A 115,343-nucleotide genomic window follows, 5' to 3' on the forward strand; every position below is an offset into this window, starting at 1 on the left:
GCACCACGATCAGCACCACGAAGGCGATGACGTCCTCCCAGTTGGACGCGAAGAGCGTGGCGCCGTAGACCTCGACGATGCCGAGGAAGAGGCCACCCAGCAGCGCGCCGCGCAGGTTACCGATACCGCCCAGGACCGCGGCGGTGAACGCCTTGAGGCCGAGCACGAACCCGATGCTGTTCTGGGTGAAACCGAACCGCATGCTCCACAACAGCGCCGCGGCGCCGGCCATGATGCCACCGAGCACGAAGATCAGCATGATCACGCGCTCCTGGTTGACGCCCATCAGCGCCGCGGTCTCCGGGTTCTGGGCCACCGCCCGCACACCCCGGCCGTAGCGGGTGCGGTTGATGAACCAGTCCAGCAGCGCCATCATCGCCACCGCCGCGATGAGCACGATCAGCTGGATGTTCGTGATCGCCGTGTTGCCGATGGTGAACAGGGTCTTCTGCTCGATGATCGTCGGCATACCGACGATCTGCCGGGGCCGGCCGAACGCCGCCGGCAGGACGCCACCGAGCAGCTTGGGCAGCACCTGCCCGAAGAGCTCCACGAAGACCAGCGACAGACCGATCGCGGTGATCAGGAAGATCAGCGGCGGCGCGTTCTTACGGCGCAACGGCCGATAGGCGATCCGTTCGAGCGCCAGGGCCGTACCGCCCGACGCGACCGCCGCGACGAGCAGACCGAGCACCAGGAACAGAATCGCCTGGCCGATCGGCGGGTTATTTTCGACCCCGAGCTGGTTCCACAGGATCAGCACCGCGAAGGTACCGACCATGAACACCTCGGAGTGCGCGAAGTTGATCAGGCGAAGAACGCCGTAGACGAGGGTGTAGCCAAGGGCGATCAGGGCGTAGATCGCGCCCTTGGACAGGCCGTCGACCGTGTGCTGGCCGAGATGACCGATCAGTTCATCGAAATGCACCGGGGGTCTCCTTGAATCGAGTGCGGCCGGGGTTCACCACCCCGGCCGCACTCCAGCGCCTAGGCGTCAGCTGAGCTTGAGCTCCTGCAGCGGCTCGATCGCCGTGCCCTTGATCTGGTAGGCCCAGATGACGACCTTGGTCGGGTCGACGTCACCCTTCGCGTCGAACTTGATGTACTTCGACACGCCCTGCTTGTCGTACGACTTCACGTACGCCAGGATGTCCGCCCGGGTCTTCTTTCCGTCCTTGAAGGCGTCCAGGTAGATCTTCGCGGCGTCGAAGCCCTCCGCACCGTACGAGCCCGGCGGGATGTTGTACTCCTTCTGGTAGTCCGCCGCGAAGGTGCCGCCGGCCTTGTCAGCCGGGAGGCACGGGCAGGTGATGATCGCGCCCTCGGCGCCACCGGAAGCACCCTCCGGGAACGCCGGGTCGTAGAGACCGTCCGGGCCGACGAACTTGGCCTGCACACCCGCGGCGCGCATCTGCTTCACCAGCGGAGCGGCCTCACGGGTGTAACCGCCGTAGAAGACGTAGTCGGCCTGCGCCGCCTTGATCTTGGAGATGGTGGCGTCGAACTGCGCCTGCCGCTCCTGGATCTTGTCCTTGTTCACCACCAGCGGGCCGAGCTGCTTGCCCAGCTCCTCGGTGATACCCGCGCCGTACGCGCTGGCGTCGTCGATCATGAAGACCTTCTGGGCGTTCTGCGCCTTCAGGTACGTCGCCACCGCACCGGCCTGCGTGCCGTCGTTGCCGACCACCCGGAAGAAGGAGGTGTTCCCCTTCTGGGTCAGGTCGGTACGCGTCGCCGACGGGGCCACCATCGCCAGGCCGGCGGCCTGGTAGATCGGCATCGTCGCGTCCGACTCACCGGAGAAGTGACCACCGATGACGCCGAGGAACGAGTTGTCACCCGCGATCTGGTTCGCGAACGGGGTCGCCACCGCCGGGTCACCCTGGGTGTCGAACTCCTGCATGGTGACCTTGCAGTCCGGGTTCGCCTCGTTGAACTGCTTCACGGCGAGCTTCGCGCCGTTCAGGGACGGGATCACCAGACCCGCGTTGTCACCGGTGAACGCACCGAAGATCGCAATCTTGCCGCCACAGTCACCGGACGCGGTGCCCTCCTCGCCACCGGAATCCTGGCAACCAGCTGCGACAACCAGGGTCGCGGCGAGCGCGGCGGTACCCAGCGCCCGTACATAGCTTCGCCTCACGGCTTCCTGACCTCCTCCAGGGTGCGGGCGTGACTGACCCGACGTGACGGGGACAGCAGCAGACCCGCGAATCCACCCACCCCGCAGGGACGCCCCCTGCGTTACGGCTCGTGATGGCGGAGCGTACCGACACCGCACACAGTCTCGGAAGGCCTGAAACCGGGGTCTGCGAAACCGTTACGAAGACGTGCGCGATCGACCCGATGCCCGTAACAGGTCAATCCCTCCAACGGTCGTGACGCCCTGCCGGGACGGCGCCACATCGTTGCCCCGGGCGCCTTCCGGGCGGAAAACCGCGCCACCCCGACCCGCCGCGCCACGACCGTCGACACCCACCGCCCCGGCCAAACCGAGCGCGCGGGACCGCCGCGCCTCAGCGCCTCACCGGCTCGCCGCCGGTCGGCGCCTCACCGGCCCGCCGCCGGTCGGCGCTTCACCGGTCCGCGCCGGACCGGGGCTCAACACCTCATCGGCCCGCGCCCGGCCGGACGGCCCCGCGCCTCATCGGCCCGCGCCGGTCGGCGCCGGGGCCGACCAGAAGCCGGAGCGCGCGCCGTCGTCCACCGCGAGCCACCACCGGTCACCCACCGCGACCACCGCCACGTCCCGGTCCGCGCCCGCCGGCGCCGCGACCGGCACCGTCACCTCACTCCACGACCCGCCCCGGTCCGCCGACACCCAGACCGCGTGCCGCTCCCCGTCGGCCACCGCCGCCACCAACCGGCCCCCGTCGGCCACCAGCGCCGTCACCGCCGGCACCCCGGCAGCGGCACGCCGACCGAAGACGCCCGCCGCCACCCAGCCGCCCGGGTCCCGCCGCCACGCGCCGAACGCGCCGCCGCGCAGACCCACCGCCACCGGTACGCCGTCGACGACCGCGACCCGCTGCAACTCCTCGTAGTCACGGCTGCCCGGCAGCAGCGTCCGCCGCCACGAACGCCCGTCCGCGGACGTCCACACCACCGGATCCCGGTCGATCCGCCCCGACGGCAACCACCCGCCGACCGCCAACCACCCCTCCGGCACGGCCGCCCCGTCGAACGCCCAACTCACCCCGGACGGATCGCTCGCCAGCTCGGGAGCCCCCTCGACCAACGTGAACTCCGCCGCGTCCGACGACACCCACGACGCCGCCCCGCTGGACCGGTTTCCCACGATCAACCAACCCGCCGGCCCGCCGGCCAGCCGGGACACGTTGATCGCCTTCGGCCCCCCGTACGTCTCGAACGGGGCCTGCACCTCGACGAGCCCGCCGTCCGGCAGCTGTCGCCACGTGCTCACCCGCGGGTAGCCGTGCGCGCCACCGACCTTGGCGCCGATCACCGCCGCCACACCGTCGCGGCACCCCACCGAATACAGCACGTTCTGCTTGCCGTAGAACGAGTCGGCCCGGATCGGCACGCTCCGCCACGCGGACCCGTCGAGGCTGGTCCACGCCGCCGGCCGCGTGGCACCGGCCGGATCGGCCACCCCACCGACCACGTACCACCGGCCCGCGCACGCCACCGCGTCGCGCAGCAGCACGCGACCGGGCGGACCCGGCGGCGCCGGCAGTGTCACCGCCTGCCAGGCCGGTGCGACCGGTTGGGGCACGTCACCGTCGTGGGAGGCGGAACGCTCGCAGCCGGCCACCAGCACGGCGAGCAGGCCGAGCACCGCGACCACAGGACGGACCGACATGGATGGATGCTAACCACCGGGGACGACACCCGCGCCCCCCGAACGTCCGATCAGGACGCGGGACGGGGCAGGTCACCGCCGGCGGTCTCCACGAGGATCCGCTCGGCGACCTCCTTCATGGTCATCCGGTGGTCCATCGCCGTGCGCTGGATCCACTTGAACGCCTGCGGCTCGGTCATCCCGTACGTCGTCATGAGCGCGCCCTTGGCGCGCTCCACCGTCTTGCGGACCTCCAGGCGGTCGGTCAGGCCGGCGACCTCCGCCTCCAGAGCGGCGATCTCCGAGTAGCGGGAGAGCGCGATCTCCACGGCCGGGACCAGGTCGCTCTTCTGGAACGGCTTCACGAGGTACGCCATGGCGCCGGCCGCCCGGGCCCGCTCGACCAGGTCCCGCTGGCTGAACGCGGTCAGGATGATCACCGGCGCGATCCGGGCGCCGGCGATCCGCTCGGCGGCCGCCAGCCCGTCCATGATCGGCATCTTGATGTCGAGGATGACCAGGTCGGGCTTCAGCTCCTCGGCGAGCCGGACGGCGGTCTCACCGTCGCCGGCCTCCCCCACCACTTCGTAGCCCTCTTCGACCAGCATCTCGGCGAGGTCCAGCCGGATGAGCGCCTCGTCCTCGGCGATCAGTACCCGCCTGCGCTCGGCATCCGTCTGCGTCTCGGCCACCAGCCCTACCCCCACCAGTCAGAACCCGACACCCGCCCAGCCGGGTGTCGCCGTCCTTAGCGTAGTGGGTACCCTGTGAGACGCCGCCAGAGCGTTCCGCGAGGATGTCCCCGTATTCCAACCGGTAGAGAAACGGAGCTCAAACCTCCGACAGTGTGGGTTCGAATCCCACCGGGGACACAAGTTGTCGTACGCCTGTTTGAAGCTGGATCGGTGCACCCACCCGAAATCCGCGCTCGCGCACGATCGCTTTACCTGTCCGGAGCCACCATCGCCGACGTCGCCCGCAGCGTCCGACTTCCCTATCGCACGGTGTGGCACTGGTGCCGTGACCGACCGGAGCCTTTGGTCGGCGGAACGGCGGTCCGGTGCTTCCGCTGTCGGCATGACGAGAATCCGACAGATCCAGGGGCCTACGCCTACCTGCTCGGCCTCTACCTGGGCGACGGGCACCTCGTCACGTCCGCACGCGTGCCAGTGCTGCGAATCAGCTGCAGCAGGAGCTGGCCGGGGCTGGTCGACGCCTGTGACGCCGCCATGCGGGCGGTGCTCGCCGCACGCGTGCAGCGGGTACGGCATCCGGGGTGGATCAGCGTGCAGAGTTACGGCAAGCACTGGCCCTGTCTGCTGCCGCAGCACGGCCCCGGGAAAAAGCATGAGCGGCCCATCGTGCTCACGGACTGGCAACGAGAGATCCTGATCGCTCACGCCGGAAGCTTCCTACGGGGGCTGTTCCATTCCGACGGTGCCCGCTTCGCCAACCGGGTACGGGTGCGTGGAAAGGCGTACGTCTATCCGCGGTACATGTTCGTCAACGAGTCGACCGACATCATGGGGCTGTGCCAGTGGGCCCTCGACCTGCTCGGCATCCCCTGGCGGATGAACCGGCGCAACTCGCTCTCGGTGGCCCGCCGGGACGCGGTCGCCGCCCTCGACCGGCACGTCGGCCCCAAGTCCTGAGACCCGTCGCGCCGGTCGCCGGAGACAACCGGCAGCGGAGACAACCGGTGGCGGGGGGTCAGCGGCCGGCGGGGACCGCCGAGCGGGGGTAGGTGATGCCGGTGAGCCGTTCGGACTCCTGCCAGAGCCGCTCGGCCACGGAGGCGTCGCGGGCGCGCCGGGACTTGCGGGCCACAGCGGGCTGGCCGGTCAGGCCGAACGGGCCGCTGGGGCCGTAGTACTGCGCGCCGGCGGCGTCGGGGCTGGTGGCGGCATAGAGCGTGGGCAGGGCGCCCTGGTCGACGTCCTGCCAGAAGCCGGGGATCCGCATGGTGAGCCGGGTGACGAACGGGATCTGGGTGCGGTCGCGGCCGAGGCTGGGCCCGGCGGACTGCAGGTTGGTATGGGTGGCGCCGGGGTGCGCGGCGGCGCTGAGCAGGCCCCAGCCGTGGCGGTCGCTGCGTCGCTGGAGTTCGTCGGCGAACATCAGCGTGGCGAGTTTCGACTGGGCGTACGCGCGGTTGGCGCCGTAGCGGCGCTCGCTCTGCAGATCGTCGAAGTCGATGCGGCCGACGTGGTGGGTGCCGCTGCTGAGCGTGACGACGCGGGGGTGGTCGCCGGCCGCGAGCAGGGGCAGGAGCCGGCCGGTGAGCGCGAAGTGGCCGAGGTGGTTGGTGCCGAACTGGAGTTCGTACCCGTCGGCGGTGGTGTGCCGGGTGGGTACGGCCATGACGCCGGCGTTGTTGACGAGCAGGTCGACGGGGCGGCCCCGGGCGGTGAGGCGGCGGGCGAAGTCGGTCACCGAGGCGAGGCGGGACAGGTCGAGTTCCTCGACGTGGAGTCGGGCGTCGGGGGTGGTGGACCGGATGCCCGCAGCGGCGGTGTGACCCTTGCGGGTGTCGCGGACGGCGAGGACGACCTCGACGCCGGCCGTGGCGAGGCGGTGGGCGGTTTCGCGTCCGATGCCGCTGTTGGCACCGGTGACGACGGCGAGGCGGCCGGACTGATCGGGGACGGTGAAGCCGCTCATGCTTGCTCCTCGGGCTATGTAACTGAACGGTTGGTTACCTGGTCGAGTGAAGCACGACGCGCGGCGGTTATGCAACTAACTGGTTAGTCGGCTATCGTGGCCGGCATGGCCCGGGATGCAGAGGAGACACGGCGCCGGCTGCTGGCCGCCGCGGCCGACGAGTTCGCCCAGCGCGGCATCGCCGGGGCGCGGGTGGACCGGATCGCGGCCGCGGCGGGCGCGAACAAGGCGCTGATCTACGCCTACTTCGGCAACAAGGACCAGCTCTTCGACGCGGTCTTCGACGCGCTGGTAGTGAGCACGGTCGCGGATGTACCGATCGACCCGGCCGACCTGCCCGGGTACGCGGGCCGTCTGTTCGACCGCAACCAGACGCATCCGCAGGCGCTGCGCCTGCTGCTGTGGCACTCCCTCGAACGCGGCGGCATGGCCGCGCTGCCGCCGGCCGTGGTGGCCTCGAACGCCGACAAGGCGGCGGCCATCGCGGCCGCCCAGCGTGCCGGCCAACTGCCGGACCGCTACCCGCCGGAGGAGTTGCTGCTGCTCGTCATCGGGCTGTCCCTGCTCGGCTCGGCCGAACTGGCGCCCACCGACGGGCCGGAGGCGTTGGCGCGGCGCCGGGACGTGGTCACCGACGCGGTGGCCCGGCTCGTGGCGGCCGGCGGCGGGACGGCGGCAGGCCGGTGAGGATCGTCGTCTTCGGCGCCACCGGCATGGTGGGGCAGGGTGTGCTGCGGGAGTGCCTGCTGGCCGAGGACGTCCGCGAGGTGCTCGTGATCGGGCGGACGCCGACCGGGGCGCGGCACCCGAAGCTGCGCGAGATCGTCCTGGCCGACGTCGGCGAGCTGGACGGGGTACGCGAGGACCTGGTCGGCGTGGACGCCTGCTTCTACTGCCTCGGTGTGTCGTCGCTGGGCCTGGACGAGGCCACGTACACGCGGATCAGTTACGACTACCCGGTGGCGGCGGCGCGGGTGCTCGCGCAGGTGAGCCCGGCCGCGACGTTCGTCTACGTCTCCGGCGTGGGCACCGACTCGTCCGAGCGGGGGCGGGTGATGTGGGCGCGGGTCAAGGGTCGTACCGAGAACGCGGTGCTCGACCTGCTGCCTCGCGGGTACGCGGCGCGACCGGGATTTATCCAGCCGACGCACGGGGTGGTGTCGAAGACCCGCTGGTACCGGCTCGGGTACGCGGTGACCCGTCCGCTCTTCCCGCTGCTGCGCCGGCTGTTCCCGAACCAGGTGACGACCACGGACCGGCTCGGCCGGGCGATGCTGCGGGTGGCCCGGGAGGGCTCACCGCGGCGGGTGCTGGCGGGCCGGGACCTGGCCTGAGCCGCCCCCGCGCGCGGGTGGTGGTCAGCCGATCCGGGCGAGCGCCTGCGCGAGGTCGGCGCGCAGGTCCTCGGGGTCCTCGAGACCGACCGAGATCCGCAGCAGGCCGCCGGCCGGTTTCGCGTCGCCCTCGACGGGGCGGTGGGTGAGCGAGGCGGGGTGCTGGATGAGGGTGTCCACGCCGCCGAGCGACACCGCGTGGGTGATGAGCTGGCAGGCGCCGGCGACGGTGGCGGCGGCGGGCGCGCCGCCGCGTACCTCGATGGCGAGCAGGCTGCCGGTGCCGCTCAGCTGCCGGCCGACGAGCCCGGCGGGGTCCTGCACGGACGGGTGGTGCACGCGTTCGACGGCGGGGTGGTGGGCGAGCCAGGCGGCGAGCTTCTCCGCGGCGGACTGCTGGGCGCGGACGCGGACGGGCAGGGTCTGGAGTCCGCGGTGCAGCAGGTACGCCCCGAGCGGGTGGAGGATGGCGCCGGTGACGGCACGTACCTGGCGCAGGCGGGTGGCCCAGGCGTCGTCGCAGGCGACCGCGCCGGCGAGGACGTCGCCGTGCCCCCCGATGCTCTTGGTGGCGCTGTGCAGGACGAGGGTGGCGCCGTGGCGGGCGGGTTGCTGGAGCACCGGGGTGGCGACGGTGTTGTCGACGAGCAGCGGCACGGCGCCGGCGGCGTGGGCCACGGCGGCGATGTCGACGAGGTCGAGGGTGGGGTTGGCCGGGGTTTCGAGGACGACGAGCGCGGTGTCGGGGCGTACGGCGGCGGCGACCTCGTCGGGGCGGGCCCAGGTGACGGTGGTGCCGAGCAGGCCGGTGGCGAGGACGTGGTCGGTGCCGCCGTAGAGGGGGCGGACGGCGACGACGTGCCGGTGGCCGTCGCGGGTGGCGGCGAGCAGGGTGGCGGTGAGGGCCGCCATGCCGCTGGCGAAGGCGACGGCCGCGGTGGTGCCTTCGAGGTCGGCGAGGGCGGTTTCGAACCGGGCCACGGTGGGGTTCCAGAGCCGTTGGTAGACGGCGCTGTCGCCGGGCGTCAGCGTCCCGCCGGTGGCGAGGTTCTCGTAGGCGTCGCCGCCGGCGGTGACCGAGGGCAGCGGGTTGGTGGTGGACAGGTCGATGGGTGGGACGTGGACGCCGAGGGCGGTGAGGTCGTCGCGTCCGGCGTGTACGGCGCGGGTGTCCACGGTCGTCATGGCGGAAGCGTCGAACATCAGGCTGATGTCACGCAAGAGATCCGAACATGATTCTGTGAATGGCATTTGAGGAAGGGTTGCGTTCGGTGGAGGATGCTCGCATGACCCCTGCACCGAACGATCTGCGGTCGTTTCCGGCCCTCGACGACGTCGACCGCGCGATCCTCACCGAGTTGGCGGCCGACGGGCGGCTGCCGAACAACGCGCTCGCCGAGCGGGTCGGGGTGGCGCCGTCGACGTGTCTGGCGCGTACCCGGGCGCTGCGGGAGAGCGGGGCGATCCGGGGTTTCCACGCCGAGATCGACCCGGCGGCGCTGGGCCTGCCGTTGCAGGCGCTGGTGTCGGTCCGGCTCAGCGCGCACGAGCGGCCGGTGGTGGACGCGTTCCGGGCCCGGTCGGTGCGGTTCCCGGGGGTGGTGTCGGTGTTCCACGTGGCCGGTGCGGAGGACTACGTGCTGCACGTACGGGCGGCGTCGGCCGACGCGCTGCGGGACTTCGTGCTGGACCACCTGGCGGTGGATCCGGCGGTGCAGCACACGCAGACGAGTCTGATCTTCGAGCAGGCGCGCGGCGTGGGCTGAGTCGCTTGCGGGAACAAATCCGGCACGCGACGGGTTGGCGAAGCGTGTGATCGACGTACCGCTCTCCGTTCTTGACCTTGCGCCGGTCGCCACCGGCGCCTCCGCCGGCGAGGCCCTGCGGCACACGACCGAGTTGGCCCGGCGCACCGAGGAGTTGGGCTACCACCGGTTCTGGGTGGCCGAGCACCACAACATGCCGGCCATCGCGAGTTCCGCGCCGGCCGTGCTCATCGCGCACCTCGCGGCGGCGACCTCGACGATCCGGCTCGGTTCGGGTGGCGTGATGCTGCCCAACCACGCGCCGCTGGTGGTGGCCGAGCAGTTCGGCACCCTCGAGGCGTTGCATCCGGGCCGTATCGACCTGGGCATCGGCCGCGCCCCCGGCACCGACCAGGTGACCGCGCTGGCGCTGCGCCGGACCATGGAGGGGCTGTCGGCCGAGGGCTTCCCCCGCGAGCTGGCCGACCTCATGAACTACTTCAGCGGCGAGGAGCCGGGCCCGATCACGGCGACCCCGGGTCGGGGTCTGCAGCCCGCGATCTGGCTGCTCGGGTCGAGTGGTTTCAGCGCGCAGCTGGCCGGCCTGCTCGGGCTGCCGTTCTCGTTCGCGCACCACTTCAGCGCGCAGAACACCCTGCCCGCCCTGGCGCTGTACCGGCAGAGTTTCCGGCCGTCGCAGTGGCTGGACAAGCCGTACGCCATGGTGGCGGTGAACGCGATCTGCGCGGACACCGACGAGCGGGCGGAGTGGCTGTCCGGGCCGGGGGCGCTGTCGTTCCTGAAGCTGCGGTCGGGTCGTCCGGCGCCGCTCGCGACGCCGGAGGAGGCGGCGGCCTACCCGTACACCGAGGTGGAGCGGGAGTTCGTCGTGCAGCGCCGGGAGGGGCAGGCCATGGGTTCGCCGGAGACGGTACGGCGGCAGCTGTCCGAGCTGCTGGAGCGCACCGGCGCGGACGAGCTGATGATCACCACGATGGTGTACGACGTCGAGGACCGGGTGCGCTCGTACGAGCTGATCGCCGAGCAGGTGGCCGGCGGCCTGCGCCGGAACGCCTGAAACACGATCTTCACGCCGGCGTCACCCCCGCGACCCGGACGCCGCCTAGGTTTGGTGCCGGTGGTGGTACGGCATCCCCGGTCGGGACGGGTCGGGGATGCCGCGGTGTGGCGCACCGGGCCGGGGCTGTGCGGATTCCGCGGCCGCGGCCCGGTGCCTGCCGCCGGGGGCGGGTCGCCCTCTTGCCAGCCGGCCACATTGTTGATCGACTCCACGGGTGGCTGCGCACATGGATCCCGAGGAGTTCCGGCGTGCCGGGTACGCCGTGGTGGACTGGATCGCCGACTACTGGTCGACGCTGGGGCGACGCCCGGTGGTCTCGCCCGACCCGCCGGGCGCGGTGGCGGCGGCCCTGCCGCCCGGCCCGACGGCGCACGGCGAGCCGGTCGACGCGGTCCTGGCCGACCTGGACGCGCTGATCGCGCCGCGGTTGACGCACTGGCAGCATCCGGGCTTCTTCGGGTACTTCCCGGCCAACACCTCCGGCCCCAGCGTGCTGGGCGATCTCGTCAGCTCCGGCCTCGGCGTGCAGGGCATGCTCTGGGCCACCGGCCCGGCCTGCACGGAGTTGGAGACGGTGATGATGGACTGGCTCGCCGGGCTGCTCGACCTGCCCGAGCGGTTCCGGTCGCACACCCGTGGCGGCGGCGTCATCCAGGACTCGGCGTCCTCGGCCACCCTCGTCGCCACGCTCGCGGCGCTGCACCGGGCCAGCGGCGGGCGGTGGCGTGAGGTGGGCGTCGACCGGCGGTACCGGGCGTACACGTCGACGCACGGGCACTCCTCCATCGAGAAGGCGGCCCGGATCGCCGGGCTGGGCGCCGACGGCGTCCGGGCGGTCGAGGTGGACCCGGGCAGCCAGGCGATGCGCCCGGAGGCGCTGCGGGCCGCGATCGAGGCGGACCGGGCGGCCGGTGACGTGCCCGCGATCGTGGTGGCCACCATCGGGACGACCTCCACCACGGCCGTGGACCCGCTGCCGGAGATCGGGGCGATCTGCGCGGAGTACGGGATCTGGCTGCACGTGGACGCCGCGTACGCGGGCGCCGCGGCGGTCTGCCCGGAGCTGCGCTGGTCGCACGCCGGCCTGGAGCACGCCGACTCGTACTGCTTCGACCCGCACAAGTGGCTGCTCACCGGCTTCGACTGCGACGCGTTCTGGGTGGCGGACCGGGGTGAGCTCATCGAGGCGCTGACCGTGATGCCGGAGTTCCTGCGCAACGCGGCCACGGAGTCCGGCGCGGTGATCGACTACCGGGACTGGCAGGTGCCGCTGGGCCGCCGATTTCGGGCGTTGAAGCTCTGGTTCGTGCTGCGCTGGTACGGCGTGGAGGGGCTGCGGGCGCACGTCCGCCGCGGGGTGGAGCTGGCCGCCCGCTTCGCCGACCGGGTCCGCGCCGACGACCGGTTCGAGCTGGCCGCGCCGCATCCGTTCTCGCTGGTCTGCTTCCGGCTGCGTAGCGGCGACGACGTCAACGCCGCGCTGCTGGCCCGGGTCAACGGCACCGGCCGGGTGCACCTCACGCACACGCGGGTGGACGGTGCGCACACGTTGCGGCTGGCGGTGGGCTCGCCGTACACCACGGAGGCGCACGTCGACGAGGCGTGGGAGCTGCTGCGGACCGGGGCCGACGAGCTGCTGGCCCGCTGACCTCGCGGCACCGCCATCCCGGTCACCGCTCGTCACGGGGCGTCACCGCGCCGGAGGGCGTCGACATCCCCCGTCGGCGCCTTTGCTCTGCACCCCTGGATGCACCAGGCACGGTGCGTGACCGTCACCGCTGCGCCGATTCGCGGCCACTCCGCTCCAGCGGCAGCTCAGCGCGGTGGTGCATCGGCGGGTGCAGAGCAAAGCGTCGGAAGGGGCGGTGGGGCGGGTCCGGCGGGAGGTGACGTTCCGTGACGTCACGCGGTGTGACGGCACGCCGGGGCGCGCTGATCACCCGACGGGCCGGGGCGTCAGACGTCGGCGCCGACGGCCACCGGGCGCGACGCGGCGCTACCGGGGGCGGCGCCGGCCAAGGCCCGGGCCCGGCGGGTGCCCCCCAGCGCCCGCACGGCCAGGGCCAGGGCGGCGACCCAACCGGCGGCGAGCAGCCCGTACGTCAGGGCCGTGAGGCCGCCGCCCACGTTGCCAACGCGCAGCAGCGTCCGGGCGTTGGTCAGCACGATCACGCCGCCGACCGCGGCGCCCAGCAGTTGGGCCGGGACGATCCGCACCAGCCAGGCGGCCACCGGCGCGGCGATGAGGCCACCGACCAGCAGTGCGGCGACGGTGGGCAGCAGGAAGCCCTCGGAGCCGAGGCCGATGAGGAAGCCGGCGCTCGCGGCGGCGGCCACCACGAACTCGGCCGTGTCCACCGAGCCGATCACCCGGCGCGGTTCCAGCCGCCCGGAGACCAGCAGCGCCGGGGTGGCGACGGGACCCCAGCCACCGCCGCCGGTCGCGTCGACGAAGCCGGCGACCAGACCGAGCGGGCCGAGGAACCGGCCGCGCAGCCGGCCGGCGGCGCGGGCGGCGCGCAGCGGCCGGGAGAACCGGATCAGCAGGTACGCGCCGAGCGCCAGCAGGATCCCGGCCATCCACGGCGCGGCGGACTCGGTGGAGATGGAGCTGAGGAACGTGGCGCCCGCGAAGGCGCCGAGCGCGCCCGGCACGGCGATGCGGGCCACAACCCGCCAGTCGACGTTGCCGAACCGCCAGTGCGCGACGCCGGCGGCGAGCGTGGTGCCGATCTCGGCGAGGTGCACCGAGGCGGACGCGGCGGCCGGGGCGACCCCGGCGACGAGCAGCAGGGTCGAGGAGGTCAGCCCGTACGCCATCCCGAGGGAACCGTCGACCAGTTGCGCGGCGAGCCCGACCAGGGCGAGGACCAGTAGCTTGCGCACGAGCTCCCCTGACTTTTCGGCAAGTCCTATCGGCTTGGTCGACAATGCGGCACGGACGGGCTCCGGTCAAGTGCCTGATCGATGGATGGGACGGGCCGGCGCGCCGTCACCGGCTACCGGTGACTCAGGTCCAGGCGCGGGGGTCGGCCGCCAGCTCGGTGACCCGCGCGGGAAGAGCGCCGCCCGCCACGTCGGCGACGGTCACCAGCTCCAGGATCTCCCGCTCGCTGGCGCGCAGGGCGATCCAGACCTCCTGCAGGGCGCGCGCCGCGCCGTGGTAGCCGAGCTGCTCGGGCCGCTGCCCGCGGATGTGGGCGAGCGGCCCGTCGATCACGCGGATGACCTCGGCCAGCGAGATCTCGTTCGCGGGACGGGCCAGCCAGTAGCCGCCCTCCGGGCCGCGCTGAGCGTGCACGATGCCACCGCGGCGCAGCTGGAGCAGGATGCTCTCCAGGAACTTCGGCGGGATCTCCTGCGCCCGGGCGATCTGCTCGGCGGTGACCGGTCGGCTCCGGCCGGGCCCGGTGGCCGTGGCCGCCAGCTCGACGGCCGCGCGAAGGGCGTAGTCGACCCGGGCGGAGAGGCGCATGCGGCAAGGTTAGCCGCCCGTCCGGCCGCCCCGGCCGCCGCCCCTCGGCGGCCCGCCGGCGCTCAGTCGCCCACGCGGCGCAGCAGACCCTCCTGCACGGCGCTGGCGATCTGCCGGCCGTCGGTGGTGAACATCCGGCCGGTGGCCAGCCCCCGCGCGCCGGACGCCGACGGGCTCCAGCAGTCGTAGAGGAACCACTCGTCCGCGCGGAACGGCCGGTGGAACCACAGCGCGTGGTCGAGGCTCGCCCCGACGACGCCGCCCGGGCCCCACACCTCGCCGTGCACGGACAGCACCGAGTCGAGCAGCGTCAGGTCCGAGGCGTACGTGAGCGCGCAGGCGTGCAGCAGCGGGTCGTCCGGCAGCTTGCCGTCGATGCGCATCCAGACCCGCTGGTGCGGGTTCGCGGGCCGGTCGCCGGGGCGTACCCAGCCGGGCTCGCCGACGTAGCGGACGTCGATGGGACGGGGGATCTGGGCCCAGATGCCGAGCCGCTCGGGGTAGCGGGCGAGCCGGTCGGTCATGGTGGGCACCTCGTCCGGGCCGGGGACGTCCGGTGGGGCGGGCGCCTGGTGGTCCAGCCCCTCCTCGGCGCGCTGGAACGAGGCCGACATGAAGAAGATCGGCTTGTCGTGCTGGAGGGCCACCGACCGGCGTACCGAGAAGGAGCGGCCGTCGCGGACGTTCTCCACCTGGTACTCGATCGGCTCGGCCGGGTCACCGGGCCGGACGAAGTAGCCGTGCAGCGAGTGCACGAAACGCTCCGCGTCCACGGTGCGGCCGGCGGCCACCAGCGCCTGGCCGGCGACCTGCCCGCCGTACACCCGCTGCGGCCCCACCGGCGGGCTCATCCCCCGGAAGGTCATCTCGCCGGTGTGCTCGAGGTCGAGCACCTCGAGCAGCTGGTCGACGGCGGCCTGGCCGACCGCGACCGTCGGACCGCTCACTGCAGCGCCCGCGCCGACGCCGCGTCGACCAGCGAGCCGAGCTGGTGTACGCGCAGCGTGTTGGTCGAGCCCGGGGTGCCGGGCGGGCTGCCCGCCACGATCACCACGTAGTCGCCCGGGTTGGCGCGGTTGAGGCCGAGCAGCGCCTGGTCGACCTGGCGGAACATGTCGTCGGTGTGCTCGACGAACGGCATGAGGAACGTCTCGACGCCCCAGGAGAGGGCGAGCTGGTTGCGCACCTCTGGCACGGGCGTGAAGGCCAGCAGCGGCAGGTCGCAGTGCAGCCGGCTGAGCCGCCGGACGGTGTCGCCGGTCTGGGAGAAGGCGACCATCGCCTTGGCGCCGATGGCCCGCGCGATCGAGGAGGCGGCCACGGTGAGCGCCCCGCCGTGCGTACGCGGGTCGTGCTGGAGCCGGGGCACCGCGATGGAGCCGGACTCGGTGGTCGTCACGATCTTGGCCATGGTGCTGACGGTCAGCACCGGGTACTTCCCGACGCTGGTCTCGCCGGAGAGCATCACCGCGTCCGCGCCGTCGAGCACCGCGTTGGCCACGTCCGACGCCTCGGCGCGGGTCGGGCGGGAATTCTCGATCATGGAGTCGAGCATCTGGGTGGCCACGATGACCGGCTTCGCGTTCTCCCGGCAGAGCTGCACGGCCCGCTTCTGCACGAGCGGGACCTGGTCCAGCGGCAGCTCGACGCCGAGGTCGCCGCGGGCGACCATCACACCGTCGAAGGCCAGCACGATGGCCTCCAGGTGGTCCACGGCCTCCGGCTTCTCGACCTTCGCGAGCACCGGCCGCTGCACCCCGGCCTCGGCCATGATGGCGTGCACGAGCTTGATGTCGTCGGCCGAGCGGACGAACGACAGGGCGATCATGTCGACACCGAGCCCCAGGGCGAACCGCAGGTCCTCCGCGTCCTTCTCCGACAGGGCCGGCACGCTGACCGCCACGTTGGGCAGGGACACGCCCTTGTTGTTGGAGACCGGCCCGCCCTCGGTGACCAGGCAGCGGATGTCGTTGCCCTGCACGTCGGTGACCTCGACGGCGACCCGGCCGTCGTCGATCAGCAGCCGGTCGCCGGGCTTCACCTCCTGCGGCAGCTTCTTGTAGGTGCAGGAGACCCGCTCCTTGGTGCCGATGACGTCGTCACTGGTGATCACGACGGAGTCGCCGGTGCGCCACTCGTAGGGGCCGTCGGCGAACTTGCCGAGGCGGATCTTCGGGCCCTGGAGGTCGGCGAGGACGGCCACGGGCTGACCGGCGGCCTCGGCCGCCTCCCGGACGAGCCGGTAGACGGACTCGTGGTCGGCGTGGGTGCCGTGGCTGAAGTTGAGTCTCGCCACGTTCATCCCGGCCTCGACGAGCCCCCGGATGCGCTCCGGGGACGAGGTTGCGGGGCCGAGAGTGCAGACGATCTTCGCGCGGCGTGTCACGCCCATCAGGCTAGTCTCTCCTCCGGGTCGGGCTGCTGACCGACCCCTTGCGGGCTGCGGAACAATTCTCCACCGTCGCGCGGCGCGCGCCTTCATGGGCGGGCGGGACCGCAGCGGGGAACGTTGTGGCTGGCGGGCAACGGCGACCGCGCGCCGGGAATCGTACGCCCCCCGGCCGCGCCGGCCACCGGGGTCCTCCCGGGCAGGCCGTGGCCGCGACGGCGGCCGGCCGGCGCCCGGCTACCGGAACGGGCTCCCGGGGCGCGCGGCGGGCCCGCCGCCGGGGTCAGCTCTCGGTCTTGGCGAGGGGAAAGTCCAGCGAGCCGGCCGGGCAGAGGAAGGTCATCACGTCGACCCGGTAGAGACCGGCCTGCACCGCCGGGTCGGCCTCCATCACGCTGCGCACGTCGTCCACCGAACCGGTGCGGGCCAGCCCGAACCCGATGGGCGGCTCCGGGTTACGAGCCGGGCCGTCGACCGAACCGGCGACCAGGATGATCCCCCGCCGCTGCAACGCCTGCATGTGCTCGGCGTGCTCGGCCTGCAGCCGCTGGATCGTCTCGGCCGGCAGGGCCCGCCCGGCCGCGCCGGGATACAGCACGATGCACTCGTACGTGTCGAGCGCGAAGTCGACCTGCGGCACTCCCGCCATGGGCTGCCCCTTCCCGCCGTGGCACCGCCGGTGGCCGCCCGCCCGGGCGGGCGGCGTCGCCGGCACGGGCCCAGCGTCGCACGGGCCGCGCCGCCGCACCGGGCGCTCGACGAATCCGGCTCGCCGGTCCGCCCCGTTTCCTCCGGGCTGGGCGGTTGCGGCCCGACTGTCGCCCTCCCGACGCCGGCCCACCGGGGCCCGGTGGGGCCGCGCGGCGGGTGACCGGCGCGCCCGCGGCGACTACCGTGGACGGTCCGTACGGGCCGGGATCGGGAGGCAGGCGTTGCAGGATCGCGAGCCGGTGGCGGGTCTGGGCCCGCTGCCCTACGCCGAGGTCACCGACGACGGGTACGCGGCCCGCGCCGCCGAGACGTTCACGGCCCGGGAGTTCGGGCCGGCGGTGCTGCTCAGCGGGGACTGCCCGCGCTGCCGGCACCCGATCACCGTCCCCGTGGTGGACGAGGTCTACCGGCACGAGGCGGCCGGTGCGGGCGACGATCCCGGCTACCGCACCCTGCTGTGCACGTGCGAGGCCGACCACCCGGCACGGCCGGCGGGACTGTCCGGCTGCGGCGCGTACTGGACGCTGCTGCTGGAGGTCGACCGGTGATCCGGCTACGCCCGGGGCCGCCCGCCACCGTCGCCGATCTGCGCCGGGCGCAGGAGCTGGCCGGCCTGCTACGTGGCGAGCTGACGCGGGTCCGGGCCGCCGCGCTGTCGTGGCGCAACGGGCTGGGCGGGCTGCTGGCCGCGCTGGTCGGGTTCAGCCTGATCCGCGGCCGCTCCGACGTCACCGCCCTCGCACCGGGGTGGGGCGGCCTGGTCGGCGTGCTGCTCCTGGCCGCGGTCGCGGCCGGGGTGGCCGGGGCGCTGGCGCTGCTGCGCGCCGCGCACGGGCCGCTGACCGTCACACCGGTGGCCGCGCTGCCACCGGCCCCGCTCGGTGACCACCGCGAGGCGGTGGCCGCGGCCCGGGCGCTGCGCACCGGGGTGCGGCTGGTGCTGGTGTGCACGGCCCTGCTGGTCGCGGCCGTGGGCGTGACCTGGTACGCGCCGGGACGCGCGGCCGCGGGCGCCGCCGCCTCGTCCGCCCCGACCGTGGCCGGCCCCACGGGCGCGGGCCCCACGGCCGCCGCCGGCCCGTCCACCCCGGCGGGCTGACGCCCGGCCGGTCAGGGGCCGATGTGGACGTAGCCGGCCCAGAGGTCCGGCAGGCCGGGCAGGGCGGCGCGCATCTGGCACACCGCCCGGTGCAGGGCCCGCGCCGCGCGCTCCGGGTCGATGCCGCCGGGCACCGCGAGCCCCGCGTAGAACTCGGCGCACAGCTGCACGGTCAGCGCGTCCGAGATGGACCACAGGGCGCCGATCACGTGCCGGAACCCGGCCAGCTGGAAGGCGGTGCCGAGGGTCAGCGCCTCGTCCGGAAGGCGGGCGCCGCCGCGTACCGTGTCGCAAGCCGACAGGACGGCGAGCGCGGCCGACCCGCCGGCCGGACGCCACAGGTCCCGGACGTGCAGCGGCCCGCCGGCCAGCGCGAGCCGGCCCCGGGTGGGGGCGGCGAGGTCCTGGCTGCCGTGGCAGGAGAGGTGGGCGACCGGCCGCTCGGGCAGCGCCGCGAGCACCGCCGCCGGGGTGGCCGCCGGGCCCGTCAGCGCCGTCACGTGGGCCACGTGCCGGCGGACGATCTCCTCCTCCCGGGCCGCGCCGGGCAGGTCGGGCAGGCCCGGTGTCTGCGGCATGCCGACGACGAGCGCCGAGGTGACCGGCGCCGCGCCGGCCGGGACCGCGCGGCGCGCGTGCCGCAGCGCGCGCAGTGACGCGGTGTACGAGGGCACGACGCGGTCGAGCACCCCGTCCCCGCCACCGATCGGCGCGGCGGCGTGCAGGGGCAGCAGGGTGAGCAGGCTCGTCGGGCACCACCACACCCGCGGCTGGTCCGGGCCGGTGGCGGCCGGGCCGAGCGCGTCGAGCACCGGGGCCGCCACGACCCGCCACAACCAGTCCAGCGTGTCGGCGATGCCCCGCCGGGCGGCCGCGCGACGCCGCTGCGCCGCCGACCCGGTGACGCTCGCCGCTCCGGTCACCTCGGCGACGGCGGTGAGGAAGGCGGCGACCCGCCCCACCAGGTCGTCGAGGGTCAGGTCCGGCAGCGGCACCGGTTCGACGCGGCCGCCGGTGACCACCAGCGCGTCGCAGCGCCGGGCGGCCACGTTGACGAGAACGACCGGGCCGCCGTCGGCCGACCGCGCCAGCTCCGCGAACGGGGGTGGGCGCAGGAAGCCGTCGAATCCGGGCAGGCCACGGATCTCGGCGAGCAGCTCACGGCGGCGGGTGGCCAGCTCGTGCCGGCGTTCCGGCCCGCCCGCCGACCCACCCGCCGGCCCGGCCGGCGCCGCGACGGCGGGCACGCGGCCCGACCCGATCGCGCCGGCCGCGTCGAGGCCGTCGAGCGCGGCCTGCGCCTCGGCGAGCCGGGCAGCCAGCCGGGGCGCCCGCTCCCGGAGGGCCGCGAGGTCGGCCCCGGCGTCGTGGGCGCGGGTCAGCAGCACACCCCGGCCGTACTCGAGCAGCTCCACGGCGCGTTCCGGCCGGCCGACCGCGACCGCGACCGCCGCGGCGTCGCCCGCGAGGTGGGGGAACCGGGCGAGCAGCCGGGCCTGGTCGTCGGGGTCCATGCCGTGCCAGGCGACCAGGTCGATCAGCTCGATCGCGGTGGCGTACCCGTCGAGGGCCGCCGGCAGGTCCCCGGCCTGCGCGGCGCGGGCGGCATAACGTTCCGCGGCCTCGGCCCGGAGCAGCGACGGGGCCGACTCGACCGCGGCCGCCGCACGCAGCGCGGCGGTCGCCTCCGCCGGGTCGACGGCGGGGAGGTCCGCGCCGCCCGGGTCGGCGTCCCCGTCGCCCGAGGGGCCGCTGATCGCTTCGATCGCGGCAGCCAGGTTCCGCAGGCACATGGTCCGGTCCGGGTGTTCGTCGGGCACGGCGGCCACCGCGGCCCGGTACGCGGTCAGCATGTCGGTGGCGTCCCGGCCGGTGGGGGCCCGTCGGAATCTCGTGAGCAGCGCGTTGCCGAGGTTCGTGAACAGCCGGTGCCCGCCCGGGGCGGACGGCGGCAGCGCCTCGGTGAGGCCCCGGAGCAGGGCGATGGACTCGTCCAGGGCGGCGGCGTCACCGGCGGTCCGGTACCGCAGGAACTGGGCGAGCGCGAGGGTGCCGACGACCAGGGCACGCTCCGCGGGCTCGGCCTCCCGCCGGGCGAGGTCGGCCGCCTCCCGCAGCGCCGCGACCGCGGTCCGCGCGTCCTGCGCCGCCTCGGCCGCGGGCGACGCGCCGGGCGACGGCGCGTCGTCGACGGCCAGCTCGGCCCGTCGGTTCAGGGCGGACCCGTAGTTGGTGAGGGTCTCCAGGCGGTACGGGTGTCCCGACGGTGACGCCTCGACCGCGCGACGCAGCACCGTGATCGCCTCGGCGAGGGTCGCCGCGTCCTGCGTACGGCCGAAGAGCAGGTGCAACGCCAGCCCGAGGTTGGACAGGTAACGGGGCAGCTTCGGCGAGTCCCCCGCCCCGTCGACGGCGGCGCGCAGCGCGGCGACGGCCGGCTCCAGCAACTCGTGCTCCCCCGCCTGCTCGGCCAGCTCACGCAGCAGGTTGCCGAGGTTGTTCGACAGGTCGGGCCGGCCCGGATGGCGCGCCGGGAGCAGCCGCGCGGCCTCGGTCAGCACGTCCACGGCCTCCCGCTGGGACGCGACGCCGGCCAGGTCGGCGTGCCAGCGGCCGAGCGTGTAGCCGAGGTCGCCGAGACGCTGCGCCCGGTCGACCGGATCGTCGGCGCCGGCCACCGCCTCCCGCAGCAGCCGCAGCGCCTCGTGTAGGTCGTCGGCCCGCCGGTGCCGCTCGTAGCGGGCCTCCAGCATCCGGCCGGCGGCCTGTGCCAGCGCGGCCCGGTCCGGCCCGCCGTGGCGGGGTCCGCCGTCCACGGCCGCCCGGTACGCCTCGACCGCCGCGTCCACGTCGGCCGGGTCGTGCCGGCGCTCGTGCCGCTCGCCGACCAGCGCCGCGAGGCTCACCCGCACGATGCCGCCCCACTCGTCGGGCAGGTCCCCGCCGGCCAGGGCCGCCTGGTTGGCGCCGATCGCCGCGTCCAGGTCGCCGAGGGCGCCGGTGTACGCGAAGCGTTCGGCCGTGAGCGTGGCGTGCAGCGCGACGATCCGCGGGTCGGCCCCGCCCGCAACCACCGCCCCGAGCGTGTCGACGGCCCGGTGCAGGTCCGCCGGGTCACGGCGTCGCCGCCAGCGGTCCCGCAGCCGCTGGGCGAGGTTGACGCGGGCCATCGCCCGCAGCGGCGAGCCGTCCGGGGCGACGCGCGCGGCCTCGTCGAGCAGCTGGACCGACTCGTGCAGCACGGCCTCGTCGCCGGTCAACCCGTAGCGGTCGCCGAGCACGTTGCCGAGGTGGAACAGCCGCTCCGCCCGCTCGGGTGCGCCCGGGGGCGTCGACTCCAGGCTCTCCCGGTGCGTGTCGATCGCCGCCTGGAGGCCGCCGCGCCAGCCGAGGTGGAGGAACTGGTCGCGGTGCACCCGGCCGAGCGCGGTGAGGTACGCGGGCCGCTCCGGCCGGCCGGCCGGTGTGAGCGCGAGCGCCCGCTCCAACAGGGCCTGCGCCTGATCGGCCATCCGGTAGTCGCCGGACCGCTCGGCCACACCCATGACGGTGACGGCCAGCTGGAACAGCACCTCGGCGTCGTCAGCCGCGTCGGACGGCCCGGCGCCGGCCGGCCTGTCCCTCCGCCCGCGGAGCCGCCGCAGCGGATCCGGCCTCGACCGCCCCCACATTCCGGCCTCCCCGCCGTGCATCGACCTCGATCAGGGGTAGCAGAGTCGGGGGGTGGCCCGCTAGCGCGTAGCCGACGCCGCCTCGCGTCACCGGTCGTCGGGGCGCGCGGTGGCGGATCACGGTGAAGGCACGTGGACACCGCACTACGTTTGCGTGAGGAGCATTCCAGCGATGGAGGACCAGGCATGGCAATGACGGCCGGCACGCAGCCCGCGAAGGCCTCCGGCACCTACCGGATCGGCGGCGACCTCCAGGTCGACCGTCTCGGCTACGGGGCGATGCAGCTCACCGGGCCGGGTGTCTGGGGCGACCCCAAGGACCCGGCGGAGGCCGTCCGGGTGCTGCGCCGGGCCGTCGAGCTCGGCGTCACGTTCATCGACACCGCCGACTCGTACGGGCCGTTCGTCTCCGAGCTGCTGATCCGCGAGGCGCTGCACCCGTACACCGACGACCTGGTCATCGCGACCAAGGCCGGCTTCACCCGCGCCGGCCCGGGCGACTGGCGCCCGCTGGGGCGCCCGGAGTACCTGCGCCAGCAGTGCGAGCTGAGTCTGCGCCACCTCGGCCTCGACTGCATTCCGCTGTACCAGCTGCACCGCATCGACCCGACCGTCCCGCTGGAGGACCAGCTGGGCGAGCTGGCGCTACTCAAGCAGGAGGGCAAGATCCGGCACGTCGGCCTGTCCGAGGTGACCGTCGAGCAGGTCGAGGCGGCCCGGCGGATCACGCCGATCGTGTCGGTGCAGAACCTCTACAACCTGGCCGACCGCCACTTCGAGGACGTGCTCGAGCACTGCGAGCGCAACGATCTCGCGTTCATCCCGTGGTTCCCGATCGCCACCGGCAACCTGGCCCGCCCCGGCGGGCCGCTCGACGCCATCGCCGCGGAGCACAGCGCCACGCCCGCGCAGCTCGCGCTCGCGTGGCTGTTGCGCCGGTCGCCGGTGATGCTGCCCATCCCGGGTACATCCTCGGTGGCGCACCTGGAGGAGAACGTCGCCGCCGCCGAGGTGCAGCTCACCGACGACGAGTTCGAGGCGCTCGCGAAGGCGACCTGACCGGCCGGGCCGGCGGGCCGGTGACCGGCCCGCCGGTCGTGGTCAGAGCGCGAAACAGGAGGGGTTCACCGGGGCGCCGGCGAGGGCGTCGCGGACGACGGTGTACGTGGTTCCGTCGAGCACCAGCCCGAGGTGTCCCACGACGCGCAGCGGGCAGTACGCCTGGATCAGCACGTTGGTGGCCCCGTCCCGGAGGGTGGCGTTGTCGACGGGCCGGACCAGCTCGTCCTGGAGGGTGCGCACGGCCGTGTACCGGACCGGGCCCGGTGTGTCGTCGCCGGCGTTCAGGTCGGCGAGGAACGCCGACCCGATCGACATCTGCTGGCAGGCGACGACGCCCGCGCAACTGCCGAGACCGAGGAAAGCCAGGATGTTCGCCACGTACGTGCCGTACTGCGGGCTGCCGAGGCTGACGTAGCGGCCGACGGCGGCCGTGCCGCCCAGCCGCTTGAGGTAGTAGCGGGACACGAGCCCGCCCTCGGAGTGGCCGACCAGGTCGACCGTGGCCGCGCCGGTGACGGCCCGGACCTGGTCGACGTAGCCGGCGAACGCCCGGGCCGAGGCGGTGATGTCGCCGAGCCCGAGCCCGGGCAGCTGGTAGACGAAGACCCGGTGACCGTCGGCGCGCAGCCGGGCCGCGAGCGGCTCGTAGGCGGCGGCGATCCCGCTGAGTCCACCGACGACGATGACCGTCCGCGCGGCGGCGGTGGTCGCCACGGCCCGGTCCGGCGGCGCCGCGGCGGCCCGGTGGGGCGCCGGGGCCGCGGCGGCGCGGTCGGGTGCCGGGGCCGCGCCGGCGGCGGCCGGGGCGAGCAGGACGGCGGCGGTGGTCAGGGCGACGGTGAGGGCGGTCTTTCGGAGCAGCATGGCTGCACCTCCGGTGGGAGGCACCCGGCGGAACCGGGGGACGGGTGGGGTGTCCGATCGACCGTGGATCGATGATGCGGGCAACAATTCAGAAACGTCAATGACAAGTTACGCGGCGGTAACGTGAAGTTCCGGCCAGGGCACGATCTGGCATAGCGGACGCCTGAGCAGGGCGCCCGCGCCAAGCGTTGACCCACTGTTCACCCGAGGACCGGCACGAGGGCAGCGGCCGTTCCCTCCACGTCACTTGCCTGTGTCGCGGTACCCGATGAACGCGCGACAGGAAGGCAACGATCGTGACCTCCTCCCCCACGTCCCGGCGCACGCTGCTCCGCACCGGCGCGGCCGGTGGTCTCGGCGTCGTGGTGGGCGCCAGCCTGGAGGCGATCGCGGGACCGGCTGTGGCGCCGGCCGCGAGCAGTGCGGCGGTCGGCTACGGCGACCTGGTGCCGGACCCGGCCGGCCTGCTGGCCCTGCCGCCGGGTTTCTCGTACACGATCGTGGCCCGCGCCGGCGTGACCACACTCGAATCCGGCCAGCGCACACCCAGCGCCGCCGACGGCACCGGCTGCTTCCTCGGCCGCGACGGGTCCGTCCTCGTGAACAACCACGAGGTCGGCGGCGACGAGCCGTTCCCGGTGCCGGCGCTGGCCGGGCTCACGTACGACCCGGGCGCGGGCGGCGGCACGACCACCATCGAGGTGGACGCCGAGGGCCGGCGACTGCGCGAGTACGTGAGCCTGGCCGGCACGCACAACAACCGCGCCGGCGGCATCACCCCCTGGGGCACGTGGTTGACCTGCGAGGAGAGCGAGCAGCGCGCGGGCGGCCGCTACCTCAGGGACCACGGTTACGTCTTCGAGGTCGACCCGCACGACCGGTCCGCCAACCTGGACCCGATCCCGCTGACGTTCCTCGGCCGCTTCGCCCACGAGGCGGTGGCCGTCGACCCGTACACCCACTCGATCTACCTGACCGAGGACGCCGCGGGCCCGAACGGCCTCTACTACCGGTGGACCCCGCCGCACCGCTTCCGGGCCGGCAAGGGCGCCATGCGCGCCCTCGCCCAGCGCCCGGACGGCGGCACCGTGGGCGATCTCGCGGCCATGAGCTGCTGGCAGGGCAGCCGGCACGTCGCCGACCTGGCCGAGGCCACCAGGCCCGGCACCCGGTACCGGGTGACCTGGTTGGACGTGCCGGACCGGGACGCGCGGACCGTCCCGGTACGCCGGCAGCTCACCGACGACCAGGTGACGCGCAGCCACACGCTGGAGGGCGCCTGGTGGGGCGACGGCGGGGCGTACTTCGTGGCGAGCTTCGCCCGCACCGACGACGGCAGCACGGCCGACCACGACGGCCAGGTCTGGTTCTACGACCCGAAGACCGAGACGGTCACCCTGACGACCGTCTTCGGCGTGCACCGGAACCCCGACGAGGACGGCCACGCCGTCGACGGACCGGACAGCATCACCGCCTCCCCGTACGGCGGGGTGATCCTGGCCGAGGACGGCGAGGGCGTGTCCCACCTGGTCGGCGTCACCGCGCAGGGCAGGGCGTACCCGCTGGCCCGCAACGACCTCAACGGCAGTGGGTTCACCGGCCCGACCTTCAGCGCCGACGGGAGGATCCTCTTCGCCAACATCCAGACCCCGGGCTACGTGTTCGCCATCACCGGCCCGTGGGACCGGCCCCGCACCGCCCACCGCTGACATCCCGGGTCACCGGCGTGGGCTTCCGCGGCCGGCCCGCCGGGCGGACGCCCGCTGGCACCTTGGGGCGCCGTTGGTCAGCCCTGGGCCGCCGGGTAGCGCAGGCCGTCCAGGGCGATGGCGAGCACGCGGTCACGTTGCCCCGGCTCGGGGAACTGGAAGGCCACGATGCCGCTGATGAGCCGCAGCACGTCGTCGAAGGTGGCGTCCGCCCGGGCCACCCCGGCCTCCTGGGCGCGACGCAGCATCGGCTCCCCCGCGGCGTAGATCTCGATGCGGCAGCGGCGGAAGACCTCGGAGTTGTGCGCCAACTCCTCGGCGAGCGCCCGCTTGGTCGCCGCGTACGCCACGAAGCGGTTCAGCCAGGCGGCGAGGGCGTCCCACGGGGGCAGGTGCGCCACGTCGGCGGCGGACCGGCTGAGGGCCTGGACCTCGTCGACGTAGACCGCCTCGAACAGCTCCCGGCGGCTGGGGAAGTTCCGGTAGAGGGTGCCGATGCCCACGCCGGCCCGGCGGGCGATCTCCTCCAGGGAGGTGTCGACGCCGCCGGCCGCGAAGGCCTCCCGGGCCGCGGCGACCAGCGCATCGTAGTTCCGGCGGGCGTCGGCCCGCTTCGGACGCCGCGTGAGGTATTCCCCCAGCTGGTCGGCGCTGGCCATGACGGACGTCACCTCTCCTCGGTTGCAACCGGAGGCACCCCTCCGATAGCTTAGTGGAGGCGCCCCTCCGGAACTGACCGGAGCCGCGCCTCCGGATAGCTTACTCCGGACTTCCGGGCCGGTCCCACCGAGCGAGACCGGCGACCCAGACCCTCAGACCGAGGAGCCGTCATGCCCGTGATCCGGCTCGACAGCGGCAGCTCGCGCCGCCACCGCCGAGAGATCGGCCCGGCCGCGCCGCCGAACCCCGCCACACGGTCCGCCCGAGCGGCCACCGCGCTCCCTCCGACCTGACACCGGCCGGCGGCACCCACCGCCACCGGCACACCCATTCCTCGTACCCGAAACGGGAGTTCCCTCCGTGACCGAGACCATCCGACGCGGCTCGCGCCGGTTGACCTTCCTCGTCCTCGCGGCCGGCGCCGGCTTCTTCGCGATGCTCCAGTCGCTGATCACCCCGGTGCTGCCCACCATCCAGCACGACCTGCACACGTCCCAGAACACCGTGACCTGGGTGCTGACCGCCTACCTGCTGTCCGCGTCGATCTTCACGCCGATCCTCGGCCGGATCGGCGACATGGTCGGCAAGGGGCGGATGCTCGTCGTCTCCCTCGCCGCGCTCGCGCTGGGCTGCCTCCTGGCAGCCATCGCGCCCAGCATCGGCGTGCTCATCATCGCCCGCGTCGTGCAGGGCATCGGCGGCGCGGTCTTCCCGCTCTCCTTCGGGATCATCCGCGACGAGTTCCCCGCCGCGCGGGTCAGCTCGGCCGTCGCGGCGATCTCCGCGATCATCGCCGCCGGCGGCGGTCTCGGCGTCGTCCTGGCCGGCCCGATCGTCGCCGCCCTCGGCTACCGCTGGCTGTTCTGGATCCCCATGGTCGTCGTCGGGCTGACGGCGCTCGCGGCGCGGCTGTTCGTACCCGAGTCGCCGATCCGCACGCCCGGCCGGATCAGCTGGCTGGCCACCCTGCTGCTCTCAGGCTGGCTCGTAGCGCTGCTGCTGCCCGTCAGCAAGGGCGCGACCTGGGGCTGGACCTCGGGTCGAGTGGCCGGCCTCCTGGCGCTCGCCGCCGTCCTGCTCGTCGCCTGGCTGGTCGCCGAGGTGCGCTCCGCGAACCCGCTGATCGACATGCGGATGATGCGCCTGCCGGGCGTCTGGACCACCAACCTGGTCGCCCTGCTCTACGGCGGTTCGATGTTCGCCGTGTACGCGTTCGTGCCGCAGTTCGTACAGACCCCGCCGAGCGCCGGCTACGGCTTCGGCGCCAGCATCACGCAGGCCGGGCTGCTCATGCTGCCGATGCTGGTCGGCATGTTCGTGGCCGGCCTCGCGGCCGGCCGGCTGTCGGCCTGGTTCAGCGCCAAGGCGCAGCTGGCGACCGGCGCGGTGTTCAACGTGCTCGCCTCGGCCACCCTGACCGTCGCCCACGACACCCGTTTTGAGATCGGCCTGGCCGGCGCCCTCGTCGGCGTGGGCATCGGGTTGGCGTTCGCCTCCATGGCCAACCTCATCGTGGCCAACGTGTCGCCCGGCCAGACCGGCGTGGCCACCGGCATGAACGCCAACATCCGTACCATCGGCGGCGCGATCGGCGCCGCGGTGGTGAGCAGCGTGGTCACCGCCCACCCGCAGGCCGGCGGCCTGCCCCGGGAGGCCGGCTTCACCACCGGTTTCCTGCTGCTCACCGGCATCGCGCTGGCCGCCGCCGTGGCCGCCCTGTTCGTCCCCTCCGGCCGCCGGGCCGCGGGGCGTACCGTGGCGCCCGCTCCCACGGAGGACCTCGTCCCGGTCCCCGCGCGCTGACCGACGCACACGCGGCGGCCGGCGGTCCGGTACCGGACCGCCGGCCGCCGTCGTACGTCAGCCGGTGACCGCGTTCAGCGCCGCCAGGTAGCCGTACCGGTAGCCGTCGGCATCCGGGTGGTACGCCTCGATGACGCCGCTGATGTCGTTGATCCACGGGTCACCGGCGCACACGCCGTGGCCGGCGAAGTACGGCCGGGTGTCGACGAACGTGGCCCCGGCCGCGGCGGCCCGGCCGGCGATGACCGTGGCGAGCAGGTCCGCCGCGTCGTTGAGGATGGTCCGCTTGTAGACGCTCATGGCGAGCCACCCGCAGGAGTTGAGCTCGAACAACCGCGGGTAGCCGAGCACGATCAGCCGGGCGTTCGGCGCCCGCGTCCGGATGGCCGCGTACGTCGCGTCGAGCCGCCCGGGCAGGGTGCCGGTGGCGAACGCCCGCGACTCGTTGACGGCGTTGGTGCACGTCGAGGTGCTGCCGAACCGGCAGCTCGTGATGACGTCGGCGAACCCGGCGTCGTTGCCGCCGATCGTGATGGTGACCAGGGTGGTGCTGGCGCTGAGCGCAGCGACCTGGCCGTTGATGACGTCGGCCGTGACCGCGCCGCCGCACGCCGGGAACGCGAAGTTGGACACACCGTGGGCGGCGGCCCAGAGCGGGGCGTACGACTTCTGGCTGCGCAGGCAGGTGGACCAGTCGTACGGGCCGGCGCCGACGCCGGAGGAGTACGAGTCGCCGAGCGCGACGTAGTTGACGGCGGCGGTGGCCTGGTTCGCGGCGGCGGTCTGGTTCGCGTTCGCGGTGGCGGTCTGGTTCGTGGTGGCGGCGCCGGCGGCGACGGGGGCGGCGAACACCGCGCCGAGCGTTGCGGCGAGCAGGGCGACCAGCGCGGCGAGGGCGCGGGCCAGCGGGCGGTGGGGCATGACGGACCTCCACAGGGCAGGGGTGGTGGGATCCGTGACCGCGCGCGTGGCCAGGGGTGGAACGGTTGTTACCAGGCGGTAATGCTATCGAAACATTTAGATCAAGTGAACAGCCGCAACAGCGCGCCGGGACGGACAGGTTCATCGCCGTCGATTAGGTTGGGCGGGCGAACACCCCGATGGAGGGAGTCCACACCGTGCGACGAGTTCTCCGGGCGGCCGTCGCGGCCGTCACCCTCACCGGCGCCGGCACCATGGTGGCCGGCACCCCCGCCCACGCAGCCCTACCGGGCTGGGGCCGGCCCACCGTCACCGCCGCCGTACCGCAACCCGGCGATCCGGGACTGGGCGACACCTACTTCCCCGACTACGGCAACGGCGGCTACGACGTCGAGCACTACGACGTCCGCCTGCGCTACGACCCCGGCACCGACCGTCTCAGCGGCACGACCACGATCCTGGCCCGGGCCACGCAGGACCTGTCCCGGTTCAACCTGGACTTCCTGCTCGACGTGGAGTCGGTCCGCGTCAACGGATGGGCGGCCACCACCCGCACCGAGGGCGCCCACGAGCTGGTGGTCACCCCCAGCCGCACCATCACGAAGGGCCAGGACCTCACGATCGTGGTCCGGTACGCCGGCGTGCCGTCCGAGACCGAGGTCGGCGGCTACACCGGCTGGACGCGCACCGACGACGGGGCGCTCGCCGTGAACGAGCCCGAGTCGGCCTGGTGGTGGTTCCCGAGCAACGACCACCCGCTCGACAAGGCCACCTACGACGTCTCCGTGTCCGTACCGACCGGCGTCGAGGTGGTCAGCAACGGGGTGCAGCCCCGGCCGCCGCTGGCCGAGGCGGGCAACCGCAGCCGCTGGAGCTGGCGCACGACCTCCCCCACCGCCACGTACCTCGCCTTCCTCGCCATCGGCCAGTACGACATCGTCACCGACACCGCGCCCAACGGCCAGCCCGTGGTGAACGCCTACAGCACCAGCCTCGGTGAGCTGGCGCCGGCCGCCCGGGCCAGCATCGAGCGGACCGCCGAGATCGTCGCGTGGGCCAGCGGCATCTTCGGCCCGTACCCGTTCGAGGCGCAGGGCGGCGTCGCCGGGCCGGTCGACGGCATCACGTTCGCGCTCGAGACGCAGACCCGGCCGGTGTACGGCCCGGGCTTCTGGCGTCGCGGCTCCAACACCTCGGTCGTGGTGCACGAGAACGCGCACCAGTGGTTCGGCGACTCGGTGTCGGTCGCCCGCTGGCAGGACATCTGGCTCAACGAGGGCTTCGCCTCGTACGCCGAGTGGCTGTGGTCGGAGGAGCAGGGCGAGGGCACCGCCCAGGAACTGTTCGACTTCACGTACGCCAGCTACCCGGAGGACTCCGAGTTCTGGCAGGTGCCGCCCGGTGACCCGGGCGCGGGCCGGATCTTCGACGACGCCGTCTACGACCGGGGCGCGATGGCGCTGCACCAGCTCCGGCTCGCGGTGGGCGACGACGCGTTCTTCGAGATCCTGCCCGCCTGGACGGCCGCGCACCGCCACGGCAACGCGACCATCGCGCAGTTCCAGGCCCTCGCCGAGCGCATCTCCGGGCTCGACCTGACCGACTTCTTCACCACCTGGCTGTTCACCGCTGGCCGGCCGGACGTGCCGGGCTCGGCGGCCCGCAAGGCGGCGCCGCCGGTGGAGCCCAAGTCGTGGGCCAAGATCCGGGAGGCGCACCGGCTCCTCGCGCACTGATCCCAGTGGACACAGTGGTGCCCGCCGCGCGGGGCGGCGGGCACCACTGTGTCGACGGGTACGTGCGCCGGGGCGTCCGTGTCGCCGAGAAGAGCCGCCCAGACCACGTCCATGACGGGCGGACGGGCAGCCAGGCGTCGAGCCGCCCCGAGGCCGCGCGACCCGGTCGACGGGCCACCCGGTCGACAGGCCACCCGATCGCCGGGCGGGGTGCCTGAGTCGGCGCATGATCCACACCATTTCCTGGAAGTAGCGGTATCCGGGCCACCCTGACACCGCGACTTCGGCGAAATGGTGTCGATCATCAAGCAGGGCGCACCACCGCCAGCTCGGCCTCCGCCCCGGCCGCCCCCGCCGGGGCCACCCTGGACGGGCAGCCGGACCACCGACCCCGCCTGGCACCGTGCCACCAGGCCGACGGACGCCTCCGTGTCGACGCGAGCCCGGCCGGCGGTCAGTCATCGGCCCGCGGGTTCGTCGGGCCGATCCCGAGTCGCCGGTCGTTCTGATCACGGGAGCACCTGGCCACCCGTGATCCACACCATTTCCAGGAAGTAGCGGTATCCAGGCCACTCGGACACCGCTACTTCGGGGAAATCGTGTGGATCATCGGGCAGTCACCACCCCACCCCGACCCCGGACCGCTCGGCCTCTGCCGCCAAGCCTCTTCGGCGAGGGCCGCCCGACCGGCGGGCCGTCCGACTATCGAGCCGCACGCGTCATCAGGCCGGCCCCGGACCACGCGCCATCCCGATCGGCGGCCGCCTGATCAGGCGCGTGATCCACACCAGATCGCCGATTTGGCGGTATCGAACCCCCCGGGACACCGCCATATCGGCGAAATGGAGTCGATCATCGAGGGGAGCCCGGCGCCGCTACCCGGCCGCCCCGCAGGGCTCCGGCGCGCACCGTTCCCGGCCGCACGGCGCGGGCGCGGGCGCTCCCGAAGCCTGGACGCCGACCTCGTCACGCCCACCCGGATCGTCGTGTCCGGGGAGGGCCGCGACGTGGGGCGGCGCATTGGTCGACGACGCTGCCGACCGGTGCGGCACGTGGATGTGCGGCCCTGGGGCGGGCCGGCCGACTGGCGGCCGGGGTGGCAGCGGCCGTCCGATCGACGCGGAGGCCCCGGCCGCCACGGCGCGGCCGGCGGGTGCGGCGATCTGCGATAGCGGGACGACGGCCCGGGCGGGCCGCAGGGCACGCGCCGCTGTCGACGCCGGCCGGATGACCCGGACAGTCAACGCCACACCACGCCGCACCACGGGAGCGGCCAGCACACCCGCCACCCGACGGCGTACCTCGCGGCCCCGCAACCCGTCGAGGGCCACGCCAGCGGCGGCCGTGGCGACGGCCGCGGTGGCGCCGGCCAGTACGAGCGTCTGCCGGGGCCCGAGATGCTCGGAGAGCCAGCCGAGCAGCGGCGCGCCGACGGCGGCGGAAACGGAGCCGGTGACCGCCAGGGCGGCCAGCACCCTGCCGCGCATCAGGTAGTCGGTGTCGAGTTGCGCCCGCGCGCCCACGGTCGTGTCGATGATCACCGCGGCGGCGGCGATCGGCAGGATGACCGCCGCGAAGCTCAGGGTGCCCGGGGCGAGGCCGGCGACGATCTGGAGCGCGCTGCCCACCAGTCCGGCGCCGATCAGGACGCGGTAGCCGAGGTCGCGGCGGCGGGCGGCCACGAGCGCACCGAGCACGGTGCCCACCGCGAACACGGTGGAGAGGAAGCCGTAGCCGCCGGCGCCCCCGCCCAGCGGTCCGTCGCTCATCGCCGCCATGGTGACCTGGTAGTTGCGGCCCAGGCTGCCGAGCACGAACGACAGGGCCAGCGCGACGAGCACCACCGGCTGGCGCAGCAGGTACCGGAAGCCGGCCCGGATGCCACCGCCGTCCGGGTGTACGGGTTCGGTCGCCGGCTCGCCTGCGTACCGGTCGCGTTCCCGTACCGCGAACAGGGCCGCCACCACCGCCGCGAAGCTGACGGCGTTGCTCGCGAAGAGCAGCGCGGGGCCGACGGCCGCGACCACGACGGCGCCGAGGCTCATGCCGAGGATGCGGCCGGCGGAGTTGGTGAGCGAGCCGAGCGCCAGGGCGTTGCCGAGGCTGTCCCGGTTCACCAGCGTCGAGACCCAGCGGCCCATCACCGGCCCCTCGATCGCCGATACGGCACCGGCGGCCAGGGAGATCGCGTACACCGCAGGCAGGCCGCCGGTGCCCGTGAGGGCGACCGCCGCGAGCCCGGCGGCCAGGGCGGCGTGTGCCGCCTGGGCCGCGATCAGCAGCGGGCGGGCGGGAAGCCGGTCGGCGAGGGCGCCGCCCCACACGCTGAGCAGCAGCGTGGGCAGGGCCTGCAGGAGCACCGCGAATCCCATGGAGGTGGCGGAGCCGGTCCGCGCCAGCACGTACCAGTTGACGCCGAGGACCTGCATCCAGGTGCCGATCACGGACACGAAACCGGCGATGGCCCAGATCCGGTAGTTCCGGTGGCGCAACGCGGCGAACGTGGCACCGAACGCCACGATGACCTCCCCGACCCGACGGTCACGACAGGGCCGGATCCCAGGCGGTCGGCCGCCGACAAGTGTGGCGACGGTTAGCCCGATTTGCCCACCTTGGGTGAGCCGGCTCACCCCGGCCCCGCCACATCCCGGGCCCGCCGAGGCCCGGCCCCGCAAGGCCCGGCCCCGCCAAGGCCCGGGCCCGGCCCCGCCAAGGCTCGGGCGCGCCACCCCAACGCCGCCACGCGCCCGGCCAGCCACACCCGGAACCAGCCACGCCCGGAACCAGCCACGCCCCGGACCAGCCACACCCGGAACCAGCCACACCCGGGACCAGCCACGCCCCGGCCCGCGACGGGCCGGGGCGTGGGTGCCGGTGGGTCAGCGCGCCGCGAGCGGCTGGGCGGCCGGGTCGACCGGGGCGGGCAGCGACCCGCTGCCACCGAGGTACGCGTGGATGGCCGCGGCCGCCGCCCGCCCCTCGGCGATCGCCCAGACGATCAGCGAGGCGCCGCGGTGCATGTCGCCGGCGACGAACACGCCGTCGGCGCCGGTCCGCCAGTCCGACCGGGCGTCGACCGCGCCGCGGCCGTTGCGTGGCACTCCGAGCTGGGCCAGCAGCGGCTGCTCCTCGGTGCCGTCGAAGCCGATGGCCAGCAGCACCAGGTCGGCCGGCAGCTCCCGCTCGGTGCCCGGCAGCGCCGTGACGACCCGCCGGCCGTCCCGCTTCTCGACGGTCACCTCGGCTATCCGGACCGCCCGCACCTGCCCGGTGCCGTCGTCGACGAACTCCTGCACGGCGACGGCGAAGACCCGCTCGCCGCCCTCCTCGTGCGCCGGGTAGCTGCGCAGGACCCACGGCCAGGTCGGCCACGGGTCGCGGGCCTCGTCGCGGGACTGCGGGGGCTGCGGGTAGAGGTCGAGCTGGTGGACGCCGGCCGCGCCCTGCCGGTGCGCCACGCCGAGGCAGTCCGCCGCGGTGTCACCACCACCGATGATCACGACGTGCCGGCCGGCCGCGTCGATCGGCGTACCGTCGGGCAGCGCGGCCAGCGCGGGCCGCCCCTCGCCGGCCGCCGCGACCACGCGGTTGGCGGCCACCAGGTGCTCCATCGCCTGGTGTACGCCCCGAAGCCGCCGGCCCGGTGTCTCCGGTACGTCCCGGCCGGCCAGCGCCCCGCACGCCAGCAGCACCGCGTCGTGCCGCTCGCGGAGCTGCTCGCCGGTCACGTCGACGCCCACGTTCACGCCGGTGCGGAACTCGACGCCCTCGGCGGCGAGCTGGGCCACCCGCCGGTCGATGTGGTGCTTCTCCAGCTTGAAGTCCGGGATGCCGTAGCGGAGCAGACCGCCCGGCGCGTCGTCGCGCTCGTACACCGTGACGGCGTGCCCGGCCCGGGCGAGTTGCTGTGCCGCGGCCAGGCCGGCCGGCCCGGAGCCGACCACCGCGACGGACCGCCCGGTGGGTGCCGGGGCCGGTCGGGGCCGCAGCCCGCCCCGGGCGACGGCCGCGTCGGCGATCTCCACCTCGACCTGCTTGATGGTGACCGGCTCCCCGCCGCCGATGCCGAGGACGCAGGCGGCCTCGCAGGGCGCCGGGCAGAGCCGGCCGGTGAACTCCGGGAAGTTGTTCGTGGCGTGCAGCGACGCCACGGCGGCGTCCCAGTTGCCGGTGCGGACCAGGTCGTTCCAGTCCGGGATGCGGTTGCCGAGCGGGCACCCGTCGTGGCAGAACGGGATGCCGCAGTCCATGCACCGGGTGGCCTGCTCGCGGATCAGCTCCTCGCCAGCCGGCGGGTACACCTCCCGCCAGTCCGAGATCCGCACCGGCACGGGCCGGCGCGCCGGCAGCCGCCGCGGGTAGCGCAGGAAGCCGTTCGGGTCAGGCACGGGCCACCTCCTGGGTGGACGCCCGCGGGGCGGGCGGCACGGGCGATTCCGAAGGCGCCGCGGCGGCTGGCGCCGCCAACGCGCTCATCACCGCGTCGTCGACGTCGCGGCCGGCGGCTTCGGCGGCCCGCATGATCTCCATGACCCGGCGGTAGTCCCGGGGCACCACGGCGGTGAACTCCTCCACCGCCTCCGGCCAGCGCTTGAGCAGTTCCGCGGCCACCGCCGAGTCGGTCTCGGCGAAGTGCCGCTGCACCAGCTCGTGCAGCACCGCCTGCTCCTCCTCGCGCAGCGGGGCGAGGTCGACCAGCTCGGCGTTGACGCGGGCGCGGTCGAGCCGGTGGACGAAGGCGGTGCCACCGGACATGCCGGCCGCGAAGTTGCGGCCGGTGGGCCCGAGCACGACCACCGTGCCCCCGGTCATGTACTCGCAGCCGTGGTCGCCGACGCCCTCGACGACGGCCACCGCGCCGGAGTTGCGCACCGCGAACCGCTCCCCTACCCGGCCGCGCAGGAACAGCTCCCCGCCGGTCGCGCCGTAGAGGATGGTGTTGCCGGCGATGATCTGGTCCTCGGCCCGCTGCCCGGCCGCGGCGTCCGGGTCCACGAAGGGGGCGGCGGGGTCCGGCCGGGCGATGATCCGGCCGCCGGAGAGGCCCTTGCCGACGTAGTCGTTCGCGTCGCCGTGCAGCCGCAGGGTCACGCCGCGCGGCAGGAACGCGCCGAAGGACTGGCCGGCCGTGCCGTGCAGGACGATCTCCACGGTGTCGTCGGGCAGCCCCGCGCCGCCGTGGCGCCGGGCCACCTCGCCGCCCAGCATGGCGCCGACGCTGCGGTGGTCGTTGCGGATGGTGCGCTCGACGCGTACCGGCGTGCCGTCGGCGAGCGCCGGCGCGGCGAACGCGATCAGCTCGTTGTCCAGGGCCCGGTCCAGGCCGTGGTCCTGGGCCCGTACGCCCCGTCGGGCGGCGTCCGCCGGCAGCTCGGGCAGGTGCAGCACGGGCGAGAGGTCCAGCCCCTGCGCCTTCCAGTGCGCCACCGCCGGGGCGACGTCGAGCAGCTCGGTGTGCCCGATCGCCTCCTCGATCGACCGGAAGCCCAGCTCGGCGAGGTAGCCGCGGACCTCCTCGGCGAGGAAGAGGAAGAAGTTCTCCACGAACTCCGGCGTGCCGGTGAACCGTTCCCGCAGCGCCGGGTTCTGGGTGGCGATGCCGACCGGGCAGGTGTCGAGGTGGCAGACGCGCATCATGACGCAGCCGGCGACGATCAGCGGGGCGGTGGCGAAGCCGAACTCCTCGGCGCCGAGCAGCGCGGCGACCAGGACGTCCCGGCCGGTCTTGAGCTGACCGTCGACCTGGACGGTGACCCGGTCGCGGAGCTTGTTGAGCAGCAGCGTCTGCTGCGCCTCCGCGAGACCCAGCTCCCACGGCGTGCCGGCGTGTTTGAGGGAGTTCAGCGGGGAGGCGCCGGTGCCGCCGTCGTGGCCGGAGATCAGGATGACGTCGGCCTTGAGCTTGGCCACGCCCGCCGCGACGGTGCCGACGCCGACCTCGCTGACCAGCTTCACGTGGACGCGCGCGGCCGGGTTGACGCACTTCAGGTCGTGGACGAGCTGGGCCAGGTCCTCGATCGAGTAGATGTCGTGGTGCGGCGGCGGGGAGATGAGACCGACGCCGGGGGTGGCGTGCCGGGTGCGGGCGATCCACGGCCAGACCTTGTTGCCCGGCAGCTGACCGCCCTCGCCGGGCTTCGCGCCCTGGGCCATCTTGATCTGGAGGTCGTCGGCGTTGACCAGGTACTCGGTGGTCACGCCGAACCGGCCGCTGGCGATCTGCTTCACGGCCGAGCGGCGAGCCGGGTCGTGCAGCCGGTCGACGTCCTCGCCGCCCTCGCCGGTGTTGGACTTGCCGCCGAGCCGGTTCATGGCGACGGCCAGGGTCTCGTGTGCCTCCGCCGAGATCGAGCCGTACGACATGGCGCCGGTGGCGAAGCGCCGGACGATCTCGGTGGCGGGTTCGACCTCGTCCAGCGGCACGGGTGGGCGTACCCCGGTGCGCAGGGTGAACAGGCCGCGCAGCGACCCGGCCTGGGCGGCGAGCGCGTCCACCGTGGACGTGTACCGCTGGAAAACCTCGTACTGGCGGCTGCGGGTGGCGTGCTGGAGCAGGAATACCGTCTCCGGGTTGAACAGGTGCAGCTCCCCCTCGCGGCGCCACTGGTACTCGCCGCCGACGTCCAGCCGGTCCGAGCCGGGGGTGCCGGCGGGCGGCCAGGCGAGGGCGTGCCGGGCGGCGACCTCGGCGTGGATCCCGGCGAGCCCGATACCGCCGATCTTGCTGGGCGTGCCCCGGAAGTAACGCTCGACGAGGCGGGCGTCCAGGCCCACGGCCTCGAAGACCTGCGCACCGCAGTACGACGACACCGTCGAGATGCCCATCTTGGACATGATCTTCAGGACGCCCTTGCCGAGCGCCTTCACGTAGTTGCGCACGGCGGCGGCCGGTTCGAGGCCCGGCAACGCGCCAGTGGTGATCATGTCCTCGACGGACTCGAAGGCCAGGTACGGGTTGACCGCCGCCGCGCCGTAGCCGATGAGCACGGCCGCGTGGTGCACCTCGCGGCAGTCGCCGGACTCCACGATGAGCGCCACCTGCGTCCGCGTCTGCTCCCGGACGAGGTGCTGGTGCACGGCCGCGGTGAGCAGCAGCGACGGGATCGGGGCGAGGTCGGCGTTGGAGTCCCGGTCGGAGAGGACGAGGATGCGTACGCCGTCCTCGATGGCCTCGGAGACGTGCCGGCAGATTTCGGTGAGCCGGGCCTTGATGCCGGCGGCGCCCTCGCGCACGCGGTAGAGCCCGGACACCCGGACCGCCTTGAAGCCGGGCAGGTCGCCGTCCTCGTCGATCGAGAGGATCTTGGCGAGCTCGTCGTTGTCGATCACCGGGTACGGCAGCACGATCTGCCGGCAGCTCGCCGGGCCCGGGTCGAGCAGGTTCCCCTCGGGGCCGATGGTGGAGCTGAGGCTGGTGACCAGCTCCTCGCGGATGGCGTCCAGCGGCGGGTTGGTGACCTGCGCGAAGAGCTGGTGGAAGTAGTCGTACAGCAGCCGCGGCCGGGTGGAGAGCGGCGCGATCGGCGTGTCCGTGCCCATCGAACCGATCGGCTCGGCACCGGTACGCGCCATCGGCGCGAGCAGGATCTTGCGCTCCTCCTCGGTGTAGCCGAACGTCTGCTGGCGCCGGCGTACCGAGTCGTGGGTGTAGACGATGTGCTCGCGGGCCGGCAGGTCGGTCAGCTCGATGAGTCCGGCGTGCAGCCACTCCCCGTACGGCCGGGCGGCGGCCAGCCCGGCCTTGACCTCGTCGTCGTGCACGATCCGGCCGGCCACGGTGTCGACCAGGAACATCTTCCCGGGCTGGAGCCGCCCCTTGGCGACCACCCGGGCCGGGTCGAGGTCGAGCACGCCCGCCTCGCTGCCGAGCACCACGAGCCCGTCGTCCGTACGCCACCAGCGCCCGGGACGCAGGCCGTTGCGGTCCAGCACCGCGCCGACGATCTCCCCGTCGGTGAAGGCGACCGAGGCGGGGCCGTCCCACGGCTCCATGAGGCTCGCGTGGAAGCGGTAGAAGTCGCGCTTGTCCGGGCGCATGCCCGGGTCGTTCTCCCACGCCTCGGGGATCATCATGAGCACCGCGTGCGGCAGGCTCCGCCCGGCCAGGTGCAGCAGTTCGAGGACCTCGTCGAAGTTGGCCGAGTCGGAGGCGCCCGGGGTGCAGACCGGGAAGATCCGCCGGATGTTGCCGGGCAGCTCCGGGCTGCGCAGCAGGGCCTCCCGGGCCTGCATCCAGTTCCGGTTGCCGCGGATGGTGTTGATCTCGCCGTTGTGGGCGATGAACCGGTACGGGTGCGCCAGCGGCCAGGACGGGAACGTGTTGGTGGAGAAGCGCGAGTGCACGAGCGCGATGGCGCTCGCCACCCGCTCGTCGGTCAGCTCCGGGTAGTACGCCGGCAACTGGTCGGGGGTGAGCATGCCCTTCCAGACCATGGTGCGCGCGGACAGCGACGGGAAGTACGCCGGGGCGCCCCGCTCGGCGCTCTCCCGCTCGGCCTGCTTGCGCAGGCAGAACGCCACCCGGTCCAGTTCGATGCCGGACAGCGGCGAGCCGGCCGGGCCGGCCGGGGAGCCGCTGAGCCGGCGGGCGGCCAGGAAGAGTTGCCGGATCCGGGGCATCGCCGCGAGCGCGGTCTCGCCCAGGCCGCTCGGGTCCACCGGCACGTCCCGCCAGCCCAGCACCTCCGCGCCCTCGACCAGGGCGTACTTGTCGACCACCCGCCGCGCGAGGGCCTCGCCGGCGTCGTCGTCGGGGAGGAAGACCAGGCCGGTGGCGTACTCGCCGGCCGGTGGCAGCGCGAAGTCCACCACGGCACGCAGGTACGCGTCCGGCACCTGGATCATGATGCCGGCGCCGTCACCCGTGTTCGGTTCCGCGCCACGGGCACCCCGATGGTCCAGCCGGCAGAGCGCGTCGAGACCGTTCGCCACGACCGCGTGGGAGCGCCGGCCGTGCAGGTCGGCCACGAAGGCCACGCCGCACGCGTCGTGCTCGAAGGCGGGGTCGTAGAGCCCGGCCGCGGGCGTTCCCGGGCTGGGCGTGGGGGCCGGCTGCGGCTGATGCGGGTACGGAAAGGCCACCGGGCCTCCTGTCGTCACTCAGGTTGGATCATGGTCGGGACGACGTCGGCCCTCGTGGGTTTATTGAGTCTACGTTAGGGCGGGGCACGCAAGGCCAGTGCGGATTGATCACACCTTCCAGAGTCTGGGACGTGTAGTCTCGCGCGGTGGATCACGTGCACAGGGATCTCTTCGACCGGCTCGAGCGTTTCTACGACGCGGTGCCGCGTGACGCGGCCCGGGTGGAGGAGCACGGCGGCCTGGTGCTCTTCGTCCGCGACGGGTCCGGCTTCCCGTACTACGCCCGCCCCCGGCTCGACGCGGCCGCGCCGCCCTCGCTGGCCGACGTCGCCGCGGTCCGCGAACGGCAGCGGGAGCTGGGTGTGCCCGAGGCGTTCGAATGGGTGCACGAGACCACTCCGGAGCTGCTGCCGGTCGCCCGCTCGGCGGGGCTGTCGGTGCTGGAGGCGCCGCTCATGGTGCTCGACCGGGACGAGGTGCCCGACCCGGCGCAGCTCAGTGACGTACCGGTGCGGGTGCTCGACCCGGACGCCCCCGACTTCGCCGCCGCCGTGGCCGCCCGCCGCGCCGTCGCCGCCGTGGCGTTCGCCGCGGCCGGCACCGCCCGGGGCGACGCCGGCGCCGCCGAACGGGACGCCGCCGTCACCGAGCTGGAGGTCGCGGCGCTCGACGAGGAGCGCGCCCGGATCGCCGACGGCCGGCGGCTCTCCGTGCTGGCCGGCACCCCGGCGGACGGCGCGCTGGCCAGCGGGATGGCGATGCGCGTCGACGACGTCGCCGAGATCGCCGGGGTGGGCACCCTGCCCGCCGCCCGCCGGCGCGGCCTCGGCGCGGCCGTGACCGCGGCGCTCGCCCGCGAGCTGCGCGCCGCCGGCACGGATCTCGTCTTCCTCTCCGCCGGCAGCGAGGACATCGCCCGCGTCTACCTGCGGGTCGGCTTCCGCCGGATCGGCACCGCCTGCATCGCCGAGCCCGCCCCGGTGATCGCGTAAGTCCCCGCGTCGCCGCCCCGTCGCCCCTCGCCCCCTCGCCCCGTCGCCGTCGATCATGCAGGTGTGGTGCCCGGATCGCGGGGATTCTTCCCCTTCGCCCCCCACCACAACTGCGTGATCGGCGCAGGAGCGGAGCGGGAGTGGGGCGGGCGGGTCAGGTTGGGGGGCGCCACTGGGCGGCCGAGGTGGCCGCCGTGTTGAGCAGGCGCGGCGTGAGCGTGCCCAGGGCCGCGTCCCGTGCGCGCAGCGCCAGCCGGCCCCGTGTCTGGAGCACCGCCGACATCCGCCGCGTCTGCCGCACCACGGCCGCCGCCCGGGGGCGACGCACCCGGTCGTACGCCTGCACGGCGTCCGGCAGCCGCGACTCGCGCAGCAGCGCGGCGAGCGTGGCCGCGTCCTCGAACGCGAGGCAAGCGCCCTGCCCCAGGTGCGGCGGCATGGCGTGCGCCGCGTCGCCGAGCAGCACCACGCCGCCCGGGCCGACCGGGAAGCCGTACGCGCGGGGCAGCGGTCGCAGCTCGCGCACCTCCTGCTGGACCAGATCGGCCGGGTCGGTGGCGTCGAGCAGCTCGCCGATCGGGGTGGGCCAGCCGGCGTACCAGCGGCGCAGCAACGCGAGCTGGGTCTCGGGCGGCTCGGGGCGGGGCGCGCCGGCCGCGGTGGCCACCCAGTAGATGCCGCCCCGGCTGGAACCGCCGGACGAGCCGCGCTCGCCGAGCGAGGCGGAGACGAACCGGTAGCCGGCGCCGAGCACCTCCCCGCCGAGTGGCTGGCCGGCGGGCAGCCGCGGCGCGCGGTACCAGGGGATCACGGCCCGCCACGCGGCGGAACCGGAGCTGACCACGGCGGCCTCGGGCGCGAGCCGCCGGCGGATCTCGCTGTCGGTGCCGTCGGCGGCCACGACCAGGTCGGCCTCGACCGTCTGCCGGCCGTCACCCACCGCGGGCCGCTCCCCCGGCTCGGCCCGGACCGTCCGCACGGTCACGCCGGTACGCAGCTCCACCCGGTCGCCGAGCCCGGCGATCAGCGCGTCGTGCAGGTCCTCCCGGTGCACCACGACGGGCGTCCGATCGGCCGGCAGCGGACGCGGCTGCACCAGCCAGCGACCGTCGGGGTGGCGCACGCCGCCGTCGGGCAGCGGGGTGGCGATCGCGTCGAGCCCCGCGCCGAGGCCGAGCGCGCGCAGCGCCCGGACGCCGTTGGGCCAGAGCACCACGGCGGTCGGCTCGGGGCGTACCCGGTCGGCCCGTTCCAGCACGGTGACCTGCCAGCCGGACCGGGCCAGCGCACCGGCGACCGAGAGCCCGCCGATCCCCGCGCCGACCACCACCGCGCTTCGCATGGTGCCGACCCCCGTCAGCTCTCGCGGTCAGCCGTGCCGGAGCCGGTGGCCCCGGCCCGGTCGTCGCGCGTCGGCTCGCCGCCGGACGCCGCCCCGGTCGGGCCTGCGCTGCCGGTGGGGTCGCCGCCGTCGCCGGCCTCCGGCTCGTCGGCAGGGACCGCCCCGGTCTCCTGGTACGCCCGGAACTGCCCCTCGTCGACCACCCGGTAGCCCTCCGGCGCCGCCCGGCGCGACCCGGCCTCCCGCTCGGACAGGTCGACCTGGGAGACGTCGGACTCGGCCGGCGCCGCCTGCGGTGCGGTGGCGCCGAGCGGGATCAGGTACTCCCGGGGACCACGCACGCGCAGGAAGTAGATCAGGGCGCCGAGGAAGACAAGCGCGGCGGTCCAGACGTTCAGCCGGACGCCGAGGATCGTGTTGGCCTCGTCGGTGCGCATCAGCTCGATCCAGAACCGGCCGGCGGTGTAGCCCATCACGTAGAGCGCGAACGCCCGGCCCCGGCCGAGCCGCAGCTTCCGGTCGACCAGGTACACCAGCACCGCGACGCCGATGTTCCACAGCGCCTCGTAGGCGAAGGTCGGGTGGAAGAGGCCCGGTTCGAGGATCGGTTGCCCGGTGTCGTCGCGCAGCGCGTGACCCGGATTGTCCGGATCCATCCGGTGGATCTCCAGACCCCAGGGCAGGGTGGTGCGGCCGCCGAAGAGCTCGTTGTTGAACCAGTTGCCGACCCGGCCGATGGCCTGGGCGAGCGGCAGACCCGGGGCCAGCGCGTCGGCCACCATCGAGAACGGGATGCCCAACTGCCGGGCCGCGATCCACGCGCCGAGCGCGCCGCCGGCGACGGCGCCCCAGATGCCGAGACCGCCCTCCCAGATGGCGAACGCCTTCATGGGGTCGCCCCCGGTGCCGAAGTATTTCTCCGGCGACGTGATCACGTGGTAGATCCGGGCGCCGATGATTCCCGTGGGCACCGCCCAGACGGCGATGTCCAGCACCGCGCCCGGGGCGACGCCACGCCGGCGCAACCGGTACTCGGTCACCACGCAGGCGACCACGATGCCGACGATGATGCACAGCGCGTAGGCCCGGACGGGAAGCGGGCCCAACTGCCAGACGGCCGTGGTCGGGCTCGGCAGGGCCGCCTGGGGGGACAGCGAGGCGAGGGTCACGGATGCACACGGTACCGCTGTCGACCCCTTCGGTGGCACCCCGGTCCGCCGCTCGGGTCGTCGCGGTGACTTCTGGTTTGCACCGCCGTAGGCTCTTTGTCCATGAGCGGGCTCACCTGGACGGTGGCCGCGGTCGTCACCGACGACGCCGGCCGGGTGCTGCTCTGCCGCCAGGGCCGCGGCGAGCGCCGCTACGCGCTGCCCGGTGGCCGGCTCCGCCCCGCGGAGAGCCCGTTACCCGCCGTGATCCGCGACATCCGCGCGGAGACGGGCTGGGACGTCGAGATCACGGACCTGGTGGGGCTCTACCACGTGGGCGCCCCGGTGCCCGGCGCCGTACCGCCGCCCGGGCGCGCCGGGCCGCTTCCGGACGTCCTGGTGCACGTGTTCCGGGCGCGTACGCGCGGCGCCCGCCCGGCCGCCGGTCCCACGGGTGGGTGCCGGCTCTCCTGGCACGACCCGGCCAGCCTGCCCGACACGCTCACCCCGACCACCCGCGCAGCGCTGGCCGACGCGCTGGCCGGCCGCTCCGGCGTCCTGCGTACCTGCGTGACAACGCCCGCGGCCGGCGGTGCGGCGGGCGGCGGCGGTGCGGCGGTCGGGCGCGCCCCGGAGCAGCGCGCCGGGTCGTCCCCGGCGGACCCCGCCGCCTCCCCGCCCCGCCGGTCACCCGGCGACGCCTGACGACCTCGGGGAGGCCGACAGATCAACTCCGGGTCGGGGAAGTCGCGGTGTCCGACCGCGCCGGACACCGCGACATCAGGGATGTCGAGTCGATCACCGCGCCGGCGGCCGACCGACCGGCCGGACGGCCGGGTCAGCGGGACAGGTTGCGGACGCCCTCGGCCAGTTCGGCGCTCAGCGTACGCAGCGCCCCGAGCCCGCTGTCGAGATCCGGGCTGTCGAGCACGCAGCGAACGAGGGCGCTGCCCACGATCACGCCGTCGGCGTACCCGCCGACCGTGCCGGCCTGCGCACCCGTGCCCACGCCCAGCCCCACGCCGACGGGCAGGTCGCTGACCTCACGGACCCGGGAGACCAGCACGGGCGCCGCCGCGGAGGTCTGCGCCCGTGCGCCGGTGACCCCCATGAGGGCGGTCGCGTAGACGAACCCCCGGCAGTGCCCCACGGTCATCGCGACGCGGGCGTCCGTGGAGGACGGCGCCACCAGGAACGTCCGGTCCAACCCGTACGCGTCCGAGGCGGCCAGCCACTCGTCGGCCTCCTCTGGAATGAGATCCGGGGTGATGAGGCCGGTGCCGCCGGCCGCGTCGAGGTCGCGGGCGAACGCGTCGACCCCGTACCGCTCGATCGGGTTCCAGTAGGTCATCGTGACCACCGGCGCGCCGGTGGCCGCGATCGCCTCGATGATGCGCAGCGCGTCAGCGGTGCGGACGCCGCCGGCGAGCGCGATGTCGCTCGCCTTCTGGATGACCGGGCCGTCCATCACCGGGTCGGAGTACGGGATCTCCACCTCGATGACGTCGACTCCGGCCTCGACCATCGCCGTCATCGCCGCGATGCTGCCCTCGACGGTGGGAAAACCGGCCGGCATGCAGCCGACCAGCAACGCCCGGCCCTCCGCGCGCGCCTTGTCGAACGCGATCCCGATCCGGCTCATCACTGCTCCTTGTCGAGGATGCCGAAGTAGCCGCCGGCGGTGTGGACGTCCTTGTCGCCCCGGCCGGAGAGGTTGACCACGATGGTGGGCTCCCGGCCCAGCTCGGCCGCGAGCTTCGGGGCGATCGTGAGGGCGCCGGCGAGCGCGTGGGAGCTCTCGATCGCCGGGATGATCCCCTCGGTGCGGCAGAGCAGCTGGAACGCGGCCATCGCCTCGTCGTCGGTGACCGGCAGGTACGTGGCCCGGCCGGTGTCGTGCAGCCACGCGTGCTCCGGCCCCACGCCCGGGTAGTCCAGACCCGCGGAGATCGAGTGCGACTCGACCGTCTGGCCGTCTTCGTCCTGGAGCACGTACGTGCGGGTGCCGTGCAGCACGCCCGTCGAGCCGCCGGTGATGCTGGCCGCGTGCCGGCCCGTGGTCACGCCCTCGCCGCCGGCCTCGAAGCCGTACAGCCGCACGTCCGGGTCGCCCACGAAGGCGTGGAAGATGCCGAGCGCGTTGGAGCCGCCACCCACGCAGGCGGCCACCGCGTCGGGCAGCGCGCCGGTCAGGTCGAGGCACTGCTGGCGGGCCTCGTCGCCGATGCCGCGGACGAAGTCACGGACGAGGGAGGGGAACGGGTGCGGCCCGGCCGCGGTGCCGATCAGGTAGTGGGTGTCGTCCACGTTGGCGACCCAGTCCCGCATCGCCTCGTTCATGGCGTCCTTGAGGGTGCGGGAGCCGGTGGTCACCGGGACGACGGTGGCGCCGAGCATCCGCATCCGGGCCACGTTCAGCGCCTGCCGCTGGGTGTCCACCTCGCCCATGTAGACCACGCAGTCGAGGTCGAAGAGCGCGGCCGCGGTGGCGGCGGCCACCCCGTGCTGCCCGGCGCCGGTCTCGGCGATCACCCGCCGCTTGCCCATCCGGCGGGTCAGCAGGGCCTGGCCGAGCACGTTGCGCACCTTGTGCGCACCGGTGTGGTTCAGGTCCTCGCGCTTGAGCAGCACCCGGGCGCCCAGCTTCGCCGAGAAGCGGCGGGCCTCGTACAGCAGCGACGGGGTGGCGGCGTAGTCGCGCAGCAGGGCGGCGAACTCGGCCCGGAACGCCTCGTCGGCCATCGCCGTACGCCACGCCCCGTCGAGTTCGTCGAGGGCGGCGACCAGCGCCTCCGGGACGAACCGGCCACCGAACCGGCCGTAGTGGCCGGCGGCGTCGGGGAACGGACCGGCCGGGGCGGCCATGGCGTCGGCGCTCATCGGGATCCTCTCGCTGCGGGTGGACCGGCGCGGGATCAGCGCACCGGGCGGGGCGTTGCCGGGTGGTTGCCGGCGTTGACCAGCTCGGCCACCGCCTCCCGGGGGCTCTTCTGGGTGACCAGACCCTCGCCGACCAGGACCGCGTCGGCCCCGGCGGAGGCGTACCGGATGAGGTCGTGCGGGCCGCGCACGCCGGACTCGGCGATCTTCACGACGCTGCTGGGCAGGCCGGGCGCGATCCGCTCGAACACCGAGCGGTCGACCTCCAGGGTACGCAGGTTGCGGGCGTTGACCCCGATGACCTGCGCGCCGGCCTCCAGCGCCCGGTCGGCCTCCTCCTCGTCGTGCACCTCGACGAGCGCCGTCATGCCGAGCGACTCGATCCGCTCCAGCAGCCCGACCAGCGCGTTCTGCTCCAGCGCGGCGACGATCAGCAGCACCAGATCGGCGCCGTGCGCCCGCGCCTCGTGCACCTGGTAGCTGGAGACCACGAAGTCCTTGCGCAGGACCGGGATGCGGACGGCGGCGCGGACGGCGGCGAGGTCGTCCAACGAGCCGCCGAACCAGCGCCCCTCGGTCAGCACGCTGATCGCCCGTGCGCCACCGGCCGCGTAGTCGCCGGCCAGGTCGGCCGGGTCGGCGATCTCCGCGAGCCGCCCCTTGGACGGCGACGCGCGCTTCACCTCGGCGATCACCGCGACGCCGGGCCGGCGCAGGGCGGCGTACGCGTCCAGCGGTGGCGGGGCTCCGGCGGCCAACTCCTTGATCCGCTCGAGCGGAACCTGCTCCTGGCGGCGCGCGACGTCCTCGCGCACCCCGGCCAGGATCTCGTCGAGCACGCTTGCGGACGCGCCCGAACCGGCCCCGTCCCCCTCCGCGTGCGCATGCTCAGCAGTCACCAACGGACTCCCCTCTCCGGGTGTCATGGGCCGATGCTAGGGGGCGCCACCTGGCGCCAGGTGGCGGGGGTATGGCGCTGCTCACGAAAGGGCCTGCGGCATAATGGCCGACCTGCCGTGAAGGCGAAGTCACGCAGCGCCACCTCCGTCATCGACGGGCGCCACTCGGCCCGGCCGGGGGCGCATCGACCGCGACCCATCGATCATGCCACTCCGCCGGCACCGTGTCGCCAGTGACGCCGTTCGATGCTGTGACCAAGCTCAAGGCCGGAAGCCCCTGCCCTGGTACGGGCCATCGACGGACCGTTGATGCGACGGACACCACGGCGAAACGTGAGCCGGCGAGCATGTGGGTCGGGCAGACTCGATGGCGCGCCTGCCCACCGTCGCCACCCATCCTCCGTGCGGAGTGACCATGAGCACTGCCGGTCCGAACCCCAGCATCGGCCTGACCACCATCTCCCGTACCGTCGCGTCCCTCGCCGTGGGCGTCGTGCACACGGTGGAGCGCGCGGTGATCGGCGAGGGACGGATGCGTACGGCACGCGGCAACGCGTGGGAGGCCGTGTGCGCCGACCGTGCCCGCGCCGACCGCCGCGCCGAGCTGGACCGGCTCGTGGCCGAACTCGCCGCCGCGCGGGCCGCCGCCCGCCGCAGCCGCGAGAAGCAGCCGGTCAGCTGACCGTCGGGTCCTCGCCCCGGTCCAGCGCGTCCCACGCCTCGGTGGTGCGCCGCCCGGTCACCGGACCCCCCGCCGGCGGCGCGGCCGGCGGGGCCGCTTTCCGGACCGGGCGCTCGTAGCGGGCCCCCATGGCCGGCCAGCGCCGTCCCCGCAGCGCCGTCAGCGCCCCGCCGCCCGCGGCCAGCAGCCCGCCCACCAGGCTGAGGGCCGGCCACTGCCGGCTCACCGTGCCCTCGAACGCGGCCACCAGCCCGTAGCCCCCGCCGGCCGCCACCACGAGCCCCAGCAGGGCGAGCAGGGCACCAAGTCCCTGGCGCAGCCGCCCCCGGGTCGCGAGGACGGCGCCCCCGCCGGCGAGGCCGACCACCGCGAGGGCGGGCAGCCACGGCAGCAGGCCGGCGCCCGTGCGGGCCGCCCGCTCCGGCGGCAGCGGCGCCGGGCGCACGGTCAGCTCGACCGACCAGGTACGGGTCGCCGCCCAGAGCGCCAGACCCGCGCCGGCCAGGCAGAGCAGCACGGCGTACGTCAGCTCGCGCCGGCCCGTCGCCCGCGCGTCCCCCTCGCCGGCGTTCATCGGGTCACCTCTTCGTTCGCGACTGCGGGGCTCCGCTGCGCTGCACTCCTCGCGCTCACCGGGTCACCTCTTCGTTCGCGACTGCGGGGCTCCGCTGCGCTGCACTCCTCGCGCTCACCGGGCCGCCCGGAGGGTTTCGGCCGCCGCGATGGCCGCGAGCACGGCCGCGGCCTTGTTCCGGGTCTCCTGGTCCTCCGCGGCCGGGTCGGAGTCGGCCACCACCCCGGCACCGGCCTGCACGTACGCCCGGCCGCCCCGGATCAGCGCGGTGCGGATGGCGATGGCCATGTCCAGATCGCCGCCGAAGCCGAAGTAGCCGACCGTGCCGCCGTAGACGCCGCGCCGGACCGGCTCCAGCTCCTCGACGATCTCCATGGCCCGCACCTTGGGGGCGCCCGAGAGGGTGCCGGCGGGGAACGTGGCGGCCAGCGCGTCGAAGGCGGTCCGGTCCGCCCGCAGCGTGCCCACGACGGTCGAGACGATGTGCATGACGTGGCTGTACCGCTCGATGGTGGCGAACTCCGGCACCTCGACCGTGCCCGGCTGGCACACCCGGCCCAGGTCGTTGCGGCCCAGGTCGACCAGCATGACGTGCTCGGCCCGCTCCTTCGGGTCGGCCAGCAGCTCCGCCGCGAGGCGGCCGTCGGCCGCCGCGGTGGCGCCCCGCGGCCGGGTGCCGGCGATCGGGTGCAGCAGCGCCCGCCGCTCGCCGCCGGCCTCCGTGGTCACCTTCAGGTGCGCCTCGGGCGAGGAGCCGACGATGTCGAAGCCGTCGAAGCGCAGCAGGTACATGTACGGGCTGGGATTGGTGGTGCGCAGCACCCGGTAGACGTCCAGCGGGTCCGCGTGGGTGGGCCGCTCGAAACGCTGGGAGAGCACGATCTGGAAGCACTCCCCGGCCCGGATCGCCTCCTTGGCCGCCTCCACGGCCTTCGGGTAGCCGCCGTCCGGCGTCCGGCTCGCCACGTCGCCGGCCGGTGGGCGCGCGACCGTGGAGATCATCGGGGGGATCGGCCGCGACAGCGCGGTCGTCATGGCGTCCAGCCGGCCCACCGCGTGGTGGTACGCCGCGGCCACCCGCGCGTCGCGGTCCGGCTCGTCCACCGGCGGCAGGACGGCGTTGGCCACCAGGATCGCCGAGCCGTCGTAGTGGTCGAGCACCACGAGGTCGGTGGCGAGCATCATGCCCAGCTCCGGCACGCCGAGGTCGTCCTCGGTCAGCTCGGGCAGCCGCTCGAAGCGGCGGACGAGGTCGTAGCCGAGGTAACCGACCATGCCGCCGGTCAGCGGCGGCATCCCGCTCGCCGGATCCCAGGCCGGCCCGGCGAGGGCCGCCACGGTCTCCCGCAGCACGGCCACCGGGTCGCCCCCGGTGGGCAGGCCGGCCGGCGGCTGCCCGAGCCATTCGGCCGCGCCGTCCCGCTCGACCAGGGTGGCGCTGCTGCGTACGCCGATGAAGGAGTAGCGCGACCAGGCCATGCCGGCCGAGCCGGCCCCCTGCTCGGCGGACTCCAGCAGGAACGTGCCGGGACCGCCCGCGAGCTTGCGGTAGACGCCCACGGGGGTCTCCGCGTCGGCGAGCAGCCGCCGCGTCACCGGGACCACCCGCCACCGGCCGGCCAGCTCGGTGAAGGTCGCCTCGTCGGGGCTCACCGCGCCGTCGGTCATGGGTCCCGCCTCTCGTCCGCGACCGGGCGCCCGGAGGCGCTCACGGCGCCGCCGCGCCCGGGACCGGTCACTGTACCGGGGCTCACGGGGCCTCCGCCCCGGTGACCGGCAGCTCCTCGAAGAAGCACGTGCGATGCCCGGTGTGGCAGGCGGCGCCGACCTGGTCGACGCTCACCAGCACCGCGTCGCCGTCGCAGTCCAGGGCCACCGAGCGGACGTACTGGTGGTGGCCGGAGGTGGCGCCCTTGACCCAGTACTCGCGGCGGCTGCGGGACCAGTAGGTGGCCCGGCCGGTGGTGAGCGTCCGGTGCAGCGCCTCGTCGTCCATCCAGGCGACCATCAGCACCTCGCCCGAGTCGTGCTGGCGGACCACGGCCGCCACCAGCCCGTCGGCGGTGCGTCGCAGCCGGGCCGCGATGGCCGGGTCGAGCCGGGACGGGCGGGCCGGGCCGGGCGGCGGCGGGTCGGTGGGGGCGCCGGTCACCGGCGCGTCAGGTACGGGCACAGTCACCCATTCTCCCGCACGCGGCGCGGGCACCGGCGAGGGCTCCGGCCGCGTTCCCGGTGCGGCCTGCGGTGGCCCGGCGAGCTGGGCGACGTAGCGGTCCAGCCGGCCGTCGAGCAGGGCGTCGGCCAGGTCCGGCCCGGCCGCGCCGGCGATCTGCGCGGCGTACGGGCGGATCAGCGGCAGCGCCCCGGTGACCAGCCGGACCGCCGCGGCCCAGAGCTGTTCGGGAGCGCCGGGGCGCAGGCCGAGGCAGAGCAGCATGTCGTCCCGGTAGCCGGGCGGGGCGACCGGGAGGCGCAGCGCGGCGGCGAAGGCGGCCCGGCGGGAGGCGACGCGTACCGAGGGGTTCGCGAGGCGCAGCACGGACGGGTAGAGCCGGGCCAGGTCGGCGGCGGCGAGCCGGACACCGAGGTGGTCACCGGCGGCCCGGGCAGCAGCCGCCTTACCGAGCGTGGCGATCAGTTCCTCGAGTTGTGGCTCGCCGGCCGGCTGGCAGAGGACCGGGAGGTCGATGCGGGGCCGCCAGTGCGCGTCCGCCCAGAGCAGCCGGGCCGGTGCGAGCACCGGCAGGCCGAACGCCCAGTCGGCCGGCTCGCCGAGGTGGGCCACCCAGGAGCGGACGTCCCGGGCGGCCACCGACACATGGGTGAGCCGCCCAGGTGACCTGGCCAGGTACGCCCGCCGGGCCGCGTACGGCGCGCCGCCGACCAGGACGTCGAGATCGACGTCGCTGTGCTCGGTGGCGGCCCGGCGGGCGTGACTGCCGCGCAGCATGATGCCGACGACCGGGCGCTCGGTGACCTCACGCAGCCGGGCGGCCCACTCGTCGAGGAACCCGCCGTCCGGTAACGGAGCGTGACTCACGGCGTCATCGTGCCGTACGCCCCATCGAGGCGCAATGTCCGATGTCTGACCCCGTGTCCGGTCGGGTTGGTTAGTGCCCCACCGATCGCATTGCTGCCTGAGGGTACCTTTCGCCGGCCGCCGCGCCCACCGGCACCGCCGCGTCGAGCCGGGCCAGGTGTGCGGCGTCGAGCCGCACGTCGACGGCCGCGGCGTTCTCCTCCAGCCAGCGCACCCGCTTCGTGCCGGGGATCGGCAGCACGTCGTCGCCCTGCGCCAGCAGCCACGCCAGCGCGGTCTGGGCCGGGGTGGCGCCGATGTCGGCGGCCACCGCCCGCACCTCGTCGACGAGCCGCAGGTTGGCCGCCAGGTTGTCGTCGGAGAAGCGCGGCGCCCCGGCCCGCCAGTCGTCGGCGGCGAGCTGGTCCCGGCTGGTGATCGCGCCGGTGAGCAGCCCGCGACCGACCGGCGAGTACGCCACCAGCGCCACTCCCAGCTCGCGGCAGGTCGCCAGCATCTCGCCCTCGACGTCCCGAGTGAACAGGGAGTACTCCATCTGGACGGCGGCCACCGGGTGCAACGCGTGCGCGGCGCGCAGGGTGGCCGGGCTGACCTCGGAGAGCCCGATGAGCCGTACCTTGCCGGCGGCCACCAGCTCGGCCATGGCGCCGACCGTCTCCTCGATCGGGGTGCGCGGGTCACGCCGGTGCAGGTAGTAGAGGTCGATCGTGTCGACGCCCAGCCTGTCCAGCGAGGCGTCGCACGCCTGGCGGGCCCAGTCGGCGCTGCTGTCCACGTACGCCCCGGGAGTGCCCGTGCCGCCGAACCCCCCGCCCCGGCTGCGGTTGCCGAACTTCGTGGCGAGGAAGACCTCGTCGCGACGGGCCCGGACCACGGGGCCGAGCAGGCGCTCGTTGGCGCCGGCGCCGTAGACGTCGGCGGTGTCCAGGTGGTTGACGCCGAGGTCGAGGGCGCGGTGCAGGGTCCGGGTCGACTCCGCGTCGTCCCGGCCACCGTAGGCGAAGCTCATCCCCATGCAGCCGAGGCCGACGGCGGAGACCTCCGGGCCGTGCGCGCCCACCCGACGGCGGATCATCGCGTCTCCTTCTCGGCGCGGCGGTACGCGTCGATCTTGTGATCGAGCACCTTCAGGTCCTCCTCGAGGTCTGCCATCCGTTCCAGCACCCGGGCCCGGTGCGCCTCGAACAGCGCCCGACGGGCGCCGAGCGTGCTGTCGCCCTGCCGGGCCAGCTCGGCGTAGCGGCGCATGTCGCGGACCGGCATTCCGGTCCGGCGCAGCCGGGTGAGCAGGAAGAGCCAGTTGACGTCGCCGGCGGTGTACCGGCGTCGCCCGGCCGAGTCGCGCCCGACCGGCGCGACCAGCCCCTCCTGCTCGTACCAGCGCAGCGTGTAGGTGGTGAGGCCGACCCGATCGGCCGCCTCACCGACGGTGAGGGTGGTCTCCGGCGTGCTGATGTCCACGGCGTCCAGGCTTCCAGTTCGAGTGCACACGAAGTCAACCGTTGCACGAGGGCGGATAACTCACCTACCGTTGAGTTCAACAACCGATGAGTTTTTTGGGGAGGTGGCGATGGACGACGCGATCGCGCTCCGGGACCTGGTCGTCGACCGGGGCCGGCGGCGCGTGCTGCACGGCATCAGCTGCGCGGTGCCGCGCGGCGTGGTCGCCGGGCTGCTCGGCCCGAGCGGCAGCGGCAAGACGACCCTGATGCGGGCCGTGGTGGGGGTGCAGGTGGTCACCGGCGGCACGGTCACCGTGCTGGGCCGGCCGGCGGGCTCGGCCGAGCTGCGTCGCCGGGTCGGCTACCTCACCCAGGCGCCGAGCGTCTACGCCGACCTCACCGTGCGGGAGAACGCGCGGTACTTCGCCGCCCTGCACGGGCGCAGCCGGGCCGACGCCGACCGGGCGGTGGCCGACGTCGGGCTCGGCGAGGCGTCCGGCCAGCTGGTCGGCACGCTCTCCGGCGGGCAGCGCAGCCGGGCCTCGCTCGCCTGCGCGCTCGTGGGCGAGCCCGAGGTGGTCGTCCTGGACGAGCCGACCGTCGGGCAGGATCCGGTGCTGCGGGCCGACCTCTGGGCCCGGTTCCACGAGCTGGCGGCGGCTGGCACCACCCTGCTGGTGTCCAGCCACGTGATGGACGAGGCGGCGCGCTGCGACCGGCTGCTGCTCATCCGCGAGGGGCGCCTGATCGCCGACGACACCCCTGCCGCCATCCGGGCCGCCGCCGGCGTGACCGATCTCGACGAGGCGTTCCTGCGACTGATCAGGGCCAACGAGACCGGCGCCGCGGTGGGCGCCGGCGCGCACGGCACCACGGGCGGCACGGGACGGGAGGCGTCGTGAACCCGCGGATCCTGGCGGTCACCACCGGCCGCATCCTGCGCCAGCTGCGCCACGACCGGCGCACCGTGGCGCTGCTCGTGCTGGTGCCCACGGTGCTGCTCACCCTGGTCTACTACATGTATGCCGACCAGCCTGCCCCGCCCGCCGGCCCGTCCACCTTCGACCGGATCGCGCTGGTGATGCTCGGCTTCTTCCCGTTCATCGTCATGTTCCTGGTGACCAGCATCGCCATGCTGCGCGAGCGCACCACGGGCACCCTGGAACGCCTGCTCACCACGCCGCTGGCGAAGGCCGACCTCCTCTTCGGCTACGGCATCGCGTTCGGGCTGGCCGGGGCCGTGCAGGCCGCCGTCGCGTCGGCCGTCGCGTACTGGGTCTTCGGCCTGGACACGGCCGGCGCCAGTGGGCTGGTGATCATGATCGCCGCGCTGAACGCGGTGCTCGCCGTCGCGCTCGGGTTGTTCTGCAGCGCCTTCGCCCGCACCGAGTTCCAGGCCGTACAGTTCATGCCGGTCGTGGTCGCGCCCCAGCTGCTGCTCTGCGGGCTCTTCGTGCCGCGCGGGGAGATGGCGGGCTGGCTCCAGGCGATCAGCGACGTGCTGCCGCTGTCGTACGCCGTCGAGGCGTTGCAGGAGGTCGGCGCGCACGCCGAGCCGACCGGCACGATGTGGCGGGACGTGGCGGTGGTCGCCGGCGCGGCCGTGCTCGCGCTGGTGCTGGCCGCGGCGACGCTGCGCCGGCGCAGCGGCTGACCGTGACGCCGGTGCCGGGCCGCCACCGCGCGGTGGCCCGGCACCGGTCGGCGGACCCAGGTGGGGCCCCGGAAGACCGTCGCCATCCGGCGGCGGACGGACGAGCGAAGGGCGGCGATGGCGCGACGGACCGGCCGGCGACCCGGCAACCCGGGCACCCGGGAGGCGATCCTCGACGCGGCGCGCGCGGCGTTCGCCGACCGCGGCTTCGACGCGGCCTCCATCCGGGCCATCGCGGCCGCGGCCGGGGTGGACCCGGCCCTCGTGCACCACTACTTCGGCAGCAAGGACCAGCTCTTCCTGGCCGCCATGGAGGCGCCCGTCGACCCCCGGGAGCTGCTGCCGGGCGTGCTGGCGGGCGACCCGGACGCGATCGGCCAGCGCCTGGTCCGCACGTTCCTCACGGTCTGGGACTCCCCGGCGAGCGCCGCCGGGGTGGCCCTGCTGCGGTCGGCGGTCAGCAACGAGTGGACGGCCCGGCTGCTGCGCGAGTTCGTCGTCACGCAGGTGCTGCGCCGGGTGCTCGACCACCTCGACGTCGACCCGGCCGAGCTGCCGCTGCGCGGGTCACTGGTGGCCACGCAGCTGATCGGCCTGGCCATGATGCGGTACGTGATCCGGCTGGAGCCGGTCGCCTCGACCGCACCGGAGACGCTGGTCGCCACGGTGGGTCCCACCGTCCAGCGCTACCTCACGGCCCCGCTTCCGGCGCTGCGGGACGGAGCCGCCTGACGCCGGTGGGCACGGGCGGCTCGACCGTTTCCGGTCACCGGGTGCCGGCGTGGGGGCAGATCATCGGGTGCAGCAGCCGGGCCAGCTCGGCGTGGTCGGCGACCGGGGCCGGGAAGGACAGCCGGGCACGCCGCCGGGCGCCCGGCCGGCCGAGCGCGACGACCAGTCCGTACCGGTCGATCCGGACCACGCGCGGCGGGTCTCCGCCCTCGCCGTCGGTCAGGCCGAGCTGCCGGCGCAGGTAGCGGGTCACCTCGGGCCCGTGGTGGTCGGCGAGGTCGGCCAGCAGCTCCGCCTCCAGCGGGTGCAGCGGGTCCGGTTCGGCCTCGGCGTACACCTCGGGGTCGATCCGGCGCACGGTGCCGGCGCGTTCCCAGCGGGCCTCGGCCACCTCGAAGCGGAACAGCCGGAACCGGGTGCCCAGGTCGAGCAGGTCGCCGGTCGGCTCCACCGCCGCGAAGTCCAGCGCCGCGCGCCGGGCGTCGTCGTCGCGCAGCTCCGCCGCCCAGCCGGACACCCAGGCCCGGCCGAGGGTGGGCGCTCCCGCCGCGGGCGGCAGGTCGAGCACGTCGAGGACGATCGCGACGTCCTCCTCGTGCGCGGCGGGTCGCAGCGCGGCGGCGAGGTCGCTGACCACCGGTACGAGCAGCAGGACCCGCCCGTCCGGGTCGGTGACGTGCCGGACGTGGTGCGGGCCGGGCCGGTGCGCCACGTGGGCGAGGCCGGGGAGCCGGCCCGCGACGAGGGTGCGGACGATCTCGGCGGGGCTGGGCCGCATGGCCGACCTCCTCAGTAGGTTAGGCTTACCTAAGTAGCACCCTAGAGCACCTGATCGGAGAGGTCCACGTGAACCACCCCCGGCCCAAGGCCCGGCTCTCCCGCGCCCTCGGCATCCCGCTCACCGCCAAGTGCGTGAGGTACGTCGAGCGCCGGCCCTACCCGCCCGGCGTGCACGGGCGGCAGCGCCGCAAGACGTCGGACTACCAGGTGCGCCTGCTGGAGAAGCAGCGCCTGCGTCACCAGTACAACGTGAGCGAGACCCAGCTGCGCCGCACGTTCGACGAGGCGGCCCGGGGCACCGGCAAGACCGGCGAGCGCCTGGTCGCGCTCCTCGAGCGGCGCCTCGACGCCGTGGTGCACCGCGCCGGCCTGGCCCGCAGCATCTACCAGGCCCGCCAGCTCGTGTCGCACGGCCACATCACCGTCGACGGCCGCAAGGTCGACCGGCCGTCGTACCGGCTGCGCCCCGGCCAGGTCGTCGGGGTCCGCGAGCGCAGCCGCGAACGGCTGCCGTTCCAGCTCGCCGCCGCCGGCGCCCAGCGCGGTGACGGCCCGGGCCAGCCGTACCTGTCGGTGGACCTGACCGGCCTGCGGGCGACCCTGCTGCGCGAGCCGGCGCGGCACGAGGTGCCCGTCGTCTGCGACGAGCAGCTCGTCGTGGAGCACTACTCCCGCTGACCCACGGGAGCCGCGGGTCAGCGGGTCAGCGGGTCAGCGCGTCAGCGGGTCTGCTCCAGCCAGGACGCGTAGAGCAGGCCGTACGTCGACTCGGGGTCGCGGACCAGCTCGTCGTGCGGTCCCCGCTGCACGATCCGGCCCCGGTCCACCACGATCACCTCGTCCGCGGCCTGCGCGGTGGAGAGCCGGTGCGCGATGGCCAGCGTGGTCCGGCCCCGCGTCACCGCGTCCAGGGTGCGCTGCAGGCGCACCTCGGTGGCCGGGTCGACCGCGCTGGTCGCCTCGTCCAGCACGAGCAGGTCCGGGTCGGCCACGTACGCCCGGGCCAACGCCACGAGCTGGCGCTCCCCCACGCTCAGCGCCTCGCCGCGCTCCCCCACCGGCGTGGCCAGCCCGGCCGGCAGGCCGTCCAGCCAGTCGGCGAGCCCCAGCTCGGTGAACGCCGCCACGAGCTGCTCGTCGGTGAGGTCGGGACGGGCGAACCGGACGTTCTCCCCCACCGTGGCGTCGAACAGGAACCCGTCCTGGGGCACCATCACCACCCGGGCCCGCAGCGAGGCGAACCGGACCTGGTCGAGCGGCACACCGGACAGCAGCACCGCCCCCGCCGTCGGGTCCATGAGCCGGGTGAGCAGCTTCGCGAACGTCGTCTTGCCGCTGCCCGTCTCGCCCACCACCGCCACCCGGCTCTTCGCCGGGATGTCCACCTCGATGTCGTGCAGCACCGGCGGGCCGCCCGGATAGGCGAAGCCCACCCCCGCGAACCGGATGTCCAGCGGGCCGGGCGGCAGCTCCCGCCCCTGCTCGCCCGGGTCGGCCACGTCCGGCGCGACGCCCAGCACGTCCAGCACCCGGCGCCAGCCGGCGATCGCGTTCTGCGCCTCGTTGAGCACCTCGGTGGCGATCTGCACCGGCTGGATGAAGAGGGTGACGAGGAAGAGGAACGCGGTCAGCTGACCGATCGACAGGGTGCCGTCGACCCCGAGGGTGACCCCGAGCGCCACCACACCGGCCAGCGCCAGCCCCGCGGCCAGCTCACCGACCGAGCTGCCCATGATGCTGATCCGGATGGCCCGCTGCTGCGCCCGGCGCTGCCCGTCGATCGCCTCGTCGAGCCGGCGGGCCGTGCGGCCCGCGATGCCGTACGCCCGGATCACCGGCGCGCCGACCACGCTCTCCGCGATGGCGCCCAGCAGCGCGCCGGTGCGCTGCCGGACCGTGCCGTACGCGGCGCCGAGACGGCGCTGGAGCAGCCGGATCACGAACACCGCGGGCAGGAAGGCGGCGAAGACCATGAGGGTCAGCTGCCAGGAGTACGCGAGCATCACGATCGTCGTGACCACCAGCTGGCCCAGGTTGACCAGCAGGATGACACCGCCCCACTGGAGGAACTGGGTGATCTGGTCGACGTCGCTCGTCACCCGCGAGACCAGCGACCCCCGCCGCTCGGACTGCTGGTGCAGCATCGACAGGTCGTGCACGTGCCGGAACGCCCGGATCCGGACGTTCGCCAGCGCGGTCTCGCTCACCGTGAACAGCCGGCGCATCATCAGGTAGCCGCAGAGCGTGGTGATCGCCAGGATGGCCGCGGCGATCGCCACCACGGTCCAGACCACGTCGAGGTCGAGCCCGCCCACGATGCCGTTGTCGATGCCCTGCTGCACCGCCACCGGCACCGCGACCCGGCCGACCATGTAGACCAGGGCCAGCGCGAGCGTGCCGATCAGCCCGGTACGCAGCTCCGGGGAGAGGGCCAGACCCCGCCGCAGCGTCCGCCAGGTGCTCTCGGTGTCCTCCGGCCGCTGCTCGTCCCGCTGTTCCGCGCTCACCGGGCCACCTCTTCGTTCGCGACTGCGGGGCTCCGCTGCGCTGCACTCCTCGCGCTCACCGGTCCACCTCGATCTCCAGGCCCGAGTGCAGCGGATCGGCATCGGGGTCGTACGGCTGCGGCTCCTGGGCGGAGCGCTCCACCTCGGCCTGCTCGTAGGCGGTGACCAGGTCGGCGTAGCCGGGCACGGTGGCCAGCAGCTCGGTGTGGGTGCCCCGGGCCACCACCCGACCCTGCTCCAGGTAGATCACCTCGTCGGCCAGCGCGATGGTGGCCCGCCGGTACGCGACCACGAGGATCGACGCGCCCGGCGCCCCGGGCCGGTCGGCCGCGCGCAGCCCGGCCAGGATGGCCGCCTCCACCCGCGGGTCGACGGCGCTGGTCGCGTCGTCGAGCACCAGCAGCCGCGGCCGGCCCGCGAGCGCCCGGGCCAGGGTCAACCGCTGCCGCTGCCCGCCGGAGAGCGAGGTGCCCCGCTCCCCGACCATCGTGTCCAGCCCGTCGGGCAGGGCCGCCACGAACCCGTCCGCCTCGGCGAGGCGCAGCGCCGCCCACACGTCGTCGTCGGTGATGCCCGGCCGGTCCAGGGCGATGTTGGCGCGGACCGTGTCGTCGAAGACGAACGGCACCTGGGCCACCAGCGCCGCGGTGCGGGCCAGCGACGCGGCGGTGAGCTGGCGGACGTCCACCCCGTCGAGGGTGACGGTGCCCGAGCGGGGGTCGACCAGCCGCACCGCGAGCGACGCCACGGTCGACTTGCCGGCGCCGGTCGGCCCCACCAGGGCGACGGTCTTCCCCGCGGGCACGGTGAAGGTGACCTCGCCCAGCACCTCGGCGCCGGGCAGGTGCGCCTCGGCGGGCTCGTACGCGAAGCCGACGTCGGCGAAGGCGAGCGTGGCGGGCCCCGCCTCGTCCGCGGCCAGCTCGCGGTCGCCGTAGGGCATCTCGCCCGTGGCGTCGAGCACCCGGCGGAGGCGGTCCCAGCCGGCGACGCTGCGTGGCAGCTCGGCCAGCACCCAGCCGATCGCCCGCACCGGGAACGCCAGCACGGTGAACAGGAACGCGACGCTCACCAGCTCGGCGACGCTGATCGCGCCCTGCCGCAGCCGGAACGTGCCGACCACCAGCACGGCGAGGGTGCCGAGGCTGGGCAGGGTCTCCAGCATCGGGTCGAAGACGCCCCGCAGGCGGCCGACCGCGATGAGGGCGTCCCGCAGCTCGCCGGCCCGGCTGCCGAACCGGGCGGTCTCCTGCGCCTCCCGCCCCATGGTCTTGACCACCAGTGCGCCGTCGAAGCTCTCGTGGGCGATCCCGCTCACCTCGGCGCGCAGCCGCTGGGCCCGGGCCTGCCGCGGCGCCATCCGGCGGGAGTAGATCACGTTTAGCATGAACAGCGCCGGGAAGACCGCGAGCCCGACGAGGGCCAGCGCCCAGTCGGTGGCGAAGAGCGACGCGACCGCGCCGACCAGCATGACGAGGGTGCCCACCGCGAACGGCAGCGGCGCGATCGGGTACCAGGCCGCCTCGACGTCGGAGTTGGCGTTCGACAGCAGGGTGCCGGTGGCGTTGCGGTGGTGCCAGGACAGCGGTAGTTCCAGGTAGCGCCGGGTGACCCGGCGGCGGTACGCGGCCTGGAGCCGGTACTGCATGTAGCCGGCGCCGAGCCGGCGGCCGAAGATGCCCACCACCCGCAGCACGCTGATCCCGAACAGCGCGGCGGCGGCCAGCGCGAGCGTGCCCGCCGCGACCGAGCCGCGGGCGATAGCCGGGACGACCACGTCCCCGACGACCGTGCCGACCACGTACGCGCTGGCGATCACCATGAGCCCGAAGAGCACACTGCCGGTGACCGCGACCGCGAAGATGCGTGGCTGCTCCCGGATCGCCCGCCCGAGGACCGCCAGACCCCGACCGAGCACGTCCCGACTTGTCTTGCTCGCCACGCTCTCCCCCGCCGTAAGCCGCAATTATCTCCCCCATCCTTACCGGTCGCGAGGCGGCTCCGCCGACCGGCCGGATATGTCGGCGGTCACGTGGACCCGCCCGGCCGTCGCCGACGCGCCGGCGACGGCCGGGCGGCCTACCATCGGGCCATGCCCCGGTACGCCCGAGCCGAGCGCGAGGCGCTGGCCGATCTGCTGCTGACTGTCGGCCCGGACGCGCCGACCGTGGCCGAGGGCTGGTCGACCCGCGACCTCGCCGCCCACCTCGTCGTGCGGGAGCGCCGACCGGACGCCGCCGGCGGCCTCGCGCTTCCGCCACTGCGCGGGTACGCCGAGCGGGTCCGCCGGCGCGTGGCGGCCCGGCCGTTCCCGGAACTGGTGGCCCTGGTACGCCGCCCGCCGGTGTGGAGCCCGGTGAGCAACCCGCTCACCGACGAACTGGCCAACGCCATGGAGTTCTTCATCCACCACGAGGACGTACGGCGGGCCCGGCCGGGGTGGCTGCCCCGGGACCTGCCGGCGGGGCTGCAGTCCGCCCTGTGGCGGCGGGCCGCCCCGCTCGCACGGCTGGCGCTGCGCCGGTTCCCCGCCGACCTCTACGTGCAGGCGCCCGGCTTCGGGCAGCTGTCCGTGGGCCGGGGCGGCGCACCGCTGCGGCTGGTCGGCTCGCCCGGCGAACTGGCGCTGTTCCTTTCCGGCCGGCAACGGGTCTCGCGGGTCCAGTTGGACGGGCCGGCGACGTCGGCGCAGCGGCTGCGCGCGGCGAGTCTGGGCTTCTAGGAGCGGGCCCACCGGCCGGCCCGGGGCACCAAGTCCCCGGCCTGCGGTTATCACTCAGTGCACACAAACGGCCACTCGGTGTCGTCCTGCATCTTGCACCCAGCGATCCGCGCCGATCCTTACTCCCGTAGGCTCTCCCGCATCGTCCCGCACCGGAACGGCGCAATTTGGGGGCACCATGCGGACCTTCGCGGTCTCGGCGCTGCGGGAACCCCCCTTTCCCGCGCGTCGCCATGACAGCACCTATCTGGCGGCGGATGAGAGCACAGCCTGGGCGCAGACCTTCGGCCTGATCGATTCCGGACACCGACTGAGCCGCCTGCGCCGCGCCGACGCCGCCGGCCTGGCCGGGCGGGCCTGCCCGGACGGGTCCGAGGACGGCCTCCGCCTGCTGACCGACCTGATCTCCTGGCTGTTCGTGATGGACGACGCCTGCGACGAGGACGGCCTCGGCGCCGCGCCCACGCGGTTGGCGCCGGTGGTGGCCGCGCTGCTGGACGTCCTCGACCGGCACGGCGACGGCACCCCCAGGGACGGCGACGACGGGGCGCTCGGCGCCGCGCTGCACGACCTGTGCCGCCGCGTACGCGCCCACGGACGCTCGGCCGTGCTGCTGCGCTTCGTGAGCCGGCTGCGCGACTACCTGCTCGCGCTGCTGTGGGAGGCCACCAACCGGGAGCACGGGCGGGCTCCGGGCGTGGCCGAGTACGTCCAGATGCGCCGGCACACGGGCGCCGTCCACCCCAGTTTCGCCCTCACCGACCTCGCCCTGAACGGGCTGCCGGGCGCCTCGGTGCGCAGCGATCCGGCGCTGCTCGCCGTGGACACCCTCGCGGCGGACCTCGTCTGCTGGTGCAACGACGTCTTCTCCTACGGCAAGGAGCGCGGGGCGCCGGACGGGCACAACCTGGTCACGGTGATCGCCCGCGAGTCGGGCCAGGACGAGGACGCCGCGCTGCGGGCGGCCGCGGACCGGTTCAACCGCACGCTGACGGCGTACCTGGCGGCGGAGGCGCGGGTGCTGGCGACCGACGACCCCGGGGTCGCGTCGGTGATCGCCGCCCGGCGCAACTGGATCCGGGCCACCTACGACTGGTCGATGGTCGCGGCCCGGTACGCCTGAGCGGCCGTTCCGGCTGCGCGGACGGTCCCGTCGGACGATCATCGGGGCTAGCCGCCGTGCGCCGACAGGCAATACCCTTCGGTAACCACCATGACGTGACGACCGTCACGCCAAACCCCCGAAGGCGGCACAGCGATGGCTCTCGATGTACCGTACCGTTCCATCCCGGACATGTTCCTCAAGCGCGTGGCGGCGACCCCCGACCGCCACGCTTTCGCCCACCCCGCTGCCGACGACTCCGGCCCGGTCTGGCTGACCTGGGCCGAGGTGGGGCGCCGGGCCAAGGCGATCGCCGCCGGCCTGCACGGCCTCGGCGTGGGCCTGGAGCAACCCGTGGCGATCCTGGCGAACACCCGGCTGGAGTGGGTGCTCGCGGATTTCGGCATCATGTGTGCCGGCGGTGCGACCACGACGGTCTACCCGACCACCGAGCCGGAGGACGCGACCTACATCATCGCCGACTCGGGTTCCCGGGTGCTGTTCGCGGAGAACCCGACCCAGGCCGCCAAGATCGCCGGCACCGACCTGCCCGCGTTGAGCCACGTCGTGCTCTTCGACGGCGATCCGGACCCGGACGCGGCAATCCCGCAGCTCACCCTGGCCGAGCTGGAACGGCGTGGCGAGGAGGCGCTCGCCGCCGAGCCGGACCTGATCGACATGCTCGTGGCCGGGATCGGCCCCGACCACCTGGCCACCCTGATCTACACCTCCGGCACCACGGGCCGTCCCAAGGGTGTCGAGCTGCTGCACGGCGGCTGGTGCTGGGAGGGCGTGGCGCAGGCCGAGCTGGGGCTGCTGCGCGTCGACGACCTGCAGTACCTGTGGCTGCCGCTGTCGCACTCGTTCGGCAAGACCCTGCTCTGCGGCGCGACGCACGTGGGCCTGCCCACCTACGTCGACGGCCGCGTGGACAAGCTGGTCGACCTGCTCGGCGTGATCCAGCCGACGCTGATGTGCGGCGCGCCGCGCATCTTCGAGAAGGTCTACAACCGGGCGGTGACCAACGCGCAGTCCGGCGGCGGCGCGAAGGCGAAGATCTTCGCCTGGGCGGTCGCGGTCGGCAAGGAGAAGGTCGCCCTCGAACAGGCCGGCAAGCCGGTCTCCGCCGGGCTGAGGCTGCGCTACCGGGTGGCCGAGAAGCTGGTGTTCAGCAAGCTGCAGGCCCGCCTCGGCGGGCGGATCCGGGTGCTCGTCTCCGGCGCGGCGCCGCTCAGCCCGGAGATCGCCACCTTCTTCGCGGCCGCCAACCTGCCGATCTCCGAGGGCTACGGGCTCACCGAGACCAGCGCGGGCAACTTCGTCAACCCGCCGGACGGGCTGCGGATCGGCACGGTGGGCACGGCCATGGGCGACCTGGAGTGCCGGATCGACACCGACGGGGAGATCCTCGTGCGCGGGCGGCCCGTGATGCGCGGCTACCACAACCTGCCCGAGGAGACGGCCGCCGCGTTCACCGAGGACGGCTTCTTCCGCACCGGTGACATCGGCACGCTCGACGACCAGGGCTACCTGCGGATCACCGACCGGAAGAAGGACCTGGTCAAGACGTCCGGCGGCAAGTACATCGCGCCCTCGCACATCGAGGGGATGTTCAAGGCGATCTGCCCGTACACCTCGCAGGCCGTGGTCATCGGCCAGGCCCGCAACTACTGCACGATGCTCGTCACCCTCGACCCCGACGCGATCCGGGGATGGGCCGCCGGCACCGAGCTGGAGGGGCGCGACTACGAAGCGATCGTCTCGTCGCCGCAGGCGCAGGCCATGGTCCAGGGGTACGTCGACGAACTCAACGGCAAGCTCAACCGCTGGGAGACCATCAAGAAGGTCACCATCCTGCCGCGGGACCTGACCATCGAGGACGGCGAGATCACCCCGTCGCTCAAGATCAAGCGCCGTGGTGTCGAGGCGAACTTCGCCGCCCAGATCGACCGCATGTACGAGGGCACGCTCGCCGAGCTGTGAACGACGCGCCCGGCCCCGTCCCGCCCGGGACGGGGCCGCGCGCTCGTCCCCGAGTCTCGCGCGTCCCCGCGGCACTCACAGGTGGCGGCCCCGCCACTGGGTCTGCTCCGCCTCGGAGGCGAGCTGTTCCTCCAGCGCCACGTGCCGCACCTGGCCGCGCAGCGGGGCGTCGACGAGCCGCTGCGCCACGGTGGCCGCCACGGTGGCCAGCGCGAGCAGGCCCAGCGCGACCAGTTCCGGCATGTCACCGGCGATCGGCACGAGCACGATCAGCAACCCGACGGCGGCGATCGACCACCACCGGGTCCGGCCCAGCGCCCGCCGCTCCAAGGCGATCAGCGCAAGCAGGTAGAGCGCCACACCGCCGTACAGGGCCAGCAGGTCGAACCCGGGCAGGGGCACACCCCAGCCGCGGGTGGCCGGGTCGCTGCCCTCCTTGAGCACCCCCTTGAGACCGAGGGCGAACAGGATGATCCCGGCGACCAGCGGCAGGTGCAGGTAGGTGTAGACGTCGCGCGCCAGGGCGATGCGCGCCCGGCGTTCCCGGGTGCGGTGCAGCGTCTGCTCCAGGGCGAGGGCGAGCGCGTCGAAGTACGTCCACCAGAGCGCGGCCACCGCCGCGATCCCGAACACGGCCGCCACGATCACCGACCAGGTCAGCGGCAGGCCGGCCACGAAGCCGGGCCCCACGCCCAGGGCGATGATCGACTCGCCGAGCGCCACGAGGACGATCAGGGCGTGCCGCTCCGCCCAGTGCCCGGCCGACACGACCGTCCACCCGGTGCCGCGCAGCACCAGACCCAGCCCGTACTCGACGGCGAGCGCGGCCACCCACAGGGCGAGCCGGACGCCGACCTCGACCCGACCGGAGGCCACCCGTGGGGGCACGAGCGCGGCCGCGGCGATGAACGCGGTGCTGACCAGCACCGGCACGGCGAGCACCAGCCAGCGGCGGCGGAGCCGCCGGTCGCCGCGGGACACCCAGCCGAAGATCGCCACCTGGGAGGCGCGTACCAGGAGGTAGCAGGCCGCGAAGACCACCGGGCCGGGCAACCCGCCCGCCCGGTCGACGAAGGCGTGCGGCATGGTCACCGCGAGCACGAACGCGGCCGCCATGGTGGCGAACCCGACGAGCGGGACCACACCCTGGTCGGTGCGGACCGCGTTGCCGAGCGCCGCGAAGCCGGTCCAGCACCACCAGAGCAGCGCGAGCACCACGAGGCACTGGGCCAGCCCGCGCGGCGTGGGGTTGTCCGCCGTCACGGTCGTGACGTTGAGGAAGGCGAAGACGAAGACGAGGTCGTAGAAGAGTTCGAGCCGGGTGGCCCGGGAGCCCGGGGCGCCGGGCCGGATCCCGCCCGACCAGCGCAGCCCGCTCGTACCCTCCACCTGCGCAGTGTCCAGCAAGCGGGAGCGGCGCAGACCCGGTTCGGGCAAGCCGGCGGGCGGCCGGCCGGGGCTCAGGCGATGACGGCCGGCTCCCGCCACTCGGGACGGGCCGCCCGGTCGAGGTCGTATCGGATCGCCGCGATCCGGCCGACCGCCTCGACGAGGTCGGCGGACGGCAGGGTGAAGGGCAGGCGCAGGAAGCGTTCGAGCGTGCCGTCGAGGCCGAACCGGGGGCCGGGCGCCAGCCGTACGCCGACCTCCTCGGCGGCCCGGGCGAGGGCGCTGGAGATCGGACCGTCGAGCTCCGCCCAGAGCGTCACCCCGCCGCGCGGCACCGTCACCCGCCAGTCTGGCAGGCGCTCGGCGAGCGCGCCGAGCAGGGCGTCGCGCTGGGCCGCGAGCTGGGCGCGGCGGGCCGCCACGATGGCCGGCGCCTCCGCGAGCAGGTGCACCGCCACCAGCTGGTCGAGCACCGGACCGGACATGTCGACGCCCACCCGGACGGCGGCCAGGCGCTGCACCTGGGGCGCGGAGGCGCGTACCCAGCCGATGCGGAGACCACCCCAGTACGGCTTGCTCATCCCGCCGATCGACACCACCCGGGAGTGCCGGTCGAACGTCGCCACCGGCGGTGGCAGCGGGGTGCCGTCCAGCGGCAGGTCCACGAAGGACTCGTCGACGACCAGGTCGGTGCCGGCCGCGTGGGCCGCGGCCACGAGCCGCTCGCGCAGCTCGGCCGGCATCAGGTGGCCGGTGGGGTTCTGGAACTCCGGGATCAGGTACGCGAGCTTCGGCCGGCCCTGTCGGACGCTGCCGAGCAGCAGGTCCGCGTCCCAGCCGGTGCCGTCGCCCGCGAGCCCGTGGGTGGTGATCCGGGCCCGGCGGGCCGCGAGCGCGGCGAGCGCGTTCGGGTAGGTCGGCGACTCGACGAGCACGCTGCCGCCGGGGGCCAGTGCGAGACGCAGCACGAGGTCCAGCGCGTGCTGGGTACCGCTGGTCACCATGATCTGGTCGGCGGAGGTGGGCAGGCCGCGCTCGGTGTACGTACGGGCGACCGCCTCGCGCAGCTCGATGATCCCGGTGGGGTGGTAGCCGGCGCCACCGAGGTAGCGGGGCAGGTCTTCGGCGGCGGCCCGGGCGGCCGGCACGAGTTGCGGCGGCGCGGCCAGCGCGGCCACCCCGAGGTCGATCATGTCGCGGTCGTCCAGCGGCGCCCAGAGCCCGGAGCTGGCGACCCGGTGGTTGCCGGGCAGCATCGTCCAGCTCCCCGCGCCTCGGCGGCTGGCCAGGTGTCCGCTCTCCCGCAGCTGCCGGTACGCGGCGGTCACCGTGGTCCGGCTGATCCGCAGCGCCTCGGCCAGTTCCCGTTCGGCGGGCAGCCGGACGCCCAGCGGCAGCCGCCCGTCGGTCAGCAGCCCGCGGACCGCCGCGGCGAGCGCCGCGTAGTCCGGACTGCGGCGGCGGCCGGGAAGCGCGTGCCACTGCCCGAGCAACCGGGCCAATTGGCTCCCCCGAACCTGACTGGTCATGGCCACTCCCCCGAGATTGGCTCTATTGTCCGGCCAATTGGACCCTAGGGTGGCATGCATGGCAGCGATTGGCAATCTCCGGCACCGGCCGGTCCGGCGACTGACCCAGCTCTACGTGGGGCTCGCGTTCTACGGGATCAGCATGGCGCTGATGATCCGTTCCGGCCTGGGCCTCAACCCCTGGGACGTGTTCCACCAGGGACTGTCCGAGCGCACCGGTCTCTCATTCGGCACCGTGACCATCGCCGTCGGCGCGGTCGTACTGCTGCTGTGGATCCCGCTGCGCCAGCGGCCCGGCATCGGCACCGTCAGCAACGTGGTGGTCATCGGCCTGGTCGTGGACGCGACACTGGCCCTGCTGCCGGCCGGCGGGCCACTCTGGGCCCGGATCGGACTGCTGGTCGCCGGCATCGTGGGCAACGGGGCGGCCACCGGGCTCTACCTCGGCGCCCGGCTCGGCCCCGGCCCGCGGGACGGGCTGATGACCGGCTTCGTCGCCCGCCGGCCGCAGCGCTCGATCCGGCTGGTGCGCACCGTGATCGAGGTCACCGTCCTGGCTCTGGGCTTCCTGCTCGGCGGGACCGTCGGCATCGGCACCGTGGCGTACGCCCTCGCCATCGGCCCGCTGGCGCAGCTGTTCGTGCCGCTGTTCGCGGTGGCCGGGCCGGAGCCCGCCGCCGGCCGGGTCGCCCCGCAGCCCGCGGGCTGACCGCCGTCACCGACCGTCCGGCCGCCGCCACCGTCCCGTGCCGACGGTGGGAGCCGGACGGGGCGGGTGTTCCCTTCCGCGATCCGCCCCGGCATCATCGCTTCATGGCGGAGAACGGATGGCACTGGAGCGACGCCTGGATCTTCGTGTCGTTGGTCATCGCGAGCGGCGCCGGGCGGCACCGCCGCGCCCCGTCGAGCCGGCGACCCGAGGGCGTACGCCTCACCGACGTGCTCTCCACCGCCGACCACCTCAACCGGGCGATCCCCCGGCGCGACGAGGTCGAGGCGGCCGTGCGACGGCTCCTGGGCGCCGGGCTGGTCAGCGTCAGCGAGGGCTGGTTCCGGATCACCGCCGAGGGTGAGCGGCTCTGGCGCAGCCGGCCCAGCGCCGGGCTGGCCACGACCGTCGACACGGTCCAGGGGGTGCTGAGCCGGCGGCACACCCCGGGCAGCGCCGACTGGTCACTCGACGAGGCCGACCACGCGGCGGCCGTGCAGGAGTACCTCGTCCGCTCGATCCCGACCCCGCGCCGCTCGCCCGAGGGGCACTCGGGCCGGGAGTGACGCCGGGGCGCGCGCTCAGCGGACGGGGTGCCCGTCGCGGCGCAGCGCGTCCTTGACCTCGCCCACCGTCAGCTCTCCGAAGTGGAAGACGCTAGCCGCGAGCACGGCGTCCGCGCCCGCGCCGACCGCCGGTGGGAAGTGCGCCACCTCGCCCGCACCGCCACTGGCCACCACCGGCACGTCCACCACCCCGCGGACGGCCCGGATCAGCTCCAGGTCGAAGCCGGCCTTCGTGCCGTCGGCGTCCATCGAGTTGAGCAGCAGCTCCCCGGCGCCCAGCTCGGCGCCGCGCCGGGCCCACTCGACGGCGTCGAGGCCGGTGCCCCGGCGCCCGCCGTGCGTGGTCACCTCGAAGCCGCTGGGCGTGGTGCCCGCCGGTGCCCGGCGCACGTCCAGCGACAGCACCAGCACCTGCCGGCCGAACCGGTCGGCGATCTCGGCGATCAGCTCCGGCCGGGCGATCGCGGCCGTGTTCACCCCGACCTTGTCCGCACCGGCCCGCAGCAGGGTGTCCACGTCGGCGACGCTGCGCACCCCGCCGCCGACGGTGAGCGGGATGAAGACCGACTCGGCGGTGCGCCGCACCACGTCGAGCATGGTGCCGCGGTCGCTGCTGGACGCGGTGACGTCGAGGAAGGTCAGCTCGTCGGCGCCGGCCCGGTCGTACGCCGCGGCCAGCTCGACGGGGTCGCCCGCGTCGCGGAGGTCGAGGAAGTTGACGCCCTTGACCACCCGCCCGGCGTCCACGTCGAGGCAGGGGATCACCCGTACCGCCACCGTCATGCCGTCGAGCCTATCCCGCCCCCCGCCGCCACCCCGCCCAGCCGGCCGATCATGCAGTTGTGGTGGCCGGTTCCAGCCGATTTCCGGCCTTCGTCCCCCACCACACCTGCATGATCGGCGCCAGCCAACGGTGGGATCAGAGGCGGACCAGCATCTTGCCGAGGTTCTCGCCGCGGAGCAGGCCGAGGAACGCCTCGGGCGCGTTCTCGATGCCGTCGACCACCGTCTCGTCGTAGGCGACGCGGCCCTCGCGCAGCCAGCCGGCCATTTCCCGGACGAACTCGTCCCGCAGGTCGCCGTGGTCGCCGACCAGGAAACCGCGCAGCGTGAGCCGCTTGCCGATGACCAGCGCCAGGTTGCGCGGCGCGGCCGGCGGGGTGGCCGCGTTGTACTGGGCGATCATGCCGCAGATCGCGACCCGGCCGTGCGGGCGCAGGGCCGAGATCGCCGCCTCCAGGTGGTCGCCGCCCACGTTGTCGAAGTAGACGTCGATCCCCTCCGGCGCGGCCGCTTTGAGCGAGTCGCGGACCGGCCCGTCGTGGTAGTCGAACGCCGCGTCGAAGCCGAGCGCCCTGAGCCGCTCGACCTTGGCCGGGGAGCCGGCGCTGCCGACGACCCGCGCGGCGCCCCGCAGCTTGGCGATCTGCCCCACGAGGCTGCCCACCGCGCCGGCCGCGGCGGAGACGAAGACCGTCTCCCCCGGCTGCATCCTGGCCACGTCCAGCAGCCCGGCGTACGCGGTCAGCCCGATCATGCCGAGCACGCCCAGGTACGCCGTCACCGGCGCCAGGTCCGGGTTGACCTTCCGCGCGGAGGCGGCCCCGACCAGCGCGTACTCCCGCCAGCCCAGCCCGTGCAGCACGAGGTCGCCCGGCGCGAAGCCGTCGACGTCGCCGGCCACCACCTCGCCGATGGCGCCCCCGTCGAGCGGCGCGTCGAGCGCGAACGGCGGCGCGTACGACTTCACGTCGTCCATCCGGCCACGCATGTACGGGTCGACGGACATGTACCGGTTGCGCACCAGGAGCTGCCCCGGCCCGGGCTCGGGCACGGCCGTCTCGACCAGCCGGAAGTTCTCGGCGGTCGGCCAGCCGTGCGGGCGGGCCGCGAGGTGGATCTCCCGGTTCACCGCCGCGGTCACGCCGCCGTCCGCACGGTCAGCGTGACGTCGATGTTGCCCCGGGTCGCGTTCGAGTACGGGCAGACCTGGTGCGCCTGCTCGACCAGCTGTTCGGCGGCGGCCCGCTCGACGGCGGGCAGGTCGACGACGAGACCGACGGTCAGCCCGAAGCCGCCCGCGCCGTTCGGGCCGATGCCCACCTCCGCCTCGACGACCGAGTCGGTGACGTCCGCCTTCGCCCGGCGCGCCACCACCCGCAGGGCCGAGTGGAAGCAGGCCGCGTACCCGGCGGCGAAGAGCTGCTCGGGGTTGGCGGCGCCGCCCGCGCCACCCATCTCCTTGGGCACCGCGAGGTCGAGGTCGAGGGTGTCGTCGCTGGTCCGGACGTGGCCGTCACGGCCGTCGCCGGTGGCCCGCGCGGACGCGGTGTAGAGCACCTGCATGAGGGGTCACTGCTCCTTCTGTCGGTGGATGGTCTCGGTGACCTGGATGAGCGTGTCGCGCAGGTCGACCAGCTCCGCCGCGGTGAGCCCGGTGGCCCGGGCCAGGCGCAGTGGCACGTCCTCCATCCGCTCGCGAAGGGCCCGACCGGCGTCGGTCAGCTCCACCTCGACCCGACGCTCATCGCGGGCCGAGCGGCGTCGGACCACCAGCCCCACCCCCTCCAGCCGCTTCAGCAGCGGGGAGAGCGTGCCGGAGTCCAACTGCAGCTCGACGCCCAGCTCGGAGACGCTCGGGGCGTCGCCGTCACGCTCCCAGAGGACCAGCAGCACCAGGTACTGCGGGTAGGTCAGGCCCACGGCGTCGAGGATCGGGCGGTAGACGTCCGTCATGGCGCGCGACGCCGCGTACAGCGCGAAGCACACCTGCCGGCGCAGCACCAGGTCATCGGTCACCCGAGAAACGTAGCGCACAATTAAGTTGTGCACTACCTATCTGGATGGTGACAGATCAGACAACGCAGAGCGGCACGTCCGGCGGTACGGTCTCGCTCCGCTTCACCACCACGGTCTCGTCGCCCAGCTCCCCGCGCTGTTTGATCGGCCTCGTCTTGAAGGTCCGGAGGAAGAAGTTGACGATGTCGGCCACCACCTTCGGGATCGAGTAGCTGATCCCGTACCGCATGGTCACGCCCAGCCCCGCGCCCCGGCACACGATGAGGCCGGCGCCCGAGCCGAGGCTCGCGCCCACGGAGGCGCGCAGGCCGACGAACAGTCCCGCCGTGAACCCGAGCGCGCCGATGCCCACGGTGAACTTCGCGTCGTACGTGACGAGAAGGCCGCTCGCCCCCAGCGAGATCCCGGTGATCGAGTTGGTCAGGCTGTTGCGCACGGCGAAGCCACCCGGCGACACCGGCCCCCAGTACGGGCGGCGGTAGCCGTAGCCGAACGCGCCGCTCAGGGAGTACTCCCCGGCGGCGTCGAGCCGCCCGTCCTTCGCGCTGAACGCCGTCTTGATCTCCAACGACTGGTCCACCGTGGCCGAGAACGGAATACCGAGGATCGTCCCGACCGGGATGCTGAACTGGGTCGGCACCACGACCGACTTGGACAGGTTCCGGCTGTTGCCGACCTTGGTCCCCGCCTTGACCGACACCCGCAGCCCGGCCCCGCCGGTGATGCTGAACTCGGCGCGGGTGACCGTGCCGCCGGAGATCGCGAGGTCGAACGTGGCCGTCGGCCGCTGCATGACCAGCGTCACCGAGCCGTGCATCCGGATCTCGCTGTCGTCGTAGTCGAACCGGGCCGTGACACCGTCCCGGCAGCACTCCGTCGTCAGCTGGAGGTCACCGGCCTTCGCCGTCTCCGTGCCGCTCAGCCGCGCCGGCGGCGCCGGCGGGCGGGGCGCGGGCGCACCGACCCGCAGGAGCCGTGACCGGCCCAGCGGGGCACCGCCCCCGATCCCGCCACGCGACCCCGTACCCGGTGGCAGGTCGGCGACCATCCAGGACGGTGTGCCCGCGGAGTAGGCGATCGGCCGGTCCAGCGGCACCGGGGCATCGGTACGGAACTCGCCGTCCCGGACCACCTCGGTCAGCTCGACCGGGCCCATGGTCACCGCCAGGTCCCCGCCCTCGCGGTGGACGTCCACCACCCGGCCGACCGCCCGGGAGGTCAGGAACATCACCTTGCCCGGGGCCAGCTCGTCGGCCCGGTCGGCCTCCGGGTCGATCCGCCAGGTCAGACCGTCACCGGTCACCGACCGCACCGCGTCCCCGCCGCCACCGACCAGCACCACGTCCGGCTGGTAGGTCACGTCGGGATGCGGCTGCGGCGCCAACCCGTACCGGATCGCCGCCGGGTCGTACGGATCCACCGGCCCGTCGTCCGGGCGTCCCCCACCCTGACAGGCGGCCGTCGCCGACAGCAGCACGGCCAGCGCGGTCAGAAGCGCCAGCGACCGGGTCCGGAGGCGCCGGCGGGTCCGCGCCGGGTGACGGCGGATCTGTCTCATCGGGACCTCCGTGGCGGTCAGAGTCGGTCGCCCTGCGGCGGCGACGCCGGGCAGTCCGGCGCGGCGATCCACTCGGCCGGGCCCAGCCGGTCCACCCGCCAGCCGGCGGCGGCGGCCACCGCGGCCACCGTCTCGGCGTCGGGTCCCTCGACCAGCGCCAGCACCACGTCGTCCGCGGGGATCCGCACCGCGCCGCGCAGCCGGGTGGCGCCGCTGGTCAGGGCGGCGACCGGCTCGTCGGACTCCCCCGGAACGCGGTCGTAGCGTTCGAGGACGAAGAGTCGGGTGGACATGCGCCGACGCTAGGCCCGCCGGCCGGCGGGGTAATCGGGTGTTTCCCTATCCTTCGACGACGCCCGTCGCGGCTACCCGTCGCCCGCGCCGCGGGCCATCGCGGCGCCCAGCTCGGCGCGGCTGGTCACCCCGAGCTTGCGGTAGACCCGGGCCAGGTTCGCCTCGACAGTCTTCGGGCTGATGAAGAGGGTGTCGGCGATGATGCGGTTGGTCCGGCCGGCGGCGGCCAGCCGGGCCACCTCCAGCTCGGTGCCGGTCAGCTGCCGCGGCGCGACCCGGCCCCCGGTGCGCTCCGCCTCGGCGCGCGCCCGGGCCGCGAGCGCCGCCGCGCCCAACGCGTCGAACTCGGCCGCCGCGGCGCTCAGCGCCTCCCGCGCCTCGCGCCGGCGGCGCACCCGCCGGTGCGCGACGCCGGCCACCAGCAGGCACCGGGCCCGGTCCAGCGGCAGCACCCCGGCGGGCACCGCCGCCCGGGCGGCGGCAAGCTCGGCCAGGGCGTCGGACGGGTCCCGGCCGCGGGCCCCGGCGAGCAGCACCCGGCTGCGGGCCAGCCCCAGCGTGGTCCACGGCCGCGGCAGCCGCCGGTGCCGCACCGCGAGCCGCTCCAGCACCGCCTCGGCGGTCGCCAGGTCACCGGCGCCCACGCACGCCTCCAACCAGTCCGGCTCGAAGCGCTGGGCGATCGGCTCGACCAGCCCCATCTCGTCGACGGTCGCGGCCAGCACGCCGTAGTGCCGGGCGGCCTCCGCCAGCCGTCCGCCGGTCAGCGCCGCGTACCCGGCGAGCTGCGCGTGGATCCGCCGCCGCCACGGGTCGTCCGTCTCGGCCGCCTTGCGCAGGCCCGCCTCGGCGATCCGGGTGGCCGCGTCCAACCGCCCCCGGTACGCCAGCAGCATCCCCTCCAGCCACTCCACGCCGGCCGCGTCGGCGCCGTACTGCTCGCCCAGCTCGCGTGCCGCGGCGAGGTGCGCGGCCGCGTCCGCCCACCGCCCGGCGAGCAGTTCGGTCTCGCCCAGGTGGCACAGCAGCTCGTGCTGGTACGGCTCGTCGCCGCGGGCCGCCGCCCGCTCCAGCATCCGGTGCAGCCGCTCGCGGGAGCGGTCGTGGTCGTCGAGTGCCCGCCACCAGATCGCCGGGACGTTCCCCGCGAGCCAGGACGGCTCCTCGCCCTCCTCCGCGAGCCCCTGCTCCAACAGCTCGGTCCGGGCCGGCAGCCCGGCCCGCACCTCGTTGAACAGCAGCAGGAACAGGGCCGCGGCGTGTTCCGCGCGGTCGGCCGGGCTGCCCGCCAGCAGGGCGACGGCCCGCTCCGCGTGCCGCCGGGCCGGGTCCGGAGCGTCCCGGATCATGCCGAGGTGGGCGTGGATCCGGCCGGCCAGCGTGGAGCCTTCCGGAGCGGCGGCCAGCGCCCGCTCGGCGTACCCCACGATCGTCTCGGGCGGTTCGTCGGCGCTGAAGGCGATCACGGCCCGCACCAGCAGCGCCTCGCCCCGCGCCGGGCCGGTGAGTTCCTGCACCGCCAGCTCGGCGGCCGCCCGGGCGGCCGGGTAGTCCCCGCTGTCGTACCGGCACTGCGCGGCGGCCAGCCGCCACCGGGCGTGCGCGTCCGCGTGGTCGGGCGGGGTCAGGCGGGCCGCCGTGTCGTACAGCCCGGCGGCGATCTCCGGCGCGCCGCGGGCCCGCTGCCGGGCCGCGGCGGCCGCGATCTCGGCCGCCGCGGCCGCGTCGGGCGCGTCCACGCACCGGGCGAGCTGCCGGGCACGCTCGTCCGGGTCCTGGGCGGTGTCGGCGAGCAGTCGGTGCAGCCGGCGGCGCACCCCCGGCGGCACCTCGGCGCGGAGCGCCGCGGCGTAGACCGGGTGGACGAATGCCACCTGCTCCCCGGTGACCGCCACCAGACCGGCCTCCTCCGCCGCGTCCAGGTCCGCCGCGTCCACACCGGCCCGCGCGAGGCCGGCCAGGGTCGGCACACCGGAGAGCGCGGCCAGCCGGATCGCGTGCCGCGTCGGCGGCGGCAGCGTGGCCAGCCGGTCGGCGACCAGCTGCCGCAGCGACGGCGCGGCCGGCAGGTCCGCCCCCGGCGCCGGCAGCTGCGGCAGCCGCAGCACGGCCCGGGCCAGCTCGATCGCGAGCAGCGGGTTGCCGCCGGACTCCTCGGCGACGCGCACGAGCAGCGGACGGGGCAGCACCCTGCCCGTCTCGGCCCGCAGCACGTGGTGCAACGCCCCCACGCCGAGCGGGCCGAGCGCCATCCGCTCCAGCGACCCGCCGGTCGCGCCGTGGTCGAGGCCGAGCGGCGCCGGCGCCTCCCGGGGCCGGTCGGCGCGGGCGGTCACCAGCACGGCGACGCGCGGCACGACCCGGCGCAGCGCGAACCGCAACGCCCGCTCGCTCGGCGGATCCAGCCACGGCGCGTCGTCGACGGCCACCAGCACGCGGGGCCGGGCCGGGTCGGCGGCCGCCGCCTCCAGCAGCGCCCGGGTGGCCGCGCCGACGGCCCGCTCGTCGATCGGCTCGGTCACGTCGCCGGTCAGCAGCACACCGGTTAGCGCCGCCCGCTGCGGCGGGGACAGCTCCCCCATCCGGTCGGCCAGCGGCGCCAGCACGTCGGCCAGCGCGGCGAACGGCAGGGCCCGCTCGGTCTCCGTCGGCGCGCAGCAGAGCAGCAGCCAGCCGTCCCGGGCGGCCGCGTCCAGCAGCGCCCGGTGCACCATCGTCTTGCCGATGCCGGCCGGCCCCTCCAGGAGCACCGGCCGCCCCTCGGTCAGGAACCGCCGGACCTGGTCGACCACCCCGTCCCGACCGACGACCGCCGCGCCCACCGGCTCAGTCTCGCAAGCGCCCGCCAGGCCGGTCGAGAACCGTACGGCGGGTCGGGCGCGCCGTACGGCTGGTCGGGCCCGCGCGGTTCAGCCGTCGCCGAGGTACGCCTTGTGCGCGCGGCCCCGCGAGTGGCCGTACGTGGCCTCCCTGGGGCCGCCCGAGCCGAGCCCGGTGACCGTCACGCCGACGCCAGCGTCCGCAGCGCCTCCGCCACGGTGAACGCGCCCGCGTACAGCGCCTTGCCGGCGATCACACCCTCCACGCCGATCGGCTCGAGGGTGGCCAGGGCCCGCAGGTCGTCCAGGGTGGAGACACCCCCGGAGGCGATCACGGGCGCGTCGGTGCGGGCGCAGACCTCGCGCAGCAGGTCCAGGTTCGGCCCGCGCATGGTGCCGTCCTTCGTGATGTCGGTGACCACGTACCGCGCGGCGCCCGCCTTGTTCAGCCGTTCCAGCACCTCGAACAGGTCGCCGCCGTCGCGGGTCCAGCCGCGGGCGGACAGGGTACGGCCGCGCACGTCCAGCCCGATCGCGACCCGGTCGCCGTGCTCGCCGACCACCCGGTCGCACCAGACCGGGTCCTCCAGGGCGGCGGTGCCGATGTTCACGCGGGCCGCCCCGGTGCCCAGCGCGGCGAGCAGCGACTCGTCGTCGCGGATGCCGCCGGACAGCTCGACCTTGACGTCGAGCTGCCGCACGACCTCGGCGAGCAGGTGGGCGTTGGTGCCGCGGCCGAACGCGGCGTCCAGGTCGACCAGGTGGATCCACTCGGCACCGTCGCGCTGCCAGGCCAGCGCCGCCTCCAGCGGGTCGCCGTAGCTGGTCTCGCTGCCGGCGGCGCCCTGCACGAGCCGGACGGCCTGGCCGTCGGCGACATCCACGGCGGGCAACAGGGTGAGGCTCAACGTCTTCTCCTCGGTCAGGTACGACGGTCCAGGGCGATCACCACGATCGCCGGCAGAACGAGCAGCAGCAGCACGACCAGCACGATCCGCAGCGCGAGGTCGTCCACCAGCGACCAGATCAGGATGAGCGCCGCCACGGTGAGCAGCACGATGCCGGCCCGCTCGGCGCGGCTGTGCCGGGCGAGCCGGCCGGCGCTGCGCCGCCGCCAGGTGGGCGACAGGCGCCGCACCAGCACGCGGCGGCGCTCCCGGCGGGCCACCCGGCGCCGGCGGACGGCACGTTCGCGGGCCAGTTCGGCCTCCCGCTCGGCCCGGCGCCTGGCGCGTTCCTTGCTCACGCCGCATCCCGCCCGGCCGCGGCGGCGGGCACCTCAGCCACCGGCGCTCACAGGGTGGCCAGCCAGTTGCGCAGCAGGGCGGCGCCGGTCGCGGACGACTTCTCCGGGTGGAACTGGGCGGCCGACAGGGGGCCCCGCTCGACCGCGGCCACGAACTCGCCGCCGTGGTCGGCGGTGGTCACCGTGGCGCCGGTCGCGGCGAGCGCCTCCGGGTCGGTCACCCCGTACGAGTGGACGAAGTAGAACCTGCTGTCGGCGGAAAGGCCGGCGAAGAGCACCGACGACCCGGGGGCGCGGACCGTGTTCCAGCCCATGTGCGGCAGCCGCTGCGCGGCGAGCTTCGTGACCCCGCCCGGCAGCAGCCCGAGCCCCTTGGTCACCACGCCGTGCTCGTCGCCGTGTTCGAACAGCACCTGCATGCCGACGCAGATGCCGAGCACGGGTCGGCCGGCGGCCACCCGCTCGGCGATCACCGGGCCGGCGCCGAGCGCCTCGATCCCGGCCATGCAGGCGGCGAACGCGCCGACGCCCGGCACCACGAGGCCGGTCGCGCCGGCGGCGGCCGACAGGTCGTCGGTCACCCGCACCGCCGCCCCGGCGGCGGCCAGGGCGCGCTCGGCCGACCGCAGGTTGCCCGACCCGTAGTCGAGCACCACCACGTCGACGCCGCTCACTGTCCGCCTCCCGGCAGCAGCCAGAGCACCCCGCCGACGGTGGCCAGCACGGCCATCAGGGCGGTGGTCACCACCGCGCCGCGGGGTGCACCCTGCCGGTACAGCGACCACACCCCGCCGACCAGCACACCGGCCAGCACCAGCAACAGGACCGGCAACACCGCGCTCACCGGCGCCACCCCCCGTCCGCGACCGCGGTCCGCACGCCCATCACAACGCACCCTTCGTGCTCGGCACGACGCCCGCCGCCCGCGGGTCGATGGCGGTGGCCTCGCGCAACGCCCGGGCGACCGCCTTGAACTGCGCCTCCACCACGTGGTGGGCGTCCGGGTGACCGCCCGGGCGGGCCGCCCGCAGCACGTCCACGTGCAGGGTCATCCGCGCCGCCTGCCCGAAGGACTCCCAGATGTGGCGGGTCATGCTGGTCGGGTAGACCGGCCCGATGTACGGCGCCAGCGGCGGCTCGTCGTGCAGCACGTACGGCCGGCCGGAGAGGTCCACGGCGGCCCGTACGAGCACCTCGTCCATCGGCACGGTGGCCGACCCGTACCGCCGGATGCCGGCCTTGTCACCGAGCGCCTGGTCGAACGCCGCGCCCAGCGCGAGCGCGGTGTCCTCCATCGTGTGGTGCGCGTCGATCTCCAGGTCACCCACCGTGTGAACGGTCAGGTCGAAGCCGCCGTGCCGCGCGATCTGGTGCAGCATGTGGTCGTAGAAGCCGACGCCCGTCTCGACGTCGGCCTTGCCGGTGCCGTCGAGCTCGATCTCGACGAGGACCTTGGTCTCCTTCGTGATCCGCTCGACCCGTGCGGTGCGGCTCATTGCTCGCCTCTCGATCGCGGGGCTGGCCTGCCCACTACAGCTTCTCCATGGCGGTGAGGAAGGCGTCGGTCTCGGCCGGGGTGCCGGCGGTGACCCGCAGCCACCCGGGCAGGCCGACGTCCCGGACCAGCACGCCGTGCTCCAGCAGCGTGCGCCAGGCGGCTGCCTGGTCGCCACCCACCTCGAACAGTACGAAGTTCGCGTCGCTGTCGGCGACCCGCAGGCCGCGGCCGCGCAGCTCGGCGACGATCCGGTCGCGCTGCTCCTTGATGGCCGCGACCGTGCCGAGCAGGGCGTCACGGTGGGCGAGCGCCGCGCGGGCGGCCGCCTGGGTGAGCGCCGAGAGGTGGTACGGCAACCGGACCAGCTGCACGGCCTGCACCACCGCCGGGTCGGCCGCGAGGTAGCCGAGCCGGCCGCCCGCGAACCCGAACGCCTTGCTCATGGTGCGGGTCACCACGAGCCTTGGGTGGCCGGGCAGCACCGCGAGGGCGCTCACCGTGCCGGGCCGGGCGAACTCGGCGTACGCCTCGTCGACCACCACCATGCCGGGCGCCGCGTCGAGCACCGCGGCGACGACCGCCGGGTCCAGGGCCGTACCCGTGGGGTTGTTCGGCGAGCAGAGGAAGACCACGTCCGGGGCGTGTTCGCGGACCTGGGCCACGGCCTCGTCGGCCGTCAGCCCGAAGTCGGCGCCGCGCCGGCCCGGCACCCACCGGGTGCCGGTGCCGAGCGCCAGCAGCGGATGCATGGAGTACGCCGGCACGAAGCCGAGCGCGCTGCGGCCCGGCCCGGCGAACGCCTGGAGCAGCTGCTGCTGGATCTCGTTGGAGCCGTTGGCCGCCCAGACCTGCTCGACGGTCAGCCCGTGGCCGAGGTAACCGGCCAGGTCGGCGCGCAGCGCCACGGCGTCGCGGTCCGGGTAGCGGTTGAGGTCGCGCAGCTCGCCGGCGAGCGCCTTGGCGATCGCGTCGACCACAGGCTCCGGCACCGGGTAGGAGTTCTCGTTGGTGTTCAGCCGCACCGGCACGTCCAGCTGCGGGGCACCGTACGGCGTCCGCCCGCGCAGGTCGTCCCGCAGCGGCAGGTCGTCGAGCGTGGTCACGACACCACCCCGGGGAAGCGGGCCCGCACGGCCTGGCCGTGCGCGGGCAGGTCCTCGACGGTGGCCAGGGTGACCACGTGCGGCGCCACGTCGCGCAGCGCCTCCTGCGAGTACTCGACCAGGTGGATGCCGCGCAGGAACGACTGCACGGACAGCCCGGAGGAGTGCCGGGCGCAGCCGCCGGTGGGCAGCACGTGGTTGGAGCCGGCGCAGTAGTCGCCGAGCGACACCGGCGACCAGGCGCCCACGAAGATCGCCCCGGCGTTGCGGACCCGCAGCGCCCACTCGCGGGCGTCCCGGGTCTGGATCTCGAGGTGCTCCGCGGCGTACGCGTCGACCACCCGCAGCCCGGCGTCGAGGTCGTCCACCAGCACCACGCCGCTCTGCTCGCCGGTCAGCGCCGTGGTGACCCGTTCGGCGTGCTTGGTGGCCGGCACCTGGCGGGCCAGCTCCCGCTCGACGGCCTCGACCAGCTCGACCGACGGGGTGACCAGCACGCTCGCCGCCAGCGGGTCGTGCTCGGCCTGGCTCACGAGGTCGGCGGCCACGTGCGCCGGGTCGGCCGTGTCGTCGGCCAGGATGGCGATCTCGGTGGGGCCGGCCTCGGCGTCGATGCCGACCACGCCGCGCAGCAGCCGCTTGGCGGCGGTCACCCAGATGTTGCCCGGCCCAGTGATCATGTCGACCGGGTCGCAGTACGTCTCGCCCGCCGGGTCCACGGCCGCGCCGTACGCGAGCATCGCCACCGCCTGGGCCCCGCCGACGGCGTAGACCTCGTCGACACCCAGCAGGGCGCACGCGGCGAGCACCCGCGGGTCGGGCAGGCCGCCGTTGTCCTTCTGCGGCGGGCTCACCACGACCAGCGACCGGACGCCGGCCGCCTGGGCCGGCACCACGTTCATGACCACGGTCGACGGGTACATGGCCAGGCCACCGGGTACGTAGAGGCCGACCCGGTCGACGGGCACCCAGCGCTCGGTGACGGTGCCGCCGGGCACCACCTGCGTGGTGTGGTCGCTGCGGCGCTGGTCGGCGTGCACCTTCCGGGCCCGGCCGATCGACTCCAGCAGGGCGGCCCGGACGTCCGGATCGAGCGTCCCCTCCGCGTCGGCGATGGCGTCGGCGGGGACCCGCAGCACCTCGGGGCACACCCCGTCGAACCGCTCGCTCGCCTCCCGGATCGCCGGGTAACCATGCTCCCGCACCGCCTCGACGACGGGCCGGATGCGCTCGACGGCCACCGAGACGTCGAGCTGGGCACGAGGCAGCAGGCGGCGGGGGTCGCGGACGGTACCGCGCAGGTCGATCCGGTTCAACACCCCCACGAGTCTAGGCGGCCCGCCGATGGAGCGGCCGGCTGCGCCCGCACGGCGGGACGGTGAGCCGGGACACTCCGCCGGCAGGGGATCGGGCTAGGCTCGACGGCGTGACTGCGCGGTTGCCGGTGTTCCCCCTCGGAACGGTGCTCTTCCCCGGTCTGGTGCTTCCGCTGCACATATTCGAGGAGCGCTACCGCGCCCTGGTCCGGCACCTGGTGGCGCTGCCCGAGGGCGCCCCGCGCGAGTTCGGCGTGGTCGCCATCCAGGCGGGCTGGGAGGTCGCACCCACCGGGCCCGGCGGCCGTCCGCTGCCGGGCGGCGGCGACGTGACGCTGCACGAGATCGGCTGCACCGCGGAGCTGCGGCAGGTCACCGAGCTGGCCGACGGGGGTTTCGACATCGTGACGGTGGGCCGGCGCCGCTTCCGGATCGCGGACGTCGATCCCCGCTCGGCCCCCTACCTGACGGCCGAGGTCGAGTGGCTGCCCGAGTCGGGCGGCCCGGACGAGACCGCCGAGCTGCTGGCCGCCCGGGTGATCGCCGTGTTCCGGCAGTACCTGAGGCTGATCCGGCCCGACCCGGACGAGATCTCCGAACAACTGCCCGAGGATCCGACGGTGCTATCGCACCTGGTCGCCGCGACGGCCGCGCTGACCGTGGACGACCGGCAGCGGCTGCTCGCCATCGACGACACCGCGGGCCGGCTCCGCGCCGAGCTGCGGTTGCTCAACCGCGAGGCGGCTCTGCTGCGCCAGGTGCGGGCGGTTCCGGTGCCGCTGTCGGAGCTGGCGTCGCCTCCGACGCCCAACTGAGGCCGGCGTCGGGCATCGGCTCGGGGCGCAGCGACGGCCACCGGGACCAGCCGGCCAGCAGGGTGTAGGTGACGGCCGCGCCGAACGCCGGGAGCAGCAGGTTGCCGTGCGGCACCGGCAGCACGCCGAGGAGCCAGTCGATCCCGCCGGCACGCAGGTCGGCCGGCTTCGTGAAGGCCTGCCCGTCCGGGGCCGTGACCAGCAACCGGTCGAAGGTCCCCAGCCCGATCCGCCGGCCCGCCTGCCACGCCACCACGGCGGCGGCGAAGGCGCCGAGCACGGCGCTGACCAGCCCGACCGGACCCCGCTGGCGGCGCAGCACGAACCAGAGCGCGAGCCCCGCGAGCACCCCGAAGCCGAGGCCCAGCAGGCTGAACCAGCCGTCCGCGGCGATCGGCTGCTCCGGCTGCGGCAGGCCGTAGACGGCCCCGTCCGGGGTCTTGACCACCGGCGTGTCCGGCGCGACGGCCGCCCACAGCAGGCCGAGCGGTACGCCGAGCACCGCGAGCGCGAGGCCCGCGCCGACGGCGCGCGTCCAGGCCCGCCGGCCCGCGCCCGGTGCGGGCGGGGCACCCATCTGCGCCGCGTCGACCCCGGCCGAGGGCGGGGCCGTGGCCGGACCGAACCGCGGGTCCGCCAGCCCACCCTCGGGCACCGCCGAACCGGGACCGGGCACCGCCGGGCCGGGCACCGCCGGACCGGACGCCGCCGGGCCGGACGCCGCCGGGCCGGACACCGCCGGGCCGGACACCGCCGGGCCGGACGCCGCCGGACCGGGCACCGCCGGGCCGGGACGCGGGTCCGCGTGGCCGGGCCCGGGTGGGGCGGGAGGGTCGGCCTCGCCGGGGCGGGCGGCGGACCGGTCGCGGTCGGGGGTGTCCGGGCTCACCCGATGATCCTCTCAGGCCGGTCCAGGGGTGCGGGCGCCGGTGGCGGCACACCCCCTCACCGGGCGAACGGCTCCAGCATCACCGCCGCGGCGCGCAGCCACGCCTGGCGGGTCTCCGGCTGGAGCTGGTGGTACTCGATCGACGACCCGGTCTCCAGCGCCGGGTCGTACGGCACCACGGCGACCGCCCGGGTGCGGCTCGCGAAGTGCCGCTCCAGGTCGGCCTGCAGCGGGGACCGGCCGGGCGTCGGGCAGGAGATGAGTGTGACCGCGTTGTCGGCCAGCTCCCCCATGCCCACCTCGTGCAGCAGGTCGAGCATCCAGTCCGCGCTGAACGCCGCGTCCTCGCGCGGCACGGTGGTGACCACGAGCTGGTCGGCGGCCTGCATCACCGTGCGCCAGTTGGGGCTCTCCACGTTGTTGCCGGTGTCCACACAGACCACCTCGTGGGTGCGGCGCAGCAGCTCCAGCACCCGGCGGACGGTGAACTGGTCGAGCCGCTGGGCGAACCGAGGGCTCTCCTCCCCGGCCAGGACGTCGTACGAGCCGTCGGAGGCGTGCCGCAGGAAGTCGTCGAGGCGCTCGTGCAGGCCGGCGCCCTCGAGGATCTCGATCTGCGCCAGCTCGCCGATGAGGTGCCGGATCGTCCGCGCGTGCCGGGCGCTGCCGGCGCGCAGGCCCAGCGTGCCGCGCAGCTCGTTGTCGTCCCAGGCCAGCACGCCGCGCCCCCGCACGCTGCCCACGGTCGCGGCGGCCAGGACCGTGGCCGTGGTCTTGTGCACCCCGCCCTTGGGGTTGGCGAACGCGAGCACCCGGGGGGTGCCGAGTTCCCGGCGCAGCACCGCCGTGGCCCGCTCCACCTCCGGGTCCGGCGCCGACGGGCGCCACTCGACCCGCGCCTGGTAGGCCCGCTCGGCGACCGCCGGGGGCGGCGCGGGCACCGGCGGCTCGGGCACGGGTGGCGGCGCGGCGTAGCCCGTGGCCGACGGACGGTAGCCGGTCTCCAGCAGGGCGTAGCGGGACTCCGCCGCCGGCGGCGGCTCGGGCCGGTAGCCGGTCTCCAGCAGCGCGTACCGCGACTCCGGCGGCTCCGGCCGCCTCGGCTCGGGCGGCTCGGGACGGCGCAGCTCGGGCGGTTCCGGCCGCCTCGGCTCCGGCAGCTCGGGACGGCGCAGCTCCGGCGGCTCGGGACGGCGCAGCTCCGGCGGTTCCGGGCGCCGCAGCTCCGGCGGGTCGGGACGGCGCAGCTCGGGCGGTTCCGGGCGGCGGGGCTCGGGCACCCGGTACGGCGACTCGGCCGGATAGCCGGGCTCGGGCCGGTACGCCGGGTCCGCCCGGTACGCGGGGTCGACCCGGTAGGTGGCCTCCGCCCGGTAACCCGGTTCCGGGCCGTACCCGGGCTCGCCGGGCTGGTTGACGGCCGGCACGCGGCCGGCGTAGCCGTTGTGCGCCGCGCGCCGGGGCAGCGGCTCGGGTGGGCCCAGCGGCTCGGGCGGGCCCAACGGCCGGGGTGGGGGCAGCGGGTCGTCCACCCGCCGGTCGGTGTCCGGCTGCTCGGGACCCCGGGCAGCGTGGCGGGCGCGGTCGAGCAGTGCTCGCCACCGCGGCGCCGGTTCGGCCGGCCGACTCCAGCCGGTCTCGCTGCCCTCCACGGCTCGCCCTCCCCAGCGCGATCGATCTCCTGACAGGCTACGAAGGAAACCCTATGCGGGCCACACCGGCCCGCGCGAACCCCGGCGGCCTGTTCACGACCCGGCCGACGGCGCCGGCGCCTCACCGGGCGTGTCCGGCGAGGTGGCGACGGCCGGCGGCGGCGAAGCCGACTCCGTGACCCGCTCCGGCGCGGGTGACGACGGGATCACGATCGGTGCAGGTTCCGACGATTCGCCCACCGCCGGGGTGGACGGCGTCGTCGCCGGGGTGCGGCCGGCGCCCGCCGGGGTCCCCGTCGTGGGGCCCGGGGCCGGTGTCGTCGGCGCGGGCAGCGCCGTGTCGGCCGGCGGCCGGACGACGTCGCGCTGTTCGGGCAGCGGCGGGGTGAAGACGGTCCGCTCCAGCCGCCGCACCTCGGGCGCGGGGTCGACGGCGCGCACGGCACGTCGGGAGGCGACGGCCCGCAGCGCGGACGGCTGGGCACGCACAACGGCGGCGTAGACGCAGGCGCAGCCGGCCCGGTAGGCGGCCGCCTCCGCCTCCGCGACCTCGGCGCCACTCGCGTACACCTGGCGCAGCTCGGCGTCGCCGGTCGCGGCGGCGCGGGCGCGGTAGTCTGCGGCCTCCCCGTCCTTGCGGGTGGCGAGCGCCGCCATCCCGGCGACCACGTCGTCGGGGACGCGCAGCGCCGGGATCCGGACGATCTCGGTCTGCCGGCCGGGCAGTGGCACCCGCCCGAAGACCGCCGAGACCGACACGTCGCCGAGCACCGTGGCCAGCCGCTGCGGCGGCAGGTAGCTGTCGAGGGAGACCAACGCGTACGTGCCGTCGGCCGGCGCCGGGGTGCCCGCCGGCAGCGCGGCGAGGTCGGCGGCCGCGGCCCGCAGGTAACCCGGGACCGAGTCGCCGTCGACCACCCCCACCCGGGTCACCTCGCCGACAGTCGGATCCCCGACCGGCGCCCGGTCGCCGCCCACCCAGACGGCGGTGAGCAGCACCGCAGCCGCCGAGGCCAGCGCGGTGCCGGTGAGCACCCGGGACCGTGCCGAGGTCTCGCCGAGGCGTGCCACCGCCCGCGTCAGGGGCGGCAGCAGCCGCTGGTCAAGCTGGCGCAGCAGATCGCCGGCGCGCACGGGCTGATCCCCTCGTCGGTCGGTGTCGGGCGGGCCGCCGCTCAGTCGCGGAGGATCCGGAGCGCGCGTTCCAGATCGTCAGGGTAGTCGCTGACGAAGCGGACCTCGTCCCCCGTTCGGGGGTGCACGAAGCTCAACTCGCGGGCGTGCAGCCACTGCCGGTCGAGGCCGAGGCGGGCGGAGAGCGTCGGGTCCGCCCCGTAGGTGAGGTCGCCCACGCAGGGATGGCGCAGGGTCGAGAAGTGCACCCGGATCTGGTGCGTCCGCCCGGTCTCCAGCCGTACGTCGACGAGGCTCGCGGCCGGGAACGCCTCGAGGGTGTCGTAGTGGGTGATGCTCGGCTTGCCGCCGGAGACCACCGCCCAGCGGTAGTCGTGGGTGGGGTGCCGGTCGATCGGGGCGTCGATGGTGCCGCGCAGCGGGTCCAGGTGGCCCTGCACCACGGCGTGGTAGCGCTTCTCCACCTCGCGGTACTTGAACGCCCGCTTCAACGCGGTGTACGCCTGCTCGCTCTTGGCCACCACCATGATCCCGGTGGTGCCCACGTCCAGCCGGTGCACCACGCCCTGCCGTTCGGCGGCGCCGCTGGTGGAGATGCGGTGGCCGATCGCCGCGAGCGCGCCGATCACGGTGGGCCCGGTCCAGCCGGGGCTGGGGTGGGCCGCGACGCCCACCGGCTTGTCCACCACCACGATGTCGTCGTCGGCGTAGACGACGCGCAGGCCGGGCACCGCCTGCGGCACCACGGTCGGCGGCGCGGCCGGGGCGGGCAGGGTCACCTCCAGCCAGGAGCCGGCCTTGACCTTGTGGGAGTTGGGGCGCACCGCGCCGTCCACGAGGGCGTCGCCGGCGTCCACGAGGGCCGCGGCGGCGGTGCGGGAGAGCCCGAAGAGCCGGGACACCGCCTGGTCGAGCCGCATGCCGTCGAGGCCGTCCGGCACCGGCAGGGACCGCTGGTCGCCTCCTGAGGCGAACGCCGAGGTCATGCCCGCTCCCGCTGCTCGGCGCCGGTGACCGCCGGGTCCTCGGCGGGCCGGCCGTCTCGGCCGACCCGTCCGCCGTCGCGCTGGCGGCCGGTGAGTTCCAGCAGCAGGGCGAGCACGACACCGCAGACGAGCGAGCTGTCGGCCAGGTTGAACACCGGGAAGTACTCGGCGAACGGCCCGAAGACGCTGATCATGTCGACCACGTGGCCGACGAAGTGGCCGGGGGCGCGGAAGATCCGGTCGATGAGGTTGCCGAGCGCCCCGCCCAGCACCAGGCCGAGCGAGACGGCCCAGGGGGTCGAGCGCAGCCGCACCGCCATCCAGCCGATCCATCCGATGACGGCGATGGTGATCAGCGGGAACACCCAGGTGTGGTCGGAGCCGATGCTCCAGGCCGCCCCGCTGTTGCGGACCAGGTTGAGGTAGATGAGGCCGCCCAGCAGCCGCACGGGCTCGCGGTCGGTGAGGTTCACCAGCGCGAGGTGCTTCGTGAGCAGGTCGATCAGCACGGCCGCCAGCGCGGTGCCGGCGAGGATCGCGACGGCTGCGGGCCGGGCCCTACGACCTCCCGGTGCGGCACTGCCGGAGCCGGCGGACGGTGCTGCGGTCATCTGCTCCCCATCGAGACTCTCGGCGGTGATGTCTCACCGTCTGTCGTCGCCGCCGGGGAGCGGACGTCAGCGCCGCTCCTCCAGCTGCTTGCACGTCACGCAGAGGGTGGCCGACGGGAAGGCGGCGAGCCGCTCCACCGGGATCGGGTTGCCGCACCGTTCGCACCAGCCGTAGCCGCCCTCGTCGAGGCGCTCGAGGGCACGCTCGACCTGCGTGATCCGTTCCAAAATGCTGTTGGCGAGGGAGATCTCCTGCTCCCGCTCGAACGTCTTGGTGCCGGTGTCGGCCTGGTCGTCCCCGGCCGAGTCGGTCAGCCGGTCGCGCTGCAGCTCGGTGATCTCGCTCAGCGTCTGATCGTACTCGGCGCGGAGCTCGTCGCGTCGGGCCGCCAGGGCCGCCCGGATCTTCTCGGTCTCCGCGGCGCTGCGGGTGGGCTTCGCCGCCGCCTTGCGGCCGGCGGTCCTGGTGTCGGCTGGCTTCGCCATCGTCGCTCCCTCGGCCACGGGACCGCGGCGGTCCGCGGCACCTGGACAGGGGCCGCCGACCTGGGCGTCCCCCACTTACGAAAAGGGGCGCGCGGCGACGACCGCCGCGCACTCCAGAGGTTGGCAAGAATACGGAACGTACAGGCGTCCGACAACGTGCCGCACCGACGTACCGCTATTCAGCCCCAAGTCCCACCTAACAGGGACAAAAGGAACGCTAGCAGATCAAGCGTCCCGATCATCGCCGTACTCGCCAAACCACCGGGCCAGCCGACCCCGCCGGCTGACCGCCCGCAGCCGCCGCTCCGCCTCGTCCCGCACCCCGCCGATCGCGACGATGAGAAGGCTGTCGCCGGTCTTCAGCCGGGTGTCCGGCCCCGGCACGAACCCCGCACCGTCGCGCAGCACGAGCGTCACCGAGGCACCCAGCGGCAGGCGCAGCTCGTCCACGTGCACCCCGGCGATCCGGGAGCCCGGCGGCACCTCGAGCTGGAGCAGATCGGCCCGCATCCGCTCCAGCGGCGCGGTCTCGACGTGGATCTCCGTGGCCTCCGCCGGCGCGGTCACCCCGAGCCGCCGGGCCACCGGCGCCAGCGTCGTGGTCTGGAGCAGGGTGAAGATCACCACCAGGACGAAGACCGCGTCGAACAGCCGCTCCGCGCCGGGCACCCGTTCCGACAGCGGGATGGTGGCCAGCACGATGGGCACCGCGCCGCGCAGCCCCGCCCACGACAGGAACGCCTGTTCGCGGAGACCGAGCGGGAACGGCAGCGCGGAGACCGCCACGGACAGCGGCCGCGCGGCCAGCACCAGCGCCAGCCCGGTCACCACCGCCGGCAGCACCGCCGCGTCCAGCCGCCCGGGCGACGCCAGCAGTCCCAGCAGGACGAACAGGCCGATCTGGGCGAGCCAGGCCAGCCCGTCGGCGAAGCCGAGGATCGCCTGCCGGTGCGGCAACCGGGCGTTGCCGAGCAGCACCCCCGCGACGTAGACGGCGAGGAAACCCGAGGCGTGCAGCACCGCGCCCGCGGCGTACGCCAGCACGGTGAACCCGACCACGCCGATCGGGTACAGCCCCGCCGACGGCAGGGCGCCGCGGCGCAGCGCCCACCGTCCGGCCAGGCCGGCGGCCACGCCGACCGCGGCGCCGGCGGCCAGCTCGTACGCGACCAGGCCGACCTCGTACCACCAGGGGTGCCCGGCGCTCTCCCGGGAGAGCAGCACCACGAGAAGCACCACCGGCGCGTCGTTCATGCCGGACTCGGCCTCGAGAGTGGCGACCAGCCGGGGTGGCAGGCGCAGCCGGCGCAGGGTGGCGAAGACGGCGGCCGCGTCGGTGGAGGACAGCACGGCGCCGTAGAGGAGCGCGAGCCGCCAGTCCAGCCCCAGCAGGAAGTGGACGGCGACGCCGACCACCACGATGCTGACCACCACGCCGACGGTGGAGAGCGCGGCGGAGAGCCCGAGCACGGGTCGCAGGGTGCTCCAGCGCGCGGTGAGCCCGCCCTCGGCGATGATCACGATGAGCGCGCAGAAGCCGAGCACCCGCGTGAGCTCGACGTCGTCGAAGCGGATGCCGAGCCCGGCCTCGCCGATGGCCACACCGAGGGCCAGGTAGACCAGGAGGCTCGGCACCCCGAGGCGGGTGGAGAGCCGGACGGCCCCGACCGCCACCAGCAGCACGGCCGCGCCCACCAGCAGGGCGTGGTCCAGCCCGGGCGTCACGGGCGCCCGGCCCCGGCGTTCCTCACTCGGCGGCTCCGTCGCGCAGCCGGCGCAGCACCGCGGGCAGCTCCGGGCCGGGACGCTCGATGAGGAAGAGTTTGTCGCGACTGGCGGCGCCCGCACGCAACGACACCGCGGATGGGCGTACGCCCAGCGCACCGGCGAGGGCGCGGCGGGCCGCCTCGGTCGCGCGACCGTCGACCGCCGGCGCGCTCACGGCGACGACCAGCGCGGGGCCGTGCGGACCGTCGAACCGGCCGCCCACCCGCGGCCGGGCGGCCCCGGGCTTCACCCGGACCGCCACCGTGACCGTGTCGTCCGTGGACACCACGACCCCGGGTCAGCTCGGCCGGCGGTCGGTGAGCAGGGCGGTCGCGGGCGCGCAGTGCGCGCACGGGCTGAAGCCCAGCTCGACCGCCTCGGCCACCGGCAGGGGCTCGTGCTCCCGCCCGACCAGGTGGGCACAGTCGGCGCGGTGGTAGCGGGGCCGGCCGTCGACCACCCGGACCTCGTCCGGAAGGCCGGCCACCAGCAGCGCCTCGGCGGGCGTCACCGGCTCCGCGTCCGGCTCGTCGTCGTACGCCTCCGCGGCCTCCCCCGAGGGGGACGGCTCGTCGTCGGCCGGCGGGGCGGGTGGTTGCCGCCACCCGCCGCCGGTGCCGACGGTCGGAGGAACGTGCTGGACCGGGATCTCCGGCTCGGCCAGCGGCGGCCCGTACGCGGCGCCCGGCGCGGCCGTCCCGGCCGCCGGGGTCGCCTCCGGCTCCCACTGCCCGGACCGGCCCGGAGCCGCCGCCGCCCGGTTCGCGGCCGCCTGGCGGGCACCCACGACCAACGCGACGGCGGCCAGCAGACTGGCCGCGATGGAGATGATCAGCATGAGGCTGGAGCCGCTGGCCAGACCGAGCACCAGCAGCACCAGGGCGACGAGGATGAGCAGGAGATTGGCGACTATCACGGCTCACCCCCGCCGCGTCGTACCGTCCAGGCGCGGTCGGCGACCGTCACCATCCGACGGCCGCCGACCGGAGATCAGCGACCGGCCTCGAGAGCGCCGGAACGACCGCCACCGTACGAGCCGGCGAGGCCCGCGGTGGCCAGCCCGTTGCCGCCGGCGACTCGGCCGCCCTCGGAACGGGTCATCTCGGCCTCCAGGCCCTGGCCACGGCCGTCGAGGTCACGCAGCTGGCTCTCCAGGTACGCCTTGAGGCGGGTGCGGTACTCGCGCTCGAACTGCTTGAGCTCCTCGATGTGCTTCTGCAGCGCGGTGCGCTTGGCGTCCAGGCCGCCCATGGCCTCCTGGTGCCGCTGGCGAGCGTCCCGCTCCAGCGCGTCGGCCTTCGCCCGCGCCTCGCGGGTGACCTCCTCGGCCTTCGACCGGGCCTCGGACAGCAGCTGGTCGGCCTCCCGGCGGGCGTCGGACACGTGGTCGTCGGCCGTCCGCTGGGCCATCATGAGCACCCGCAGCGCCTGCTGCTCGCCGTCGCCGGTGACGGCCGCGGCCGCGCCACCGGCGGCCCGAACCTGCTCCAGCTCCGCCTGCATGGCGCGAGCGGCCTGCTCGGCGGCGGCCTTGTCGCGCTGCACCCGGTCGAGCTGGGCCTTGACATCGTTGAGCTCCGCCGCGAGGCGGGCGTCACCGCCGGGGCCGGCGGGGGCGCCGCCACGGCCGCCGCGCTCCACCTGGGCGCGCAGCTCGTTGTTCTCCTCGATGAGACGGGCGAGCTCGCGCTCGACCTCGTCCAGGAAGGCGTCGACCTCCTCCTCGTCATACCCCCGCTTGCCGATCGGCGGCTTTTTGAAGGCGACGTTGTGGACGTCGGCCGGGGTCAGCGGCATCGAAACTCCTCGGGTCAGTTGCGGCCGCGATAGCGCGTCAGTCATCAGGCGGTCCTGATGATCGACTGCTTCAACACGAACTCCATCAGCACGAACAGGATAACCAGGAGCACAAGGGAGGCCAGGTCGATGCTCACGGTACCAATTCGCAGCGGAGGGATCACACGCCTCAACGCGTTGAGAGGGGGATCAGTGACGCTCCACACGGATTCCAGTCCTGCCGATGCGCCGCGACCCGGTTGCCAGCGGCGACCGTACTGAAGCACGGCGCTCAGGACAAATCGGGACAGAAGAAGGAGCAGGAAGACATAGAGGATCAGATACAGAACCTGAAGCACGATCGACAACACGCAGGACGTCCTCGGGTCGGGCGGGGTCAACTCAGACTGAAAAAGCCGCCCTCAGCGATCTTGGCCTTGTCCTCCGCGGTGACCTGGACATTGGCCGGTGAGAGCAGGAACACCCGATTGGTCACGCGCTCGATCGTACCGCGCAGCCCGAACGCCAGCCCGGCAGCGAAGTCGACCAGACGGCGGGCGTCCGCCTCGTCCATCTCGGTGAGGTTGATGATCACGGGCACTCCGTCGCGGAAGTGCTCGCCGATCGTCCGCGCCTCGCGGTAGGTGGTCGGGTGGAGCGTGGTGATCTGGTAGCGCTGCTCCTCGTCGGGGACGACCGCGCGCTCGCGCGGCGTCGCCTGCGGCGCCAGGGCCAGGTTGTCGCGCGTGTGGTAGGTCAGCGCGCCCGAGGTCTCGCCGGTCGAGCGCGTGATGGACCGGACGCTGGACCGCTCGGCCCGCTCCGGGCGCTCCGGCTCGGACCGGTCGGTCTCCGGGGCGCGGCTGCCCGCTCGATCGCCCAGCCGGCCGCGCTCACCCAGCCGCGGACGGGGCGCCGGCGGCTCCTCGGCGTCGTCCTCGTCGTCGTCGGCGAACTCCTCGGCGTACCGGCTCTGCCGGTAGCGCGAGTCACGGTAGCCACTCTTCTCGTAGCCACCGTCCTCGTAGGCCCGCTCGTCGTCCTCTTCGACCAGACCGAGCCAGACCCCCGCCTTGCGCAGTGCACCCATCCCGCGCCCTTCCATCCGCCGTGCGGCACACGCCCCCGTGCCGTGTCGCCTGTCGCGAGTGGACCTTTCTCTGCCCACTGGACCGGAGCGGCAATCCACTGGCACGCGATTCGCGTCGCGTGCCACGACCCCCGACAACGGGACGCCGCCCCTGAAAACAACACCGATGTAATTTGCTTCTTTCGCGGTCAGGCTACCGCAGCGTGGGGCGCATTCCGAGCAACGCGCTGCCGACGCGGACATGTGTCGCGCCGTACCGGATCGCTGTTTCCAGGTCACCGCTCATGCCGGCCGAGAGCGCGACCGCTCCCGGGTGGACCGTACGGAACCCGGCGGCCACCTCCGCCAGCCGCGCGAAGGCCCGTTCCGGTTCCCACCCGAGCGGCGCGACCGCCATCAGGCCGGCCAGCCGCAGGCCGGGCGCCCCGGCCACGGCCTCGGCCACCGGACCCAGTCCGACGTCCGGGTCGGCCGAGTCGGGCACCGCCCCACCACGGGCCGGGTCGCCGTCGATGCTCACCTGCACCAGCGCGGTCAGCGGTCGCTCCCGCCCGGCCGCCGCGGTGTCCAGCGCCCGGACCAGCCGGACGCTGTCCACCGACTGCACCACGTCGGCGTACCGGACCACCGAACGGGCCTTGTTGCGCTGCAACCGCCCGATGAAGTGCCAGCGCGGCGTCGCGCCGGCCGCCGCCACCTCGGCGGCCTTGCCGGCCGCCTCCTGGTCGCGGTTCTCCCCCACGTCGGTCACGCCGAGGTCGGCCAGCGCCAGCACGTCCGAGGCCGGATACGTCTTGGTCACCGCGATCATGGTGACCTCGGCGCGGTCCCGTCCCGCCGCCGCGCAGGCGTCCGCGATCCGGGCTCGGACCCGGGCGAGGCCGGCCGCGAGTTCGGCACGGCGGTCCGGCCGTACCGTGGTCGAGCTGTCGGTCATGGGCGGGACTCAGGACCCGTTCTTGAGGAAGTCGGGCACGTCGACGTCGTCGAACAGCACCCGGCGGGGCGACTGCTGCGGCGCCGGCATGGTCTGCGGCGGAGCGACCGGCGCGGTCTGGGGCGCCGGCTGGTTCTGGTTGGTCTTCCGCGCCGGCTCGGCCGCCTTGTAGGCCGGCGCCCCGCCGTCGAAGCCCGCCGCGATGACGGTCACCCGCACCTCGTCGCCGAGCGCGTCGTCGATGACCGCGCCGAAGATGATGTTCGCGTCCGGGTGGGCCGCGTCGGTGACCAGCTGCGCCGCGTCGTTGATCTCGAACAGCCCGAGGTCGGAGCCGCCGGCGATGGAGAGCAGCACCCCGCGGGCGCCGTCCATGCTCTGCTCCAGCAGCGGGCTGGAGATGGCCGCCTCGGCCGCCTCCACGGCGCGGTTCTCGCCGCGCGCGCTGCCGATGCCCATGAGCGCGCTGCCCGCGCCGCTCATGACGCTCTTCACGTCGGCGAAGTCCAGGTTGATCAGACCCGGCGTGGTGATGAGGTCGGTGATGCCCTGCACACCGGACAGGAGCACCTGGTCGGCGGTGCGGAAGGCGTCCATCATGCTGATGTTGCGGTCCCCCAGCGCCAGCAGCCGGTCGTTGGGGATGACGATCAGGGTGTCGCACTGGTTCCGCAGCTCGTCGATGCCGGCCTCGGCCTGCACCTGGCGGCGCTTGCCCTCGAACGAGAACGGCCGGGTCACCACACCGATGGTGAGCGCGCCGAGCTTGCGGGCGATGTTCGCCACGACGGGCGCCCCGCCGGTGCCGGTGCCGCCGCCCTCACCGCAGGTCACGAAGACCATGTCGGCGCCCTTGAGCACCTCCTCGATCTCGTCGCGGTGGTCCTCGGCGGCGTTCTTGCCGACGTCCGGGTTGGCGCCGGCGCCGAGCCCCCGGGTCAGCTCCCGGCCGACGTCGAGCTTGACGTCGGCATCACTCATCAGCAGCGCCTGCGCATCGGTGTTGATCGCGATGAACTCGACGCCCTTGAGCCCAACCTCGATCATGCGGTTGACGGCGTTCACGCCGCCGCCACCGATGCCGACGACCTTGATGACCGCCAGGTAGTTGTGCGGAGGTGTCATCTGAAGGTCCTTTCCCCCTCGAGATTGGCATGGGCCGGCCCCACACGGCTTGGCCAGGTCAGCGGTCGACGTCGGCAGTTCCTCGCGAGGATCAGGGATGAACCCTCACCCTCTACTAGAGGCTTACAGTTATGTCAACCACTGATCCTCTTCGGGGCAACGTAAGCGTCCCCGCCCCCTGAACCAAGGACCCACCCGGCGTGTCGCCGCCGGAGCGGAACGGCTCACGTCGAAACGCCCCGGTACGGGCCGGGCGTGGATCACCGGAACGTCACGACGTCCGGCGCGCTCACGTCGATCGTCTTGGCCTGCTGGTCGAGCAGCGCGGTCGCGACCCGCGCCTTGTCCGTGCTGCGGGAGGCGTCGCCCCACACGACCGTGCGCTCGCCGCGCAGCCGGACCTTGATCAGGGCCAGACTCTCCACTGTCACGTCCTGCAGCGCGCTCCGCAGCTCGGGGGTCAGCGCGCCGAGCACCTCCACGGCGGCCCGCGTGCCGGGGTCGTCCGCGCCCGGACGGGCGACCCGGACCAGCGGCAGGTCACCCGGGCGCCGATCCAGCGTCCGGAAGACCATCCCGCTGCCGTCGACCACCGCGAACCGGTCGCCCTGCGGTACGACCGCCACGGCGCTGCGCTCCACCACCCGCACCACGAGCGCGTCCGGCCAGTCCCGGCGCACCGTGGCCCGTTCGACCGGCGCCAGCGCGCCGACCCTCCGGGCCAGGTCGGCCAGGTCCACCTTGGCCAGCGGGATCCCGTCCGGCACCCCGGCCGCGTCCCGCACCTGCACCGGCGTGACCAGTTCCGCGCCCTCCACCCGCACCTCGCGTACGCCGAACAGGCCGGTGCCGAGCACGATCCAGGCCACCAGCCCGGCCAGCGCGAGGACCCCGGCCGCCACGGCCCACGGCAGCGCCGCGCGCATCCGGCGTCGCCGGGCCCGGCGCATGAACCGGCGGGTCGAGGCGGGCACCGCGTCGCTGCCGGCACGGACGAGCTGCCAGCGGCGGACGACCGGCCCGCGCCGGCCAGCCGTGTCCGCGCCGGTCGTCCGCCCGCGGGCGGGCCCGGGACTCATCCGGCCGCGGGCGCCGCGCCGTCCGGGGTCACGGCGCCGCCGCCGGTCGGGGCCCCGGGGACGGTGCCCTCTATGGCCACACCGCCGCCGGCCGTCGGGCCGCCCGCGGCGCGGGCCGACAGGGCCTCCAGCAACTGGTCGCCCATCAGCGAGATCGGCGGGGCGCCCATGGTCACCACGACGTCGCCGGGGCGGGCCCGCCGGGCCACCTCCGCCGGCGCCGCGTCCCAGGAGTCGACGAAGACCTTGTGCTCGGCGGGCAGCGGCACCGCCTCGACGAGCGCGGCCGAGCCCTCCCCGGGCTGGCGCAGCTCACCCGGCCCGAAGACCTCGAGCAGCACCAGCTCGTCCGCGATCCCGAGCGCCTCGGCGATCTCGGACTGGAGGTCGCGGGTGCGGTAGAGCCGGTACGGCTGGAAGACCACGATGAGTCGGCCGTCCCCGGCCACCTCGCGCAGCGTCCGCAGGGCCAGCGTCATCGACGTCGGGTGGTAGGCGTACTCGTCGTAGACCAGCACGTCGTCTGCCACGCCCTTGCGCTCGAAGCGCCGCCGCACGCCGGGGAACGCGGCCAGCGCTGCCTCCGCCGCGGGCAGCGGCAGCTCCAGCAGGTACGCGGCCAGCACGGCCGAGGCGCTGTTGAGCCCCATGTGCCGCCCCGGCACCGGCAGCCGGAACTCGCCCAGTGACGTCCCGTCGATCGCCGCGAGGTACCGCACACCCTGCGCCGACGAGACCATGTCGGTCAGCCGCAGGTCGGCGTCGGGGGACTCGCCGTACGTGTGCACCCGCCGGCCCTCGGCGCGCAGCGTCTCGGCCAGCCGGCGCCCGCCGGCGTCGTCGGCGCAGGTGATGATGAACCCGTCCGGGTCGGTCAGCCGCGCGAACTCCGCGAAGGTGGCCTCGAGGTTGGCCAGGTCGCCGTACGTGTTCAGGTGGTCGGCCTCGATGTTCGTGATGATCGAGACGTACGGGCGGTAGATGAGGAAGGACCGGTCGCTCTCGTCCGCCTCGACCACGAAGTACTCGCCCGTGCCGTGGTGCGCGCCCGAACCGACCTCGGAGATCTCCCCGCCGATCACGAAGGACGGATCGGTGCCGGCCTGCTGGAGCACCATGGTGATCATCGAGGTGGTGGTGGTCTTGCCATGGGTGCCGGCGACCGCGACCGTCCGGCGCCCGGTCATGGCCGCCGCCAGCGCCTCGGAGCGGTGCAGCACCCGCAGCCCGCGCCGGCGCGCCTCCACCATCTCCAGGTGGTCCTGCGGGATGGCCGAGGAGTAGACGACGGTGTCCACACCGTCGAGGTTGCTCGCCTCGTGGCTCATGTGGATCGTGCCGCCGAGCGCCCGAAGCCCGGCCAGGGACGGCCACTCCCGCAGCTCGCTGCCGGAGACCGGGACGCCCCGGGTCAGGAACAGCCGGGCCAGGCCGCTCATCCCGACCCCGCCCACGCCGATCAGGTGGACGGTGCCCAGGTCCTCGGCGGTGAGCGTGCCGGCGGGCGTGAACTGCGCGGTCATCGGGCCACCGCCTCGTAGACGAAGTTCAGCAGCGCGACGTCGCCGTCCCGCCGCCCGTACGCCGCCGCGGCCGCACCCATGGCGCCGAGCCGGTGCGGGTCGCGCACCAGCGGGATGACCGTGCGCTCCAGCCAGGCCGGGGTCATCTCGGCGTCGTCGACCAGCAGCCCGCCGCCGGCCTCCACCACGGGCAGCGCGTTGCGCTTCTGCTCCTGGTTGCTGTGCGGGTACGGCACGTAGATGGTGGGCATGCCGATGGCCGCCACCTCGGCGACGGTCATCGCGCCGCCGCGGGCGAGCATGAGGTCGGCAGCGGCGTAGCCCAGCTCCATCTCGGACAGGTAGGGCAGGGTCACGTACGGCACCGGCAGGTCGGTGGGGATCGGCACCGGCTCGTTGCGGGCGCCCATCACGTGCAGCACCTGCACGCCGTTGCGGGCCAGTTCCTTGGCGGCGCCGGAGACGGCGAGGTTGATCGAGCGGGCGCCCGACGAGCCGCCGGCGACGAAGAGCACCGGCAGGTCCGGGCGGAGCCCGAAGTGGGCCCGGGCGCGCTCGCGCAGCGCGGCCCGGTCGAGCCCGGCGATGCTGCGGCGCAGCGGCACACCGACCACCCGGGCGTCGCGCAGTGACTCGGCCTGCACCGGCTGGTGCGGGAAGCCGACCGCGACGTTCTTGGTGAACTTCATGCCGAGCCGGTTCGCGACGCCCGGCGGCACGTTGACCTCGTGGATCACGATGGGCAGCTCCCGGCGCCAGGCGGCGAGGTAGGCCGGCACCGAGACGTACCCGCCGAAGCCGATCACCACGTCGGCCTGGACCTCGTCGATCACCTTGCCCGCGGCGCGGGCCGCGGTCCACATCCGGCCGGGCGTGCGGACCAGGTTCATGTTGATCGAGCGGGGCAGCTGGTAGGCGGGGATCGTCCGCAGGTCGTAGCCCTGCGGCGGGATCAGCTCGTTCTCCATGCCCCGGGGTGTGCCCAGGCAGGTGATCCGGACGCCCGGGTCGTGTCGGCGCAGGCAGTCGGCGAAGGCCAGCAACGGGTAGATGTGCCCCCCGGTGCCACCTCCCGCGAGCACCACCGAACGCAGCGGACCCATCAGCGTCTCCTCTCGCTCGCCGTCCCGCTCCGCGCCCGGGCCTGCCGGGTGCCGCGGGGTGCGGCCTGGCCGTCCTCCCGCCGCTCCCGAGACCGGGGCACGGGCCCTCGGGCAGGCGGCGGCGACGCCGTCCGGCGACGCCGTCCGGGAAGCGGCGGCAACGGGGCCCAGAGTAGTCGGACCCACCGGGCCGGCGGACGGGCATGCAGGGCTCTGGCCGCATCGGGTTCGGCGCGGGCGAAGGAGGCCAGCATGCCGACCGCCGCGAGCGTGACGACCAGGGCGCTTCCGCCGTCGGAGATGAACGGGAGCGGGACGCCGGTCAGCGGCAGCAGCCCGACGACGCCGCCGACGTTGATGACGGCCTGGCCGACCAGCCAGGTGGTCACGGCCGCGGCGGCGAGCCGGCGGAACGGGTCGTCGACCCGCCGGGCGATCCGCAGCCCCGTGTAGGCGAGCACGGCGAACAGCGTGAGGACCACCGCGCACCCGACCACGCCGAGTTCCTCGGCCACGATGGCGAAGATGAAGTCGTTGTGCGCCTCGGGCAGCCAGTTCCACTTGAGGCTGCTCTTGCCCAGCCCGACGCCGAACCAGCCGCCGTGCTCGATGGCGAGCCGCCCCTGGTAGATCTGCCAGCAGGGATCACCGCACTCGTCGGGGGCCGGCGGGTTGAGGAAGTTGGTGAGCCGGGCCAGGCGGTAGTTCTCCGCGCCCTGCTCCCCGGACCCGGCGCCGAGCGAGGCGACCGCGACCAGCAGGCCGATCCCGAGCAGGCCGGCCAGCGAGAGCGCGCCGAAGACCCGCATCCGCACCCCGGCCGCCCAGAGCAGGCCGATCAGCAGCGCGAGCAGGCAGATCATGGTGCCCAGGTCGTTGAAGCCGACCAGCACGAAGAGCAGGCCGACCACCGGGAAGAGGGGGGTGGCCAGCTCCCGCCACCAGCCCAGCGCCGCGCCCTTGCGGGCGAGCACGTGCGCGCCCCAGAGCACCAGCGCGAACTTGGCCAGCTCCGCGGGCTGCAGCTGGACGCCGCCGAGGTAGAGCCAGTTCAGGTTCGCCTCGATCGGGCCGATCCGGGCCGAGTCCTCACCGGCCAGCCGTCCCCAGGCGACCAGCAGGTTGAGCACGAGCAGGAGCCCGACGGCGGTGAGCAGCAGGGGCCGGCCCAGCGAGCGGTACGTCGTGGCGGGCAGCCGCTGGCAGGCCCAGAAGGCGATCACCCCGATCACCGCGAACACGGCCTGCTTGGCCAGCGACGCGGAGGCGTTGCCGTCCTCGGCGTAGTCCTTCACGCTGGTCGCCGAGAAGACCATGGTGAGGCCGATGACCAGCAGCAGGCCGGCCGACGAGATCAGCAGGTAGTAGGAGGCCAGCGGGCGGTCCAGCAGGCCGCGCAGCGCGGCGAGGCCGCCGGCCGCGTCCAGGCCCCGCAGCGCCGTCGGTGGCGTGCCGGCCGCGTCGTCCGGGCCGCGCGCCGTCGCCGCCTCGGTGGTACGCCCACTGCCCGGCGTACGCCGGGACCTGGCGTCGGTGCCGCCCTCGGGTGCTCGTCCCTCCCCCACCCGGACATCATCGCGGCTGGACCGGTCGCCCACCCCCGCAACCGCTCCTTCGGCGTGTCGCCCCTCCCGTCCCCGCCGATCTTGCACTTCCGGCCCCGGAAACGCCCCCTTTCGGAGCTTTCGCCGGGGCAGAAAGCGCAAGATCGCGCAGGAGGACGGGTCAGGTCACGTTGGCCAGGAACTCGCTGTAGAACAGGCCCAGGGCGATGGCCACGCCGATGCCGGCGATGATCCAGAACCGGACCACGATGTTGACCTCGCTCCAGCCGGCGAGTTCGAAGTGGTGCTGCAACGGTGACATCCGGAAGACCCGCTTGCCGGTGGTCCGGAACGAGATGATCTGGATCACCACGGACATCGTGATGATCACGAACAGGCCGCCGATGATCGGCAGCAGCAGGATGGTCCGGGTCGACATCGCCATGCCGGCGATCAGCCCGCCCAGCCCCAGCGCGCCGGTGTCACCCATGAAGATCCGGGCCGGCGAGGTGTTCCACCACAGGAAGCCCACACAGGCGCCGGCCGCCGCGCCGGCGATCAGCGCGATCTCCAGCGGGTCCCGGACCGTGTAGCAGTACGCCTGCGTGTAGTCCGGGTCGGCGCACCAGTGCCGGTACTGCCAGAACGCGATCAGCGCGTACGCCGCGAGGACCATCACCGACGCGCCGGTGGCCAGGCCGTCGAGGCCGTCGGTGAGGTTCACCCCGTTCGTCGTCGCCATCACCACGAGGATGAACAGGATGACCGCGCCGATCTTCGTGAGGTCGAGCGCCGGGATGTCCCGGATGAAGCTGAGCGTCGTGCTGCCCACCGTCTCGGTGTTCGTCACCTTGCCGGCCGCGTCGGTCATCGTGCTGGGGAAGTACAGCGCCACGACCCCGAACACCGCTCCCACCAGGATCTGGCCGAGCAGCTTGCCACGCTTGTTGAGGCCCGCGCTGTTGCGCTTGCGCACCTTGAGGAAGTCGTCGATGAAGCCGACGGCCCCGGAGAACACCATGAGCCCCAGCAGCACCAGCGCCGTGATGGTCGGCTCGACCTGGGCGATCTGGAGGTCCGGCAGCGTGGTCAGGGCCAGGTGGCCGGCGACGTACGCGATGACCGTGGCCAGGATGAAGACCACGCCGCCCATCGTCGGCGTGCCCTTCTTGCCCTGGTGCATGGCCGGGCCCTCGGCCCGGATCGGCTGGCCGGCCTTGAGCCGCGTGAAAACCTTGATCGCGATCGGGGTGCAGAGGAGCGAGATCAGGAAAGCCACCCCGACGGCGACGATGACCGCCCTCACGCGGCGCCACCCCCGGTCGGCCCCGCACTTCCGGCGTCCGCGCGCAGCGCGTCGACCACGTCCCAGGTGCGGTACCGGGAGCCCTTGACCAGGACGACGTCGCCCGGCCGTAGCTCGCCCCGCAGCACCTCGACGGCCGCCGCCTGATCGGTGAGCACCACCGATTCTCCTCCCCAGTTACCTACCGCTGTCGCGCCCTCGTGGATCGGCGCGGCCGGCTCGCCCACCACGAGCAGCCGGTCGATGCCCAGCTCGGCCGCGAGCCGGCCGACCTCGGCGTGCCCGTCGCGCTCGTACGGGCCCAGCTCCGCCATGTAGCCGAGCACCGCCACCGTACGTCGGCCCCGACCGATGCTCGCCAGCGCCCGGAGCGCGGCCGACATCGAGGCCGGGTTGGCGTTGTACGAGTCGTCGATGACCGTGACCCCGTCGGGACGGTCGAACACGTCCATCCGCCGGGTCGACACGAGCCCCAGCTCGCCCAGCGCCTGTGCCAGCTCGGCCAGCGGCATGCCCAGCTCGCGGGCGACCGCCGCCGCGGCGAGCGTGTTGGAGACCTGGTGGCGGCCCGTCAGCCCGAGGCGCACCGGCGCGCGCCCCTCCGGCGTCACGAGGGTGTACGAGGCGCGGCCCCGGTCGTCGAGGACGACGTCCTCGGCCCGCACGTCGGCGTCGGACGCCTCGCCGTAGCGGACCACCCGGGCGTTCGTGCGCGAGGCCATCGCGTCCACGAGGTTGTCGTCGGCGTTGAGCACCGCCAGGCCGTCGACCGGCAGCGCCTCGACCAGCTCGCCCTTGGCCAGGGCGATGTTCTCCCGCGAGCCGAACTCGCCGATGTGGGACGTCCCGACGTTGAGCACCACGGAGATCCGCGGTGGCACCAGCTCGCACAGGTAGCGCACGTGGCCGATCCCCCGGGCGCCCTTCTCCATCACCAGGTAGCGGGTGTCCGGCCCGGCCTTCAACGCCGTGTACGGGTGCCCCAGCTCGTTGTTGAACGACCCCGGGGGCGCGACCGTGGCGCCGAGCCGGGCCGTGAGCTGGGCGATGAGGTCCTTGGTGGTGGTCTTGCCGGACGAGCCGGTCAGGCCGATGACGGTGAGGTCGGGCAGCCGGTCTACGACCGCGCGGGCCAGGCGGCCCATCGCGTCGCGCGCGTCGTCGACGAGCACCATCGGCACGCCGGACACCTCCCGGGTGCCGAGCACGGCCACCGCTCCGGCCTCGACGGTCCCGGCCGCGTAGTCGTGGCCGTCGACCTTCTCGCCCGGGAAGGCGACGAAGAGCCCGCCCGGGGTGACCTTCCGCGAGTCGAACTCGACGGGCCCGGTGACCCGGGCCTGCGGGTCGGCGGCCACGAGCCGCCCGCCGACGGCGGCGGCCACCTCGGCCAGCGTCAGCGGGATCACCGGCGACCCGCCAGGTCCCCGAAGCGGGCGCGCAGGGCGTCGGCCAGTTCGGTGTGGTCGTCGAACGGGAGCACCTGGCCGCCCACCTCCTGGCCACGCTCGTGGCCCTTGCCGAGCAGCGCGATCACGTCGCCCGGCTCGGCCAGTCGTACCGCCTCGTCGATGGCCGCCCGTCGGCCGGCCACCTCCTCGATCCGTGCCGCCGCGCCGGCCTGCCGCGCCCCGGCCAGCACCTCGGCGCGGATCGTGCCCGGATCCTCCGTACGCGGGTTGTCGTCGGTCACCAGCACCACGTCGGCCCCCTCCGCGGCGGCGGCGCCCATCACCGGCCGCTTGCCCCGGTCCCGGTCGCCGCCGGCACCGATCACGCAGATCAGCCGGCCGGCGCTGAGCTCCCGCAACGCGGCCAGCGCAGCCACGATCGCGTCCGGCTTGTGCGCGTAGTCGACCACCCCGCGCACCGGCGCGTCCGCAGGGGTGACCAGTTCCAGCCGGCCCGGCACGCCGCCGCAGGCCGCCACGCCGGCGATCGCGGTGCCCGGGTCCACCCCGACGGCCACCAGCGCGGCGATGGCCAGCAGCGCGTTGGCCACGTTGTGCCGCCCGGGCAGTGCCACGCTGCCCGGCAGGATGAGCCCGCCCGGGCCGTGCACGGTGAACCGCTGGGCGTAGCCCTCGCCGCCGATCCCGTCGGCCCACCAACTGGCGGCCGGGTCGCCGGCCGCCGAGTAGCTCACGGTGGCCGGCTTGAACAGCGGCCGCAGCGCCGGATCGTCGTGGTTGAGCACCTCCACGGCGCAGCGCCCGTCGAACAGCTGCGCCTTGGCGGCGAAGTACTCGGCCGAGTCCGCGTGGAAGTCCAGGTGGTCGGACCCGAAGTTCGTGTAGCCGCCGACGGTGAACCGCACGCCGCCGACCCGCCCCATGGCGAGCGCGTGGCTGGACACCTCCATCACCACGGCGGTGACCCCGCGCTCCCGTGCGGCGGCGAGCATGGCGTGCAGGTCGGTCGCCTCGGGAGTGGTCCGGACGCTGTCGATCACCAGGTCGCCCAGGCGGGTTTCGACCGTGCCGATCAGCCCGGTGGCGTGTCCGGCGGCGCGCAGCCCCGACTCGATCAGGTAGGCGGTCGAGGTCTTGCCGGCCGTGCCGGTCACCCCGATCACGGTCAGCCCGGCCGTCGGATCGCCATAGACCGCGGCGGCCAGCGTGCCGAGCACCGCGCGGGGGTCGGCCACCACGATCGCGGGCAGGCCGGCGGCGGCCACCGCGGGCGCGCCCGCCGCGTCGGTGAGGGCGGCCACGGCGCCGGCCTCGGCCGCGGCGGCCGCGAACTCCGCGCCGTGCCGGCGGGCGCCGGGCAACGCGGCGTACAGGTCGCCGGGGCGGACCTCCTGGCTGGCGTGTGTGATGCCGGTCACCAGCACCTCGCCGGCGTCGACAGGCGGCGGGCCCGCCAGCCGGGCGGCGAGGTCGCCGAGCCGAACACCGATGACGGTACGGGGGCGAGGATTGCCGGACACGGCGTCAGACCCTACCCGGTCGTCCGGCGCCGGCCGCACAGCCGCCCCGGTGGTTCGTCCGCACTCACCGATGATGTCCCGCCGTGCCTGCTCAGCGCGGATAGACGACGAACTTGGGCGGCTTACCGGCCGATGGCGGCACCTTGTAGTGACGCAGGGTGAACTGCATGATCTCCTTGAACGCCGTGTTGGCGATCGCGGCGCCGCCGCCGTCGGGCGCGTACGCGAAGACCGCCACCACGTACCGGGGCTTCTCCGCCGGTGCCATGCCGATGAAGGAGTTCACCTCGCCGGGCTGCTTCCGGCCGTCCTCCAGCCGCCACCCGGTGCCGGTCTTGCCGGCCACCCGGAACCCGGGCACCGCGGCCGTCACACCGGTCGCCCCGTCGACGGTCGTGACGGCCTCCAGCAGGGTACGCAGCGCGGCGGCGTTCTGCGGGCTCAGCACCGAGCGGGTGACCGGGGCCGGCGCGAGCGTCCGCTTGCCGTCCGGCCCGATCACCTCCTTGATGAGGTGCGGCTGCACGTACGTCCCGTCGTTGGCGATCGCGGCGTACGCGGCGGCCATCTGCAGCGGGGTGGCGTCCACGCTGTGCCCGATCGGCACCGAACCGTGCGAGGAGTCGCTCCACTCGTCGACGGGCAGCAGCCGGCCGTCGGCCTCACCGAGCATGCCCTCCCCGGTCGGCTGGCCGAGGCCGAACCGGCGCTGGTAGTCGATGAGACGGTCGGGGCCCAGCCGGTCGGCGATCGTGATCGTGCCGACGTTCGACGAGTACGCGAGCATCCCGGCCAGGCTCATCTTCTTACCGTTCGCCGGGTGGGTGTCGGAGAACCAGGTGTCACCCTTCTTGATGCTGTTCGCGATCGGCAGGGTGGTGTCCGGCGTGATCACCCCCTCCTGGAGCGCCGCGCCGAACGTGATCGCCTTGTGGATCGAGCCCGGGTCGACCACGAAGCTGGTGGCCGCGTCCTCCCGCGCGACCGGGTCGCTCGGCAGGGGTTGCGCGGCGTTGTAGGTGGGGTTGCTGGCCTGCGACAGCACCTCCCCGGTGGCGGTGTCGATCACGATGGCCGCCCCGGTGCCCCCCTTGGCCTGCGCCATGTGCCGGCTCAGGAAGACCTGCGTCCAGTACTGCAGGTCGCGGTCGAGGGTGAGCTTCAGCGAGCTTCCCGGCTTGGGCTGGGTGGTCGAGCTGTAGCCGCCCGGGATGGGCGCGGCCAGGTCGCCGAGGCCGGCCTCGTAGACCCGCTTGCCGTCCTGCCCGCGCAGGACGTCGTCGTAGGCTGCCTCGAGCCCTTCCAGCCCGGCCATGTCCTGGCTCGTGAAGCCGATGAGATTGGCGGCCAGGTCGTCGCCCGGCACCTCGCGGCGCTCGTCGCGGTGCACGCCGATACCGGGCAGCTCCAGCGCGAGCACCTGCTTGGCCCGGGAGATCTCCACCCCCCGGGCCAGGTACTCGAAGCGCGACGGGTTGCCGTTCTCCAGCTTCCGCGGCTGCATCAGCGTGACCAGCTTCGACACGGAGATGCCCAGCAGCGGCGAGAGGGCCCTCGCGGTGGCCGCCGGGTCCTTGATCATCGTCGGGTCGGCGTAGACGTACCGGGCCTCGACGCTGTGCGCGAGCGGTTTGCCGTCCCGGTCGACGATGGCGCCGCGCGGCGCCGGCAGGTCGACCGTCCGCGTCCGGTCGGCGACGCCGCCACCGGCGTACGCCGGGGTGTCCACCGCCTGGAGGACGACCAGCCGGATGCCGATGGTCGCGAAGATCGCCAGGGTGAGCACGGTGCCCAGGCGCAGGCGCAGCCGCGGGTCGGCGAGTTTCGGTGGCCGGGGCGGCTTGCGGACCGGCCGGCGGGCGGCGGACCGGTCCGGCCGGCGCGGGCTGCGCGGGACGGTCCGGCGTCGCGGTGCCGGCGGCTCGTCCGCCGGGGCACGCGGAACGCGTGGCTGCACGGTCCGGACCACGCCCGACCGGCCGGCGGCCGGCGCGTCCCGGCGGGCGGCGCGGGCCGCGCCCGCGCGCCCGCCGTCGAGCACCTGCAGCGCGGGCCGGAACGGGTCACCCGAGCGGGTGCTGCGCGGCGTACGCCGCTGCTCGGCGCCCGCCCCGGCACGCGCCGTCCCGCCCTGCTCCTCGCGGATCGTCCGCCCGCGCGGGGTGTACGCGCGGGCGCCGGAGATCCCCCCGACGCCCGACTCGCCGCCCCGGCCCGCGGTGTCCCGCGACGAACCGCGCCGGGCGCCCGTGGCGTCCCGGCGCGGCTCGTCCGACCTCGGCGGCACGGATCAGCGTCCCGCGCCCTGCTGGCTGGTCACCGACGGCGCGCCGGTGGCCGGCTGCGGAACACCGATGGTCTGGCCGTCGGGCAGCCGGATGTACCCCGGCTCGCCCGACTCGACCAGGCCGAGCTTGCGTGCCTCGGCGGCGAGGTTGCCCGGCGCCTCGGCGTCGGCGATCTGCTTGTTCAGCTGCTGCTCCTCCAGGTCCAGCTTGGCCTGCTGCTGCTCGAGCTTCTCCAGCCGGAACGCGTTCTCGTTGATCTTGGTATTGACCAGCAGGATGCCGAGCACCCCGCCGACCACGAGCACCACGATCAGCGCCGCGAACGGCGCCCGCGGCACCTTCACCGGCGGCGGCGGAGCCACCCGCAGCCGCGGCGGGCGCGCCCCGGTGGTGGCCGGCCGCTCGGCCGGCCGCAGCGCGGCGCTGCCCTGGACCGGGAACTCACGCGCCCCCCGCGCGCGGGTCTCCCCCTGCCGGTTCACCCGGTCCATGCGTGCCGTACCGTTCCCGACGCGGTCGGCCCGCTCCGCCGCGGTCCGGCCCCCCGACCGCGGTGCGCGCTGCCCGACGCCGGCGAAGTCCCGGCGGTCGCGCCTGTCAACGTTCATGTCCCCTCCCCCTCTACGTCCGTCCCACTGCCGTCCCCCGGCGCCCGACGCCGATCCCCCACGGATCGCGTGGACCCCGTTCCCGGTTGGTGCATCGCCTTGACCCGGCGGCGGGACCGTTCGCGGTCGGTCCGCCCCTGCCGTTCGGCATCCGGGTCGATGCGCTCCGCGGCCCGCAGCCGCACGGAGGCGGCGCGCGGGTTCGCGGCGACCTCGAGCTCCCCGGGCAGCTCGGCGCCCCGGCTGAGCAGCCGGAACGTCGGACCGGTACCGGGCAGCTCGACCGGGAGGTCGATCGGGCCCGTACTACGGACCCGATCGGCGAGCGCCGCCTTGGTGAGCCGGTCCTCCAGCGAGTGGTAGGACAGGACCACCATGCGGCCGCCCACGTTGAGCTTGTCGAGCGCGGCCGGCAACGCTGTCTCCAGCGCGGCCAGTTCCCTGTTTACCTCGATCCGTAAAGCCTGAAACGTTCTCTTTGCCGGGTGTCCACCGGTTCGTCGGGCTGGTGCCGGAATGGACTCCCGGACCAGCTCGGCCAGGCGCGCCGACGACGTGATCGGTGCCCGTTCCCGCTCGCGGAGGATCGCCGAGGCGATCCGCCCCGCGAACTTCTCCTCGCCGTACACCCGCAGCACCCGGGCCAGCTCCGGGTGGCTGTAGGTGTTGACCACCTCCTCGGCGGTCATCCCCCGGGTCTGGTCCATCCGCATGTCGAGCGGCGCGTCCTGCGCGTAGGCGAACCCGCGGTCGGGCGCGTCCAGTTGCAGCGACGAGACGCCCAGGTCGAACAGGACCCCGTCGACCCCCGGGTAGCCCAGCCGTTCGAGCACGTCGGGCAGCTCGTCGTAGACCGCGTGCTCAAGATGGATCCGGTCGGCGAAACGGGCCAGCCGGACGCGCGCGTGCGCGAGCGCCTCGGTGTCCCGGTCGAGCCCGACCAGCACCGTCTGCGGGTGCGCCTCGAGCACCGCCTCGGCGTGCCCGCCCAGGCCCAGCGTCGCGTCGACGTGCACCGTACGGTCGCCCCGGCCCAGCGCGGGGGCCAGCAGCTCGAGACAGCGCTCGAGCAGCACCGGCACGTGCGTGCCGCGTAGCTCCCCCATGTCGACCCCCACCGCTGGTTACCGTTCTTCCGTCTCGTGCGCCCCGTGCCGGCCCGGCGCCTGCCGCCGTACCGCCAGATCCCCATCCGCTCCCGCCCGTCGCGAGGCCGCGGGGCCCCCCGAGAGATCGTGCGCCTGGCACCGGGGAAGGGGTGCCAGGAACTCGAAAGCGGCTGGAGATCTCGCAGTACGCCGGGCGCCGTTCCGCCCTACAGGCCGCCGGGCAGCACCCCCTCCTCGATGTCGGCGAACTCGTCTTCGCTCTCGGCGAGGTAGGACTCCCAGGCGGCCTTGTCCCAGATCTCCACCCGCGTGCTCGCGCCGATCACGACCAACTCGCGGTCGAGCGCGGCGTACTCCCGCAGGTGGCCCGGAATCGTCACCCGGCCCTGCTTGTCCGGAACCTCGTCGTGCGCGCTGGCGAAGAAGACCCGGCTGTAGGCCCGGGCCGCCTTGCTCGTCATCGGTTGGGCGCGCAACTGCTCCGCGATCCGCTGGAACTCGGGCATCGGGAAGACGTAGAGGCAGCGCTCCTGCCCTTTGGTGATCACGACACCCCCCGCCAGCTCATCCCGGAACTTCGCCGGAAGGATCAACCGGCCTTTGTCGTCCAGGCGCGGAGTGTGGGTGCCGAGGAACACGGCCCAACCCCCTCGCCCTTGAGCGGCGTTCGCGGCGCCGCTGACCCCCCGGGCCGGTGGGCCCTCCCGGCCTCACCATCGGGCCCCACTCTACTCCACTTCCCTCCACCCGCAACCAGAAACGCCCGCGTGGCGCGGCCGATCCGCTGCCAAAACCGCACGTCAGAAGGGGTGGGGCGGAGTGGAGGGCCCGAGCGCCCCCGAGAGGCCGTCCGCTTTCCGACATTGATCGACTCCGTCCGGCCGAGGCGGAATCGGCCGCCCGCACACGCTCCCCGGCCGAACGGTTCGCCGTCGGCGGCGATCTGACGGCCCGCGCGGTCCGGTAACCTCGCTCGCGTGACGGACGCGAAGATGCCCCTGCGGGCGAAGGTGGCCAGCTCCGTGTCCCGGACCGCCGCTGCGCTGTCGCGCGCCGCGGGCCGGGGCGACGGCTCCGTGATCGGCGGGTGGATCGGCCTCAAGATCGACCCGGACCTGCTCGCCCACCTGGCCGCCGGCCGCGCCATCGCGCTCGTCTCGGGCACCAACGGCAAGACGACAACAACACGGCTCGCGGCCGCCGCTGTCGGCGTGCTGGGCCGGGTCGCCACCAACTCGTTCGGCGCGAACATGCCCACGGGGCACACCTCGGCGCTGGCGAAGGCCGGCAGCACCCCGTACGCGGTGCTGGAGGTCGACGAGCACTACCTCGCCCAGGTCCTGGAGGCCACCGAGCCGCACGTGGTGGCGCTGCTCAACCTCTCCCGCGATCAGCTCGACCGCGCCAAGGAGGTCGCCATGATGGCGCAGCTCTGGCGCGCGGCGCTGGTCCGCCACCCGGACGTGCGGGTGGTGGCCAACGCCGACGACCCGATGGTCGTCTGGGCCGCCTCTCCCCCGCCCTCGCACGACCACCGCGCCAACCCGCCCCACGTGACCTGGTTCAGCGCCGGGCAGCGGTGGCACGACGACTCGTGGGTGTGCCCCGAGTGCGGCTCCACCATCCAGCGCTCGGGCGAACAGTGGTGGTGCACGGGCTGCCCGCTGCGCCGCCCGCAGCCGCAGTGGACCGTCGAGGACGACGGCGTCCTCGACCCGACGGGCGCGTGGCACAAGGTGGCCCTCCAGCTTCCCGGCAAGGTCAACCTCGGCAACGCGGCCACCGCGCTCGCGGTCGCCGCCGAGTTCGGCGTCCGGCCGGTCGACGCCGTCTCCCGGCTGGCCAGCGTCACCTCGGTGGCCGGCCGCTACGCCCAGGTGGAGAAGGAAGGCCGGCTCATCCGGCTGCTGCTGGCCAAGAACCCGGCCAGCTGGCTGGAGGCGTTCGACATGGCCGACCAGGCGCCGACGCTACTGTCGATCAACGCCCGGGACCCGGACGGCCTGGACACCTCGTGGCTCTTCGACGTCGACTTCGCCCCGCTGCGCGGCCGGCAGCTGCTGATCACCGGCGACCGGGCGTACGACCTGGCGGTCCGGCTCGACGTCAACGAGGTGGCGTTCCAGCACGTACGCACGTTCGCCGAGGCGATCCGCGCGGTGCCCCCGGGGCGCCTCGAGGTCATCGCCAACTACACCGCGTTCCAGGACATCCGAGCGGAGTTGGACCGTGTCAACTGAGAGCCTGCGCATCGTCTGGGTCTACCCCGACCTGCTCTCCACGTACGGCGACCGGGGCAACGCCCTGATCCTGGCCCGCCGCGCCCGCCAGCGCGGCCTCCCGGTCGAGGTGCTGGAGGTCCGTTCCGACCAGCGGCTGCCCTCGGCCGCCGACATCTACCTGATCGGCGGTGGCGAGGACGGCCCGCAGGCGCTGGGCGCCCAGCGCCTCACGGCCGACGGCGGCCTGCACCGGGCCGTCGCGCAGGGCTCGGTGGTGTTCGGCGTCTGCGCCGGCTACCAGCTCCTCGGCACCTCGTTCTTCGCCAAGGGCAGCAAGTACGCCGGGCTGGAGCTGATCGACATCAGCTCCGACCGCGGCGAGACGCGGGCCGTCGGCGAGCTGGCCGGCGACATTGACCCGCGGCTGGGCCTGCCCCCGCTGAGCGGCTTCGAGAACCACGGCGGCCGTACCCACCTGGGCCCGGGCGTCTCGCCGCTGGCCCGGGTCACCACCGGTATCGGGAACGACGGCGCCACCGAGGGCGCCTGGCGCGGCAAGCTGCTGGGCACGTATTCGCACGGCCCCGCGCTCGCCCGCAACCCGGCCCTGGCCGACCTGCTCCTGCGCTGGGCCACCGGCATGCACCAGCTCCCGGCGATCGACGACACCTGGGCCGACCGGCTCCGGTCCGAGCGCCGCGCCGCGGTGGCCGCCGTACGCCCATGACGGCCACGGTCCGGCGTCTGCTCCGGCAGCCGGCGGCCGTACGGTTCGCGATCCTGCTGCTCCTCGTCGCCGCCTGCGGCGTCCTGTTGCTCGTGGTGCCCAGGCCGGATCCGTCCGAGCTGCCCGGCCTGGCCGACCGGCTCGGCACCGCCGCGCCGGTCGCCGCGGTCGCCGCCGGCGCCCTGCTGCTCGTGGCGCTGGTCCCGCGCACGTTCGTCACGCTCGCCTCCGGCGCGATCTTCGGGCCGTTCGAGGGCGCCGCGTACGCCCTGACCGCGGCGCTGCTCGCGGCCGCCGTCGGGTTCACGGTCGGCCGGCTGCTGGGGCGGGAGTTCGTCGCCGAACGCGTCCGGGGCCGGCTCGCCCGCCTGGACGGGTGGTTCACCCGGCAGAGCGTGTTCGGGGTGATCACCGTCCGGCTGCTGCCGATCGCCGGTTTCGGGCTGGTCAGCTACGGCTACGGCACCACCGGCGCACGGCTGCTGCCGTTCCTCGCGGGCAGCGTGATCGCCGCCGCCCCGAGCGCGTTCGGTTACGCCGCGGTCGGCGCGGCGGTCGCCTCGCCCGGCGACGTGCAGTGGTTCGCCGTGGCCCCCGCCGGGCTCGGGCTGATCGCCAGCCTGGTGCTCGTGCGGCACTGGTGGCGGGCTGAGCGGCGACGACGGGCCGCCGAGGGATGACCGCGACGCGCGAACCGTCCGACCTCCCGCCGGGCGGCGCGGAGGAGCGGTTGCCCGGCGGGTTCATCAGCGAGGTGGTCCGGGTCGGGGACACCGTCCGGCGCACGCCGCCGGCCAACGCGGACTTCCAGGCCGCGCTGCTGACGCACCTGGAGCGGGCAGGCGCGGACCTCGCACCCCGGTATCTCGGCACCGACGAGCGCGGCCGGCAGGTGCTCGGCCACGTCGAGGGCCGGGTGCCCTGGCGGGACCGGGAGGATCCGGCGTACGCCGCCGACCCGGCGCTGGTCCGGCTGGCAGAACTGATGCGGCGCCTGCACGACGTCTGCGCCGGCACGCCACTGGCCGACGGCGCAGAAACCGTCTGCCACCGGGACCTGTCCCCCAAGAACACGGTGTACCGGGACTTCCCGGCCGGGCCGCTGCCGGTGGCGTTCCTGGACTGGGACCTCGCCGGGCCGGGCCGGCGCATCGAGGACGTGGCGTTCGCGTGCTGGCACTGGGCGGACCTGGGCCCCGGCGCCGACCCGGCCGAACTGGGCCGCCGGTGCCGGCTGATCTGCGACGCGTACGACGCGGCCGGCACCGGGTCTCCGCGCTCCCCCGGCGTCCCGACGCTGCCCCGCGGTGACCTGGTCGACGTGATGCTCGACCAGATGGACGCCACCTGGCGCGGCATCGCCGCGGGCGCCGAGCGGGACGCCCCGGGCATGCGCCGCCTCCGGGCCGCCGGCGTGGTGGAACTGGTCCAGAGCTGGCACCACTGGCTAGAAAAAGCCCAACCCCTGCCCTAACCCCCACGCCCCGTCGCCCGTCGCGGCCCGCGGCCCCCGTCGATCATGCAGTTGTGGTGGTGGACGAAAACTTCACACCCGGGCAAGGCGGGCACCACAAGTGCATGATCGACGGGGCTAGGGGTTAGCGGCCTCAGGCTACGACGCTGACCATGCGGCCCTTCACCACGATGACCTTGCGTGGCTCCTTGCCGGCCAGGCTGGCCGCGACGGCCTCCAGGGCGGCCGCCCGCACCGTCTCCTCGGCCGCGTCGACCGGCACCTCGATCCGGCCCCGGACCTTGCCGTTGACCTGCACCGGGTAGGTCACCGACTCGGTGACCAGCAGCGCCGGGTCGGCGGTCGGGAAGTCCGCGTACGCCAGGGAGCTGTCGTGGCCCATCCGCCGCCACAGTTCCTCGGCGACGTGCGGGGCGAACGGCGCCAGCATCAGCACCAGCGGCTCGGCCACCTCACGCGGGGTGGCGGGCAGCCGGGTGACCGCGTTGGTCAGCTCGATCAGCTTGGCGATCGCGGTGTTGAACCGGATCCCCTCCATGTCGCCGCGGACCCCGTCGATCACCTTGTGCAGCAGTCGCCGGGTCGCCTCGTCGGCCGGGTCGTCGGTGATCCGAGACTCGCCGGTCTGCTCGTCGACGACGGCCCGCCAGACCCGCTGCAGGAAGCGGTACGAGCCGACGACCGCCCGGGTCTCCCACGGGCGGGACACCTCCAGCGGGCCCATCGACATCTCGTAGACCCGGAACGTGTCGGCGCCGTACGCCGCACACATCTCGTCCGGGGTCACCACGTTCTTCAGCGACTTGCCCATCTTGCCGTACTCGCGGTTGACCTGGACGTCGCCCAGGTAGTAGCCGCCGTCGCGCTCGATGACCTCCTCGGCCTGCACGTAGCTGCCCCGGGCGTCGGTGTACGCGTACGCCTGGATGTAGCCCTGGTTGAACAGCTTGCGGAACGGCTCGAACGACGACACGTGCCCCAGGTCGTACAGCACCTTGTGCCAGAACCGCGCGTACAGCAGGTGCAGCACGGCGTGCTCGGCGCCGCCGACGTACAGGTCGGTGCCGCCGCAGTCGCCCGCCTCGCGCGGGCCCATCCAGTACCGCTCGTTCTCCGCGTCGACGAACCGGTCGGGGTTGGTCGGGTCCAGGTAGCGCAGCTCGTACCAGCACGAGCCGGCCCACTGCGGCATCACGTTGGTCTCCCGCGTGTACCGCTTCGGGCCGTCACCCAGGTCCAGCTCCACCTCGACCCAGTCCCGACGGCGGGACAGCGGGGTCTCGGGGTTGGAGTTCGCGTCCTCCGGGTCGAACGTCTTCGGCGAGAAGTCGTCCACCTCCGGCAGCTCGACCGGCAGCATCTCGTCGGGCAGGGCGATCGCCGCGCCGGTCTCGTCGTACACGATCGGGAACGGCTCGCCCCAGTAGCGCTGCCGGCTGAACAGCCAGTCCCGCAGCCGGTAGGTGACCGCGCCGCGGCCGTGCCCGTTCGCCTCCAGCCACGCGATGATCCGGGCCTTCGCGTCGGCGACCCCCAGGCCGTCCAGGTCCAGGCCGCGGTCGGGCGCGGCGCTGTTGATGGCCGGGCCGTCCCCGGTGTACGCCTTGCCGTCGAAGCCCTCGGACGGCTGCACCGTCCGGACGATGGGCAGGTCGAAGACCTCGGCGAACGCCCAGTCGCGCTCGTCCTGGGCGGGCACCGCCATGATCGCGCCGGTGCCGTAGCCGGCCAGCACGTAGTCCGCGATGAAGATCGGGATCTGGGCGTCGTTGACCGGGTTCGTGGCGTACGCCCCCACGAAGACGCCGGTCTTCTCCTTGGTGTCGGCCTGCCGCTCCACGTCGGTCTTGGCCGCCGCCGCCTTGCGGTAGGCCTCGACGGCCGCGCGCGGGTTCGCGTGCCCGCCGGTCCAGGCGTCCTTCGTGCCCTCGGGCCAGGCCGCCGGCACCAGCGCGTCGACCAGCTCGTGCTCCGGCGCCAGGACCATGTAGGTGGCGCCGAAGATCGTGTCCGGCCGGGTCGTGAACACCCGGATCGGCTCGACGGCGGTCGGGAAGTCGATGTGCGCGCCCGTCGACCGGCCGATCCAGTTGCGCTGCATCAGCTTGATCGGCTCGGGCCAGTCCAGCGCGTCCAGGTCGTCCAGCAGCCGGTCGCCGTACGCGGTGATGCGCATCATCCACTGCTTCAGGTTCCGCTTGAAGACCGGGAAGTTGCCCCGCTCGGAGCGGCCGTCCGCGGTGACCTCCTCGTTGGCCAGCACGGTGCCCAGGCCCGGGCACCAGTTGACCGGGGCCTCCGAGACGTACGCCAGCCGGTGGTCGTCGACGACCTGCCGGCGCTCGGCCACGGACAGCTCCGCCCACGGACGCCCGTCCGGGGTGGGCCGGTTGCCGCCCTCGAACTCCGCGATCAGCTCGGCGATCGGCCGGGCCTTCTTCGCGTCCCGGTCGTACCAGGAGTTGAAGATCTGCAAGAAGATCCACTGGGTCCAGCGGTAGAAGTCGACGTCGATGGTGGCCACCGAGCGGCGCTCGTCGTGGGCCAGGCCCAGCCGGCGCAGCTGCGCCTTGTACCGCTGGATGTTCGCCTCGGTGGTGGTGCGCGGGTGGGTGCCGGTCTGCACGGCGTACTGTTCCGCCGGCAGGCCGAACGCGTCGAAGCCCATGGCGTGCAGCACGTTGCGGCCGGCCATCCGCTGGTAGCGGGCGAAGCAGTCGGTGCCGATGTAGCCCAGCGGGTGACCGACGTGCAGACCCGCCCCGGAGGGGTACGGGAACATGTCCAGCACGTAGAGCTTGTCCGCGCCCGAGCGGGGGTGCGCCGGGTCCGCCAGCGGCCCGGTCGGGTTGGGAGCGTGGAAGGTCCCCTCCCGCTCCCAGTAGTCCTGCCAACGGCCCTCGATCTCGTTGGCCAGGGCCGCGGTGTACCGGAACGGGGGGATGTCCCCCGCCGGTGCGGCTGCCTCACTCATCGCGTCTCCTCGCGTCGCTCGGCGCGGTCGTCTCGTGCGGTCTGCTGCTGTTCACCGCCCGTCGCCGGCCGGCGGGC

At 74.4% G+C, this 115,343-nt stretch carries 102 protein-coding genes, 1 tRNA gene and 1 pseudogene (1 of these 104 cut by a window edge); 30 read left to right on the plus strand and 74 right to left on the minus strand.

What is annotated here, in order from left to right; genetic code table 11:
- The 4 genes from D7193_RS13380 to D7193_RS13395 form a co-directional block, all read right to left on the minus strand.
- A protein-coding gene (locus D7193_RS13380) for a branched-chain amino acid ABC transporter permease (protein ID WP_120779802.1) crosses the window boundary here: on the minus strand, positions 1–928 show its 5' portion. Its footprint begins 56 nt before the window's first position; the window shows 928 of its 984 coding nt (coding positions 1–928); the start codon lies at positions 926–928; its stop codon lies off the left edge, out of view.
- Positions 929–994: 66 nt separating this feature from the next.
- Positions 995–2,143 carry a branched-chain amino acid ABC transporter substrate-binding protein gene (locus D7193_RS13385; protein WP_120779803.1) on the minus strand — a complete coding sequence of 383 codons (1,149 nt, stop codon included), beginning with the start codon at positions 2,141–2,143 and terminating at the stop codon, positions 995–997.
- Positions 2,144–2,644: 501 nt separating this feature from the next.
- The gene (locus tag D7193_RS13390) at positions 2,645–3,823 is read right to left on the minus strand and encodes a hypothetical protein (protein ID WP_147434379.1); all 1,179 of its coding nucleotides are present in this window, start codon (positions 3,821–3,823) and stop codon (positions 2,645–2,647) included.
- A gap of 50 nt (positions 3,824–3,873) precedes the next feature.
- Positions 3,874–4,494: an ANTAR domain-containing response regulator gene (locus D7193_RS13395; RefSeq protein WP_120779805.1), complete on the minus strand. Its 621-nt coding sequence runs from the start codon at positions 4,492–4,494 to the stop codon at positions 3,874–3,876.
- A 106-nt stretch (positions 4,495–4,600) separates the two neighbouring features.
- Here D7193_RS13395 and D7193_RS13400 point away from each other — a divergent pair.
- Together D7193_RS13400 and D7193_RS13405 are read left to right on the plus strand one after the other, a co-directional pair.
- Positions 4,601–4,674: transfer RNA gene (locus D7193_RS13400), tRNA-Leu, on the plus strand.
- Positions 4,675–4,965: 291 nt separating this feature from the next.
- Complete coding sequence (locus D7193_RS13405) at positions 4,966–5,454, plus strand: hypothetical protein (RefSeq protein WP_241562974.1); 489 nt, start codon at positions 4,966–4,968, stop codon at positions 5,452–5,454.
- 58 nt (positions 5,455–5,512) lie between these two features.
- On the opposite strand, the gene D7193_RS13410 is transcribed toward D7193_RS13405, so the two are convergent.
- Positions 5,513–6,463 carry an SDR family oxidoreductase gene (locus D7193_RS13410; RefSeq protein ID WP_120779807.1) on the minus strand — a complete coding sequence of 317 codons (951 nt, stop codon included), beginning with the start codon at positions 6,461–6,463 and terminating at the stop codon, positions 5,513–5,515.
- Positions 6,464–6,568: 105 nt separating this feature from the next.
- On the opposite strand from D7193_RS13410, the gene D7193_RS13415 reads away from it, so the two are divergent.
- Positions 6,569–7,150 (plus strand): TetR/AcrR family transcriptional regulator, encoded by a 582-nt coding sequence (locus D7193_RS13415; RefSeq protein WP_120779808.1) that lies wholly within the window; start codon positions 6,569–6,571, stop codon positions 7,148–7,150.
- Entirely contained in the window at positions 7,147–7,797 is a 651-nt protein-coding gene (locus D7193_RS13420; protein ID WP_120779809.1) for a Rossmann-fold NAD(P)-binding domain-containing protein, read from the plus strand. The genes D7193_RS13415 and D7193_RS13420 overlap by 4 nt, the downstream gene beginning before the upstream one ends.
- Before the next feature lie 24 nt (positions 7,798–7,821).
- On the opposite strand, the gene D7193_RS13425 is transcribed toward D7193_RS13420, so the two are convergent.
- On the minus strand, positions 7,822–9,000 hold the full coding sequence (locus D7193_RS13425; RefSeq protein WP_120780387.1) for a trans-sulfuration enzyme family protein: 1,179 nt from the start codon (positions 8,998–9,000) through the stop codon (positions 7,822–7,824).
- 83 nt (positions 9,001–9,083) lie between these two features.
- Between D7193_RS13425 and D7193_RS13430 the strand changes: the two genes are divergently transcribed.
- The 3 genes from D7193_RS13430 to D7193_RS13440 all read left to right on the plus strand — a co-directional run bounded on the left by D7193_RS13430 (position 9,084) and on the right by D7193_RS13440 (position 12,271).
- Entirely contained in the window at positions 9,084–9,563 is a 480-nt protein-coding gene (locus D7193_RS13430) for an Lrp/AsnC family transcriptional regulator (RefSeq protein WP_120779810.1), read from the plus strand.
- Between the two features lie 46 nt (positions 9,564–9,609).
- Positions 9,610–10,620, plus strand: coding sequence for an LLM class flavin-dependent oxidoreductase (locus D7193_RS13435; RefSeq protein WP_174242617.1), 1,011 nt, complete (start codon positions 9,610–9,612; stop codon positions 10,618–10,620).
- A 217-nt stretch (positions 10,621–10,837) separates the two neighbouring features.
- A complete protein-coding gene (locus D7193_RS13440; protein WP_241562975.1) occupies positions 10,838–12,271 on the plus strand; it encodes a pyridoxal-dependent decarboxylase in 1,434 nt (477 codons plus the stop codon).
- Positions 12,272–12,579: 308 nt separating this feature from the next.
- Here the strand turns inward: D7193_RS13440 and D7193_RS13445 are convergent, their stop codons facing one another.
- From D7193_RS13445 to D7193_RS13465, 5 genes are all read right to left on the minus strand, one after another.
- On the minus strand, positions 12,580–13,509 hold the full coding sequence (locus D7193_RS13445) for a sulfite exporter TauE/SafE family protein (protein ID WP_120779813.1): 930 nt from the start codon (positions 13,507–13,509) through the stop codon (positions 12,580–12,582).
- Positions 13,510–13,633: 124 nt separating this feature from the next.
- Positions 13,634–14,098 carry an RrF2 family transcriptional regulator gene (locus D7193_RS13450; RefSeq protein ID WP_120779814.1) on the minus strand — a complete coding sequence of 155 codons (465 nt, stop codon included), beginning with the start codon at positions 14,096–14,098 and terminating at the stop codon, positions 13,634–13,636.
- A gap of 62 nt (positions 14,099–14,160) precedes the next feature.
- Positions 14,161–15,045: an acyl-CoA thioesterase gene (locus D7193_RS13455; RefSeq protein ID WP_120779815.1), complete on the minus strand. Its 885-nt coding sequence runs from the start codon at positions 15,043–15,045 to the stop codon at positions 14,161–14,163.
- Positions 15,042–16,490 (minus strand): pyruvate kinase, encoded by a 1,449-nt coding sequence (gene pyk / locus D7193_RS13460; RefSeq protein ID WP_120779816.1) that lies wholly within the window; start codon positions 16,488–16,490, stop codon positions 15,042–15,044. The genes D7193_RS13455 and pyk overlap by 4 nt, the downstream gene beginning before the upstream one ends.
- A gap of 280 nt (positions 16,491–16,770) precedes the next feature.
- Positions 16,771–17,136 carry a YciI family protein gene (locus tag D7193_RS13465; RefSeq protein WP_120779817.1) on the minus strand — a complete coding sequence of 122 codons (366 nt, stop codon included), beginning with the start codon at positions 17,134–17,136 and terminating at the stop codon, positions 16,771–16,773.
- A 283-nt stretch (positions 17,137–17,419) separates the two neighbouring features.
- On the opposite strand from D7193_RS13465, the gene D7193_RS13470 reads away from it, so the two are divergent.
- Both D7193_RS13470 and D7193_RS13475 read left to right on the plus strand, forming a co-directional pair.
- Positions 17,420–17,746 (plus strand): hypothetical protein, encoded by a 327-nt coding sequence (locus D7193_RS13470; protein ID WP_147434380.1) that lies wholly within the window; start codon positions 17,420–17,422, stop codon positions 17,744–17,746.
- Positions 17,743–18,297: a hypothetical protein gene (locus D7193_RS13475; protein ID WP_120779819.1), complete on the plus strand. Its 555-nt coding sequence runs from the start codon at positions 17,743–17,745 to the stop codon at positions 18,295–18,297. The genes D7193_RS13470 and D7193_RS13475 overlap by 4 nt, the downstream gene beginning before the upstream one ends.
- Positions 18,298–18,308: 11 nt before the next feature.
- Here the strand turns inward: D7193_RS13475 and D7193_RS34595 are convergent, their stop codons facing one another.
- Entirely contained in the window at positions 18,309–21,869 is a 3,561-nt protein-coding gene (locus D7193_RS34595; RefSeq protein WP_147434381.1) for a CHAT domain-containing protein, read from the minus strand.
- A 291-nt stretch (positions 21,870–22,160) separates the two neighbouring features.
- On the opposite strand from D7193_RS34595, the gene D7193_RS13485 reads away from it, so the two are divergent.
- Positions 22,161–23,027, plus strand: coding sequence for an aldo/keto reductase (locus D7193_RS13485; protein WP_120779821.1), 867 nt, complete (start codon positions 22,161–22,163; stop codon positions 23,025–23,027).
- A gap of 42 nt (positions 23,028–23,069) precedes the next feature.
- Here D7193_RS13485 and D7193_RS13490 read toward each other — a convergent pair whose 3' ends face one another.
- On the minus strand, positions 23,070–23,894 hold the full coding sequence (locus D7193_RS13490; protein ID WP_120779822.1) for a lipase family alpha/beta hydrolase: 825 nt from the start codon (positions 23,892–23,894) through the stop codon (positions 23,070–23,072).
- Positions 23,895–24,190: 296 nt separating this feature from the next.
- On the opposite strand from D7193_RS13490, the gene D7193_RS13495 reads away from it, so the two are divergent.
- Complete coding sequence (locus tag D7193_RS13495; protein WP_120779823.1) at positions 24,191–25,603, plus strand: alkaline phosphatase PhoX; 1,413 nt, start codon at positions 24,191–24,193, stop codon at positions 25,601–25,603.
- Between the two features lie 77 nt (positions 25,604–25,680).
- Here D7193_RS13495 and D7193_RS13500 read toward each other — a convergent pair whose 3' ends face one another.
- Positions 25,681–26,262, minus strand: a complete 582-nt coding sequence (locus D7193_RS13500; RefSeq protein ID WP_174242634.1) for a TetR/AcrR family transcriptional regulator — start codon at positions 26,260–26,262, stop codon at positions 25,681–25,683.
- A 361-nt stretch (positions 26,263–26,623) separates the two neighbouring features.
- Between D7193_RS13500 and D7193_RS13505 the strand changes: the two genes are divergently transcribed.
- Positions 26,624–28,066 (plus strand): MFS transporter, encoded by a 1,443-nt coding sequence (locus tag D7193_RS13505; protein ID WP_120779825.1) that lies wholly within the window; start codon positions 26,624–26,626, stop codon positions 28,064–28,066.
- 57 nt (positions 28,067–28,123) lie between these two features.
- Here the strand turns inward: D7193_RS13505 and D7193_RS13510 are convergent, their stop codons facing one another.
- Positions 28,124–28,987, minus strand: a complete 864-nt coding sequence (locus D7193_RS13510) for an SGNH/GDSL hydrolase family protein (protein ID WP_120779826.1) — start codon at positions 28,985–28,987, stop codon at positions 28,124–28,126.
- 197 nt (positions 28,988–29,184) lie between these two features.
- Here D7193_RS13510 and D7193_RS13515 point away from each other — a divergent pair, with 197 nt between their 5' ends.
- Positions 29,185–30,723 carry a M1 family metallopeptidase gene (locus D7193_RS13515; protein ID WP_120780388.1) on the plus strand — a complete coding sequence of 513 codons (1,539 nt, stop codon included), beginning with the start codon at positions 29,185–29,187 and terminating at the stop codon, positions 30,721–30,723.
- Between the two features lie 875 nt (positions 30,724–31,598).
- On the opposite strand, the gene D7193_RS13520 is transcribed toward D7193_RS13515, so the two are convergent.
- From D7193_RS13520 to gltB, 3 genes are all read right to left on the minus strand, one after another.
- Positions 31,599–33,242: an MFS transporter gene (locus tag D7193_RS13520; RefSeq protein ID WP_241562976.1), complete on the minus strand. Its 1,644-nt coding sequence runs from the start codon at positions 33,240–33,242 to the stop codon at positions 31,599–31,601.
- 360 nt (positions 33,243–33,602) lie between these two features.
- Positions 33,603–35,111 carry a glutamate synthase subunit beta gene (locus tag D7193_RS13525; RefSeq protein ID WP_120779827.1) on the minus strand — a complete coding sequence of 503 codons (1,509 nt, stop codon included), beginning with the start codon at positions 35,109–35,111 and terminating at the stop codon, positions 33,603–33,605.
- Positions 35,104–39,804 carry a glutamate synthase large subunit gene (gene gltB, locus D7193_RS13530; protein ID WP_120779828.1) on the minus strand — a complete coding sequence of 1,567 codons (4,701 nt, stop codon included), beginning with the start codon at positions 39,802–39,804 and terminating at the stop codon, positions 35,104–35,106. The genes D7193_RS13525 and gltB overlap by 8 nt, the downstream gene beginning before the upstream one ends.
- Positions 39,805–39,959: 155 nt before the next feature.
- On the opposite strand from gltB, the gene D7193_RS13535 reads away from it, so the two are divergent.
- Positions 39,960–40,796, plus strand: a complete 837-nt coding sequence (locus tag D7193_RS13535; protein WP_120779829.1) for a GNAT family N-acetyltransferase — start codon at positions 39,960–39,962, stop codon at positions 40,794–40,796.
- A 154-nt stretch (positions 40,797–40,950) separates the two neighbouring features.
- Here the strand turns inward: D7193_RS13535 and D7193_RS13540 are convergent, their stop codons facing one another.
- Both D7193_RS13540 and lgt read right to left on the minus strand, forming a co-directional pair.
- Positions 40,951–42,138 (minus strand): FAD-dependent oxidoreductase, encoded by a 1,188-nt coding sequence (locus tag D7193_RS13540; protein ID WP_120779830.1) that lies wholly within the window; start codon positions 42,136–42,138, stop codon positions 40,951–40,953.
- 14 nt (positions 42,139–42,152) lie between these two features.
- Positions 42,153–43,307 carry a prolipoprotein diacylglyceryl transferase gene (gene lgt / locus D7193_RS13545; RefSeq protein WP_120779831.1) on the minus strand — a complete coding sequence of 385 codons (1,155 nt, stop codon included), beginning with the start codon at positions 43,305–43,307 and terminating at the stop codon, positions 42,153–42,155.
- A gap of 102 nt (positions 43,308–43,409) precedes the next feature.
- Here lgt and D7193_RS13550 point away from each other — a divergent pair, with 102 nt between their 5' ends.
- Positions 43,410–43,991, plus strand: coding sequence for an NUDIX hydrolase (locus tag D7193_RS13550; protein ID WP_120779832.1), 582 nt, complete (start codon positions 43,410–43,412; stop codon positions 43,989–43,991).
- 133 nt (positions 43,992–44,124) lie between these two features.
- Here D7193_RS13550 and trpA read toward each other — a convergent pair whose 3' ends face one another.
- Genes trpA through trpC form a run of 3 tightly spaced genes read right to left on the minus strand, consistent with a single transcriptional unit; the run spans position 44,125 to position 47,005 of the window.
- On the minus strand, positions 44,125–44,928 hold the full coding sequence (gene trpA, locus D7193_RS13555) for a tryptophan synthase subunit alpha (RefSeq protein WP_120779833.1): 804 nt from the start codon (positions 44,926–44,928) through the stop codon (positions 44,125–44,127).
- Positions 44,928–46,166, minus strand: coding sequence for a tryptophan synthase subunit beta (gene trpB / locus D7193_RS13560; RefSeq protein WP_120779834.1), 1,239 nt, complete (start codon positions 46,164–46,166; stop codon positions 44,928–44,930). Before trpB ends, trpA begins: the two co-directional genes overlap by 1 nt.
- 35 nt (positions 46,167–46,201) lie before the next feature.
- Positions 46,202–47,005, minus strand: a complete 804-nt coding sequence (trpC, locus tag D7193_RS13565; RefSeq protein WP_174242636.1) for an indole-3-glycerol phosphate synthase TrpC — start codon at positions 47,003–47,005, stop codon at positions 46,202–46,204.
- A gap of 475 nt (positions 47,006–47,480) precedes the next feature.
- Here trpC and D7193_RS13570 point away from each other — a divergent pair, with 475 nt between their 5' ends.
- Complete coding sequence (locus D7193_RS13570) at positions 47,481–47,747, plus strand: hypothetical protein (protein WP_120779836.1); 267 nt, start codon at positions 47,481–47,483, stop codon at positions 47,745–47,747.
- On the opposite strand, the gene D7193_RS13575 is transcribed toward D7193_RS13570, so the two are convergent.
- The 6 genes and pseudogenes from D7193_RS13575 to D7193_RS13595 all read right to left on the minus strand — a co-directional run bounded on the left by D7193_RS13575 (position 47,740) and on the right by D7193_RS13595 (position 52,822).
- Positions 47,740–48,321 (minus strand): Trp biosynthesis-associated membrane protein, encoded by a 582-nt coding sequence (locus D7193_RS13575; RefSeq protein ID WP_120779837.1) that lies wholly within the window; start codon positions 48,319–48,321, stop codon positions 47,740–47,742. The genes D7193_RS13570 and D7193_RS13575 overlap by 8 nt on opposite strands.
- 114 nt (positions 48,322–48,435) lie before the next feature.
- Complete coding sequence (locus D7193_RS13580; RefSeq protein WP_120779838.1) at positions 48,436–49,989, minus strand: anthranilate synthase component I; 1,554 nt, start codon at positions 49,987–49,989, stop codon at positions 48,436–48,438.
- An 82-nt stretch (positions 49,990–50,071) separates the two neighbouring features.
- Positions 50,072–50,494 carry a phosphoribosyl-AMP cyclohydrolase gene (hisI, locus tag D7193_RS34220; protein ID WP_120780389.1) on the minus strand — a complete coding sequence of 141 codons (423 nt, stop codon included), beginning with the start codon at positions 50,492–50,494 and terminating at the stop codon, positions 50,072–50,074.
- Between the two features lie 183 nt (positions 50,495–50,677).
- A pseudogene (locus D7193_RS34225) lies at positions 50,678–51,271 on the minus strand (phosphoribosyl-AMP cyclohydrolase); the annotation flags it as partial.
- A gap of 160 nt (positions 51,272–51,431) precedes the next feature.
- Complete coding sequence (locus D7193_RS13590) at positions 51,432–52,436, minus strand: aldo/keto reductase (protein ID WP_120779839.1); 1,005 nt, start codon at positions 52,434–52,436, stop codon at positions 51,432–51,434.
- Positions 52,433–52,822, minus strand: coding sequence for a MerR family transcriptional regulator (locus D7193_RS13595; RefSeq protein WP_120779840.1), 390 nt, complete (start codon positions 52,820–52,822; stop codon positions 52,433–52,435). The genes D7193_RS13590 and D7193_RS13595 overlap by 4 nt, the downstream gene beginning before the upstream one ends.
- A 109-nt stretch (positions 52,823–52,931) precedes the next feature.
- Here D7193_RS13595 and D7193_RS13600 point away from each other — a divergent pair, with 109 nt between their 5' ends.
- From D7193_RS13600 to D7193_RS13610, 3 genes are all read left to right on the plus strand, one after another.
- Positions 52,932–53,705, plus strand: coding sequence for an ABC transporter ATP-binding protein (locus tag D7193_RS13600; protein WP_120779841.1), 774 nt, complete (start codon positions 52,932–52,934; stop codon positions 53,703–53,705).
- The gene (locus D7193_RS13605; RefSeq protein ID WP_120779842.1) at positions 53,702–54,457 is read left to right on the plus strand and encodes an ABC transporter permease; all 756 of its coding nucleotides are present in this window, start codon (positions 53,702–53,704) and stop codon (positions 54,455–54,457) included. Before D7193_RS13600 ends, D7193_RS13605 begins: the two co-directional genes overlap by 4 nt.
- 117 nt (positions 54,458–54,574) lie before the next feature.
- Positions 54,575–55,189, plus strand: coding sequence for a TetR/AcrR family transcriptional regulator (locus D7193_RS13610; protein ID WP_120779843.1), 615 nt, complete (start codon positions 54,575–54,577; stop codon positions 55,187–55,189).
- A gap of 34 nt (positions 55,190–55,223) precedes the next feature.
- Here the strand turns inward: D7193_RS13610 and D7193_RS13615 are convergent, their stop codons facing one another.
- Positions 55,224–55,967 carry a DUF2470 domain-containing protein gene (locus tag D7193_RS13615; RefSeq protein WP_120779844.1) on the minus strand — a complete coding sequence of 248 codons (744 nt, stop codon included), beginning with the start codon at positions 55,965–55,967 and terminating at the stop codon, positions 55,224–55,226.
- Between the two features lie 68 nt (positions 55,968–56,035).
- Between D7193_RS13615 and rpsD the strand changes: the two genes are divergently transcribed.
- Positions 56,036–56,647 (plus strand): 30S ribosomal protein S4, encoded by a 612-nt coding sequence (gene rpsD / locus D7193_RS13620; protein WP_120779845.1) that lies wholly within the window; start codon positions 56,036–56,038, stop codon positions 56,645–56,647.
- Positions 56,648–56,688: 41 nt separating this feature from the next.
- Here rpsD and D7193_RS13625 read toward each other — a convergent pair whose 3' ends face one another.
- Both D7193_RS13625 and D7193_RS13630 read right to left on the minus strand, forming a co-directional pair.
- On the minus strand, positions 56,689–58,476 hold the full coding sequence (locus D7193_RS13625; RefSeq protein ID WP_120779846.1) for an ABC transporter ATP-binding protein: 1,788 nt from the start codon (positions 58,474–58,476) through the stop codon (positions 56,689–56,691).
- 55 nt (positions 58,477–58,531) lie between these two features.
- Positions 58,532–60,418 carry an ABC transporter ATP-binding protein gene (locus D7193_RS13630; protein WP_120779847.1) on the minus strand — a complete coding sequence of 629 codons (1,887 nt, stop codon included), beginning with the start codon at positions 60,416–60,418 and terminating at the stop codon, positions 58,532–58,534.
- A gap of 150 nt (positions 60,419–60,568) precedes the next feature.
- Here D7193_RS13630 and D7193_RS13635 point away from each other — a divergent pair, with 150 nt between their 5' ends.
- The 3 genes from D7193_RS13635 (at position 60,569) to D7193_RS13645 (ending at position 64,283) form a co-directional block, all read left to right on the plus strand.
- Positions 60,569–61,198, plus strand: a complete 630-nt coding sequence (locus D7193_RS13635; RefSeq protein WP_120780390.1) for a TIGR03085 family metal-binding protein — start codon at positions 60,569–60,571, stop codon at positions 61,196–61,198.
- Between the two features lie 178 nt (positions 61,199–61,376).
- Complete coding sequence (locus tag D7193_RS13640) at positions 61,377–62,321, plus strand: terpene synthase family protein (RefSeq protein ID WP_120779848.1); 945 nt, start codon at positions 61,377–61,379, stop codon at positions 62,319–62,321.
- Between the two features lie 135 nt (positions 62,322–62,456).
- Positions 62,457–64,283 (plus strand): AMP-dependent synthetase/ligase, encoded by a 1,827-nt coding sequence (locus D7193_RS13645; protein WP_120779849.1) that lies wholly within the window; start codon positions 62,457–62,459, stop codon positions 64,281–64,283.
- A gap of 75 nt (positions 64,284–64,358) precedes the next feature.
- Here the strand turns inward: D7193_RS13645 and D7193_RS13650 are convergent, their stop codons facing one another.
- The gene (locus D7193_RS13650) at positions 64,359–65,672 is read right to left on the minus strand and encodes a low temperature requirement protein A (protein ID WP_120779850.1); all 1,314 of its coding nucleotides are present in this window, start codon (positions 65,670–65,672) and stop codon (positions 64,359–64,361) included.
- A gap of 71 nt (positions 65,673–65,743) precedes the next feature.
- Entirely contained in the window at positions 65,744–67,201 is a 1,458-nt protein-coding gene (yczR, locus tag D7193_RS13655; RefSeq protein ID WP_120779851.1) for a MocR-like transcription factor YczR, read from the minus strand.
- Between the two features lie 58 nt (positions 67,202–67,259).
- Between yczR and yczE the strand changes: the two genes are divergently transcribed.
- Positions 67,260–67,910, plus strand: a complete 651-nt coding sequence (gene yczE / locus D7193_RS13660; protein WP_120779852.1) for a membrane protein YczE — start codon at positions 67,260–67,262, stop codon at positions 67,908–67,910.
- 104 nt (positions 67,911–68,014) lie between these two features.
- Positions 68,015–68,476, plus strand: coding sequence for a hypothetical protein (locus tag D7193_RS13665; RefSeq protein ID WP_120779853.1), 462 nt, complete (start codon positions 68,015–68,017; stop codon positions 68,474–68,476).
- A 15-nt stretch (positions 68,477–68,491) separates the two neighbouring features.
- Here D7193_RS13665 and hisF read toward each other — a convergent pair whose 3' ends face one another.
- The 14 genes from hisF to hisD all read right to left on the minus strand — a co-directional run bounded on the left by hisF (position 68,492) and on the right by hisD (position 81,112).
- Positions 68,492–69,259 carry an imidazole glycerol phosphate synthase subunit HisF gene (gene hisF / locus D7193_RS13670; RefSeq protein ID WP_120779854.1) on the minus strand — a complete coding sequence of 256 codons (768 nt, stop codon included), beginning with the start codon at positions 69,257–69,259 and terminating at the stop codon, positions 68,492–68,494.
- A 136-nt stretch (positions 69,260–69,395) separates the two neighbouring features.
- Positions 69,396–70,400, minus strand: a complete 1,005-nt coding sequence (locus D7193_RS13675; protein WP_120779855.1) for an NADP-dependent oxidoreductase — start codon at positions 70,398–70,400, stop codon at positions 69,396–69,398.
- Positions 70,397–70,822 carry an organic hydroperoxide resistance protein gene (locus tag D7193_RS13680; RefSeq protein ID WP_120779856.1) on the minus strand — a complete coding sequence of 142 codons (426 nt, stop codon included), beginning with the start codon at positions 70,820–70,822 and terminating at the stop codon, positions 70,397–70,399. The genes D7193_RS13675 and D7193_RS13680 overlap by 4 nt, the downstream gene beginning before the upstream one ends.
- A gap of 6 nt (positions 70,823–70,828) precedes the next feature.
- Complete coding sequence (locus D7193_RS13685; RefSeq protein WP_120779857.1) at positions 70,829–71,275, minus strand: MarR family winged helix-turn-helix transcriptional regulator; 447 nt, start codon at positions 71,273–71,275, stop codon at positions 70,829–70,831.
- 55 nt (positions 71,276–71,330) lie between these two features.
- Positions 71,331–72,833 carry a hypothetical protein gene (locus tag D7193_RS13690; protein WP_120779858.1) on the minus strand — a complete coding sequence of 501 codons (1,503 nt, stop codon included), beginning with the start codon at positions 72,831–72,833 and terminating at the stop codon, positions 71,331–71,333.
- Positions 72,834–72,850: 17 nt separating this feature from the next.
- On the minus strand, positions 72,851–73,126 hold the full coding sequence (locus tag D7193_RS13695) for a hypothetical protein (RefSeq protein WP_120779859.1): 276 nt from the start codon (positions 73,124–73,126) through the stop codon (positions 72,851–72,853).
- Positions 73,127–73,198: 72 nt separating this feature from the next.
- Positions 73,199–75,949 (minus strand): AAA family ATPase, encoded by a 2,751-nt coding sequence (locus tag D7193_RS13700; RefSeq protein WP_120779860.1) that lies wholly within the window; start codon positions 75,947–75,949, stop codon positions 73,199–73,201.
- Positions 75,950–76,128: 179 nt separating this feature from the next.
- Positions 76,129–76,854, minus strand: coding sequence for a bifunctional 1-(5-phosphoribosyl)-5-((5-phosphoribosylamino)methylideneamino)imidazole-4-carboxamide isomerase/phosphoribosylanthranilate isomerase PriA (priA, locus tag D7193_RS13705; protein WP_120779861.1), 726 nt, complete (start codon positions 76,852–76,854; stop codon positions 76,129–76,131).
- 14 nt (positions 76,855–76,868) lie between these two features.
- Complete coding sequence (locus D7193_RS13710) at positions 76,869–77,192, minus strand: hypothetical protein (RefSeq protein ID WP_120779862.1); 324 nt, start codon at positions 77,190–77,192, stop codon at positions 76,869–76,871.
- Positions 77,193–77,239: 47 nt separating this feature from the next.
- A complete protein-coding gene (gene hisH, locus D7193_RS13715; protein ID WP_241562978.1) occupies positions 77,240–77,866 on the minus strand; it encodes an imidazole glycerol phosphate synthase subunit HisH in 627 nt (208 codons plus the stop codon).
- On the minus strand, positions 77,863–78,036 hold the full coding sequence (locus tag D7193_RS33695; RefSeq protein ID WP_174242619.1) for a hypothetical protein: 174 nt from the start codon (positions 78,034–78,036) through the stop codon (positions 77,863–77,865). The genes hisH and D7193_RS33695 overlap by 4 nt, the downstream gene beginning before the upstream one ends.
- Positions 78,037–78,076: 40 nt before the next feature.
- Entirely contained in the window at positions 78,077–78,688 is a 612-nt protein-coding gene (gene hisB, locus D7193_RS13725; protein ID WP_120779864.1) for an imidazoleglycerol-phosphate dehydratase HisB, read from the minus strand.
- A gap of 34 nt (positions 78,689–78,722) precedes the next feature.
- The gene (locus D7193_RS13730; RefSeq protein ID WP_120779865.1) at positions 78,723–79,793 is read right to left on the minus strand and encodes a histidinol-phosphate transaminase; all 1,071 of its coding nucleotides are present in this window, start codon (positions 79,791–79,793) and stop codon (positions 78,723–78,725) included.
- Complete coding sequence (hisD, locus tag D7193_RS13735) at positions 79,790–81,112, minus strand: histidinol dehydrogenase (protein WP_120779866.1); 1,323 nt, start codon at positions 81,110–81,112, stop codon at positions 79,790–79,792. The genes D7193_RS13730 and hisD overlap by 4 nt, the downstream gene beginning before the upstream one ends.
- 107 nt (positions 81,113–81,219) lie before the next feature.
- Here hisD and D7193_RS13740 point away from each other — a divergent pair, with 107 nt between their 5' ends.
- Positions 81,220–81,924, plus strand: coding sequence for an LON peptidase substrate-binding domain-containing protein (locus D7193_RS13740; RefSeq protein WP_120779867.1), 705 nt, complete (start codon positions 81,220–81,222; stop codon positions 81,922–81,924).
- On the opposite strand, the gene D7193_RS13745 is transcribed toward D7193_RS13740, so the two are convergent.
- The 25 genes from D7193_RS13745 to mraZ form a co-directional block, all read right to left on the minus strand.
- Positions 81,839–82,615 carry a DUF2567 domain-containing protein gene (locus tag D7193_RS13745; protein WP_120780392.1) on the minus strand — a complete coding sequence of 259 codons (777 nt, stop codon included), beginning with the start codon at positions 82,613–82,615 and terminating at the stop codon, positions 81,839–81,841. The genes D7193_RS13740 and D7193_RS13745 overlap by 86 nt on opposite strands.
- Positions 82,616–82,869: 254 nt before the next feature.
- Entirely contained in the window at positions 82,870–84,465 is a 1,596-nt protein-coding gene (locus D7193_RS13750; RefSeq protein ID WP_120779868.1) for a MinD/ParA family ATP-binding protein, read from the minus strand.
- Positions 84,466–84,558: 93 nt separating this feature from the next.
- Positions 84,559–85,599: a hypothetical protein gene (locus D7193_RS13755; protein ID WP_120779869.1), complete on the minus strand. Its 1,041-nt coding sequence runs from the start codon at positions 85,597–85,599 to the stop codon at positions 84,559–84,561.
- A gap of 41 nt (positions 85,600–85,640) precedes the next feature.
- Positions 85,641–86,585 carry an RluA family pseudouridine synthase gene (locus tag D7193_RS13760; RefSeq protein WP_120779870.1) on the minus strand — a complete coding sequence of 315 codons (945 nt, stop codon included), beginning with the start codon at positions 86,583–86,585 and terminating at the stop codon, positions 85,641–85,643.
- Complete coding sequence (lspA, locus tag D7193_RS13765; RefSeq protein WP_120779871.1) at positions 86,582–87,196, minus strand: signal peptidase II; 615 nt, start codon at positions 87,194–87,196, stop codon at positions 86,582–86,584. Before lspA ends, D7193_RS13760 begins: the two co-directional genes overlap by 4 nt.
- A 66-nt stretch (positions 87,197–87,262) precedes the next feature.
- Positions 87,263–87,682, minus strand: coding sequence for a TraR/DksA family transcriptional regulator (locus D7193_RS13770; protein WP_120779872.1), 420 nt, complete (start codon positions 87,680–87,682; stop codon positions 87,263–87,265).
- Positions 87,683–87,907: 225 nt separating this feature from the next.
- The gene (locus D7193_RS13775) at positions 87,908–89,407 is read right to left on the minus strand and encodes a potassium/proton antiporter (protein ID WP_120779873.1); all 1,500 of its coding nucleotides are present in this window, start codon (positions 89,405–89,407) and stop codon (positions 87,908–87,910) included.
- Between the two features lie 22 nt (positions 89,408–89,429).
- Complete coding sequence (locus D7193_RS13780; RefSeq protein ID WP_120780393.1) at positions 89,430–89,735, minus strand: DUF167 domain-containing protein; 306 nt, start codon at positions 89,733–89,735, stop codon at positions 89,430–89,432.
- Between the two features lie 12 nt (positions 89,736–89,747).
- The gene (locus D7193_RS13785) at positions 89,748–90,365 is read right to left on the minus strand and encodes a hypothetical protein (protein ID WP_120779874.1); all 618 of its coding nucleotides are present in this window, start codon (positions 90,363–90,365) and stop codon (positions 89,748–89,750) included.
- A 74-nt stretch (positions 90,366–90,439) separates the two neighbouring features.
- The gene (locus D7193_RS13790) at positions 90,440–91,246 is read right to left on the minus strand and encodes a DivIVA domain-containing protein (RefSeq protein ID WP_120779875.1); all 807 of its coding nucleotides are present in this window, start codon (positions 91,244–91,246) and stop codon (positions 90,440–90,442) included.
- Positions 91,247–91,290: 44 nt separating this feature from the next.
- Positions 91,291–91,596 (minus strand): YggT family protein, encoded by a 306-nt coding sequence (locus D7193_RS13795; RefSeq protein ID WP_120779876.1) that lies wholly within the window; start codon positions 91,594–91,596, stop codon positions 91,291–91,293.
- A 26-nt stretch (positions 91,597–91,622) separates the two neighbouring features.
- Positions 91,623–92,315, minus strand: a complete 693-nt coding sequence (locus tag D7193_RS13800; protein WP_120779877.1) for a cell division protein SepF — start codon at positions 92,313–92,315, stop codon at positions 91,623–91,625.
- 193 nt (positions 92,316–92,508) lie between these two features.
- Entirely contained in the window at positions 92,509–93,252 is a 744-nt protein-coding gene (locus D7193_RS13805) for a YggS family pyridoxal phosphate-dependent enzyme (RefSeq protein ID WP_120779878.1), read from the minus strand.
- A gap of 9 nt (positions 93,253–93,261) precedes the next feature.
- Positions 93,262–94,377, minus strand: coding sequence for a cell division protein FtsZ (ftsZ, locus tag D7193_RS13810; RefSeq protein WP_120779879.1), 1,116 nt, complete (start codon positions 94,375–94,377; stop codon positions 93,262–93,264).
- Positions 94,378–94,637: 260 nt separating this feature from the next.
- Positions 94,638–95,456, minus strand: a complete 819-nt coding sequence (locus D7193_RS13815) for a cell division protein FtsQ/DivIB (protein WP_120779880.1) — start codon at positions 95,454–95,456, stop codon at positions 94,638–94,640.
- Positions 95,453–96,979 carry a UDP-N-acetylmuramate--L-alanine ligase gene (gene murC / locus D7193_RS13820; RefSeq protein ID WP_120779881.1) on the minus strand — a complete coding sequence of 509 codons (1,527 nt, stop codon included), beginning with the start codon at positions 96,977–96,979 and terminating at the stop codon, positions 95,453–95,455. Before murC ends, D7193_RS13815 begins: the two co-directional genes overlap by 4 nt.
- Entirely contained in the window at positions 96,976–98,082 is a 1,107-nt protein-coding gene (gene murG / locus D7193_RS13825; RefSeq protein ID WP_120779882.1) for an undecaprenyldiphospho-muramoylpentapeptide beta-N-acetylglucosaminyltransferase, read from the minus strand. Before murG ends, murC begins: the two co-directional genes overlap by 4 nt.
- Positions 98,082–99,509, minus strand: coding sequence for an FtsW/RodA/SpoVE family cell cycle protein (locus D7193_RS13830; protein ID WP_174242638.1), 1,428 nt, complete (start codon positions 99,507–99,509; stop codon positions 98,082–98,084). The genes murG and D7193_RS13830 overlap by 1 nt, the downstream gene beginning before the upstream one ends.
- Before the next feature lie 298 nt (positions 99,510–99,807).
- On the minus strand, positions 99,808–100,932 hold the full coding sequence (gene mraY, locus D7193_RS13835; protein ID WP_120779883.1) for a phospho-N-acetylmuramoyl-pentapeptide-transferase: 1,125 nt from the start codon (positions 100,930–100,932) through the stop codon (positions 99,808–99,810).
- On the minus strand, positions 100,929–102,341 hold the full coding sequence (locus tag D7193_RS13840) for a UDP-N-acetylmuramoyl-tripeptide--D-alanyl-D-alanine ligase (protein ID WP_120779884.1): 1,413 nt from the start codon (positions 102,339–102,341) through the stop codon (positions 100,929–100,931). Before D7193_RS13840 ends, mraY begins: the two co-directional genes overlap by 4 nt.
- Positions 102,338–103,903 carry a UDP-N-acetylmuramoyl-L-alanyl-D-glutamate--2,6-diaminopimelate ligase gene (locus D7193_RS13845; RefSeq protein ID WP_120779885.1) on the minus strand — a complete coding sequence of 522 codons (1,566 nt, stop codon included), beginning with the start codon at positions 103,901–103,903 and terminating at the stop codon, positions 102,338–102,340. The genes D7193_RS13840 and D7193_RS13845 overlap by 4 nt, the downstream gene beginning before the upstream one ends.
- A gap of 52 nt (positions 103,904–103,955) precedes the next feature.
- Positions 103,956–106,151 carry a peptidoglycan D,D-transpeptidase FtsI family protein gene (locus D7193_RS13850; protein ID WP_120779886.1) on the minus strand — a complete coding sequence of 732 codons (2,196 nt, stop codon included), beginning with the start codon at positions 106,149–106,151 and terminating at the stop codon, positions 103,956–103,958.
- Between the two features lie 3 nt (positions 106,152–106,154).
- Complete coding sequence (ftsL, locus tag D7193_RS13855) at positions 106,155–106,760, minus strand: cell division protein FtsL (RefSeq protein WP_120779887.1); 606 nt, start codon at positions 106,758–106,760, stop codon at positions 106,155–106,157.
- Complete coding sequence (rsmH, locus tag D7193_RS13860) at positions 106,757–107,866, minus strand: 16S rRNA (cytosine(1402)-N(4))-methyltransferase RsmH (protein ID WP_120779888.1); 1,110 nt, start codon at positions 107,864–107,866, stop codon at positions 106,757–106,759. The genes ftsL and rsmH overlap by 4 nt, the downstream gene beginning before the upstream one ends.
- Positions 107,867–108,075: 209 nt before the next feature.
- Positions 108,076–108,507, minus strand: a complete 432-nt coding sequence (mraZ, locus tag D7193_RS13865; protein WP_120779889.1) for a division/cell wall cluster transcriptional repressor MraZ — start codon at positions 108,505–108,507, stop codon at positions 108,076–108,078.
- Positions 108,508–108,861: 354 nt separating this feature from the next.
- Here mraZ and D7193_RS13870 point away from each other — a divergent pair, with 354 nt between their 5' ends.
- From D7193_RS13870 to D7193_RS13885, 4 genes are read left to right on the plus strand one after another with little or no spacing between them, the layout of a single operon-like run.
- Positions 108,862–110,109: a MurT ligase domain-containing protein gene (locus D7193_RS13870; protein WP_120780395.1), complete on the plus strand. Its 1,248-nt coding sequence runs from the start codon at positions 108,862–108,864 to the stop codon at positions 110,107–110,109.
- The gene (locus D7193_RS13875) at positions 110,099–110,818 is read left to right on the plus strand and encodes a type 1 glutamine amidotransferase (RefSeq protein WP_120779890.1); all 720 of its coding nucleotides are present in this window, start codon (positions 110,099–110,101) and stop codon (positions 110,816–110,818) included. Before D7193_RS13870 ends, D7193_RS13875 begins: the two co-directional genes overlap by 11 nt.
- The gene (locus D7193_RS13880; RefSeq protein ID WP_120779891.1) at positions 110,815–111,498 is read left to right on the plus strand and encodes a TVP38/TMEM64 family protein; all 684 of its coding nucleotides are present in this window, start codon (positions 110,815–110,817) and stop codon (positions 111,496–111,498) included. The genes D7193_RS13875 and D7193_RS13880 overlap by 4 nt, the downstream gene beginning before the upstream one ends.
- Positions 111,495–112,292 (plus strand): phosphotransferase family protein, encoded by a 798-nt coding sequence (locus tag D7193_RS13885; RefSeq protein ID WP_120779892.1) that lies wholly within the window; start codon positions 111,495–111,497, stop codon positions 112,290–112,292. The genes D7193_RS13880 and D7193_RS13885 overlap by 4 nt, the downstream gene beginning before the upstream one ends.
- Positions 112,293–112,425: 133 nt before the next feature.
- On the opposite strand, the gene leuS is transcribed toward D7193_RS13885, so the two are convergent.
- The gene (gene leuS / locus D7193_RS13890) at positions 112,426–115,266 is read right to left on the minus strand and encodes a leucine--tRNA ligase (protein WP_120779893.1); all 2,841 of its coding nucleotides are present in this window, start codon (positions 115,264–115,266) and stop codon (positions 112,426–112,428) included.
- Positions 115,267–115,343: the final 77 nt, after the last annotated feature.

The sequence above is a fragment of the Micromonospora costi genome (assembly GCF_003626655.1).
In the GTDB taxonomy this organism is placed as follows: domain Bacteria; phylum Actinomycetota; class Actinomycetes; order Mycobacteriales; family Micromonosporaceae; genus Micromonospora; species Micromonospora costi.

Bases quoted from the DNA above. Each gene is read 5' to 3' on its own strand.
- D7193_RS13390 (WP_147434379.1), bottom strand. From the start codon at position 3,823: ATGTCGGTCCGTCCTGTGGTCGCGGTGCTCGGCCTGCTCGCCGTGCTG.
- D7193_RS13410 (WP_120779807.1), bottom strand. From the start codon at position 6,463: ATGAGCGGCTTCACCGTCCCCGATCAGTCCGGCCGCCTCGCCGTCGTC.
- D7193_RS13415 (WP_120779808.1), top strand. From the start codon at position 6,569: ATGGCCCGGGATGCAGAGGAGACACGGCGCCGGCTGCTGGCCGCCGCG.
- D7193_RS13425 (WP_120780387.1), bottom strand. From the start codon at position 9,000: ATGTTCGACGCTTCCGCCATGACGACCGTGGACACCCGCGCCGTACAC.
- D7193_RS13430 (WP_120779810.1), top strand. From the start codon at position 9,084: ATGACCCCTGCACCGAACGATCTGCGGTCGTTTCCGGCCCTCGACGAC.
- D7193_RS13450 (WP_120779814.1), bottom strand. From the start codon at position 14,098: ATGCGCCTCTCCGCCCGGGTCGACTACGCCCTTCGCGCGGCCGTCGAG.
- pyk (WP_120779816.1), bottom strand. From the start codon at position 16,490: ATGGGCGTGACACGCCGCGCGAAGATCGTCTGCACTCTCGGCCCCGCA.
- D7193_RS13465 (WP_120779817.1), bottom strand. From the start codon at position 17,136: ATGGCGGGAGTGCCGCAGGTCGACTTCGCGCTCGACACGTACGAGTGC.
- D7193_RS13485 (WP_120779821.1), top strand. From the start codon at position 22,161: ATGACGGCCGGCACGCAGCCCGCGAAGGCCTCCGGCACCTACCGGATC.
- D7193_RS13490 (WP_120779822.1), bottom strand. From the start codon at position 23,894: ATGCTGCTCCGAAAGACCGCCCTCACCGTCGCCCTGACCACCGCCGCC.
- D7193_RS13500 (WP_174242634.1), bottom strand. From the start codon at position 26,262: ATGGCCAGCGCCGACCAGCTGGGGGAATACCTCACGCGGCGTCCGAAG.
- D7193_RS13510 (WP_120779826.1), bottom strand. From the start codon at position 28,987: ATGCCCCACCGCCCGCTGGCCCGCGCCCTCGCCGCGCTGGTCGCCCTG.
- D7193_RS13540 (WP_120779830.1), bottom strand. From the start codon at position 42,138: ATGCGAAGCGCGGTGGTGGTCGGCGCGGGGATCGGCGGGCTCTCGGTC.
- D7193_RS13550 (WP_120779832.1), top strand. From the start codon at position 43,410: ATGAGCGGGCTCACCTGGACGGTGGCCGCGGTCGTCACCGACGACGCC.
- trpA (WP_120779833.1), bottom strand. From the start codon at position 44,928: ATGAGCCGGATCGGGATCGCGTTCGACAAGGCGCGCGCGGAGGGCCGG.
- trpB (WP_120779834.1), bottom strand. From the start codon at position 46,166: ATGAGCGCCGACGCCATGGCCGCCCCGGCCGGTCCGTTCCCCGACGCC.
- D7193_RS13570 (WP_120779836.1), top strand. From the start codon at position 47,481: ATGAGCACTGCCGGTCCGAACCCCAGCATCGGCCTGACCACCATCTCC.
- D7193_RS13575 (WP_120779837.1), bottom strand. From the start codon at position 48,321: ATGAACGCCGGCGAGGGGGACGCGCGGGCGACGGGCCGGCGCGAGCTG.
- D7193_RS13580 (WP_120779838.1), bottom strand. From the start codon at position 49,989: ATGACCGACGGCGCGGTGAGCCCCGACGAGGCGACCTTCACCGAGCTG.
- D7193_RS13590 (WP_120779839.1), bottom strand. From the start codon at position 52,436: ATGATCCGCCGTCGGGTGGGCGCGCACGGCCCGGAGGTCTCCGCCGTC.
- D7193_RS13600 (WP_120779841.1), top strand. From the start codon at position 52,932: ATGGACGACGCGATCGCGCTCCGGGACCTGGTCGTCGACCGGGGCCGG.
- D7193_RS13610 (WP_120779843.1), top strand. From the start codon at position 54,575: ATGGCGCGACGGACCGGCCGGCGACCCGGCAACCCGGGCACCCGGGAG.
- D7193_RS13615 (WP_120779844.1), bottom strand. From the start codon at position 55,967: ATGCGGCCCAGCCCCGCCGAGATCGTCCGCACCCTCGTCGCGGGCCGG.
- D7193_RS13635 (WP_120780390.1), top strand. From the start codon at position 60,569: ATGCCCCGGTACGCCCGAGCCGAGCGCGAGGCGCTGGCCGATCTGCTG.
- D7193_RS13640 (WP_120779848.1), top strand. From the start codon at position 61,377: ATGCGGACCTTCGCGGTCTCGGCGCTGCGGGAACCCCCCTTTCCCGCG.
- D7193_RS13645 (WP_120779849.1), top strand. From the start codon at position 62,457: ATGGCTCTCGATGTACCGTACCGTTCCATCCCGGACATGTTCCTCAAG.
- yczR (WP_120779851.1), bottom strand. From the start codon at position 67,201: ATGACCAGTCAGGTTCGGGGGAGCCAATTGGCCCGGTTGCTCGGGCAG.
- yczE (WP_120779852.1), top strand. From the start codon at position 67,260: ATGGCAGCGATTGGCAATCTCCGGCACCGGCCGGTCCGGCGACTGACC.
- D7193_RS13665 (WP_120779853.1), top strand. From the start codon at position 68,015: ATGGCGGAGAACGGATGGCACTGGAGCGACGCCTGGATCTTCGTGTCG.
- hisF (WP_120779854.1), bottom strand. From the start codon at position 69,259: ATGACGGTGGCGGTACGGGTGATCCCCTGCCTCGACGTGGACGCCGGG.
- D7193_RS13680 (WP_120779856.1), bottom strand. From the start codon at position 70,822: ATGCAGGTGCTCTACACCGCGTCCGCGCGGGCCACCGGCGACGGCCGT.
- D7193_RS13690 (WP_120779858.1), bottom strand. From the start codon at position 72,833: ATGAGACAGATCCGCCGTCACCCGGCGCGGACCCGCCGGCGCCTCCGG.
- D7193_RS13695 (WP_120779859.1), bottom strand. From the start codon at position 73,126: ATGTCCACCCGACTCTTCGTCCTCGAACGCTACGACCGCGTTCCGGGG.
- hisB (WP_120779864.1), bottom strand. From the start codon at position 78,688: ATGAGCCGCACCGCACGGGTCGAGCGGATCACGAAGGAGACCAAGGTC.
- D7193_RS13760 (WP_120779870.1), bottom strand. From the start codon at position 86,585: ATGACCTCGGCGTTCGCCTCAGGAGGCGACCAGCGGTCCCTGCCGGTG.
- lspA (WP_120779871.1), bottom strand. From the start codon at position 87,196: ATGACCGCAGCACCGTCCGCCGGCTCCGGCAGTGCCGCACCGGGAGGT.
- D7193_RS13770 (WP_120779872.1), bottom strand. From the start codon at position 87,682: ATGGCGAAGCCAGCCGACACCAGGACCGCCGGCCGCAAGGCGGCGGCG.
- D7193_RS13790 (WP_120779875.1), bottom strand. From the start codon at position 91,246: ATGCCGCTGACCCCGGCCGACGTCCACAACGTCGCCTTCAAAAAGCCG.
- D7193_RS13800 (WP_120779877.1), bottom strand. From the start codon at position 92,315: ATGGGTGCACTGCGCAAGGCGGGGGTCTGGCTCGGTCTGGTCGAAGAG.
- D7193_RS13805 (WP_120779878.1), bottom strand. From the start codon at position 93,252: ATGACCGACAGCTCGACCACGGTACGGCCGGACCGCCGTGCCGAACTC.
- ftsZ (WP_120779879.1), bottom strand. From the start codon at position 94,377: ATGACACCTCCGCACAACTACCTGGCGGTCATCAAGGTCGTCGGCATC.
- D7193_RS13815 (WP_120779880.1), bottom strand. From the start codon at position 95,456: ATGAGTCCCGGGCCCGCCCGCGGGCGGACGACCGGCGCGGACACGGCT.
- murC (WP_120779881.1), bottom strand. From the start codon at position 96,979: ATGACCGCGCAGTTCACGCCCGCCGGCACGCTCACCGCCGAGGACCTG.
- murG (WP_120779882.1), bottom strand. From the start codon at position 98,082: ATGGGTCCGCTGCGTTCGGTGGTGCTCGCGGGAGGTGGCACCGGGGGG.
- ftsL (WP_120779887.1), bottom strand. From the start codon at position 106,760: ATGAACGTTGACAGGCGCGACCGCCGGGACTTCGCCGGCGTCGGGCAG.
- rsmH (WP_120779888.1), bottom strand. From the start codon at position 107,866: ATGGGGGAGCTACGCGGCACGCACGTGCCGGTGCTGCTCGAGCGCTGT.
- D7193_RS13870 (WP_120780395.1), top strand. From the start codon at position 108,862: ATGCCCCTGCGGGCGAAGGTGGCCAGCTCCGTGTCCCGGACCGCCGCT.
- D7193_RS13880 (WP_120779891.1), top strand. From the start codon at position 110,815: ATGACGGCCACGGTCCGGCGTCTGCTCCGGCAGCCGGCGGCCGTACGG.
- D7193_RS13885 (WP_120779892.1), top strand. From the start codon at position 111,495: ATGACCGCGACGCGCGAACCGTCCGACCTCCCGCCGGGCGGCGCGGAG.
- leuS (WP_120779893.1), bottom strand. From the start codon at position 115,266: ATGAGTGAGGCAGCCGCACCGGCGGGGGACATCCCCCCGTTCCGGTAC.